The organism is Flavobacterium sp. UM26 (assembly GCF_057922445.1).
The window spans coordinates 57,672-165,339 of sequence record NZ_JBVHCY010000010.1; the positions used below are offsets into that span (position 1 = coordinate 57,672).

Genomic DNA, 107,668 nt, shown 5'->3' on the forward strand with positions numbered 1-107,668 from the left:
AATTGCCTTTTTTGACCATATGTTGGACCAAATTTCACGTCACGGACAAATGGATTTGGAAATTTCGGTAAAAGGCGATTTGGAAGTAGACGAACACCACACTATCGAAGATACGGCCATTGCTTTGGGAGAAGTTTTTGCCAAAGCTTTAGGCAATAAATTAGGCATAGAACGCTATGGCTTTTGTTTGCCAATGGACGATTGCCTATCACAAGTGGCGATTGATTTTGGCGGAAGAAATTGGTTGGTTTGGGAAGCTGAATTCAAGCGTGAAATGGTAGGGAAAATACCAACTGAGATGTTTTATCACTTCTTCAAATCCTTCTCAGACGGGGCAAAAGCGAACATCAACATCAAAGCGGAAGGCACCAATGAACACCACAAAATCGAAGCGATTTTTAAGGCTTTCGCCAAAGCTATAAAAGTAGCCGTGAAACGCGATACGGATAAAATGATTTTACCAAGTACAAAGGGAATGCTCTAAAATAAATGGGAAGTTAGAAGTGGGAAATTAGAAACTTCTGACATCTAACTTCTGACATCTACTTAAAATAATGAAAATAGTTATCATAAATTACGGTGCAGGAAACATTCAAAGCATTATGTTTGCCATAGAACGATTGGGATACAAAGCGGTTTTGAGTAACAATCCTGAGGAGATAAAAGCGGCAGATAAAGTCATTTTTCCTGGCGTGGGCGAAGCGAGTTATGCCATGAAAATGCTACAAGAAAGCGGACTAGATACCTTGATTCCAACCTTGAAACAGCCTGTTTTAGGGATTTGTTTAGGGATGCAGTTGATGTGCCAATCTTCTGAAGAAGGGAATACAAAAGGTTTGGGGATTTTTGATGTAGATGTAATCAAATTTTCTTCCAAAGTAAAAGTGCCTCAGATGGGTTGGAATACCATTTACAATCTAAAATCGGATTTGTTCAAAGGTATTGCCGAGAATGAATACATGTATTTAGTGCATAGTTTTTATGCGCCACTTTGCAAGGAAACCATTGCAACTACAGACTATGAATTGGAGTATTCCTCTGCCTTAGAGAAAGACAATTTTTTCGGAACGCAATTTCATCCTGAAAAAAGTGGAGATGTTGGAGAGCAAATTTTAAACAATTTTCTGGCCCTCTAACCCGCAGCGGCGGGAACTCTCGAATGATTATATAATTTAAAAAATGAGTTAACAATAAATCCTATTTACCCCTAATAGGAATTCCCGCCGCGGCGGGCTAGGGGGCTACTATGAGAATAATACCCGCAATAGATATCATCGAAGGAAAATGTGTGCGTTTGTCCAAAGGTGACTACGATACCAAGATTATTTACAATGAAAATCCACTGGAAGTCGCTAAATCGTTCGAGGCACACGGAATTGAGTATTTGCATTTAGTAGATTTGGATGGTGCCAAGTCGAGCCAAATTGTCAATTATAAAATCTTGGAACAAATAGCTACTAAAACGAAATTGAAAATTGATTTTGGTGGTGGTTTGAAATCCGATGCCGACTTAAAAATTGCTTTCGAAAGTGGTGCCAACCAAATTACAGGAGGAAGTATAGCCGTAAAAAATCGTGCTATTTTTGAGAAATGGATTGCTGAATATGGTTCGGATAAAATCATTTTAGGAGCAGATGCCAACAATGAAAAAGTAGCTGTTTCTGGCTGGTTGGAGGATTCGAATGAGGATTTGATTCCGTTTATCCAAGACTATCAAAATAAAGGTATTCAGTACGTGATTTGCACCGATATCGCCAAAGATGGAATGTTAGAAGGACCGAGTTTTGATTTGTACCAAAAAATATTGGAACAAGCACAAGGCATAAAATTGATTGCCTCTGGAGGAATTTCTACTTTTGATGAATTGCCTAAATTAGCCGAACTTGGTTGTGAAGGAACCATAATCGGTAAAGCGATTTATGAAGGAAGAATCACGCTGAAACAATTAGAAAATTTTATTTTAAGTTCATAGTTGATAGTTAATGGTTTGTAGTTTAAAAAATAAACCATTAACCAAAAACAACAAACAATAAACAACGATATGCTTACGAAAAGAATAATACCTTGCTTAGATATTAAAAACGGACGAACCGTAAAAGGGGTGAATTTTGTCGATTTACGCGATGCGGGTGACCCAGTAGAATTGGCCAAAATCTATTCCGATGAAGGAGCAGATGAATTGGTGTTTTTGGACATTTCGGCTACCGAGGAAAGACGAAGCACTTTGATTGACTTGGTGCGAAAAGTGGCGGCTACCATCAATATTCCATTTACCGTAGGGGGCGGTATTTCGACCGTTGAAGATGTGGAAGTATTGCTGCAAAATGGTGCTGATAAAGTATCAATCAATTCTTCGGCAGTCAAAAATCCGCAATTAATTAATGATTTGGCACAGAAATTTGGCAGTCAATGTGTCGTAGTAGCTATCGATGCCAAACAAATAGAAGGCGAATGGATGGTGCATTTGGTAGGAGGGAAGGTGCCAACGGAAATCCGATTGTTTGACTGGGCGAAAGAAGTGGAACAACGCGGTGCAGGCGAAATATTGTTCACATCAATGAATCACGATGGTACCAAAAATGGTTTTGCCAACGTAGCTTTAGCGCAACTATCACAATTGGTTAATATTCCGATAATTGCTTCAGGTGGGGCTGGAAATATTCAGCATTTTGTGGATACCTTTATTGACGGAAAAGCCGATGCAGCTTTGGCAGCTAGTGTCTTTCATTTCAAAGAAATAGAGATTAAAACGCTAAAAAAAGAACTTAAAAATAATACTATAGAAGTCAGAATTTAAGTCTTTCTACTTAATTCTCAATACTTAATACTAACAAAAATGAATGTAGATATAAAAAGTGCTCACGGATTAATTCCAGCGATTATTCAGGATGCAGAAACAAAAAATGTTTTGATGTTGGGCTATATGAACGAAGAATCGCTTCAAAAAACCATCGAGACTCAAAAAGTAACCTTCTTTAGCCGTTCCAAACAACGTTTGTGGACCAAAGGAGAAGAAAGTGGTAATTTTTTAGAATTGGTTTCCATTAAAAATGATTGCGATGGCGATACCTTATTGATTCAAGCAAAACCAGTGGGCCCAACTTGTCATACTGGCGCTGATACTTGTTGGCAAGAAGCCAATTCAGATAACTACGGCTTTATTTCAGAACTGGAAGCTACTATAAAATCAAGACGCGAAAATTCGGATTCCGAAAAGAGTTATGTGGCTTCATTGTTTGAAAAAGGCATTAACAAAATTGCTCAAAAAGTAGGAGAGGAGGCAGTTGAAGTGGTGATTGAAGCTAAAGATGATAACGATGACTTGTTCTTGAGCGAAAGCGCCGATTTACTTTTTCACTACTTGATTTTATTGCAAGCTAAAGGTTTTCAATTGAATGATGTAGTGGAAGTATTGAAAGGAAGGCAGAAGTAGCTCTTTTGAAACAAAAAAATAAGGTTTCTAGAAGTAATTGACTTAACTAGAAACCTTATTGTATTTAAAATAGATTTTATTCTTGTTCTGTTTTATTATCAATGACTTCATTTTCAGCAATTATTGCATCCTCGTTCTCTTTCTTAGAAAATAAATTCATTATCTTATTTTTAAATGCCCCAAAAAGACCAATTAAGGTAATAACAATAATTTTTCCAAACTTCGCAAGTATCGCAAAAAAACCAACTTTGGTTAATACTTTACCTGCCACTAAACCACCAATTGTCCAAGCAGCAACATTATCAATTGAGCTATCAAACTCTTCATAAGTATAGCCTTTGTTAAAAGAAACTATATCAATAACTTTATTAATATCCTTTTGTACCAAAGGTAATTCTGAAGTTCCAGCAATAGCATTTAAAACCAAAACTCCTTTTCTACCCAAGATTCTGATGTTGTAATTTAAAGTGTTTTGTGCTTCTGAACCAAATTTTAATTCTTTAGCCCAATGCAAGATTTTCTTTTCCTTGTCGTAAAACGGTGTGGAAGCCCATCCTACTATTGTGATTGGTTCATATCCTTCTTTTTTTCGTTCAATATTTTCTTCTTTGGTATCTTCTTTAATTTGTGTCAACAATTCATCATAATCAATATCATCGGCATCTTTATCTTCTACATAACCAATTTCATCATACTGAATATTGAAAACATATCCCTTTTGGCTTAATACACCTTGATTTTCAGGAAGTAATAAACCAAGTGTTATGTTTTCTGTTTTTGGATTACCCCATAAATCCACGAGGACTCTTTCGGCTTGTTCAGCATTTAAATACTTAAATCCTTTAGGCACAGTAATGGTACCAATTCCATTTTTTAAAGTAATACTACCTCTTTCGTAAGTAAAAGATTGTTCAATTGAGTCAATTTTTTGTGCACTATTGTCTTGTGCAAATGATAGAATGGAATAGCAATACAGCATGATAAGGAACATACCTTTTTTCAACAATAAATTCATAATTTAACAGGTTTTGTGTTAGTTTGTTAACAAAGATTAATTATTTATTGTGGTATTTTTAGATTGAATCTATCCAAATATATAAAATTTTCTTACACAGACTAAGATTGTTAAAAATAATTTTCTTAATAATTTTTTGTTAATAAAAATGATTAAATGTGACTGCTGTGTGAATAAAAAATAGACCACATTTTTAAGAATAGCACAAAAGAATTACTGATAATATCTAAAAAAGTATGTAGTTTTGAAAAAAACTATACCCTATGAAAAAAATAACTATCCTTCTTTTGATGGCTTCTTTTTCGGTCATTAAAGCCCAAGGATTATTGAATAAAAAGGAAACCACTTTTACCCGACAAGACAGCCTTAGAGGTAGCATCACTAAAGAGCGTGCTTGGTGGGATTTGAAACATTATCACTTATCCATCAAAGTCAATCCAGCGGATAGCACTATTTCGGGGTCTAATACGATTCGCTATCAAGTGCTACAGGAAAATTCTGTGATGCAAATTGACTTGCAAAATCCGATGGCCATTACCAATGTAACCCAAGACGGAAAACCGTTGACCTACAAGCGAGAGGGAAATGTCTATTTTATTACTTTAACGGCCCCTCAAAAAGTAGGTACCACCAAAGAAATCGTGGTGTTTTATGGAGGAAAACCAAAAGTAGCAGTCAATCCGCCTTGGGATGGAGGGATTACTTGGAAAAAAGATAAAAATGGAAATCCGTTTATTGCCTCCTCTTGTCAAGGTTTGGGAGCCAGTGTTTGGTGGCCCAACAAAGACCATATGTATGATGAAGTTGATGAGGGAATGAAAATTAGTGTAAATGTACCCGGAAATTTGACGGATGTTTCTAACGGTCGTTTGCAAAGTGTTCAAAAGGAAAAAGATGGTACCAAAACGTTTCATTGGGTGGTCAAAAATCCAATCAATAATTATGGTGTGAATATAAATATTGGTGATTATGTTTCTTTTTCTGAAAAATATAAGGGTGAAAAAGGCGACTTAGATTGTACTTACTACGTATTGCGTGATGATTTGGCAAAGGCCAAAAAGCAATTTCAAGATGTACCCAAAATGTTGAAGGCTTTTGAGCATTGGTTTGGTCCTTATCCGTTTTATGAAGACAGTTACAAATTGGTACAGGCTCCCTATTTAGGAATGGAACACCAAAGTAGCGTTAGCTACGGCAATAAATTTTTGAATGGTTATTTAGGACGCGATTTGAGTGGTACAGGTTGGGGAATGAAGTTTGATTTTATCATAATTCACGAATCGGGGCACGAGTGGTTTGCGAATAACATTACCTATAAAGATATCGCGGATATGTGGATTCACGAAAGTTTTACCAATTATTCTGAGAGTTTGTTTTTGGAGTATTACTTTGGGAAAGAAGCGGGTTACACTTACGTTCGTGGTATTCGAAAAAATATCGAAAATGACAAACCAATTATCGGTAACTATGGCGTAAACAATGAGGGTTCTGGCGATATGTATTACAAAGGTGCCAATATGTTGCACACCTTACGTCAAGTACTAAGCGATGACGAAAAATGGCGAGCTATCTTGCGCGGTTTGAATACCACTTTTTATCATCAAACGGTCACTACTCAACAAATTGAAAGTTATTTGAGCGAAAAAATAGGTAGAGATTTGACGCCTGTTTTTAATCAGTATTTGCGTGATACGCGTATTCCAACCTTGGAATATTTCTTTAAAAATAATCAATTAGGGTATCGTTGGGCGAATAGTGTGCCCAATTTTAATCTCCCTGTAAAAGTGTTTTTGAATGGTGCCGCACAAATTTTGGAGCCGAATAACGAATGGAAAATGTTGCCTTTAGGAACAACAGAAAAACCAACACTTGAAGTGGATAACAACTATTATGTGGGCAGTTATAATATAACCGAGTAGTTTTTCACTAGAGAAATCCCGTTTCTATAAGTTTTAGTACTTAATGAAACGGGATATTTTTTTAGAAGTTTATATCTAATTTGGTTTTTAATTTTAGGAATAGTAGCGCTATTCGATAGGCATCTTCTGAAGAGGAATTGCGGTCACTTTTTGGAATTTTATAAATAGTACAAAGTTCGTCTAGTGAAAATTGCCTGTCTGTAATATCGTTGAGTTTTCTATACATCACGTCTACATCCAAAGCTTGATTTTTTAACCGACCACAACCTATTTTTTCTAGGGCAGCATTAATCATTTCAACATCAAAATCAATGTGATGTCCAATAAGTATTGCATTTCCGATAAAGTCTACAAACATTTGAATAGCATCTAATTCTACTAATTTTTTCATTTTACTATCAACGATAAATTCATTTGATAGACCATTATCATGAAAATATTTGTATTGGAGTAATACGGCTTCAAAACTTTTCCCAATAGCAATACTGTTGTCTTCAATAGCAAAAGAACCAATAGATAAGATAACATCTTTACTTGGATTCATTCCTGAAGTTTCGGTAGAAAATACAATGATTTTATTTGATTTAGATTCAAATTTTGACAAGTAATTTTTCCAGAAATCGGGATAATCTTTGTTGATATTTTTAAGCCAATCTAACATATTATGAAAATTGAGTGAGTTTAAATTTTCCTTTAATCAATTCTTCTAATTCCTTCATTGGGGCTAAGGCTGCTTTTAATTTATCTTTATCTAGTTTAGACATATCCATTATAGGAATATATTGCCCCGAGTCATCATTTTTAAGACCTTCGACCGTTCTAAATTTAGACAATGTAATAAAGGCATCGGCACAATTCAAATACACTTCTTCATTTTTGGGATCTACTATAGCTAACTGTTTGAATCTTAAATAAGTATTATTTATCCCTTTTAAATTATAATGTAAAGCAAACAATCTAGCACCATCAATAAGCGGGAGCAAAGCACGAGTTTTTATATCAAATTTATTTCTATTTAATGAATCTTCCTCGGTGATAAATTTCTTGAAAAAAGTTAACGGCGCATTATTTCTAAGCACATCATTTCCTAAAAAGTCAAAAAACAAAGTGTTATTTTTTGCATTTTGTAAAACCACATTTCCTATAGCTTCCTCCAATTTGTCATCTCCAAAAACTAACTCATAGTCGAAGAAAATACTGCTCATGTCGTTACTATTTTCACCTGGAGTATTCATCCAGCTATTGTATTGTTTAATCCAGTCAGACAATGATTTACACCAAAGTAAGTTGCTTGCCATATGATTTTGTGGACACAAAGGATATCCCACTTTCTCTAGAGTAGCAGTAGTTCTTTTCGCTAATTTGATAAAATAATCTTTTACATCACGATATTTGTCGGCAGGCACGTCTTCAAAAACCAACATACTGTCTTGGTCTGTATACAATAATTGCTCTTTTCTACCCTGACTACCAATACTTAACCAAACAAAACGTGCAGGAGGGGAGCCCAAATCCAAAATAGATAACTCTACACTTCTTTTTATAATAGCTAAATTAATTTCACTTGCAATATTAGCTACATGATAAAGAGGAATGTTTTTATGAATAGCATTTTGAACCAAGTCTGTTAGACGTTCTCTGATTTGTTTTAAATCTTTTGAAGCCAGCGAGCGCTTGATTTCTTTGATCATGACTCCAGGATTACTAGCTTGGGCAATAATCAGATCGTGTTCAGAAATTATTCCCTTCACTACAGATTGTGTGGTACCATCAATTGTAACACAAAGGTGGGTTACATTGTGTTTCAACATCAGCAATTGAGCTTCAGCTAATGAAACGTTCTCGACTACCGTGATAACCGGTGAGTCCATGATTTTATCAATAGTATCAGTAATAGCATACCTTCCAGTAGCTACTTTTGAACGCATATCTCGATCGGTTACTATACCGATAGGTAGATTATTCTCACAAATCAAAACATTGTTGACAATTTCTTCGGTCATCAACTGCGCTATATCTTTAATGATTGTTTGCGCTGTAGTTGTAATTGGAGAAGTATTATATGTTAAAGATTGAAAATATTGTATTTCAGATTGTTGATCTGGATAAAATACATTATCAGAAATCAATTTTCCGCCATAATTGTCTTTATCACTAGCATATCTAGAAGTTGCAGCAAAACTTTCCAATAAAAAATTTAAAACCAAAGAGTTATTTGCTACAAAAGGTCTAAAAGTGGCAATTGGAATAGCATAAATAATACTATCTTCACGCGCTTTTGAAGTCATCATATAATTATTCTTGGCAAAAAAAGGACGTAAACCAAAAATATCTCCTTGATGACACTTATTTAAAAGTGTTTCTTCAGCATCAGATATCACAGATAAATTGACTGTTCCAGAGGCAACTACATAAAAACATTCATGTAAACTATCATTGACTTGAAATAGCGTTTGATGCTTTTCGAGATTAATTACACGAATATTTGAGGCAATTTCAGATAGTTCACTAAAGGTTAAATTATCAAATGGCGGATACTCTTTTAAAAAGTCAGCAATGCGTTCAGCAATTGTATTCATAATATAAGTGCAGGTTAATAACTATCGTAAAAGTAGTAAAATTGAAAAACAAAATCAATGTAGTTATCCAGAACTAGTTGATTTACAAATATCTTAATTATTTCTTAAAAAAAGTTATAAAACTATTAAAGATAACTAGAGTTGAATTATTTTTAACTAAATTTTAAAAAACGTTTATAACTATGAAATTTCAAAACAAATTACTAATCTTATTATTTGCCGTTTTGTTTGGCACTTTTGCATTTGCACAAAAAAAAGTAGCCAGTCCAGCTGAATCTGTAACTGGTAAAATTAATGGTGCCACAATCACTATTAAATATGGAAGTCCGTCAGTTAAAGGAAGAGCCATTTGGGGAGCGTTGGTTCCTTATGACAAAGTTTGGCGTGCTGGTGCTAATGAGGCAACTACTTTTGAAACTGATAAAACAATTGCTATTGAAGGCAAGCAATTGCCAGCAGGTAAATATTCTTTTTTTGTGATTCCAAATGAAAATGAAAGTATTATCATTTTTAACAAAGAACCTAAACAATGGGGTGCTTATGATTATAAAGAAAGTAACGATCAATTGAGAGTTACTGTAAAAAATGAAAGAGGCGATGCCTTAATTGAAAAATTAGAATATAAAATTTTAGAAACTCGAATCGAATTACTTTGGGAAAAATTAATTATTGGATTTGAAGTAAAATAAAGTAAGTCATTTTATTTTAGAAAGCACCGAAATGGTGCTTTTTTTTTTATTATGAGTGTGTCTGTATTAGATTATCGAGAATTTAATATTTCGAGTAAAGAGTAATCAATTTTGAAATATTAAATTTTCTATTTTACATAATATAAATTATAGTTCAATTTGTTTTACTTGAGATTTGCATGAGTTTAATTATACCAGTTCTTCTTTGATTCTTTTGTCTGGACGAATGATCATACGCAACGATTGGTCTTTTGAAAAATAAGCAATCATCCAATGGTAAAAAGTATTGATGCGATTACGATATGTGATTAATGACATTAAATGAACAAACAACCAAATCATCCATGCAACAAATCCTTTAAAATGTAAATTAGGTTTTGGCAAATCAACTACAGCTTTATTTTTACCAATAATTGCCATAGAACCTTTGTCCTTGTAAATAAAAGGTTTAAGTGTTTCACCCTTAACTAATTTCTTAAAATTAGTTGCTAAATTTAGTCCTTGTTGAATGGCAACTTGAGCAACCTGTGGGTGTCCTTGTGGAAAATTTTCATCCGTTAATTGTAAACAAGTATCGCCAATTGCAAAAATGTTTTCGGTACCGTTTACTTTGTTAAATGCATCGGTCAACATTCTTTTTCCTCGTCCATAACTTTCTAAAGGAATTCCATCAAATTCTCTGGCAGTTACTCCAGCAGCCCAAATTAAATTTTTAGTTTGAATGGTATTTCCATCTGCGAAATACACAGTATCATCCTTATAATCAACCACTCGTGTATTCAATTTTACAACTACACCAAGTTTCGTCACCGCTTCGAGTGTGTCCTGTTGAGAAGCAACACTCATTGGTGATAATAAGGCTTCACCTCCATCAACCAAATAAATATTACTGGCCGATGTTTCTAATTCAGGATATTCTTTTATAAGTATGCTTTTTCTCATTTCAGCAAACATTCCAGAAACTTCAACTCCTGTTGGTCCACCGCCTACAACAACAATGGTAAGTAATTTTCTTCGTTTACGAATGTCTTTACAAATAGCGGCTTTCTCTAGATTTTTTAACAAGGTATTACGCATATTTATTGCGTCATTGAGCGTTTTCATTGGAATGGCATTTTTCCTTACATTTTCCATTCCAAAATAACTGGTTTCAGCTCCTGTAGCAAAAACCAATTGATCATAACTTAACTCTCCGTTATTGAGGATGATTTTGTTTTCTGTTGGTATCACTTTTATAAATTCACCTAAACGAAATTGTAAATTCTTTTTACCAGCAAAAAATTTACGAAACGGATAACTTATACTTGATGGTTCTAAAAAAGCGGTAGCTACTTGATAAATTAAAGGAGGAAAAAAATTGTAATTATTTTTATCAACTAATGTGACTCTGATACCCTTTTCATTCGTTAATGCTTTAGCCAAATTAATGCCTGCGAAACCTCCACCAATAATTACAATATGCATTTTTTGCTGATTTAAAAGTTACACAAATAGAAATTTCTACATTTCTATATCCTATTCTTATTTATTTGTACTCAATAAAAATACAACAATAAATCAGCAGAGAAATTTAGTTTTTGATTTTTTTAACAGGCTTTTCCGTAGTCTCGGTTTTGTTTTGTAACCAATAATTTGCAATTAATTTTTCGATTAATTCTTCTTTGGTAAGATGATGAAAAATAGTTTTGATTTTGGTTTTAAATTCAGCTTCTAACTCGTGATTAGGTTTAGTTTTGAAGATTTGTTTGGCCCACAAAAGTGCGTTATTTTTCTCAATACTAGCTGTAGATGGCTTTTGATATTTAGAAAATTGCAGCCCTAATTCTCGTTCAAAATCAGCAATTTCAGCTTCCTCTTCAGCTTGCAAAACAGTTAACGAAAATCCATTAGCTCCTGCTCTAGCAGTTCTTCCGCTACGATGTACATAAGTTTCATATGTATCTGGCAAATGATAATTTACTACATAAGAAATAGCAGCTACATCTATACCACGAGCAGCCAAATCGGTTGCAATCAGTATATTAATGTGCCCTTGACGGAATTGATCCATAATTCTGTCACGAATTCCTTGTGACAAACTTCCATGCAAAGCCCCAGATGAGAATTTATGTATGGCTAAGTTTTTAGCCAATTTATTCACAGCAGCTTTGGTTTTACAAAAGATTATACCTTGTTCCCCTTCTTTTGTATTCAAGAAATGCATTAATACATCTAGTTTCTCTATGGGATCTACTATGATGTACTTATGATCAATACCTTGATTACCCATAGTTTCCATACTAGCACTTACTTGGATCACATTTTTATTCAAGTAATTCTGAATGAGCTGTTTAATAGCCCCAGGAAGTGTCGCTGTAAATAGATAAGTTTGGTGTTTTTTCGGCAACTCGGCAACAATGATGTCTAAACTATCCTTTAGGATAGCAACCATTTCATCGGCTTCGTCTAAAATTAAAAAAGAAGTTGCTTTTAAATCAACAGCTTTGCGTTCGATTAAGTCAATCAGACGACCAGGTGTTGCAATAATAATATGTGTAGGTTGACTCAAACGTTCAACCTGAAGTTTTATGGGTACTCCTCCGCAAGTAACTGCAATTGAAATAGCAGGTTGGTACTTGGCGAATTGAACTAAATTATCAAAAATCTGATTGCCTAATTCTCTAGTTGGCACTAAAATAACGGCTTGAACCGAAGTATTCTTGACCTCAATTTTATCTAAAAGTGGTAATCCAAAAGCGGCTGTTTTCCCTGTTCCTGTCTTAGCAATTCCTACTAAATCGTTGGTATTGGCCAATGCTAATGGAATGATTTCAGACTGAATTTCTGTAGGAGTTACAATTCCCATTTCGGTAATCGCTTTAACAAGGGGTGCTGAAAGCCCTAAATCTGAGAATTGTTTTGACATATTTTCTGTTTTTTGAAATTCTTGTTTGTTTCCTGAAATAGCCCGGATGGGAACGGCATCCTTTTCTTTTTTTCTTTACAAAAAGAAAAGATACAGTGTACAGCCGGAAAAAGCTCCTAATAATTAATCTAACTCACTTAGGACTTTTTCTCTATATTTTTTACCAATTAATAGGATAAGTTTCTGTTTGTAATCTTCTACTAACCATTCGCGATAGTTTTTGCTACATTGACTTAGGCATTTTGAATAGCGTTTGATACGGCATTCAATATCTTCTTCCAATTCTTTGGCTAACGCTTTGGCTTCTTGAGGCAACTCGGCATTGTCAACACACATAGAGGCGTGTTGATCTAAAGATTTATCAAGCACAACTTTGGAACGTAAATTTTGCCTAATAGCCAATTTGTGTTCTTCGTCAACATCAAAAGTGACTACTTCGGTTTTACTGAATTTTGCTCTCAATTCAGGAGGCATTTGGTATTTGAAATGCAACTCAATTTCGTGATCATCACGTAAGTTTTCAAGATAAAACTCAGGTGATTTGAAGATATGTTGCCAATTTACAGGTTCACTCCACAATCCAAAACGTGCGGCATTGTTTCCTAAATCGATAACCGTAAACTCTTCTTTTCCAGGTAATTTTCTTGAACCACGTCCAATCATTTGAAAATAAAGTGTCAAGGATTTGGTAGCACGATTCAATATAATGGTTTCTACAGTTGGTTCATCAAATCCAGTCGTCAAAATCCCTACTGATGTCAATATCGCATCTGGAGTATGCTTAAACCAATGCAAAATTTCTTTTCGCTCCTCATTATTACTAGTATTATCTAAATGACGAATTGGGTAACCTGCCTCACGGAACGTTTCGTAAACATACAATGAGGTGTTGATACCATTATTGAAAATTAAGGTTTTTTTACCTAAAGATTTTTCAGTGTAAGCATGCAATAGCTTTTCTTGCATGACCGTATTGGTATATAAATCATCAGAAGATTTTACAGTATAGTCACCGTTGATACCCACTTTAAGAGAAGTTAATCCTACGTCATAACTATAAGTTACTGCACGCGCTAAGAAACCTTTTTCAATCAAGGAACCAATGGTGTCACCTACAATTAATTCATCATAGCTTTGGTGCATTGGTAATTTGATATTGGAACTCAATGGTGTGGCGGTGACTCCAAGTATAAAAGCATTCTTAAAAGAACTTAATAGTTTTCTGAAGGAATTGTAATGAGCCTCGTCGATAATAACTAAACCAATGTTGTCTAAATGTAGTTTTTCGTCATTTATACGATTTTTTAAGGTTTCTACCATGGCTACAAAACAAGAGTAATCATTTTGGTCTGGTAATTCTTTTACTTTACTATTGATGATTTTGTTTTTAACATCAAATCCTTTTAGCATTTTGGAAGTTTGTTTGCACAACTCAATTCTATGAGTTAGTACTACCACTTTTTTGTCATGTTGAGATAAATATCTGCGAACAATTTCTGAGAAAACTACTGTTTTCCCACCACCAGTTGGTAATTGATATAATAAATGATGGTTACTTGGGGCATTGTCTATTCGTTCAAAAATAGCATCGATGTCTCCTTTTTGGTAAGCGTAAAGTTCTTTTTTATCTTCAACTTGAATTTCTAAAGTGTCTTCTAACATTGTATTTTCTTGGATTTTTGCAAAAATACACCTAAAAAAGAGTTAATCCACTACTATTAAAATAAAAAATATAGTTTCGATTAAATAATTTTATCTAAGAGGTTTTACGAAATCGATATTCTATCAAGAACTCGTTCAAAATCATAATGATTTTGCCACTTTTGGGTTTGAGTTTCTTCGGCGACAGCTAAAATTCGATTTTTAAAATCAGTATAAATTCCATTAGTGATACAAAAAGAGAGGACTTGATCGAAAGAATTGAACATACTTTTGTAAAAAGTATCACTTTTAATTGGATTTTCTCTCGCATACGTTTGAGCTATTTCTATTGCATATAACATTAAATCAGCAACGGCGAAAGGATCTACGCCTAAAAGGATAAAATGCTTGATGAACTTCTGAGCTACAGAGCGTCTCATTTTTGCTCGTACTTTGTTTTTCCTTCCTGGGCTTTTAACTGGAAAATATTCATTGGTTACTTTGAGTTTTGCTTCTTGTAAAAGAGCGTCTTCCTTTGGATTAAAAACAAAATTGTAATAGACTTTTACATGACTGAATTTTTCATATAATTCCATCACTTGCTCTTCCAACTGTTCTTTGGTCAATTGGGCTACATATTTTTTTAATTCGCGTTTGCTCATTTTTAATCGTTAGGAATTGTAAAAGTAAATAGTTTGACTTTACAAATGCTATAATCAACAAGAATCCTTAATTTTGACACAATAAAAATTACTTAAATTTAGAAAATGCTCAAATTATTCAAAATTACTGCCATTTTAGAAGGATGTTCTTATTTAGTTTTATTAGCTAATATGTTGTTTATCAAACCCAACAATATGGATTTGTACAAAACCCTCTTGTATCCAATAGGAATGAGTCATGGTGTTTTGTTTATTGGATATGTATTGCTAGCTGTTTTGTTGAAAAAAGCCCAAAAGTGGTCCTTCCCTACTTTTACTATTATCATTTTAGGTTCATTGATTCCGTTTGGCACTTTTTATATCGAAAAGAAATACTTAAGTAATGAGTAAAACCTTAGAACAACTCTTTAATTTCCTCTACCCTATTTTTAGAAAATGGGGATTAGGTTATTCGTTTTCTTCATATTTGAGTTTGGTATTGAACATCATTATTTTGATTTTTCTTACCTACACTATTTACATGTTTTTTCGTTTTTTGTTTGTTACAGCAATGGCTGTTATTGCATTAAAAACAAAAACTAAGTTTGATGATTTGATTATTTCGAACAAAACGGTGATTTATATCGCACAATTAATACCTTTTTCTTTGATTTATAAATCGGTACCAATCATCTTAGAACGCTACGATTATTGGGAAGATATATTCGGAAAATTAGTGGGCGTATATATCGTTTTACTCGTTCTTTGGATTATTAGAACCATATTGAATACCACACAAGAATATCTAAAGCATATTCCAAGATACAGCGATAAACCTATTGATAGCTTTATGCAAGTAATCATGATTGTGCTTTGGATGTTTGGGATATCTGTCATTATTTCAAAGTTATTTGGTATCAGTCAAAAAGAGATGCTCACCATTCTTGGAGCAGTATCAGCTATTATCATTTTGATATTCAGAGATACTATTTTAGGTTTTGTTGCTAGTGTTCAAGTGGCTATCAACGATATGGTTCGCATTGGAGATTGGATCACGATGGATCGTTATGGCGCCGATGGTGATGTGATTGAAATCAATTTGGCTACCGTAAAAGTTAGAAACTTTGACAATACCACCACAACAATTCCGACTTATAGTTTGAGTTCTGATTCATTTCATAACTGGAGAGGAATGTTGAAATCAGATGGAAGACGAATCAAAAGACACATTTTAATTAAAGCGAGTACCATTCGTTTTCTTGAGGATAAAGAATTGGAAGAACTCCAAAAAATTGAACTTATCAGACCTTATATCGAATCTCGAAAAGCTGAAATTGATAGGTACAATCGGGCTAATGGCGTAGATAAAAGTTTGGCCATTAACGGAAGAAACATGACCAATTTGGGGTTGTTTAGAAAATACATCAATCAATACTTGCATCAGCATCCTGGTCTGAATAAAAACATGATCATGTTATGTAGACAATTACAATTGACCGCACAAGGAGTTCCACTCGAAGTATATGCATTTTCAACAGACAAGCGATTTGAGAATTACGAGTACATCATGGCAGATATCTTTGATCATGTCATTGCTTCTGTAAAATATTTTCATTTAGAAGTATATGAAATGCCCTCTGAAAATAATTTTCTCGATTATCAATTACCCGTTAAAAAAACAAAAGGGACACTGTAATTTGTGTCCCTTTTTTATAGTCTGTTTTTAACATATTCGATTTGAGTTTTCCCATGAGCCTTTGGTTTTCCATCTTCTCCAAGATTTACCATTGTGGTTTTATCAATAGTAAGAATGGTTTCGCGTGTCATCATGTTTCTGGCTTCGCATTTTAAAACTAAAGAAGTGGTACCAAACTTCACCACGTCAATTCCAATTTCAATAATATCTCCTTGTCGTGCCGAACTTGTAAAATTAATCTCTGACATGTATTTGGTTACAATTCGGGAGTTTTCGAGTTGAATAATCGTATACAACGCCAATTCTTCGTCAATCCAAGCCAATAATCGGCCACCAAACAACGTTCCGTTTGGATTTAAATCTTCGGGTTTAACCCATTTTCTAGTGTGAAATCTCATTTTTTTAGGTTTATTTCCAAATTTAAGAAATTACCTAACCACTTTTTGATTAACTTTAAAGAAAAAACAATGAATCAAAGAGATCTTCTTCTAAAAGAATTAAGAGGTGAAGCCATTGGAACAATAACTTATCAATCCTCAAGCGAGGAAGTCTTTCAAAATCAAACACTTCGTCCTATTCTAAAACTTCAAAATGATTTGTTTGTCGCTTCTTTAGAAAACTATATCAACAAAAATAAAAGAGATTTTTATTCGTTATCCGTCGAAAAGAAGTTACTTTCTATTGAAAATGCCATTCAAAAAGATATCAAATTTAGAAATGCTCTCAAAGGTATGGTCATCGGACTTTTTACTTCAGAAGAATACCAAACGTATATTCAAAACTCTTCTAATTTGAATAAGCGAATGATGAATATGCTCATTGAACGTCTCAAAAGCCAAATTCAATTATTTGATAAAGTATAGTGATTTATAAAATGTCATTTTAACGCAATGAAATTCTTTTTCAGCTTTTCATAATATATTTTAACAAGTAAAATTCTATTTCATTTAGTTTTTTTTATTTTTTAATTGCATTTTAAAATGATTAGTTGTCTTAAAAAAATTAATAAATCGTACTCAATATCCCTTAGAACTTCAATTCTTTCATAATTTTTAAAAGAATCGAAAAAATCATTGACAAATATTCATTAATGACATTAAATTTTTATCATAAAAAAGAATTTGTCATTTTTTTACTTATTATTGTAATACATTGATAATTATATTTTTCATTAATAATAACCGATTTTTTTAAATAGTATTCAAAATGGACAGAAGAGAAGCATTAAAAAAAGTTGCCTATTTAATGGGAGGAGCCATTTCTGCAACGACAATGGGCGTTTTGTTTGAAAGCTTTACCGTTTACGAACCAGGAAAAAGTCCTTATTTGTATTCAGCTTCTGAAGAAGAGATTTTAGCTGAATTTGCGGATATAATTCTGCCCACTACATCAAGTTCTCCTGGTGCAAAAGCTGCCGGTGTTGGAGCATTGATTCCATTGATTATTAAAGATTGTTATCCTCCAAAACTACAAACGGTTTTCAAAAATGGATATGAGGCCATGTTGGCAAAAGCTAAAACAAAATTCAACAAAGAATTCTTGGCTTTGTCAAATGAAGAAAAAATCAATTTGATGAATGATTTGAAGCAAGAAGCTATCGATAGTAACAAAGAACCTTCCTTCTTTTTAATTGCTAGAGATTTGACCATTTTATGCTATTTCTCTTCCGAAATTGGCTGTACTCAAGCTCGTGAATATTTACCAATCCCCGGAAAATATGATGGTAGCGCTCCCTATAAACCAGGACAAAAAGCTTGGGCTACCTAGAAAAAGACTGGAATTCTATTTTAGTATTAATTCAAAAAAAAGCAACTCGTGAATATCAATACCGATTTAAAAAAGCAAAACACTTATGACGCAATCGTTATAGGTTCAGGAATAAGTGGTGGTTGGGCAGCCAAAGAATTAACTGAAAAAGGCCTCAAAGTGCTAATGCTCGAACGTGGAAAAAACATCGAACACATCAAAGACTACGATTCGGCAATGAAAGCGCCTTGGGAAATTCCATATGCCGGTAAATTGACCGAAGAACAAAAACGAACGCATCCGGTACAAATCCGTGATTACCCATACAATCAAGCTACTGAAAGTTGGTGGGTCAATGATTTAGAATGTCCTTATACCGAAGATAAACGTTTTGATTGGTACAGAGGTTTTCATGTGGGAGGAAAATCCCTAATGTGGGGGCGTCAGAGCTACCGCTTGAGTGACCATAATTTTGAGGACAATGCTAGAGACGGTCATGGTAATGATTGGCCGATTCGCTATAAAGATATTGCACCTTGGTATGATTATGTAGAAAAATTTGCTGGAATTAGTGGGCAAAATGAAGGTTGGCCTTTGTTACCCGACGGACAATTTTTACCCCCAATGGATTTGAATTGCGTTGAAAAATCAGTGAAAGAACGTATCGAAAAACATTATAATAAATCTAGAATTCTAACAATTGGTCGTACAGCCAATTTGACTGTGCCTCATAACGGTAGAGGCAGTTGTCAGTACCGAAATTTATGCAGCAGAGGTTGTCCTTTTGGGGCTTATTTTAGTACCCAATCTGCGACTTTACCTGCAGCTATGGCAACCAAAAAACTAACCGTTCGCCCCTACTCGATTGTCAATCATATTATTTATGACAAAGACACCAAAAAAGCCAAAGGCGTTATGGTTATTGATGCTGAGACTAATGAGACGATGGAATTCTATGCCAAAATTGTTTTTGTAAATGGCTCTACTTTAGGCTCTACTTTCATTTTGTTAAACTCTACATCTGAGGCACATCCAAACGGTTTAGGTAATAGCAGCGGACAATTAGGTCACAACTTAATGGATCATCATTTTAGATGTGGTGCAGAAGGAACTGCCGAAGGTTTTGAAGACAAATACACTTACGGACGACGCGCCAATGGAATTTACATCCCAAGATACCAAAATTTTAATGGTGATAAACGCGATTATCTTAGAGGTTTTGGATACCAAGGAGGCGCCAGTAGAGGGAATTGGCACAAAGAAGTCGCTGAATTGGCTTTTGGTGGTGATTTTAAAGAAACGATGTCAAGACCAGCAGATTCATGGACTATGGGTCTAGGAGGTTTTGGAGAAATGTTGCCTTATTACGAAAACAAAGTCTATATCGACCATTCAAAAAAAGACAAATGGGGACAACCTGTTTTGGCCATCGATTGTGAATACAAAGAAAATGAAGCCAAAATGCGTGAAGACATGATGTATGATGCTGCCGAAATGCTTGAAGCGGCAGGGATGAAAAACATTAAAACTTATGATAATGGCTGTTTCCCAGGTATGGCTATTCACGAAATGGGAACGGCACGTATGGGGAATGACCCAAAAGAATCCGTTTTGAATAAATGGAATCAGATGCATGAAGTGAGCAATGTATTTGTTACAGATGGTTCTTGTATGCCTTCTGTAGCTTGTCAAAATCCATCATTGACCTTCATGGCTTTGACAGCAAGAGCTTGTGATTATGCCGTAAAAGAATTGAAAAAGAAAAATATATAGAGACCAATTGTCAAGCATGAGAAAATTAAAAATGGGAATGATTGGCGGTGGTAAAAATGCTTTTATTGGAGCAGTACACCGTATTGCCGCAAACATTGATGGTTTGATTGAATTGCATTGTGGTGCGTTTAGCTCCAATCCTGCATTATCGATAGAATCAGGTCAGGCTTTGTTTTTACCCAAAGATAAATGTTACGGTTCTTACGAAGAAATGATTACCACCGAAGCAAAATTACCGCCCAACGAAAGAATGGACTTTGTATCGATTGTAACGCCCAATCACGCACATTTTGCACCTGCTATGTTGGCTCTAGAACACGGTTTTCATGTTGTTTTAGACAAACCCATAACACTAACCCTTGATGAAGCCAAGAAGTTAGCACAAAAAGTAAAGGAAACCGGATTGCAATTGTGTCTTACACACACCTATTCTGGTTATCCTATGGTGAAACAAGCCAAAAGTATGATTGCCGATAACCAATTGGGCGCTATTCGCAAAATTATGGTAGAATATCCTCAAGGTTGGTTGAGCACTTCATTTGAAAAGGAAGGCAACAAACAAGCCGCTTGGCGCACCGACCCTTCAAAAAGTGGAATTAGTGGTTGTATGGGCGATATTGGAACCCATGCCGCTCATTTAGCCGAATACATCTCAGGATTAAAAATCATCCAACTTTGCGCTGATATCAATACCGTTGTAGCTAACAGACGATTGGACGATGATGGCAATGTCTTGCTCAAATTTGACAATGGTGCCAATGGAGTATTAGTGGCTAGTCAGATTGCGGCTGGTGAAGAAAACAGTCTTAAAATTAAAGTGTATGGCGAAAAAGGTGGCCTTGAATGGCACCAAATGAAACCAAATACTTTAATCGTAAAATGGCTAGATGCTCCAGCACAAATCTACCGAACAGGAAATGGTTATGCATCCTCCATAGCTGCATTTAATACCAGAATCCCAAGCGGACATCCAGAAGGGTACTTAGAAGCTTTTGCTAATTTGTATAAAAACTTCGCCTTAACCCTTCAAGCCCAATTAGAAGGTAAAGAGCCTACTGCTGAAATGCTTGATTTCCCAACCGTTTCGGATGGGGTGCGCGGTATGGCATTTATAGAAAATGTGATTGCCTCAGGGCGTTCGACTCAAAAATGGACCGAATTTAAAATTTAAATCAATAGAAATGACCACAATGCAAGGGCCAGCCGTTTTTTTAGCTCAATTTATCTCAGATGAAGCTCCTTTTAATTCATTAGACGGTATTTGTCAATGGGCGGCTGATTTGGGATTCAAAGGGATTCAAATTCCAACTTTGGACGCTCGCTTTATCGATTTACAAAAAGCTGCCGAAAGCAAAACCTATGCAGATGAACTTACTGGTAAAGTTGCTTCTTACGGACTAAAAATATCTGAATTATCGACTCATTTACAAGGGCAATTGGTTGCTGTTCATCCTGCTTATGATGATTTTTTTGATGGGTTCGCTCCTACTCATGTACGCGCTAATCCTAAAGCTAGACAAGAATGGGCAGTACAACAGATGCATTATGCCGCCAAGGCTTCTCAAAATCTAGGTTTAGATGCACATGCAACCTTTAGTGGTTCTTTGTTATGGCAATATTTTCATCCTTGGCCACAGCGTCCTCCAGGATTAATTGAAGAAGGATTCAAAGAACTGGCCAAACGCTGGTTGCCCATACTAAATGCCTTTGACGAAAATGGTGTCGATGTTTGCTACGAAATTCATCCAGGCGAAGACTTGTTTGATGGCGAAACTTACGAGATGTTTTTGAAAGCCGTCAATAATCACCAACGGGCTTGTTTGTTGTACGATCCTTCGCATTTTGTATTGCAACAATTGGATTACTTGCAGTATATCGATTTTTATCACGAGCGAATTAAAGCGTTTCATGTAAAAGATGCCGAATTCAATCCCACCGGAAAACAAGGCACTTTTGGAGGTTATCAAAGTTGGCTCAATCGCGCGGGTCGTTATCGTTCGCCTGGCGATGGTCAAATCGATTTTAAAACCATTTTTAGCAAATTGGCACAGTACAATTACAAAGGTTGGGCCGTAATGGAATGGGAATGTTGCTTGAAGAATCAAGAAGATGGTGCAAGAGAAGGCGCCGAATTCATCAAAAAGCATATCATTAAAGTCACCGAGAAAGCATTTGATGATTTTGCAGCAGTCAGTACCAATACCGAATTGAACAGAAAAAATTTAGGATTATAAATATAAAAGCAAGAAAAATGAAAATTAAAATAATAGCAGCCATTATTAGTGTAAGTGTTTTGAGCGCTTTTTCTGATTATGAACTCATTCCAAAAAGCAAAGTAGTTCCAATGGAACAACCTTCAGAAGGTGAAAAGTTAATCGCAAAACAAGACTGCGCTACTTGCCATAAAATTGACAAAAAAGTAATTGGCCCATCGTATTTAGATATTGCCAAAAAATATCCAATGAATGACAAAAACATCAATTATTTATCGGATAAAATTATCAAAGGAGGTTCAGGAGTTTGGGGCGCTATTCCAATGGCTGCTCACGGTGCATTGAAAAAAGACGATGCCAAAAAAATTGCGAAGTACATTCTATCATTGAAAAAATAAATTGAAACCCATCTATGGATCAAGATTTTAACCCCAAAAAAGAGCCCGAATCCACCATTCGTAGGGATTTTCTAAAAAAAGGCGCACTTGCAACGGCAGCCTTTATGATTATTCCACGTCATGTAATGGGAAGAGGTTTTGTAGCGCCAAGTGACCGATTGCTTATTGCGAGTATTGGTGTAGGCGGAAAAGGCCAGTCCGATATTGCTTCATTTGAAAAAAGCGGATTAGCCAACGTAGCTTATTTATGCGATGTTGACACGCGTAGAGCGTCCAATAGCGTAAAGGCCTTGCCAAAAGCAAAATTCTACAAAGATTGGCGTGAAATGCTCGATAAAGAGCATAAAAATTTTGATGCCGTTTCGGTTTCAACACCCGATCATAATCACGCGATTCAAGCGTTTGCAGCCATGCAATTGGGCAAACACGTGTATGTGCAAAAGCCAATGGCACACGACATTTATGAAGCGCACATGATGACTCAGGCAGCAAGCCGCTATAAAGTGGTGACACAAATGGGAAATCAAGGGTCTTCGAATGATGGTACGCGATTGCTAAAAGAATGGTTTGAAGCCGATTTGATTGGTGATGTACACACCGTTTACGCTTGGACCGACAGACCCGTTTGGCCACAAGGAATTCCGTGGTCTACGGCAAAAGCCGACATTCCAAAAGAATTGGATTGGGATTTGTGGCTAGGAACTGCACCATACAAAAATTATGTCGACAAACTAGTGCCATTCAACTGGCGTGGTTGGTGGGATTATGGAACTGGTGCCTTGGGCGATATGGGATGCCATTTGCTAGAAGCGCCATTTTCTGTATTGAATTTGAAATATGCGAAAGATGTGCAATGTAGCGTGGGCTCTGTGTATGTGGATGAATTCAAAAGAGGGTATTTCCCTGATAGTTGTCCGCCGTCGAGCCACGTGATATTGACTTTTCCTAAAACTGATAAAACCAAAGGCGATGTCAAAGTACATTGGATGGATGGAGGCATTCAGCCAGAACGTCCAGAGGAATTGGGCGCTAATGAAATCTTTGGTGATGGTGGAAACGGAACCTTGTTTATTGGAACCAAAGGAAAAATGATTTGCGATACCTACAGCGAAAATCCAAGATTATTGCCTTTGAGTCGCAATGAGAACCTAAAAATAGCCGAGAAATATCCTCGAGTGAAAGACGGGGCCAGCGGCCACCAAAAACAATGGATTGAAGGCTGCATTGCGGGTTATGGCAAAAAAGAATTGAGTTCACCGTTTGAGATTGCAGGTCCGTTGACCGAAGCTTTATTGATGGCGAATCTTGCCGTTCGTGGTTATGATTTGTACAAAGAAGTATTGGGAGAAGATGTGTATCCGGGACGTTCGGTAAAATTGCTTTGGGACAATACCGCCAAAAAAGTAACCAATGTGGACGAGGTGAACCAATTTGTAAAACGAAATTACAGAGAAGGTTGGAAGAATTTGAGTTTTTAAGCTTGTAGCCAAGAATTCAAGTTGTGGCTCTCTAGCCCCGATGGTAGCGGCATCCTTTGCTTTTTTTACAGAAAAAGCAAAGATATAGCGGACAGCGGGACTTTGATAACAAAAAAGCCTTTTCCTAACCGCTCCAAATAATTAATGAACTAAAAAAAATCAATTGAAATGAAAAAAATAGTAACAACGCTTATGGTTTTGGTAATCGCTCAAACCGTACAAGCACAAAAAGGATTTAAACCGATTTTTGACGGAAAAACAACAACGGGTTGGCATACTTACGGGAAAACTACCGTGGGGGCAGGATGGAAAGTAGAAGACGGTGTCTTGCATTTTGACCCCGAAGCCGCCAAAAATGGTCAAGGAGGCGACATCGTAACCGATGCAGAATACGAAAACTTTCACTTGAAAGTGGATTGGAAAGTGGCCCCAAAAGCCAACAGTGGAATCATTTTTTACATCAATGAAAATCCACAGAAATACAAAAACACCTATGAAACTGGTTTGGAAATGCAGGTGTTGGACAATGACGGACATCCTGATGGAAAAATCACCAAACACCGCGCGGGAGATTTGTATGATTTGATTCAGAGTAAATCGGAACCTGTAAAACCTGTAGGCGAATGGAATACCGCAGAAGTAGTTTGTAAAAACGGCAAATTGACTTACGTCTTGAATGGTGTAATCATCATAGAAACAGTGCTTTGGGATGATGCATTTAAAGCATTGGTAGCAGGAAGTAAATTCAAAGCTTGGCCTGGATTTGGAACCTTCAAAAAAGGAAAAATTGCCTTGCAAGACCACGGAGACAATGTATGGTACCGCAACATTCTAATTAAGGAATGGAATACTATGGAAACCACAACTGGCTGTAAATAGCCCTCACCTACTAACCACTAACCCAAAAACCACCTAAAATATGACTACAACTATTAGAATCAAATTATCGTCCATGATGTTTATTAATTTCTTCATTTGGGGAATTTGGTTTGTTACCATGGGTACTTATTTAACAAAAGGAATTATAGCAGCAACAGGAGCACAAACCGGATTGGCCTATGGAACACAATGTTTGGGTGCGATTATAGCCCCTTTTATTGTGGGGATGATTGCTGATAAATTTTTCTCAGCACAAAAGATTCTAGGAGTTTTGCATAGTATAGGCTCGGTACTACTCTATTTGTTATCGACTAAATCTACGTTTGATTCTTTTTATACCTTGTTATTGCTGTACATGATTCTTTTTATGCCCACTTTAGCCTTGGTCAATTCGATTTCTATGAATCAAATGAAAGATGCTGAAAAAGAGTTTGCAAAAGTTCGTGTTTGGGGAACCATTGGTTGGATTGCCTCTGGATTAGTGATTGGCGCTATGGCTTGGGAAGCTACACCAGACAGATTGAATATTACTTTTTATGTTTCGGCTATAGTTTCGCTTTTGTTTGGTATATTTTGTTTTTTCTTACCGAATACGCCACCTCCGAAAGCGGGACAAAAAGTGTCAATCGCCGAAACTTTGGGCTTAGACGCTTTGAATGTTTTAAAAGACAAGAATTACTTAGTGTTTTTTATCGCTTCAATTCTTATTTGCATTCCGTTGGCGTTTTATTATGGGCAAGCCAATCAATTCTTGAATGAAATTGGTCTTGAAAGCGCAGCAGCCAAAATGACTATTGGACAAATGTCGGAAACGGTATTTTTGTTTCTAATGCCTTTGTTTTTTGTACGTTTTGGTATCAAACAAATGTTGTTAATCGGGATGTTGGCTTGGGTAGTTCGTTATTTACTGTTTGCTTATGGCGATGTGGAGCAAAACATTTGGATGATTTATCTAGGAATTGCACTGCACGGAATTTGCTATGACTTTTTCTTTGTTACAGGACAAATTTACACCGATCAAAAAGCGGGCGCTTCTATTAGATCTTCCGCTCAAGGTTTGATTACACTTGCCACTTATGGCGTTGGAATGTACATTGGTTTCTACGTTGCGGGACAAATTGTGGACCAAAACAGTGCTGGAGAAGGCATTCACAATTGGAATACGGTTTGGATTTTCCCTTGTTTGTTTGCAGCAGGAATTGCGTTGCTGTTTTTTATCTTCTTTAAAGAAAAGCAAAAAATTGCAGCCAATCACTAATACTCCCTCGCAAGATGCCTGATCATTTCAATCGAAGAACCGCTCTAAAAAGCCTAATTGCTGGAACTGTAGCTATGGGAATTCCGTCGTCGCTTTCGGCTATGGCGGTGTCTGACACATCCGATAGTTCCAATTTTATCACTAAAGGGAAAATAAACCATTCGGTAGCGCGCTGGTGTTTTGGCGATATGGAACTCGAAGCGCTTTGCATAGCTGCAAAGAAAATGGGAATAACTGGCATTGATTTGGTCGGTCCCAAAGACTGGCCTATTCTACAAAAACACCAATTAGTATCAACCATGTGCAATGGTGCCGAATTGAATCTCGTAGACGGATTCAACGACCCTAAATTCCATGACCAACTCATAAAGAATTACACCGCTATGATTCCGTTAGTGGCTCAGGCGGGCTATAAAAACCTGATTTGCTTTAGCGGCAACCGCAGAGGCAAAACCGATGAAGAAGGCTGGAACAATTGCGTAAAAGGCTTGCAAACCTTGATTCCGTTGGCCGAAAAACACCAAGTAACCTTAGTAATGGAGTTGCTCAACAGCAAAATCGACCACAAAGATTACCAGTGCGATAGAACCTATTGGGGCGTAGAATTGGCCAAAAGAATCAATTCGCCACATTTCAAACTCTTGTACGACATCTATCACATGCAAATTGATGAAGGCGATGTGATTCGCACCATCAAGGAAAACCATCAGTACATTGCCCACTTTCACACAGCGGGCGTGCCGGGTCGCAACGAAATCGACGAAACCCAAGAACTTCATTATCCCGCCATCATGAAAGCCATTGCAGCCACTGGTTTTACAGGTTTTGTGGGACAAGAATTTATGCCGAAACAAAAAGATAAAATGGCCGCTTTGCAACAAGCCATCGCCATTTGTGATATTTAACACCTAAAAATAACCACCATGATCAAGCGTAGAGATTTCATCATCAATAGTGGGTTGGCCTTGGGCGCCGTTGCCCTAGCTCCTTCCCTAGCCTTTGCGGCAAAACCCAAAAACATCGGAATTCAATTGTACACCTTGCGCGAAGCCTTTTCCAAAGATGTCAAAGGCGTGCTAGAACACGTTGCCAAAGCTGGCTACAAAGAAGTTGAAACCTACGGATTTGCAGGCGAAAAAGGCTTTTTTGGCACATCCCCCAAAGACTTTAAAAAAATTCTTACCGACAACGGACTCAAAGCGCCGAGCGGACATTATGATTTTAAAACGTTTATCAAAGACAACAATGCCGACTTCCTCAAAGCCTCCATCGAGTGCGCCAATCAGTTGGGAAGCGAATACGTGGTGATTCCGTGGCTAGAAGACGCTCTACGCAGCCAATTGGACGATTACAAACGCATCGCCCAAAAAGCCAACGAAGCCGCACTTTTGTGTAAAAAAGCTGGACTCAAACTGGCCTACCACAACCACGATTTTGAATTCACGAAATTTGGTGACCAAACCGGTTATGGTATTTTGCTGCAAGAAACCGACAAGAAATTGGTCGATTTTGAATTGGATTTGTATTGGGTAGTGCGCTCAGGCAACGACCCTTTGCAGTTGTTTCAAAACCACGCTGGCCGCTTCACCATGTGGCACGTTAAAGATAGGGACAAAAACAATCCCGCTTGGAATGCCGAAATTGGCGAAGGCAATATCAATTTCAAAGCCATTTTTGCACAAGCCAAAGCCTCAGGCATGCAGCACTTTTTTGTGGAGCAAGAAACCAACTACTCTCCCAACCCTATGGAATCCATCAAAGCAAGTTGCCAGTACGTTAGTAAGCAATTGCTATAAATAATACCCTTTTTTATTTGGGCATGACCCCGATGTACACGACCGTGCTAAAAACACGACAGTGCTCCATCGGGGTCGCGCTGTACGCTATATCTCTTGGGGCGAACCCCGCCCCAAGAGGATGCCGCTCCCATCCCTCATGCGAAGTGGGAAATTAGAAATGGGAAATTAGAAGTAGTGTTAGCAACAGACAAAAATGCCATACTTTTTCAGAAAATTTTTATATTTTTTTGAAAGAAAACGGTTATATTTGGGAAAATGAAGTTTGATTTAAAATTATAACTATCTCTTTAATTTTGGGTCGAAAAGGAGAAATTAGTCAGAATTATATACAACACAGTAGCATTTTATGAAAAAAATATTACTCATACTTCACCTAATCATTTCGTTGACGTTTTATAGTCAAGAATATGAAACTAAAGTTAATGCCAACGACACATTAAAAATTAAAAAATTTAAACATAAAAAAGTTGTAATATACCAACTTAAAAATGCAAAAATTTGTATCTCGGCTAAAGACTATTTAATAGGAATAAATCAAGCACGTAAAAACTTTAAAAAATTAGTTCTTGAATCTGAAAAAGATGATTTAAGTTATAAATTTCACAATAAAAACTTGAAAATAGTTGACTCAATTTATAAAGTAGTACAAAATGGAATTAAAACAAAAGACACAATACTAATAAATTATAAAGTACTCGAACAAAATGAATTAAATAGTTTAATCAACTTTGACTATTTCATAGATAAAGGTAATTGTGCAATTTATAATGAAAAAGGAAAAAGACAATATAAAGTTATTAGAAAAAAAGAATCATATTACATTGGACCAGAGAACGCTTGGGGCGGAAGGAGATATTATTTTATAAACCAAAAAATACATTTTTTTGAATGTACAGATATAATTAGTTAAAAAAATTCTACCAAAAGAAACTTTAACGGATTTGGACAATTAGCTAAATGGAAAAAATGGTTTTGTATTTGGAAGTATATATAGATTTATAAATTTGGCTTTATTAAATTCCCTCTACAATATATATCATGAAAAAGTATATCAGCATAATAATAGTTTTAATTTTTATTACAGGTTGTAAAAAGAATCTTCCTGAAAGCAAAGTTGAAGCAGAAGAAATTTTCGACTGTAAAAAAGGAGAAATGACTTCGGCTTGGTATGAACATGGAATAGATGAACAAATTCCCAATATTCAAGGACTTCCAAGCGGGTTTGTAATTCTTGTGGATTCAAACAATAAAGCTAAAAATTTCATTTCGTTTGCAGAAGACTATGCAAGAGAACGTTCTGCAGAACTAGATACAACTGACCTTAACTGGACAGATGGTTGGGAGAAATTGACAACTAAGCAAAAATTTGCAAAACTAAAAAAAGACAAGAAATCTTATCTATTAGAAGCTGACTCTATTCATGAAATAAATAATAAAGGACAGCAACAGATTTGGCTAATAAATAATTCAGAAGATACTCTAAGTATTCAAATGCAAGATTGGAGTTTTATTTGCATCCTACAAGCTAAAGCGAAAAGTGGAAAATGGCATCCAATACAATATTGGAGATTTAGCACTTGTGGTAATAGTTATTTCCTCAAGGATTTCCCTCCCAAAACAGCTAATTCATTCATCACTAAACTACCTCAAGAAGGTGAATACAAAACAAAACTTAGATACAAATTACTTGGTAAAGACAAATATTACTACTCTAATGTATTTGATGGAAAAATAAAATATTGCTCTTTTGTCGAAGACACTTCAAGTTACTACAACAGACGAGGAACGCCAAAACCTCATTTTAAACTTGACAGTTTAATGTATCTTACAAGGAAACCGAAAATAAAACCATTAATTAAAGCATAAAAAAATTGAGCACGTGATGACATTATACTATAGTTCTGTGTTTATTAGATTTAACAAATCGGAGAATGAATCTTAATTTAATCCCAAACTGCCTGTAGCGAGGGAGAGCTGTCTATTATTCATCAGCAAACAAAAAACAACTAAACTATGACTAAAAAGCAATTTAGATTTAAGAGTGAATATTTCAATATTGATGGGATTTATAATGTTCGTGCAATAGTAATTGCTTCTGGATTTGGATTGTGTTTTGAAACTTATTGTTGTAAATATTGCGGTGAAATATTGGTTCTTGATATGGAATTACTTTATCATCAAAAAACTAGTTTTGAAGATTTTATTGCTAGCAAATTTTGCCCAAAATGCAGAATTGAACTTAAAAATAATATTGTTAAATATCCTGAGAATATTTTTTTCGAAAATAAAATCTTAATTAATAACAACGAGATTAATAAAACGAATTTTGAAAACACTGAATTGATTGAAGTCTTCGAAATTCAATAATGAACATTAGAGTTAACAGCCTCTAAATGAGATTTGAGTATTTGCCTTAATTTGAAAATGGCCTTGTATCTAGGATGATTTTGCAAAACCAAGAACTCAAATAGACCTTTTATCTTTAAAATAAATCAAAATATTTTACCAATCATGAATAAAAACAATATGAAAACAATAGTTACATTTTTAATTTTAGTATCAAGTTTGACCTCTTTTGCACAGACTGATAAAGTGAGTGGCGATTATAAACTTGCTATCGAAACTAAGGACAATAATACACTTGAATACGAATTAACATTATCGCAAGACGGAACATTTTCCTTTCACTATTATTCTAAAATTAAAAATGGTACTCCTGCCGAGGTCAATAAATACGGTAAAGGAAAATGGACCGCTACAAACGATGTGATTTCATTCTTTTCTGACAAACAAAAAGACATTGACAATAAATATTCATTAGACTTTACTAATTCCAAGGCAAGATTTATAACTAAATCTTCTAGAAACAAAACTGACCAAATAGTTAGAACAAGACTCCTATTCTTAAAATCAGATATTTTTTGGCTAGCAAAAATTGAACTGTTTAAAATATAAGTTATTGTATTGTTCTGAAAGACTAGCTGGTTAAATACATCAACTCATTTTTTTGTCCTTCCGACGAAGGAGGACTCGAGCAATGCGAATTGGCGGAGCAATCAAACACGCTGTTCACATTATGTGATTCTTCGTGCCTCAGAATGACATAAACAATTCTTGAAAATATTTCGTTTAGGTTAACAAACTTCTGAATTCAAAAAACAATTCGTGTAATAAAAGCAATAATATCCATTTTGTAACAATATCACTCCCAACGCAACTAATGGTTAGATACTTTTATCGTACCATTCCTAACCACCCCACTTTGTGAAACCAGCAACATTTTTAAAAAAGCGTATTTATTGTACTATCCTCGTAACAGTGTTCATTTGGGCGCTATTGCTTTGGGATCATTTTCACGGCGGTGTACCCAGTCATCATCTTTTGCAAAACAAGGACTTGCCTGCATTTTCGAATTGGTGGGGCGGTATTTTGCTTCCTTTGCTAACTTGGTTCTTGCTGTACCGCTCACAAGTGCGAATTGAGAAAGAGTCACCAAGCAAAGATTTACCAAGCAGTTTTATTGCCTATTTTGTAGGCGCTTTGTTTTTTGGGATAGTACTTTCTGTATTTTTTACACTGGGCAATCAAGAGGTGCCTTTTTATATGCTTGTTGGGTTGTTGGTGCTTGCTTTTTTCTTGCCCCTTTACCGAGCAGAATGCTTTCTTGGTTTTGCAATTGGCATGACCTTTACTTTTGGTGGTGTACTCCCAATTCTTATTGGAACTATTTTAGTGCTCCTTTGCAGCGTTCTGTATTTAGCACTTCGACCTATGGTACTCTTTGTTTACTCGAAAATTGTCAATCTACTTCAATAAATAATACTTTAATCCACTACATAACATGTTGGAGATAATAAATTAATTTGTCTTTAAAACTAGTCGAATACAGTATATTGTATTTAAAAAGATGCTTTAAACAAATTATCTTTTTAACCTTATTATCAATAATTTATATCCAAATATATCCCATTCCAAAAACGCCCGTGATGTGTGATAGAAGCGGGATTTTTTACTTGAGTTACGGGATGAATCCAATAAGGTATTCCGTTTTCCTTATCAATCTTGGCTTCGGGGGACAACACTTGTATCTTAGCAAAAAAAGCCGCATCACTAACGGCTATTGTATACATTCTACTCTCTTGTATTTCGGTACGAGTACTGTAACTTTGGTTTTGAATGGTCACTACACCTTCATAAGTTTCACTAAAGCTACAAGCAAATTGCAACGGATTAAAAGCTCGAATTAACGTTTCGCGATTGAAAATTTTATAGGCCGCTTCCTTTCTGGTCCATAAATTCCAAACCATGAGTGCTGGATTTTCAGCACTCAAAATCAATTGCTGTTCTTGGGGCAAAAAAAGTTTATCCAAAAATCCTTTTCGCTCCCAAGCACTTTGCAAACGTGCTAAGTCCAAATCTACCACATCATTCCCGATCATCGAATGACTAGGATTCGTTCAACTTATTTTCAATTATCTCTAAAGCGGCTTTCACAGTAAGCATGCGCTCCATCGACGGATTATCGATTACGATTTCATATTTCTCTTCAATATCCAAAACAATATCCACTAAGTTCGCCGAATTGATTTGTAAATCTTTGATGAAATCCGTCTCTTCAGTAAGTGTTTCCAAAGCTTCTGGTTGTTGAATGTAAGGCTTAATGATTTGTTTAAGCTCTTCGATTCTGGTGTTTTGATCTGTGTTCATATATTATCGTTAAGTTGAATAATTTTATGTTGCACTCCATTTTTTAAAAACAATACAGGCATTTACATCTCCAAATCCAAAACTTGCCTTAGCAATATACTGCATTTTTTCAGTACGTGCAAGTTGCGGAATTCTACTCGCAGGTATCCACTCCAAAATATCGGGATTTAAATCCTCACAATTCAAGTTGGGAAACAAAAAATCATGATGCAATTGCAAGACAGTAGCCACACACTCTATGCTTCCCGCAGCCGACAAGCAGTGCCCTACCATAGATTTTAAGGAATTGATATACGGAAAATCATTCCCTTTACGATTTAGTGCTTGGCACCAATTCTCAATTTCAAAGGCATCTTTGGTTGTAGCGGTCAAATGTCCGTTTATGGCATCCAAATCGGTTGCTGCAATTCCAGCGTTAGCAAGCGCATCTGTTATGCATCTTTGTACGGCAATTCCATTAGGTGCTGTCATGGTACCTTGACCTCTTTGTCCTCCAGAATTACAATTCCCACCTAAAATTTCGCCATAAATAAAGGCTCCACGTTTCAATGCCGTATCCAAGTCTTCAATCACCAAAGCCCCTGCTCCACTACTCGGAACAAAACCCGAGGCCGTCGCTGAAAGTGGTCTAGAACCTCGCTCGGGTTGATGGTTGTGTTTAAAAGTACAGACTTTCATCGCATCAAATCCACCCCAAATATAAGGTCCTGAATCGCTAGTACTTCCTACAAGCATTCTTTTAGCCAAACCCAATTGAATGCGTTCGTAGCCCATCAAAATACTCTCGGCACCCGTGGTACAAGCCGAAGAATTGGTCGTCACTTGATTACCTAAACCTAATTTTCCGCCTAGATAAGCGCTCACACCACTGTTCATGGTTTGTGCAACGGCAGTACTCCCCAAACGGCGGGTTTGCAAGTCATCTATTTTATAAATACTCTCTCTAAATTTTTCAATACCAGAAGTTCCAGTGCCAAAAATTGTTCCGCTGTTCCAATCGGGCACATCCGTATTCTCAATAGTTAAACCAGCATTTTTCCATGCTTCCATACCTGCAATAACGCCATATAAAATTCCAGTAGCCCTAAAATTACGCAACTCTAAAGGAGAAAAATAATCGAGTGCTAGTTCGTCAGATAGTGTAGGTTTACCAGAAATCTGACATGAAAAGTCAAGACGTTCTAGCTCAGGATCGTGTTGAATTCCTGAAATCCCATTTTGTATCGCTTGTGTAAAAGCAGGAACTCCTACTCCATTAGGAGCAACCACACCTAAACCAGTAATCACAACTCTTTTTTTCATAGCAGCTTAAAAATTAAAAGTATAAATAGCTAAACTAGTACTTGATCATACCTGCAATATAACCTCGGCAAACGGTTTCCTTTTTTTGATTTTCCATCCATACTTTACATTTTAATTTACCAAAACGGAAATACATTTTTTCAGAGAAAACAGTTACGATTTCGTTTGGAAAAACAGGTTTTAAAAAATCAATTTCACTTGATGTTAAAGCGATTACACTATCTTTTGTAAAGTTATCATTTAGAATAAAAATCCCCAAACATACGACGCCAATTTGTGCCATAGTTTCGGTCAAAATCACTCCAGGTGTTACCGGATGCCCCACAAAATGCCCTTTGTAAAAGAATAAATTCTCATCATAGTAATAGGTACCCACTACACCATTTTCATCAATTTTTTGAATGCTATCAACAAACAAAAAAGGTGATGAATAGGGTAATTTAGCTAGTATCTCTTCTCTTTTCATGGTTTAAAATTGTAATAAAACACGTTGCGCCGAAAAGCCAGGACCAAAACTCAACATCAGTCCTTTGGTTCCTTTGACAGGTTTTGTATTCATAATTGCTTCCAAAACATACAATACGGTAGCGCTAGACATGTTTCCGTATTCGCGCAAAACAGCTTTGGTTTCTTCAATATCTTTTCCTAAATCTTCAAAAAGTGTTTCGACCGTTTGAATTATCTTTTTTCCACCGGGATGAAAAATCAAATAATCCATATCCGAAATCGACAACTGATGTTGAGCTAAAAAAGGATGAATAATTGCTGGAAAATGACTCGCAATCGTCTCAGGAACGGTACTATCGAGTACCATTTGCAAACCCGAATTGGTCAGTTCAAACCCCATCATATGAATGGCGTCATAAAAATGATACATTTCCTCACCAATGATTTCGGGTCCTTCGTCTGTATCATCTGAAGAAAGCAGTACACAAGCTGCTCCGTCTCCAAAAATTGCAGCACTCACAATATTGGCCATCGAATAATCATCAAGTTGAAAAGTAGCTGTAGGACTTTCGACTGCTATAACTGCTGCTCTTTTTCTGGGATTGGCTTTTAGAAAGTTTTTAGCATAAATAATACCTGATATTCCAGCAGCACAACCCATTTCGGTTACAGGCAAACGCACCACATCTTGACGCAATTGCAAATTATTAATCAAATAAGCGTCAAGTGACGGAATCATAATCCCGGTACAACTTACCGTAATAAGAAAGTCGATGTCGGTAGCCTTCCATTGAACTTGCTGCAAGGTTTTGTTGAGTACTTTTTCTCCCAAATCAATTACTTCACGCATATAAATAGCATTGCGTTCCGCGAAAGAAGTTTTAGTAAAAACTTCGACCGGATCCATGATAGAATACCGTTTGTCGACAGCCGCACCTTCGAATATTTTTTTTACTTTTCGGATAAAACGTTCGTCTTGACCTTCGAGCCAAGCATCCACAAAGGGAATAATTTCTTCGGTAGCCTTAGAATAATTAGGCAGTTGTTTGGCTACGGCACAAATTTTTACACTCATAATTTTGAAATTATCCATTGGTATCTAAAAGCCCATCTCCAATGAATGGACCATTTGTGACATTTCATTTGTGTTGAAAAATGAATCAACTCCTCTTTGGTAAAACCTCTCAAAATAGAAGTCAATCCGTCTTCTCGTGACATTGTATTCAGACGAAAAATAAAACATAAAAGTTGAAATAATCGATATGCTAAGCCACTTCGCTGCAAATCATTAATAACTATTCCCAATCGTGAATTTCTATAAAACAAAGGCAACAAATATTCTATCTCCTCATTTTTGAAATGATGTAAAGTCAGTGTGCACAAAAATAAATCTGCTTTTACTTCTTGAAACGCAGCATCAAATATATCCTCACAACGAAATGAAATATTTTTGTAATCAGTCGACAGCTGTTGAGCATGATTCACTGTAAACCTATTGGCATCGATCCCAATTAATTCAAAAATCAAACCCGATTTTTCTGCATATTGAGCTAAGATACGCAATAGGTCACCATTTCCGCATCCCACATCTACAATCGTAATGGTTTCATTACGAGAAACATTCTCAAGTAATTGTTCTACACCATCGAGGGTGATTTTATTACCGCCTAAAAACTGATTAATGGAAGCTATTTTATCCAAAGCCTCTCTAAGTTCTTCTCCTTCAAGAGAAAAATCATCCATAATTTCTGCGGAAGTAGTTCTATATTTTGTAGGGACTTTACAATTCATTTATGAAATGGGTTTACCATGAGTACGTTTGATGATTTGTTGCATAATAAAAGGAAAAAGAACCGCTACTTGGAAGAGTATTAATGTTAGAATCGGGTGTTCCAAAATAACACTCAAACCTCTTCCCATGCGTAAACGAGCTTTAAAATTAGCATTCCAATTTACAGTATAGTTGTTTTCTAAAGCTACTCTATCGCATTTACCCTGAAGGAAATCAATGCTGGCTTCTGATGCTATTTTGGCACTATGTATTGCCATAGCCATCCCGTTGCCGCACAAAGGATGGATAAGACCAGCAGTATCGCCAATCATCAACAGATGAGCTGAGACAGGCTCTTTTTTTTCAAAAGAAATTTGACTGATTGTTAATGGCTTCTCGAAAATAGGAATCGAAGTTTGCAAAATGTGTTTCAGTTTTTTATTCTTGAAAAGTACCGCTTTTGCAAAATCATCTAGATTCTTATACCGCTTAAAATCCTTATAATTGGTGATATAACATATATTGATAAGATCATTCTCTACTTTTGAAACACCACAATAACCACCTCTAAAATGATATAGGCCCACCACATCATTTGGAAAATTGCCTTGATAATGATTTTTAACCGCTAACCAAGGAGATGTTTTTTGAATAAACGTTCTCTGCAAATAATAATCTAAATTGGCTCTTTTGCCAAAGGCGCCTAAAACAATTTTAGCTGAATATTTTTCTTGACTTTGCGTTGTAACAATGAACTGATTCTTTTCAAAAACACAGGTTTCTACGGTATTTTTAATGATAGTACATCCGCTTGCTATCGCTTTTTGATATAATAAATAATCTAAGGCATAGCGACTAATGCCAAATCCGCCCAAAGGTAATTTTTGATGCAAACTAACATTATTCAAAGTCACAAATTCAAATTGAGTAATTGAAGTTGGATTCGCATCCTGAATCGGCACTCCTAAAGATTCTAGGTAAGGTTTGACTTCATTAGAAATGTATTCACCACAGACTTTATGTTTTGGGAATTCGTTTTTTTCAATAATAAATACAGTAAACCCTTTTTGGGATAAATGAATTCCAGCAGTCAATCCTGCCAAGCCTCCACCAATGATTACAATGTCTGCGTTTACCATATAGGTAAATTTAATGAAATGTTTTGGAATGCAACAGTTTATATACTTTTATATATAAAAAAACTGCTTTATCTTTTGAATAAAGCAGTTAGCAAATTGTATTTAATGTATTAGTTATAATCTGTTGTTTTTTATTTCATCCACAATTTCTGGATTAAGTAAAGTTGTAGTATCTCCAAAATTAGAGAAATCACCTTCGGCAATCTTACGTAAAATTCGGCGCATAATTTTTCCTGAACGTGTTTTTGGTAAGCCTGTTACAAATTGGATTTTGTCTAATTTAGCAATTGGACCAATATGATCAGTTATGATTTGATTAATTTCTTTTACCAAATTATCTCTATCTCTAGATTCTCCAGTTTCTTTCAAAATAACGTAACCGTATAAGGCATTTCCTTTGATATCGTGTGGGAATCCAACAATGGCAGATTCAGCAACAGCAGGATGCTCATTGATCGCGTCTTCAATTGGAGCTGTACCCAAATTGTGTCCAGAAACAATTACCACATCATCAACGCGGCCGGTGATTCTGTAATATCCAACTTCATCACGTAAAGCACCATCACCAGTAAAATATTTGCCTGGGAATGTAGAAAAATAGGTGTCGATATAACGCTGGTGATCTCCCCAAATTGTTCTGGCAATACCAGGCCAAGGGAATTTAATACACAAACTTCCTACAACTTGATTGCCTTCGATTTCGTTTCGTTTATCATCCATCAAAACAGGCTGAATTCCAGGTAAAGGTAAAGTTGCGTAAGTTGGTTTGGTTGGGGTTACAAAAGAAATAGGTGCGATCATGATACCACCTGTTTCGGTTTGCCACCAAGTATCTACGATTGGACAACGCTTGTCGCCAACGTGGTCATTAAACCAGTGCCATGCCTCTTCATTAATGGGTTCTCCTACAGAACCAATAACTTTTAATGATTTTAATGGGAAACGCTGCACATACTCCAAACTTTCTTTAGCCAAAGAACGAATAGCAGTTGGGGCTGTATAAAATTGTGTTACTTTATGTTTTTCGATAGTTTCCCAAAAACGACTAAAATCTGGGTAAGAAGGAATTCCTTCAAAAATAACTGTCGTTCCACCGTTTAACAAGGGACCATAAAGTGTATAAGAATGTCCTGTGATCCATCCAATATCAGCGGTACACCAAAAGATGTCATTTTCTTCGTGATTAAAAACATTTTTGAAAGTATAAGAAGTGTACACCATGTAACCAGCTGTTGTATGTACCATTCCTTTTGGTTTTCCTGTAGAACCCGAAGTATAAAGAATAAACAAAGGATCTTCTGCATCCATTATTTCAGCTACATTATTATCAGAAGCCTGTTCCAAAAGAGGTTGTAACCATTGGTCTCTTCCTGATTTCATGTTAATTGCCGTCTCTGTTCTTTTCACAACCAAAACAGATTGCACCGAAGGACATGTTTCTAACGCTTCATCAATAATCCCTTTCAAATCTATAGTTTTATTCCCTCTATATCCACCATCAGAAGTAATGACCATTTTACATTCACTATCATTAATTCTTGATGCAACTGCCGAAGAAGAGAATCCTGCAAAAATAACAGAATGAATGGCTCCAATTCTAGCACAAGCTAAAATCGAAACAGCCAATTCTGGTATCATTGGTAAGTAGATACAAACACGATCTCCTTTTGAAATTCCTTGTTCTCTCAATACATTAGCCATTTTACAAACTCGTTGATGCAATTCGTTATAGGTAATGTGTTGTGCAGCTTCTTCTGGATTGTTGGGTTCAAAAATGATGGCATTTTTTTCACCTCTCTTAGCTAGGTGACGATCAATGCAGTTTTTGGTGATATTTACTTTAGCTTCGGTAAACCATTTTACTTCAGCAGTAGCCATATTAAAATCAACTACTTTATCCCAATATTGATACCAAGTAAAATTTTCTTCGGCAATTTTCCCCCAAAATTTTCTAGGTTCTCTTACCGATTTATTATAATGTTTAAAATATTGTTCTAAATTTTCGATTTTAAAATAACTCATCTTTTTTAATTTTTTGCGAAGATATTAATTCTATACTCTTTTGTTGATTAATCAAAACCAAATATACTAATTCCTTTGATTGTTGATTGCATTAAATACAGTTTTTTGTAGGTTTTGATACAATAAAAAAGGCAAACTTGTTACAGTTTGCCTTTAGAAATAACAATTTAACTTCAATTTATAACAATCATTTCTTTTTCCGGATTACATTCACTTAACTCCCCAACGAAGTTAAGTGAATCTGAGAGTATCAAATCGTCTAGCCCAATTTTACATTTAATAACTAATTCAAACTAAAAACCAAGAGAATATCGATAAGATAGTTATTCAGCACACGCTCCCATGTGTGGTAATTCCATTCATTAACCTATTTTTTTCATTGCAGTCATCGATTCACGCAACCAAGCTCCTACTTCTTCGATTGGATGTTGACGAATGCTATTATTTACTGCAATCAACACAGCATTATCTACTTCATTTGAAGTTGAAAATGGTTTACCAATTACATTTGTATCTATAGCTTGCATAAAATCAACCAACAAAGGTTTGCACGCATGATCAAACAAATAACAACCGTACTCAGCTGTATCCGAAATGATTCGGTTCATTTCGTATAATTTTTTTCTAGCTACAGTATTAGCAATCAATGGCAATTCGTGCAATGACTCATAATAAGCCGATTCTTCAATGATTCCAGATTCTGTCATGGTTTCAAAAGCCAACTCCACACCTGCTTTTACCATAGCAACTAGTAGAACTCCGTTATCAAAATACTCTTGTTCAGAGATTGGCGCTGTAGTAGGTGCTGTTTTTTCAAAATTAGTTTCGGCTGTAGCGGCTCTCCATGATAATAAGTTGATATCGTCATTTGCCCAATCAATCATCATATTTCTTGAAAATTCACCAGAAATAATATCATCCATATGCTTTTGGAATAGTGGACGCATGATATCTTTTAGTTCATCTGCCAATTCATAAGCTTCAATTTTCGAAGGATTGTTCAAACGATCCATCATATTGGTGATTCCTCCATGTTTTAGTGCTTCGGTAATCGTTTCCCAACCGTATTGAATCAATTTTGAAGCATAACCTGGCTCGATACCTTTTTCTACCATTTTGTCAAAACACAAAATAGAGCCTGTTTGTAACAATCCACATAATATGGTTTGCTCTCCCATTAAATCTGATTTTACTTCAGCAACGAAAGAAGATTTTAAAACACCTGCTCTATGACCTCCTGTAGCCACAGCATAGGCTTTAGCTTGCTCTAAACCAAATCCATTTGGGTCATTTTCTGGATGTACTGCAATTAAAGTAGGAACTCCAAAACCTCTTTTGTATTCTTCACGTACTTCGGATCCTGGGCATTTTGGAGCACACATAATTACCGTAATATCTTTACGAATTTGCATTCCTTCCTCAACAATGTTAAACCCGTGAGAATAAGCTAAAGTAGCTCCTTCTTTCATCAAAGGCATAATAGCACTTACCACCGCAGTATGTTGTTTATCTGGAGTTAAATTACAAACTAAATCTGCACTTGGAATCAATTCTTCATAGGTTCCAACTTTAAAACCATTATCTGCAGCATTCATATAAGAAGCTCTTTTTTGAGCAATTGCCTCTGCACGCAAAGCATAAGAAATATCTAAACCTGAATCTCTCATGTTTAAACCTTGGTTTAATCCTTGAGCTCCACAACCTACAATGACTACTTTTTTTCCTGCCAAAGCTGTTATTCCATTTGCAAATTCTGATTGATCCATGAATTCGCAAACGCCTAATTGTTCTAATTGTAATCTAAGTGGTAATGAATTGAAATAATTTGCCATTTTTTTAATATTTAATGAATGTAAAATTTTATAATTAATAGTTTTTATTTGGTTCTGTTTTGAAATTCTTGTTACGACTATTTCAATGAGATAGTACGCTATAAATTCTCCAATATTGCCGAAATTTCCATTTTTGTTTTAGAAATTGAAATACGTCCTGAACGTACAAATTGCATGATTCCAAATGGTTTTAGTTTAGCATACAGCTCCTCTATTTCTGAACGCTTTCCTGATTTTGAAATCACAAAAAAGTCTCTCGAAACCGTAACAATTTGTGAATTGCTTTCTTTGATAATATTTTGAATTTGTCGTTCATCAAAAAGCAAACTCGATTCGATTTTGAAAATAGCGCTTTCCAAGAAGATGGTTTCTTCATCGATGTGGTAAAAAGCCTTAATTACTTCAATCTGTTTTTCAATTTGACCTACGATGTTTTGTACCCATTTTTCGGTTGTATTAACTACAATTACAAATCGAGAAACGTTTTCTATCTCTGACTCGGATACATTTAAACTCAAAATATTTATATGACGTTTCAAGAATATCCCTGAAATTCTGTTCAATAAGCCTACGTTGTTTTCTGAATATACAGAAATTGTGAATGTTTTATTTTCCATAACTTTTAACTTAATCTGATATCAGAAACTGAGGCTCCTGTTGGAATCATTGGAAATACATTGTTTTCTTTTTCTACTACTACTTCCAAGAAATAAGCTTCTTTTGAAGCTAACATCTCAGCAACAGCAGCATCTAAATCCTCCCTTTTGGTCACTTTTTTAGCTTTAATGTAATAGCCTTCTGCAATCGCAATGAAGTTGGGATTAATCATCTCTGTAGAAGCATAGCGTTTGTCAAAAAACAACTGCTGCCATTGTCTTACCATTCCTAAAAATTCGTTATTTAAAACCACAATTTTTACAGGTACTCTAGTTTGAAAAATAGTTCCTAATTCCTGAATTGTCATTTGGAATCCACCATCACCAATAATTGCGACTACTTCACGATCTGGTTGTCCCATTTTGGCACCTATAGCTGCAGGCAAAGCAAATCCCATCGTTCCTAAGCCTCCAGATGTAATATTACTTTTAGATTGATTGAATTTAGAATAACGACAGGTAAACATTTGGTGTTGCCCAACGTCAGAAACCATAATTGCATCACCTTTAGAGTGCTTGTTTATCATTTCGATAGTTTCTCCCATCGAAATTCCTTCACCCTTTGGCCTTAACTCGTCATTGATAACACTATCTAATTCAATTTTATATTTTTCTTTGAATTCGTTATGCCAGGCTTCATGTGATTTAGCTTCTACCAATGGTAAAAGTGCCGCTAACGATTCTTTTACGTCACCCAAAACCGCTATATCTGTTTTTACATTTTTATCAACCTCTGCTGGGTCAATTTCAAAGTGAATTATTTTGGCTTGTTTAGCATAGGTTGCTAAATTACCCGTAACACGATCATCGAAACGCATACCGATGGCAATCAAAACATCGCATTCATTGGTTAAAATATTTGGGCCATAATTACCATGCATTCCCAACATACCAACGTTTAAAGGATGATCTGATGGTAACGCAGAAAGACCTAAGATTGTCCAAGCTGCTGGTATTCCTGTTTTTTCAATTACCGCTTTTAATAATTCCTCAGCTTGCCCCAAGATTACACCCTGACCAAAAACAATGTAAGGTTTTTTGGCGCTATTGATCAATGCAGCCGCTTCAGCAACTTTTTGGTGATCTAAAATAGGTTTTGGTATGTAACTACGAACTCCTTTACATTTGCTGTAACTAAAATCAAGTTCATCAAACTGAGCGTTTTTAGTAATATCCACCAAAACTGGTCCTGGACGTCCTGAACGAGCAATGTAAAAAGCTTTAGCGATGATTTCTGGAATTTCTGAAGCTTCTGTAACTTGGTAATTCCATTTGGTTACCGGAGTCGAAATCCCTATAATATCCGTTTCTTGGAAAGCATCAGAACCCAATAAATGTTTCCCAACCTGACCTGTAATGCAAACCATTGGAGTTGAATCGATTTGAGCATCGGCAATTCCAGTGACTAAATTTGTAGCTCCTGGTCCAGATGTAGCGATGGCTACTCCTACTTTTCCAGTAGCTCTTGCATATCCTTGTGCAGCATGCGTTGCTCCTTGTTCGTGTCGAACTAAAACATGATGCAACTGATCCTGAAATTTATATAATTCATCGTATACAGGCATTATGGCTCCACCTGGATATCCATAAACGATGTCTACACCTTCTTCTAATAGGCATCTGATGATTGCTTCAGCGCCTGTAATTTTATTTGTTACCATTGGTATTCTTATTTTGAAATGAAATTGCTTTCATTTTTATGTCATCTAGTTATTTATCGGTTACACATCCTGTTGAAGCACTAGAGACCGATCTAGCGTATTTAAGTAACACTCCTTTTGTAACTTTTAGTGGTGGTTGTACCCAATTGGCTTTACGTCTTGCAAATTCTTCATCAGAAATTTTAAGGTTAATTGTATTCTTGACGGCGTCAATAGCAATTACGTCTCCCTCTTCTACTAAAGCAATTCCTCCACCATCATAAGCTTCTGGAGTGATGTGACCTACTACAAAACCATGAGAACCTCCTGAGAATCTACCATCTGTAATTAAAGCTACCGAATTTCCTAAGCCAGCTCCCATTATGGCAGATGTTGGTTTAAGCATCTCTGGCATACCTGGACCACCTTTGGGACCACAGTATCTAATAACGACTACATTACCTGGTTTTACTTTTCCAGCTTCAATTCCAGGAATAACCTCGAATTCACTTTCAAAAACTACGGCAGTTCCTTCAAAATATTCACCTTCTTTACCACTTATTTTGGCAACACAACCTTCTTCAGCAAGATTTCCGTATAAAATTTGAATATTTCCTGTAGGTTTTAATGCCTTTTGTATTTCGTGAATAACGTCCTGACCATCATTTAAATCTGGAATGTCAGCTAGATTTTCAGCTACTGTTTTACCAGTTACTGTCATACAATCTCCGTGGATCAAACCGTTTTTCAATAAATACTTCAATACTGCTGGAACTCCTCCTGCATAATGAAGATTCTCCATCATGTATTTACCACTTGGTTTCAAATCACCTAGCATAGGTGTTTTGTCACTAATATTTTGAAAATCTTTTAAAGTAATTTCAATATCAACTGAATGCGCCATAGCGATTAAATGCATTACAGCATTTGTAGAACCACCAAGAACAGCTACAATCGTAATCGCATTTTCAAACGCTTTTCGAGTCATAATATCTCTTGGCTTGATGTCTTTTTCGAGCAACAAACGGATATATTTACCAGCATCCAAACATTCATTTCTTTTTTGTTCACTCAAAGCTGGATTCGATGAACTGTATGGTAAACTCATTCCTAGGGCTTCTATAGCCGAAGCCATAGTATTGGCTGTGTACATTCCACCGCAAGCACCAGGACCTGGACAAGAATTTTGAATTACTCCTTTAAAATCCTCTTCAGAAATTGTATTTTTCAATTTTTTACCCAAGGCTTCAAAGGCAGAAACAATATTAAGCTTCTCACCTTTCCATTCACCTGAATGAATTGATCCGCCATAAACCATAATGGCTGGTCTATTTACTCTTCCCATAGCAATTAATGCTCCGGGCATGTTTTTATCACATCCTGGTATGGCAATCATAGAATCATACCATTGCGCTCCCATTACAGTCTCAATAGAATCAGCAATAACATCTCTTGAAACCAATGAATAACGCATTCCGTCAGTACCGTTAGAGATTCCATCACTAACACCAATTGTATTAAAAATCAAGCCTACTAAATCGGCATCCCAAACCCCTTTTTTGACGTGTTTTGCTAAATCATTTAAGTGCATGTTACAGGTATTTCCCTCGTATCCCATGCTTACAATTCCTACTTGTGCTTTTTTTAAATCTTCCTCAGTTAATCCAATTCCGTACAACATTGCTTGTGCTGCTGGTTGTGTTTCGTCTTGTGTAATTGTTTTACTGTATTTATTTAATTCCATTTTTATGTATATCTATTTTTTTTTTTTTTAAATATTGTGTAAAAAAAAACCTCCCAAGAGACTGGAAGGTTTTCTATATATGTTTATAACATAGTATCATACCATTCCTCTTGCCTGCGTAATAATTACGATGACATTAATAATAGAGGTAATAATATTGTTATGTTTTTGCATTGTTTTTTTTTTATTGAAGTCCAAATCTACTAAAAGTTTGGATAAAAAAACAATGAATCCTCTATTTTTAATGTTTTATCAATAAACTAGACTATAGTTGATCGACCAATTTGTACAAAATCTTTTTTGAAGTACAAATCTTCTGCATCCATAATGTGATTAGCAATAAAATCCCCAACTTCATTTGTTCCAAATCGTGAATCTACCCTTAAATCTACGGTGACGACCTGATTACTTATGGCAGCTTCTACCGCAGCAATTACTTTTTTAGCTTCCTCAAACAATCCAAAATGTTCTAATAGCATAGCTACAGACAAAATCGAAGCGATTGGATTAGCAATATTTTTATCTTTAGCTTCGGTATAACAACCGTGAATAGGTTCAAACAATGAATGATAATCTCCAATAGAAGCAGAAGCCATTAACCCGATTGAACCCGAGATAACGCTTGCTTCATCTGAAAGAATATCACCAAACAAATTATCGGTCAATAAAACATCAAACTGTCTTGGATTCAAAATGATTTGCATTGCTGCATTGTCTACATACAAGAAATTCAATTCAACTTCAGGATATTCAGAAGCAATTTCTGTAACTACTCTTCTCCAAAGACGTGAGGTTTCTAATACATTGGCTTTGTCTACTAATGTTACTTTCTTGCGTCTAGCTTGAGCAGCTTTGAAAGCCAAATGCGTGATTTTTGCAATTTCAGATTCATTGTATTCACACAAATCCGAAGCATAGGTTTCGGTTTCGTTGGTTGTTTTTTTGCCAAAATACAAGCCTCCATTGAGTTCTCTGTACACCACAAAATCAGTTCCATTTAAAACTTCTTTTTTTACAGGGGAGGAACTCATTAAATGTGGATAAGCTTTTATGGGGCGAATATTAGCATATAAGCCTAATTCTTTTCTTAATTTCAATAATCCTTGTTCTGGACGAACTTTTGCAGTTGGATTATTATCATACATCGGATCTCCGATTGCACCAAACAGTATACAATCCGTATTTCTACATAAATTTAAAGTCTGTTCCGGTAATGGTTTTCCAGTTTTTTCGATAGCAATTGCACCTATGTAAGCATCTTCAAAAACAAATTCGTGGTTGTAAACCACGCCAATAGCGTTCAACGCTTTTTTAGCTTGCATTGTTACCTCTGGACCTATTCCGTCTCCTGAAAGTACTGCTATTTTTAAATTCATAATTTTTTGGTCTTAATAGTCTTTTGGTTTAGTTTTTGGCTAGCTCGCTTTCAATTTTACAAGCGGCTATGATTTGATGAATATCGGTATCAACCACTTCTTTTTTAATGTCTGCGAACTTTAAAAATTCTTGATAAACAATATCCAATTGTACTTTGGTTAATTCATAACCTACTTTCTTTGCTCGGTAAGCCAAAGCAGCGCGGCCACTTCTTGCTGTCAAAATAATAGATGATTCATTGACACCAACGTCTAATGGATCCATAATTTCATAGGTGGCTCTGTTTTTAATTACACCATCTTGGTGAATTCCTGAACTATGAGCAAAAGCATTGGCACCCACGATTGCTTTATTAGGCTGTACAATCATTCCCATACTTTCAGAAACCAATCGACTCATTTCGTTCAATTGTCGAGTATTAATATTGGTGTCTAAATTCAAATAAGGATGTTGTTTGAAAATCATTACCACTTCTTCAAGTGCTGTATTTCCGGCGCGTTCACCAATACCATTGATAGTACATTCTATTTGTCTTGCTCCGTTTATAGCTCCAGCAATTGAATTGGCTGTGGCCATTCCTAAATCGTTATGACAATGACAAGAAAGAATTACATTCTCAATACCTTTTACATTTTCTTTCAAGTATTTTATTTTTGCACCGTATTCTTCTGGCAAGCAATAACCAGTTGTGTCTGGTATATTTAAAACAGTAGCTCCCGATTTAATGACTTCCTCACAGACTCGTGCCAAAAATTCATTATCGGTACGACCAGCATCTTCAGCATAAAATTCTACATCTTCTACATATGATTTTGCGTGGGCAACGGCCGCTTTTGCTCTTTCGATTACATCTTCTCTTGTTGTATTCAATTTGTGTATTACGTGCGAATCTGAGGTACCAATTCCTGTATGAATTCTAGGTTTTTTGGCATATCTTAAAGCATCAGCAGCAACATCTATATCGTTTTTTACGGCTCTGGTTAAACCACAAACCGTTGCATTTTTTACAATTTTGCTAATTTCAGAAACAGATAAAAAATCACCTGGACTTGAAACCGGAAAACCAGCTTCTATGATATCAACTCCCATTTCGTCTAAACGATTTGCAATTACCAGCTTTTGTTTGGTATCTAGCTTGCATCCAGGAACTTGCTCTCCATCTCTTAGTGTGGTGTCAAAAATTTGAACTTTCTCTCTATTCATTTTAATTTATTTAATGTAATTTCACATCTCTAAACAAAAATAGATTTCGTTACACAAGCACAAAAACCAATATATTCAAATATACTCTTTATAAAAGCAGTTAATTGTTTTCAATTATTTGATTATCAATAGTTTAAGATACATTATTTTACAATGGCTAACCATCAAAAAGATTTTTTATTTGTTTTAATAAAGTCCCTTTCCAAGTCTGAAAAACGTCAATTTAAGATTTTTGCCAGTCGATTAGAGACTAGTTCAAATACCAAATTCATCGAGCTTTTCAATATTTTGGATAAATCAGAAGTCTATGATGAAAAGATGATTTTAAAAAATGGATTGATCAAAAAAGTACAATTATCCAATTTGAAGTCGTATTTGTACAAACAAATCCTTGTTAGCATTCGCTTAAATATTCCAAGTCAAAATATTCGTTATCAATTGCGTGAACAGATTGATTTTGCAGTGATTTTGTACAACAAAGGATTGTATAAACAAAGCTTGAAAATTTTAGATAAAACCAAAGCTTTAGCCATTGAAAATGATGAAAAATATATGGCTTTTGAAATTGTTGAATTTGAGAAACTAATCGAGTCACAATACATCACAAGAAGTATTCAAGGTCGTGCTGATGAATTAGTAGTACAGGCTAAAGAGTTAAATTACCGTAATACCATTTCGAGTAAGCTATCCAATCTTTCGTTGCAGTTATATGGTATTATGCTGAAAACGGGCTATGTAAAAAGTGATGCCGAGTACAAATACATTGATGATTATTTCAAAAAGCACATCTCCAAATTAGACGAAAGTAAATTTGGTTTTAGAGAAAAATACTGGTTTTACAATGCCAATTTATGGCGTAGTTTCTTGGTTCAGGACTTTTTGGCCAGTTATAAATATGCCTTTAAGTGGGTGACCTTGTTTTATGACAATCCCAACATGATTTATTTGAACCCTGTGTTTTTCTTGAAAGGAAATAATTATCTTTTGGAGTCATTATATATGCTCAAGTACAAATCAAAGTTCAAGAAATACTTAGTTTTACTTGAAGAAACCATCAAAGATGCTCGTTTTCCAATCAACGACAATATTGCTTGCTTGTCCTTTCTGTATTTGTATAACAACAAACTCAATTATCACATTCTAGAAGGCTCATTTGTAGAAAGCGAATATCTGATTCCAGAGATTTTGAATAAACTCAAAATTCACAATGACCATCTTGATGAGCATCATGAGATGTTGTTTTATTACAAGATAGCTTCAATCTATTTTGGAAACGAAAAATATGCGGAGTGCATTAATTATCTTGAAAAAATAATCAACAACAAAAACTTATCAATGCGTGAAGATTTGATGTGTTTTTCTAGGCTTTTATGCTTAATTGCTCATTATGAATTAGGTAAAGATTTTTACATCGAAAACCAAATCAAAAACACCTATAAATTTTTGATTAAGATGAATGATTTACATGAAGTGCAAAAAGAAATTATTCGTTTTATGAAAAACTTAAACTCGATTTATCCAAGTGATATCAAAAAGGAGTTTATAAAAATGAAAGAGCGTTTTGTTGAACTCGACAAGAACACCTATGAAAAAAGAGCTTTCTTATACTTGGATATCATTTCGTGGCTAGAAAGCAAAATTGAAAACAGAAAAATTAGTGAAATCATAAAAGAAAAAGCCAAAATAAATAATCGATAAAAAAGGAAAAAGGAGGTACTAATTATACCTCCTTTTTGTTTATAGTTCTTTTCTACCTCTCAGAATATCTTCAAAAGTGCAGCATCTCACAATTTCCTGCTCCCCTTCTATCATCATTGGCAAATAAATCCATTCCACCTCCGAAAGGTCTTCTTTTAGGTAAAAAGCCATATCCTCCAAATTGAAAAACCACTCCGTATCATATTGCACTTTATGAATTGTAGAATCTTGAATTAATAGTTTTTCTTTGAGTGGTTTCATATTTTCTCTCTCTTACAGTTGGTTTTCAAAATTAAACCATACGCCCTGAGTGCACAAATTTTTATGCAATTCGATTCGTAAAATATAACAAGGGTTCTTCTTGAAGGAATGATTTTGAATTTTGAAAAAAAGACTGGATGTAACTTTGTTGATTATGAAGGTCAAAACCAGTTTGATTTTCCCATACTTCATGAAAAATAAAAAGAGATTTGTCATTTTTGTCTTGGTGCAATTCATATTGAACACAAGCAGTTTCTGATTTGGACTGATAAACCATATCCAAAAGTATGTGACGAAGTTCTTCAATATTCTCAGGTTTACTTTTTAAAATCGCAGTTAGATTTATTTTCATAATTAATTTAAAAATAGTTGTTCCAAATGGTTTTGATATTTTTCTAAGTCCTTTTCAACATTGGCATTTTTCTCAATATCGTGAAAATGCATACTTTGTAATGGTTGTAATCCTACAAACGCATTCATTCTATGAAAACCAAATAACGGCCCTTCATCTACAGAATGTTGACTAAAAAACTCCCCTGGTAAAGTAAAAGCTTCTTTGGGCGCGTTCCATGAAGTGGTAACCATATATTGTTTTCCTATCAACATGCCACCAGTTCCATAATTTATTGCTGGATTTTCAGCAGAACGACCATCGCTTTTGTAAATGCCATTAGCATGACCTTCTGTAAAAACAACATCAATATACTTTTTAAAACCGTGAGGCAATTGAAACCACCATATTGGAGTATGATAAATAATTACATCAGCCCAAACAAATTTTTCTACTTCATCTTTTGGATTATACTCGTCATTAATATTGGTCATTTTTACTTGAAAATTTGGATTACTTTCAAAGAATTCCAAAGAGGCAGATGCAATAGTTTCATTGAATCGTCCACCTGAATGACCAAATTTTTGTCCACCATTGATTATAAATATTTTTTTCATGATATAAGTTGTATTTTTTTGACTTTGCAAAGTTAGAACGCATTTATCTATTACAAAAACAATATAAATTATACCTTTGTATTATAATTATAATAGTTATGGTGAATTTTGAATGGTATCGAACCTTTAAAGCGATTTATAAAACAGGAACTTTGACGAATGCAGCAGAGGTGCTATTCATATCTCAACCTGGGGTAAGTTTGCATTTAAGTGCTTTAGAAAATTATGTAGGATATAAATTATTTGACCGAAGTGGGAGAAAAATGATTCCTACCGAAAGAGGAAAAGTTCTTTACAATTTTATAGTTGAAGCATTGAATAAACTAGAAGAAGCAGAAAAAACGTTCCAACGAAGTACAGAAAAAGACACACCAACCATTAGCGTAGGAATGTGTTTTGAAACCTTTCAGATTACTTTAGAGCAATTTGTTTCTAGTTTGCCTTTCAATATGATCATTCAATTTGGATTATACCCAGAGATGATAGAAAATTTAGAAAAAGGAATCCTAGACCTTATCATAACGCCACAAATGGTAACTAAAAACGGAATCGATTATCAAGAGTTCTCTAAAGAAACCATTGTTCTTATTGGAGGAAAAGAGACTGACGGTGATGAATTTAATGCAATACTTAAGAATGAGAATTTGTTAGAAATCGAAACTTGGTTAAAACAGCAAAAATGGTATGGAACTACTGGCGATATGGAGCATCTTCGTAAATTTTGGCAATTAAATTTTAATAAGCATCCTGATTTTAGACCTAATTACATTGTTCCAAATATCAATTCAATTGTTCGTTGTTTAAGCTCGGGATCTGGTTTAGCAGTAGTTCCTGATTTTCTTTGCAAAAACGAGATAGAAAATGGGGCTGTTCAATTAATTTGGAAAGGAAATAATCCTTTGGTAAATAAACTCTATTTTGCTTCAAGAAAGAAAAACGAACATTTGACCGAAATAAACTTAATTAAAGAAAAATTTCTGTCTTTACTAAAATAGAAAGGTTGCTCATATACAAAAATACAAGCAACCCTTTTGCAATTAATAAGCTATTAAATCCAGTAATTCCTTTTCAAATCTACCTTTTGGTAAATATTGGTCTTCCAACGCCTTAGTAAATGGGATTGGCGAATCCAAACTAGCAACTCGTTTTACTGGCGCATCTAAATACTCAAAACAATTTTCCATAATCAATGCAGACAAATCACTGGCAATTCCACCAAAAAGACTGTCTTCTTGCACAATAATGGCTTTTCCTGTTTTCTTTACAGAAGCAAAAATAGTTTCGGTGTCCAAGGGTTGCAAGGTACGTAAATCAATCACATCAGCACTAAGCTGTGGATTTTTATCCAAGGTTTCTAAGGCCCAATGAACGGTAGCTCCAAAAGCAATAATGGTGATTTGTTCCCCTTCTTTTAAAAGAGATGCTTTACCTAAAGGAAGCGTGTAATACTCCTTTGGAACCTCTTGATAAATGGAACGGTACAATAATTTATGTTCGAAAAATAAAACCGGATTTGGATCATTAATGGATTCATTCAATAATCCTTTGGCATCATATGGAAAAGCCGGATACACTACTTTCAAACCTGGTGTTTTGGTAAACCAAGCTTCATTGGTTTGAGAATGAAAAGGTCCCGCTTGTGTCCCACCGCCACAAGGCATTCGGACCACAACATCGGCTTTTTCTAACCAACGATAATGCGATTTTGCCAATAGATTTACTATTGGATTAAAACCTGTAGAAACAAAGTCTGCAAATTGCATTTCCATAATGGCTTTGTATCCATTAATAGATAATCCCATAGCCGCAGAGACAACTGCGCTTTCGCAAATTGGAGTATTTCGAACGCGTTCCTTTCCAAATTCAGCCACAAAACCATCAGTTATTTTAAAAGCACCTCCATACTCAGCAATGTCTTGCCCCATAATTACTGAGTTTTCATAGCGCTGCATGGATTGTTTTAATCCTTGACTAATAGCATCTATAAAACGAATATTTTCTGTTGCTCCTGAGGGTTCTACAATTTCTGCAACATAGGGTTTGTAGACATCGTTTAGCTCTTCGGCAAAACTAGCTTCTATTTCTGGTTCGGCATTAGCCAAAGCCCAATCGGCATCAATTACCTTTTTGATTTCTGCTTTCATTTCAGCATCCAATGCTTCTGAAAGTATACCGTTTTCAACTAAGAAATTTTTATAATTGGTCACAGGATCTTTTGCGGCCCACAAATCCATCAATTCTTGAGGAACGTATTTAGTGCCGCTTGCCTCTTCGTGGCCTCGCATTCTAAACGTTTTAAACTCTAGTAAAATAGGACGTGGACGCTCAATCATTGAAGCTTTTAATTCGGAAATCAAATTAAAAACTTCCAAAATATTATTCCCATCTACAATATGACTTTCCATACCGTAACCTTTTCCTTTATCGGCTAGATTTTCACAACGGTATTGTTCATTTGTGGGAGTAGAAAGTCCATATCCGTTATTTTCTATAACAAAAAGAACCGGCAAATCCCAAACAGCAGCAATGTTTAATGCTTCGTGAAAGTCGCCTTCACTTGTAGCCCCTTCACCTGTAAAAACGGCTGTAATTTTATTATTCTTTTTTAAAGTATTAGCCAACGCAATCCCATCGGCCACTCCCAATTGCGGACCCAAATGCGAAATCATTCCAATGATTTTATATTCTTGGGTACCAAAGTGAAAACTACGATCTCTACCTTTTGTAAAACCATTGGCTTTACCTTGCCATTGTGAAAATAATCGGTGTAAAGGAATATCGCGTCCTGTAAAAACGCCTAAGTTTCTATGCATAGGCAATATATACTCATCCTGGTCTAAGACAGCGGTAATTCCCACAGCAATAGCTTCTTGACCAATACCAGAAAACCACTTAGACACTTTGCCTTGTCTTATTAGAATGAGCATTTTTTCTTCGATTAATCTAGGAAACAGTATTTTTTTATAGAGACTAATTAATTGTTCGTTGCTAAGTTCTTTTCTATCAAAAGTCATAGGTTTCGGTTTTTTATGAGTGCTTCAAAGATATAAAAATATAACAGTTTGACTTATTTTTGTTATATTTTTTGAATTTCAAATGATTTTTTAAAAAGTCAGAATTGAAAATATTCTTTACATTTGTAACTAGAAGTTTTAAAAAGCTTCTAAATTATCAAAATTCAAATAATATGCAAAACATTCCTAGTGTTGACTTGCGTGATTTCCTTTCGGATGACCCGAAACGTAAACAAAAATTTGTAAATGAAATCGGAACCGCTTACGAAGAAATAGGCTTCGTAGCATTAAAAGGTCATTTTTTGAATGACGAATTAGTTGAGAACTTGTATACCGAAGTTCGTAACTTTTTTTCACTTCCTCTCGAAGTAAAAGAAAAATATGAAATTCCAGGTATTGGTGGACAAAGAGGCTATATTTCTTTTGGAAAAGAACATGCCAAAGGACGCTCAGCTGGAGATTTGAAAGAATTTTGGCATTTTGGCCAATATGTAAGCGAAGGTTCAAAGTATGCCGGTGAATATCCTGCCAATGTTGAAGTAGCTGAGTTACCAAGTTTTAATACTGTGGGGAAAGAGGCTTATCAAATGCTTGAGAAAACAGGGGTTTATGTATTAAGAGCCTTAGCCTTATTTATTGGTTTGGACGAATTTTACTTTGACCAATACGTAAAAGACGGTAATAGCATTTTGCGACCTATTCATTATCCGCCAATCACAGATGAGCCAAAAGACGGCGCCGTTCGTGCAGCAGCACATGGAGATATTAATTTGATTACCTTATTAATGGGGGCTCAAGGAAAAGGCTTACAAGTGCAAAACCACGATGGAGAATGGATTGACGCTATGGCACAACCTGATGAATTAATGATTAATGTTGGTGATATGTTATCACGTCATACCAATAATCGTTTGAAATCAACTATTCATCAAGTAGTGAATCCGCCGAGAGAACTTTGGGGAACCTCACGTTATTCTATTCCGTTTTTCATGCATCCTGTTAGCGATATGAAGCTAAATTGCTTGGAAAATTGTATCGATGACCAACATCCTAAATTATTTGATGACATCACTGCTGGCGATTATTTGTATGAGCGCTTGGTAGAATTGGGTTTAATCAAAAAGTAAAAGTATAAACATACCTATCAGTGATTCCAAATTCCAAAGCTTACCAACTTGGAATTTGGAATTTGATTTTTTCAAAAGTTCAATTTTATGGATTTACAAGACCAATTAAAACAACTTTTTCCAGATCATCAACCTCTTCCCGACGAACCCGTTGAGGAAGTAGCACACGAATTGTATGTGCAAAAAGAACCTATGATTTGTAAATACGAAAAACGAAAAGGCAAAGCCACCACCATTATAGAAGGCTATGAGGGAACCGATGAGGATTTCAAAATTTTAGCCAAAGAAATAAAAACAAAATTGAGTGTGGGTGGTACTTTCAAAGAAGGTGCAATCATCATTCAAGGTGATTATCGCGATAAAATTATGAGTCTTTTAAAAGAAAAAGGCTTTAAAACAAAAAGAGTTGGAGGGTAAATAGTAAGTGTTCAGTATGCTGTTTTTAGTGTTCAGTTTAATAGATAAAAAACACAAATGCACGTACTCCAGTCCTCAGAATGCAAGCTTTAGTAATCAGTTTAACAACATTAAACGATTAAGCCTTAAACAATTTAAACATAGGTTATGATTAAAGATTCCGAATTAATACTCAACCCAGATGGTAGTATCTATCATCTGAACTTAAAGCCAGAGCAAATTGCAACTACTATTCTGTTTGTGGGTGATCAAGATCGTGTAGAAAAAATCACTAAGCACTTTGATGCTATTGAGTTTACTGTTCAAAAAAGAGAATTCAAAACGCAAACCGGAACTTATAAAGGCAAGCGAATTAGTGTGGTTTCTACTGGAATAGGTCCTGACAATATTGATATTGTACTCAACGAATTAGACGCTTTAGTCAATATCGATTTAAAAACTAGAAAGGTAAAAGATACCCTAACCTCATTGAGAATCATCAGAATTGGAACTTCTGGCTCTCTACAAGCCGATATTCCAGTAGATCATTTTGTGATGGCGCAATACGGACTAGGATTAGACAATATGCTTCGCTCCTATTTAATTGAATCTATTGCTGAATCTCGTCTAGAAAAAGCGTTTATCGAACATACCAACTGGGATTTGAAAAAAGGAACGCCTTATGTCATCGGTTGTTCCCCTGAGTTAGAGCAATTGATTACAAGTGATCAAATTCACAAAGGCATTACAGCAACTGCTGGTGGTTTTTATGGTCCTCAAGGACGTGTGTTACGATTAGGAATACAAGATCCAGCATTGAATGCTAAAATGGATTCTTTTAGTTTCGAAGAACATCGCATTACCAATTTAGAAATGGAAACCAGTGCCATTTATGGACTTGGTAAATTATTAGGTCATCATTGTTTGTCTATGAATGCCATCATTGCCAATCGTGCTAACGGCACTTTTAGCCAAGATCCTTATAAAGCTGTAGACGAACTTATTTTGTATACACTCAACAAACTAGCGCAATAATCACAACAAAATATGGATGTACACCTCGAAACCGACCGATTAATACTGCGCCCATTTACGCTTGACGATGCCGAAGCTATGTTTATCATGGATTCTAATCCAAACGTACACAAATACTTATGGAACAAACCCGTTCATAGTATTACAGAAATCTATCCGGTGATTGAATCGCTTCAGAAACAGTATGCAACCAATAAAATTGGCCGTTTTGCTACTTTTTTAAAAGAAGATGGTCAGTTTATCGGTTGGACTGGTATTAAGTTCATTAACGACCATATAGAAAACGGAAATACTAATTTTTACGATTACGGATACCGTTTAGATGAGCGCTTTTGGAACAAGGGCTACGCCACGGAAGCCACAAAATTCTGGTTAGATTATGGTTTTACTCAATTGAAAATACAAGAAATGAATGCTTACACCCACGCTCAAAATGGCGCTTCCAATCATATTTTAAGCAAATGTGGGATGCAATTTGTAGAAGAATATACGGCTGAAGACGGCATCAATTGGAAATGGTGGCAACTATTTAATCCAAATCAAAAATAAATGACAACAATACGAATAGCTGGTGTTCCAGAACATTTTAATTTACCTTGGCATTTAGCCATAGAAAATGGAGATTTTAAAAAAGAAGCTATCGACTTGCAATGGACCGATGTTCCAGAGGGCACGGGTAAAATGTGCCAAATGCTACGCGATGGAAGTACGGATATTGCTATTATTTTAACCGAAGGTATTGTAAAAGATATTACAGCTGGTAATCCTTCAAAAATCGTTCAAGTATATGTAGAAACTCCTTTGATTTGGGGAATTCATGTCGCAGCACAATCTAAATACGAGAACTTGGCTCAACTCGAAGGTACGAAAGCAGCCATTTCAAGAATAGGTTCTGGTTCCCAGTTAATGGCTTATGTCAATGCAGGTAATCAGAATTGGGATACTAATTCCCTATTATTTGAAATCGTCAATACCATTGATGGTGCCGTTACTGCTTTGACGGAAGGTACTGCTGATTATTTTATGTGGGAACGATTCATGACACAGCCTCTCGTTGACCAAGGAATTTTCAGAAGAATCGCTGACTGCCCCACACCTTGGCCTTGTTTTGTTATTGCTGTTCGAGATGAAATTCTGGAAAAAGAACCTCAAACTATCTCCAAAATACTTGAGATAATTAATGCTTACACATTTAAATTCAAAGAATTAACCAATATAAAAACAAAACTTGCAGAACGCTATCATCAAAAAGAAGAAGACCTCGAAAAATGGCTAGCTTTAACCGAATGGTCACAAAACGAAATAAGTGAAAATGTGTTAAACAATGTCCAAAATCAATTGTTGGAACTCGGAATTATTGATAAAAAAAGTACATTTGCTGAAATAGTAAAAGTGGTATAATCGTACTCCTTTTTTAAGATATGATAGACCCAAAAAAAATTGATTTAAATAAACTAAAAACCCAACTTCAAGTTAAGAAACCTTGGGATATTATTATTATATCTTTTTTGAACTTGGTCATCACCTTTCCTGTTTTTATCATTATACATCACAATATTATTGATTTCAATTGGCCTTTTAATTTAGACCGAATTCTTATATTCTTATTGGTCTTCATTGTTATTCATTTCGTTCTTAACGCTATGAGAACCTTTATGATGATTGCCATTCTCATTTATTTTTTTGTTCTTATTTATGGCAGTATCTTCGGAAATTATGGCTTTAACAGTGTCGTTGAAGATTACAATTCAATGGTCTATACTATGTCTGACAGTCCTTACCCTCAAGACATTATCATTGCAAAACTGCTTCCCTTTCCTAATAAATCTAAAATTTTGGGCGCTATTGAATATCAAAATCCAAAAGTTAGGAATTTTGCCATTATGGCTACTACAAAGCACTTTCGAAATATAAAAGGATATAGCGATTACAGAACAATTATTCAGTGTTTTGCAGTTTTCAAGGAAATTAATTCGCGTTGGAATTACGTTCACGACCCTAAAGAAGGCGATTATATTGCTACAGCAACAGAATCTTTGATGTATTTCTCTGGCGATTGTGATGACCATTCCATTCTTATGGCAGCTTGTGTTAGAGCTATTGGCGGAACCCCAAGATTAATTCACACCAAAGGACACATTTATCCCGAAATATTAATTGGCTCTATGGAAGACTTAGAAAAAGTGAATTATTTAATCAAAAACGAATTATTCCCAAGGGAAAGCGCCAACAAACAATTGCATTATCATATTGATGAACGCGGACAAGTATGGATGAACTTGGATTATACAGCTAAATATCCTGGAGGACCTTTCTTGTTTGAGGAAATTTTAGGAGCGTTAACCTTAAATTAGATTATTGTTTGCTTTTTTTATACAATTGTCGACCGAGTTCTGCTAGAAAAGGAAACCCAATCGAATCATATTCGTAAATTCCATCATTAAATATTTTGTTTTTATTAACCAATATAGTAGCCGAAACTAAAAATTCTACGTTATTTTTCGAATCGACAATATACGCACAATCCGTTAGCGTTCCGTAGGCTTCACCAACTTTGTTGTAAATTTTAATATAATCCGGAATAGGTTCTTTTGTATCACCAAACATAAAAAACTTACAATACCCATCAAAATACTCTTTTGGATCATATCCTGCATTTCTGGGTAAGTTTTGCATCGAAAACAATATAAATTCTCTGCTTTTTTCTGACAGCTTGAATCGCTCTTTTTCCTCAAATGCTTCTGGAAAAACAATTCTTTTTAGTGTATTGTGCAAAGTCTCTAAAGGGTAATAGTTTTTTGCTGAAAAATCAAATGGTTTTTGAATGATTTGCTCTCCTTCTAAATACCCTTTCCCTTTTTGAATTCCTTTTAATTTCAAGGGAGGAAATGCTTTCGTTTGAGTTGATGGAAATTTCATAACTGTACCATCATCCTTATACAAAATGATAGGTTGCACTACCCTACTACCCGAATTTGCCGTAGATAATCGGTGCGTAATTCTAAAAGGAGACAAACCCTTATTTTTCATACCGTTATTCAAACTATCAAATCCAATGAATTCAAATAAATGATTACTGGCTTCATTATCACTTACAGCAAACAACTTTGAAATCTCTTCCGAAAATTTCCACTGGCTTACTTCATCTCCAATTGAAAATGTAGAATTTACAGAAGTACCTGAAATAGCGTCTAACTTCTCTAAAGCCATAACAGCAATAGGAAATTTGACGGTACTTGCGGGATAGAAATATTGTTTTGCATCTACATTGTATTTATAATCCTTGAATGTAACCGTGCCGTTTTTACTTCTCTCAATCTGAGAATAAACAATTTGCACTTCGTACTCTTTTGAATTTTGCATCACCTGATGGATGACACCATCGTTTACTTTCAAAATTTGTTTCAAAGGATTATTTTGAAAACTACCACAACTAACTAAACCAAATGCAGATAAAAAAAAGAAACTCTGATAAATAATTCTCATAACGAAAAGATTAATTATTGCAATGTAAAAGAAAATCAACAGAACAACAATTAGATTATCTCGAAATAGAGAAATAAATTTAGAAAGAATTACAGTAGAAAAAGTTCGTTTAAAGAATACAGAAAACTTGATGCTTTTTATTTAAAAGTCATCATAGGTAAACGATAATTAAACATAAAAAAAACTCCTTAATTACTTAAGGAGTTTTTGGTGGGCGATGAGGGGTTCGAACCCCCGACCCCCTCGGTGTAAACGAGGTGCTCTGAACCAGCTGAGCTAATCGCCCGATTGCGTGTGCAAATATACAGCTAGAATTCGTATTTGCAAGACTTTTTTTTGAAAAAAATCAAAAAAATCAATCATAAATTAATTAAATCCTCACACACAGCGTTTTAGTTTTATGTTCTAAATCCAATATTTTTTTGAATTCCACTTTCAGAGTGGTACATTTGAAACATAAATAAAAACCAATGGGAAGATTTAAAGAAAACGATTTACCAAAAGCTAAAATTACAGCCTCTTCAATAAACAAAGCCAAAATTATTTTTAAATATGCAGGCAAAAATACTTGGAAGTTTTACCTCGGATTATTATTCCTTTTACTAACCAGCGTAACCGCACTAGCTTTTCCTAAATTTATGGGAATGTTGGTTGACTGTGTCAATAAAAAAGATAGCGGTTTAGCTAACCAAATAGCCTTGGGACTAGGACTAGTTCTAGTACTACAATCTGTTTTTTCTTTTTTTAGATTGTCACTTTTCGTGAATTTTACTGAAAACACTTTGGCTAATGTGAGATTAGCGTTGTATACGAATTTGATCAAATTACCAATGTCTTTTTTCTCTCAAAAACGTGTAGGCGAATTGAACAGCCGAATCAGTAACGACATTAGTCAAATTCAAGACACATTAACTACGACTATTGCCGAGTTTTTGCGTCAATTCATTCTGATTATTGGAAGTTTTGTGATGTTGGCTAGTATCAATATCAAGTTGACAATAATGATGATTTCTGTTGTTCCGCTAGTTGGTGTTGCCGCAGTATTTTTCGGTAGATTTATTCGTAAATATTCTAAAAAAGTTCAAGATCAAGTAGCCGAAAGCCAAGTTGTAGTTGAAGAAACAATGCAAGGTATTAGTATAGTAAAAGCCTTTGCCAACGAATGGTATGAAATTGAACGCTACACCACAAAAATTAAAGAAGTCGTAAAAGTAGCTATAAAGGGTGGACAATTACGCGGTTATTTTGCTTCTTTTATTATTATTTGTTTGTTCGGAACAATAGTAGCCGTAGTTTGGTATGGTGTGCAATTAAGCATCGCTGGCGAAATTACTGTAGGCGAATTGTTTACTTTCATTCTGTATTCAAGCTATGTTGGTGCTTCTTCTGGAGGCATAGCCGAATTGTATGCGCAAATGCAAAAAGCCATTGGTGCAACAGAGCGTGTTTTTGAATTACTAGAAGAAATTCCAGAAAAAATCAATAGCACAAAAAATCAAAATTTCCCAAAAATAAAAGGTGATGTCTCTTTTGAGAATGTTGCCTTTACCTACCCTTCTCGTAAAGAGATTCAAGTACTAAAAGAAGTAAGTTTCACCGCTTTATCAGGTCAAAAAATTGCTCTTGTTGGTCCGAGTGGAGCAGGAAAATCTACTATTGCCTCTTTGTTATTGCGTTTTTATGACACTACTGGAGGTAGTATTACCATTGACAACAAAAACATACTGGAGTATGATTTAGAAGCGTTGCGTGGCAATATGAGCATTGTTCCTCAGGATGTAATTTTGTTTGGAGGAACCATTAAAGAAAATATTGCTTACGGTAAACCCAATGCTACCGACGAAGAAATTATGTTGGCTGCTAAACAAGCCAACGCGCTACAGTTCATTCAAGGTTTCCCAGAACAATTTGAAACTGTGGTCGGAGAAAGAGGCATTAAACTTTCAGGAGGGCAAAGACAGCGAATTGCTATCGCAAGAGCATTGCTAAAAAACCCAAGTATTTTGATTTTGGATGAAGCCACTTCATCTTTGGATAGCGAAAGTGAAAAATTAGTCCAAGAAGCTTTAGAAGTTTTAATGGAAGGAAGAACGAGTATCATAATTGCACATCGTTTATCTACTATTCGTAGTGCCGATCAAATTTTGGTTTTAGATCAAGGACAAATTACCGAAAAAGGAACACATCAAGAACTGATTGCCATAGAAAATGGTACTTATAAAAATTTAAGCAACCTACAGTTTAGCGATTTTTAAAAAACTTCAAAAAATCTTTACTTCGTTTAAAAATTTCACTACAAATTAACAAATGTTATCGTTTGAAAAACAATTGATTATGCGAATTTTGATTTATTAAAATCAACGCAACGATAACATTTTTAATTTGTAATAAAATGAAAAAAATAGCCTTTTTTACTGGAGTAGTGACTGTTTCATTTTTAATATTCACAATTGCTTTTTGCCAATTTGAATCTTCTTTTACGGTTATGAATATTTTGTTTGTAATTGGTAATTTTTTGATTGTATTGATGGTGTATCGAGTACTTAAAAGTATGACTACTACTTCAAAAACCTTTAATGATTGGTATGAAGATCAACCAAAAATGAAAGAGTAAACTAAACTATTTTCTATTCGTAAATAAAGTAAATCTTCAGATGAAGTTAAACAGCCATTTTTATGGAAGCATAATGCAGTAGTAAGTATATTTTACCTTTTTTAACAGCAGTAGCTTTCATCTTTTTACGGTCAATAGATGAACCTTTTCCTAGAAAATTAACGGGAATTTTTAATTTTTCAATTTCAAAACTCACTTCAACTTTTTGAGGTAAAACGTCTTTTGCTTTTTGATATTCCAACGCCATTTGATACGCGCCATCTTTTTTGGTATTGATTTCCGTGGTATGCAAACGTTTCGCTTTTTGGTCTAACCAAACAGTGGCTATCGAAAAATCGGCTTTGGGATCAATCGGTATAATGTTTAGTACTTTACAAAGTTTACCATTTTTCACTTCTTTCCCTCTGTCAACAGTGATGTATGGATATTCTGTAAGACTGTTAAGTGAAAAATCCAATCCTCTTTTGGGCAAAAGCACAAAATCTTTTGCATCAATTTTCATTCTCTTACCACGATTATAGTTTAATGTTGCTTGCTTTGTTGGCATATTAATAAAAGAAATATCAACGTCCAAGACCAATTTCGCAGTGAAAGAAGATACAGAATCCATTCGTTGCTTTAACAACAAAAAATCTTTATCGATTTGTTGCGAAAAACAAGTAGAACTACTAATAAAAAAAAGGGCTATGAAAAAATATTTTTGCATTATTCGAGGTCTTTTTTAATAAATAAATAAATACCAAAAAGTGCCGTAATTAGTGTATAAAAGAACAACAAAACAGCATTAAAACTTACTTGATCCCATTCTACTACAGGATAAAAAAAGTATTGCCAACTGTCTATTAGTTTTACATAAGCCCATTGATTTAAAAAAGTAGAATTCAAATCTATTTTTAGCAATAAATTAGTAAAAACCAGAAAAAAAGTAGATGCTATCCAAGTGGCTGTGGCTTCTTTTATGATGATTGCCAATGTCATACTCACCACAGTATAAAATAACATCGAAAAACCTCCAGAAATAAAGGCAAAAAGAATACGCTCCTTCGCTTCTTCGTTAGTAAAAAAATTAAGTGATTCTAAATAAACAATCAAATCTCCTTGTCCAAAAAGGGCATTAGACAGCAAAATAGAAGTTAACGCTAAAAAAACCAAAACAAGAATCGTTAGTTGCAATGCAACCAAGTATTTAGATAGAATAAATTTTCCTTTTTTTACAGGTTGCAAAAAGGTAGCTTGAAGTGTTTTGTCTTTGTATTCTGTGGTCATCATTCCAGATACTAATATCATCAAAATCAAGGGTAAATGAAACCAAAGAGTATTCAATAATAGATAAATCATCAGATTGCCATTCAACAGTTTTCCTTTAAAATAAAAGGATTTCCGGAGGTTCTCCAATAACAATTCGATAATTTCTGTACCTTGAAAATAAGCTCCCACCAAAACTAATCCTTCGATAATCAAAATGGCAGCTAAAGCCCAATAGGTTCTTTGCTGTTTGAAAAGTTTAAACCATTCAATTCTCATCAATTGCCACATCATACCTATACTTCAAAAAGTTCTTTCATACTATAATCAGGAATACAAGATTCTATATTTATCCCTTCGATAAGTAAATCCTGTAATAGTTTGCTTATTTTATCAGAACCAATGGCTACCCAAACCATTTGTCCACGTACCTTAAAAGAATAATTTAGCAATGTTTTTGCATTACTTATTCCTTTTCCATACAAAGCATATCCAACAGTGTGTGTCGAAAGAATGTCTTGGGTAGGCCCGCTGTGAATCATTTCACCACCTTTAAGCACATACAAACGGTGGCAGCATTTAGCCAATTCTTCAGTAATATGAGAGGACAAAATAATCGCTAATTTTTTCTTTTCACAAAGCTCTAATATTAAGTCGCGTAAAGCGGTCACTCCAACGGGATCTAGCCCATTAAAAGGTTCATCTAAAACCAAAACCGCAGGCTGATTTAATAATGCAATAGCAATGGCTAATCTCTGTTTCATGCCCATCGAAAAACGATTGACAGGATCTTTTCGTTGGATATCCAAGCCAACTTGTAAAAGACATTCGCTAATAAACTCTTTTGTGGTATTTATCCCTTGCAAACCAGCAAACAACCTGATATTTTCAGCAGCAGAAAGATATTCATAAAGTCCCGGTTTTTCGATAATCCCACCTAATGGTTTTGCGTAATGTTGAGGCAAAGTAACCGTTCCACTATCCGGTTGAACGAGTCCAAAAATAATCTTGAATAAAGTCGTCTTTCCGGCACCATTAGCTCCCAACAAACCTACCATTTCACCAGGTTGGCAATGCATGGAGACCCCACGAAGTACTTCTAAATTACCGTATGATTTGTAAATGTTATGTACTTCCATTATTGCGAAATGTCCATTTGGATTGTGTTGAAATTAAACTTAGACTGATAATTTGGCTCCAAAAAAGTACGATTCCAAAACTTCTTTTTAAAGAAAAACAACGGATCTTTAACCATAAAATATGGAATGAAATGATACCATTTTACGCCTTTTTGTGCATAGTATTCTGCTACTTGCTTTTCTAGTCCTAACTCTTCAGCAGCCACAAGCGCAGCCATGCGTTGACACTTTGAAACAATATAAGTATCACAAATACGTCTATTAAAACCGTGAATAAAAAACTGATCCTTCGCTCTTTTATAGTTTTGAAAACGGGACCATCCATCAGCCAAGACCAAAAAAATATGCACAAAGGCGAACAAGAAACATAGTAGCCATAAAATAATTAGTATCAATCCTTGATTTAGCATGGCATTACGTAATTGCACACCATAAAACCAAGCCTCTAGAACAAAAAGAAATAACGAATAGTACAACAATTTACCCACCTTCAAATAGGAAATAAATAATGGCGGTTGTTTTGGTAAATTGGTTAGAATCATAGTTAACTTAAGAATTTATTTTCTTCGAATACTTTACATCAACAAAAAACATCCTATATAAAGCTCTAAATAAATGCTTTACCAAAATAAGAAAAAACTATTAATTAAAAACGAAATATTTTCTATAATAGAAAATAAAATAACCCCATAAAAAAATCCACTACCTACTTTGAGTAAATAGTGGATTACAAAAAATGTTGATTCGTTTTATCCTCTAATCAATTTTCTATATTTTAAACGTTTTGGAGTCAAATCACCACCTAAACGTTTCTTTTTGTTTTCTTCATAATCAGAGAAACTTCCTTCGAAGAAATATACTTCAGAATTTCCTTCGAAAGCTAAGATATGTGTACAAATACGATCTAAAAACCATCTATCGTGAGAGATTACTACAGCACAACCCGCAAAGTTTTCTAATCCTTCTTCAAGTGCACGTAATGTATTTACGTCCAAATCATTCGTTGGCTCATCAAGAAGTAATACGTTACCTTCTTCTTTCAAAGTCATCGCTAAGTGCAAACGGTTTCTCTCTCCACCAGAAAGCATTGATACTTTCTTGTTTTGCTCACCTCCACCAAAATTAAAACGAGACAAATAAGCTCTAGAATTCACTTGCTTACCACCCATCATAATCAATTCTTGACCATCGGAAAAATTTTCCCAAATCGATTTATTTGGATCTATATTGGAGTGTGATTGGTCAACGTAAGCGATTTTTACGGTTTCTCCAACTGTAAATTCACCACTATCGGTTTGTTGTTCGCCCATAATCATTTTAAAAATGGTCGATTTACCAGCTCCATTCGGACCGATAATCCCAACAATTCCTGCTTGAGGCAAAGTAAAATTCAAGTTGTCATATAAAAGCTTATCTCCAAAAGCTTTGGCTACATTTTTAGCTTCAATAACATTGGTACCCAAACGAGGACCATTAGGAATATAAATCTCTAATTTTTCGTCTAATTGCTTTTGGTCTTCATTCAAAAGTTTGTCATAGTTCTGTAAACGTGCTTTTTGTTTGGTTTGACGACCTTTGGCACCTTGACGTACCCATTCTAACTCACGCTCTAACGTTTTTCTACGTTTAGAAGCTGTTTTCTCCTCTTGAGCCAAACGAATTGACTTTTGATCCAACCAAGAAGAATAGTTACCCTTCCAAGGAATACCCTCTCCACGATCTAACTCCAAAATCCAACCCGCAACATTATCCAAGAAATAACGGTCGTGAGTAACGGCGATTACAGTTCCTGAATACTGTGCTAAATGTTGCTCTAACCACAATACGGATTCAGCATCTAAATGGTTGGTTGGCTCATCTAAAAGCAATACGTCGGGTTGTTGTAACAACAAACGACATAAAGCTACACGACGACGCTCACCACCTGAAAGGTTTTTAATCGGAGTATCGCCTTCTGGAGTACGTAAAGCATCCATAGCAATCTCTAGTTTGGTGTCGATTTCCCAAGCACCTAGAGCATCGATTTTATCTTGCAAAGCAGCTTGACGATCCATCAATTTATCCATTTTGTCTGGATCAGAATAGTTTTCTTCAAGACCAAACAAATCGTTAATTTGGTTGTATTCTTCAAGTACCGCCATAGTTTCAGCAACTCCTTCACGAACAATCTCGATTACTGTTTTGGAATCATCTAAAACTGGTTCTTGTTCTAAATAACCAACGGTATAACCCGGTTGAAAAACAACATCCCCTTGATAATTTTTATCAACTCCAGCAATAATTTTTAAAAGAGAAGATTTACCAGAGCCATTAAGACCCAAAATACCAATTTTAGCTCCATAAAAGAAACTCAAATAGATGTTTTTTAATACTGGTTTATCTGCACCTTGATAGGTTTTGCTCAATTTCTGCATCGAGAAAATGACCTTCTTATCGTCTGACATATTCTAAGTTTATTTGTTTACTGTTTGTAGTTTAATGAATTATTGTTTTTGGGTTTGAATTTTAAAATTTTCATAAATGATTAGTCACCTAATTTGCTAGTGCAAAAACCATAGACAGTCTAAAAATAAGTTATACTCTACCTTTCAAAGAGCTAAAAACCCAAGCATTGGCTAAAAATCCAATTCCAACTGCGGCAAATCCCCATCCAGATACGTCTCTGTAGCGAAAAGCTCCCAATGCAATCAGTAATAATCCCATTAAAATCATTATAAATGTTGCCCATCCTAAGATGGTATTTTTATTCATTCCCATAATCGTGGTATTTTATTTTTTTCGGAACTGCAAATATCGTTATTTTTTATAGATTTTGGAACAAAATTCTTATTCCTGATATAAAATCATTGCGCTATGAGGAGGTATAGCGATGGCCTGGTTTTGCGTCTTCTTACCTGAATTGAGAGCAATTATTTCTCCATTACAAGCAATAGTCCAAGTTCCTTCCAAAGTAATTGTTTTAGCAATAGCATCACCATTATAGTATACTCTTATATTTTTCCAAGCATCACCATTTGCATAATTATTCAAAGTATAGCCTACTAGCAGAGGATCATTTGTGCTTACAAAATCCAAATGCTGTTGTATCATTTTTTCTGTAGTCATTTTAAATGCGGGATGTGCTTTACGAAGTGCTACTAAATTTTTGTAATAGTGATACAATTCTTTGTTTTCATGTTTCCAATTCCAATCTATTTTGTTGATACTATCTGGGGAATTATAGGAATTCTCAACTCCTTTTTTTGTTCGTTTCATTTCAACACCCATATGCAAAAAAGGAATACTTTGAGAAGTCAAAACAATGGTATTCGCTAATTTATCCATAGCTACCAAATCTTTCTCTGAAACAGTAGGATTCGCTATTTTTAATTTGTCATACAAAGTATTATTATCGTGACAAGAAACATATCCAATAACTTTAGTTGGGTTATCAGCATACGGAAACTGAGCATAACTTCTGTTTTTATCGTACTTTATTTGTGGATGTTTGGTTGAAGCTACAACTCCAAATTCTATAATTTCTTTGAGATTTTTATTTCCACTCACAAATCCTTTTTCTTCAACATTAGACCAATGTCCTTTTACCCCATCTCGGATATCATCTGAAAAAACAGCGATTTCATTCAACTGCTTTACATGACTTTTTAAGGCTCTTTTTTCCAAAGGAAGTGGAGAATCTCCTGCCGTCCAGCCTTCACCGTATAAGAAAATGGTAGGGTCAATTTTTTTAAGTTCATTAGCAATCAAATTCATGGTTTCGATGTCATGAATAGCCATCAAATCAAAGCGAAAACCATCTACGTGATATTCCTTTACCCAATATTTTAGAGATGAAAGCATAAATTGACGCGCCATAATTCTATCAGAAGCAAATTCATTGCCACAAGCCGAAGCATCCGAACGTTTACCATCAGCCCAATTTCTGTAATAATAACCTGGAACCAATTGGTCAAAAATATCAGTGGAGCTAGTGTGATTATATACTACGTCCATCACCAAACGAATATTAGCTTGATGCAATGCTAGTACCATTTCTTTGTATTCTTTCATCCTCACCAATCCATCAAAAGGATCGGTTGAATAAGACCCTTCTAAGGCATTATAATTTTGTGGATCGTACCCCCAATTGTATTGAGGCTTAACTAAATTTGCTTCGTCAATAGATTTGTAATCAAAAACTGGAAGCAAATGAAGATGGGTAATTCCCAATTCTTTTAAATGATCTAATCCCGTACTTTCGCCATAACTATTTTTAGTATTGGTTTCTGTTAAACCAAGAAATTTACCTTTGTTTTTGATACCTGAAGAGGGATCTATAGAAAAGTCGCGAACGTGAGTTTCATATAAAATAATATCAGCAACAGATTTCAGTTCGGGTTGTTTGTCCTTTTTCCAAGCAGTTGGATTATTACTATTGGGGTTAAAAATTAGCCCACGGTTACCATTCACGCCAACTCCTTTGGCATAAGGGTCGGGCATTTCTTTAGACCATTTGCCATCATGTTTTGCTTGTAAAGTGTAATACGTATTATGAAAATCTCCTTTTAATTCGATAGACCAAACTCCCGTTTTGATTTCGTACGTTAATTTCTTTGTATCAAAAGCATTTCCTCCATTACCTTTTGCATAAAGATGTACTTGAACTTCTTCGGCATTGGGACTCCATAGCTTTAAAATCGTCTTTTGAGGAGAATAAGTAACCCCTAAATCCTCTTTTAAATACACAGGATAAGTATCAAAAGAGGTATATTTTATAGTATTGTTTTTTGAATTTTGAGCTTTAGCCCATGGCAGCATTAAAAGTAGCCCCATACTCAGTATGATATTTTTAAATAAAGTACTCATATTTCTTTAATTGAAAATTTTATACAACATTTCTTTTAGTAAATCTGCATTTGACAATGCATTAGCACCTACTCCTTTACTCTTTACATCGATATCACGCAACGAGTTAACAATTTGACTGACTTTTTTCATGGGATAATTTTTAACAGCCACATCATAATCTTTCAAAAAATAAGGATTTACACCTAAAACTGTAGCCACGTTTTTAGGATTCTTATCTTTAAGCCCATGATATTTTAGTAGTTGCACAAAAAAACTAAAAACCAAACCTGTAGTCATTACTAAAGGATTCTCTTTCGGGTTTTGAGCAAAATTATCTGCAATAGTATAAGCTTTTAACTGATTGCGTTCACCAATGGCTTTTCGTAATTCAAAAACATTAAAATCTTTGCTAAAACCAATATTTTCTTCAATATGATGAGCTGTGATGGTACTCCCTGCTGGTAAAATGATTTTAAGTTTTTCAAGCTCGTTGTTAATTCGGCTCAAATCCGTACCCAAAAATTCGACCAACATAGCTGAGGCTTTGGGTTCTATAGCGTACTTCTTGCCGGCTAATACTCTTTTTATCCAATCACCAACCTGATTTTCATACAACTTTTTACTTTCGTACACCAAACCATTTTTAGCCAAAACTTTGGTTACTTTTTTACGTTTATCCAAAGTTTTGTATTTATAGCAAAACACCAAAACAGTTGTAGGCATTGGATTTTCGGCATAACTTTCTAATTTATCTATAGTTCTCGAAAGTTCTTGAGCTTCTTTTACAATCACAACTTGACGCTCGGCCATCATTGGATAACGTTTGGCAGTACTTACAATATCTTCTACAGAGACATCACGACCATACAAAACCGTTTGATTGAACCCTTTTTCATCTTCGGCCAAGACTGTTTCTTCAATATAATCGGATAATTTATCAATATAATATGGCTCTTCACCCATTAAAAAATAAATAGGTTTGATATTGCCAGCTTTTATATCATTTACAATCTTTACTACTTCATCCATTTTTTTGTATCTACTAGCCGTTTATAATGAATCTTTTTTGCTTTATTTCAAATGATAAACTACAAACAAAATAACTATTTTTGCGACATGCAAAAACTTAATTTTCCTTCTTACTCATTTCGATTCAAAAATAGCGAAAATAAAGTGTCTATTTTTGATGAAATTCGGAAAAAATTTATAATCCTTACCCCAGAAGAATGGGTTCGACAACACGTGGTTCAATATTTACTACAAGAAAAAAAATACCCAAAATCCCTTATCAATGTTGAGAAAGTATTACATGTAAATGGTTTACGAAAACGCTATGATATCGTATTGTTTAACCCAAATGGATCTATTTTTGCCTTGGTAGAATGCAAGGCACCACACATAACTATCAGCCAAGCCACTTTTGATCAAATCGCACAATACAATATGACATTACAATCACAATACCTAATGGTAACTAATGGTTTGAATCATTATTATTGCACGATGGATTTTGAAAATGAAAAATATGAATTCCTTAAATCAATACCGGAATATTCTCTTCCTATCTCTAAAAACAGTAAATAATATCAATGAAATTAGCCGTAGTTATTCTTAATTGGAATGGACAATCTCTTTTAGAACAATTTCTTCCAACGATTATTCAATATTCACCAGAAGCCACCATTTATGTGGCTGATAATGCATCTACAGATAATTCTGTGGCTTACGTGAAAGCTAATTTTCCCTCAGTAAAAATCATTATCAACAAAGCCAATTATGGATTTGCTGGAGGCTATAATGAAGCATTACAATATATAGATGCTGATGTGTATGCTTTAGTCAATTCAGACATCGAAGTCACGGCCAATTGGTTACAGCCTATTATTGATACATTTAAAAAAGAATCGAAAACAGCTATTATTCAGCCCAAAATATTAGACTTTAAAAATAAAGAGTATTTTGAGTATGCTGGTGCTGCGGGAGGTTTCATTGATAAATATGGTTATCCATTTTGTAGAGGTCGTATTTTTGACACTCTAGAGAAAGATGTTAATCAATACGATGATAGAATTGAAATTTTTTGGGCTTCTGGAGCTTGTTTCTTTATTCGTGCACAAATATATCATGAGTTAAACGGATTTGATGCAGACTTTTTTGCTCATCAAGAAGAAATTGACTTATGTTGGAGAGCAATTAACTTAGGACATACCATAAAATACGAACCTGCTTCGGTGGTCTATCATGTGGGAGGCGCAACATTACAACAGGGAAGTCCTAAAAAAACAGAATTGAATTTCAGAAATTCCCTATTTATGCTAACCAAGAACCTACCCAAATCGGTTATGTTTCGTCGACTTTTCATCCGAATGTTATTAGATGGTGTTGCAGGAATACAATTTTTAGTAAAAGGCAAACCCAAACATTTTTTGGCAATTTTAAAAGCACATTTGGCTTTTTATCAGTATTTTAGCATACACTTTAAAAAAAGAGGTGCTTTTCAAAAAGAGTCCTATTACAAAGTAAAAAGCATCGTATATACTTATTTTATTAAGAGTGGCACTATTTTTGAAAAGCTAGTTTAACAATATTTTATACCTAGGTATTCATATTAAGATTTAACTTTGTAAAACATCATTAAAAGAAAAATTATGAAAAAAATAGTAATTGCTTTGTCCGTTTTAACTTTGCTAACTTCCTGTGTTTCTAAAAAGAAATATGCAGACTTGGAAGCTAAAAACAAAGAAACTCAAGATTTATTGAATACTGCCACAGTAAAATTGAACTCTTGCTTAGAAGAAAAAGCTGGTTTGGCAGCTACTGTTGAAGGATTAAAAGAGAAAAACCAATTATTGATTAATACTTCAAAAGACATGACAGTTCTAACTGCAAAAGGAGCTGAAAATATTGAAAAAGCCTTAGAAACCATCAAAGAAAAAGACTTAAAGATAAGTAGAATGCAAGATGCTTTGAACAAAAAAGATAGCGTTACCCTTGCATTGGTTACTAGTTTAAAAAGTTCTGTAGGTATATCCGATCCAGATATTGAAATTAATGTAGAAAAAGGAGTTGTCTTTATTTCTATTGCTGATAAATTATTATTTAAAAGTGGTAGCTATGAAGTAACCGACAAAGCTAAAGCTGTTTTAGCTAAAGTTGCCAAAGTAGTGAATGACAAACCTGATTTTGAATGTATGGTTGAAGGACACACCGATAATGTTCCTTACAGAAGTAATGGAATACTATTAGACAACTGGGATTTGAGTGTAAAACGTTCTACTTCTATTATCAGAGTCTTAACTAATGATTTAGGTGTAAAACCAGCACAATTAATTGCAGCAGGTAGAAGTTCATATGTACCATTGGTAGAAAATGATACTCCTGAGAATCGTTCTAAAAATAGAAGAACTCGTATTGTAGTGTTACCAAAAATTGATCAATTCTACGACATGATCGAAAAAGAAATGAAGAAACAACAACAATAATCATTTCTTCAATATTTTATAAAAAAGCGTCTTAAATTGACGCTTTTTTTTATACAAAAAAGGCAGGCCTTTCGACCTGCCAATATGTACCCTCAATATTGTTTTAATAACCAATTAAATATATCAAGAATAACATTTTATTGTGTTTTTTAAATGTTTTTAACTGAATACTATAGTAAATATATAAAAAAATATAAAAAAAATCATACTTCAGTTTGTTTTTTAAAAATTGAAATAGCAATACTACTATTCTTACTTTATAAAACATCCAAACTTCCTTTACCTTCCCTTACCACAATTGGCTCATAATCAGATAAATCAATGATAGTAGAACCTATATTATCTCCATAACCACCATCAATTACAATATCTACAAGATTCTGCCATTTTTCAAAAATTAATTCAGGGTCAGTCGTATATTCAATAACATCATCGTCATCACGAATAGAAGTAGACACTATGGGGTTTCCTAATTGTCTAACCATCTCTAGAATAATATTATTATCAGGAATCCTAATCCCAACCGTTGTTTTTTTCTTGAATTCTTTTGGTAAATTATTATTTCCAGGAAGGATAAAAGTATAGGGACCCGGCAAAGCTCTTTTTAAAATCTTAAAAGTAGCTGTATCTATTTGTCGAACATAATCTGAAAGGTTACTCAAGTCATGACAAATAAAAGACCAATTGGCTTTTTCTAATTTGACACCTTTAATTTTGGCTATTTTTTCAAGTGCTCTAGAATTGGTAATATCACATCCCAAACCATACACCGTATCAGTTGGATAAATGACTAATCCTCCATCTTTTAAAACTTTTACCACTTTAGCAATTGCTGCTTCACTGGGTTTATCTTCGTATATTTTAATAAATTGTGCCATCTCGGATTGTATTTATATTTAAAAGATAGAATTAACAGCAGTAAGTTACAGATATAATTAGTAATAATAGTACAAATCTATCTAAACTTTTCACTGTTTTTATCCAATCACTTCCAATTTTGCGAAACGTAACAATAATTTCTTTATTCCACCGACTTCAAACTTAATTTCGGCTTTTTTATCAGCACCAGCTCCTTCTAAATTTAAAATCTGTCCTTTACCAAAGCGTTCATGCATCACAACATTTCCAACTACCAATTGATTATCAAATAAATTGGTGTTACTTGAGGAATTAGTACTTCCCACTGGTTTCAATTTACGAATAACGGTATCGGGTTTTGGCTCATTACTAGTACTATACTTGGGAGGAGTTCCTGCAACAGGTTTTGATAATCGTAATTTTGACTTATCTACATCACCAAAAATATCACTATCAATTTGTGGTTTATAACGATAGCTACTCTCAGCAGGAGTTAAATATTCTAGATATTGACCATCGATTTCCTCAATAAATCGGGATGGTTCGCTATCTGTTAATTTTCCCCAACGGTAGCGAGATTGTGCATAGGTCAAATAGGCTTGATGCTCTGCACGTGTTAAAGCTACATAAAACAATCTTCGTTCTTCTTCTAATTCGCTTCGGGTACTCATACTCATAGCAGATGGGAATAAATCTTCTTCCATTCCCACTACAAAAACATGAGGAAACTCTAACCCTTTTGCTAAGTGAATAGTCATTAAAGCCACTCGATCTTCATCGTTAGTATCTTTATCCAAATCAGTTGCTAAAGCAACATCTTCCATGAATTCTGACAATGCACCACGAGCACCATCAATTTCTTTTTGACCTTCGGTAAAATCTTTGATACCATTCAAGAGTTCTTCAATATTCTGAATTTTTGCCATTCCCTCTGGAGTAGCATCTTTTTTCAATTCTTGAACCAAGCCTGTTTTTTTGGCCACATGATCCGTAATGTAAAAAGCATCTTGATTTTCATTAATAACTTGAAAACTCTGAATCATAGTAACAAAATCAGCTAGCTTCTGCTTTGTACCCGAATTCAATTTCAAATCAATTTTATCCACATTTTGCATGACTTCCCAAATCGAACGCTTGTAATGATTTGCTGCAATCGTCAACTTTTCGATAGTAGTATCCCCTATTCCTCTCGCAGGATAATTAATCACACGAATTAAAGCTTCTTCGTCTTTTGGATTAATTACTAAGCGTAAATAACACAACACATCTTTGATTTCTTTCCTTTGATAAAAAGATAATCCACCGTAAATACGATACGGAATATCCCTTTTTCTCAAAGCGTCTTCCATAGCTCTTGACTGAGCATTGGTTCTATACAAAATGGCAAAAGCACCGTTATGCAACTGATTTTGCATTTTTTGCTCAAAAATAGTACTCGCAACAAATCGACCTTCTTCGGCATCAGTCAAACTGCGGTGTACTTTGATTTTTGGACCAAAATCATTGGCTGTCCAAACCACTTTGTCTAATTTGGTTTTATTTTTATCAATGATGGTATTGGCGGCCTCTACAATATTTCGAGTTGAACGATAATTTTGTTCTAAACGAAAGGTTTTCACGCCTTCATAATCCTTTTGAAAATTCAAAATATTATTAATATTCGCACCACGAAAAGCATAAATACTTTGGGCATCATCCCCAACTACGCATATATTTTGAAAGCGATCCGAAAGTGCTCGTACAATTAAATACTGCGAATGATTGGTATCTTGATACTCATCAACAAGTATATAACGAAATCGATTCTGATATTTAGCCAAAATTTCAGGAAAACGAGTCAACAACTCATTGGTTTTTAGCAACAAATCATCAAAATCCATCGCTCCAGCTTTAAAGCATCGTTCAACGTATTGTTGATAAATTTCACCTAAACGTGGTTTTTTAGCCATTGCGTCGGCTTCCATCAATTCAGGATTATTAAAATAGGCTTTTACCGTAATCAAACTATTTTTATAACTCGAAATACGTCCCAAAACTTGCTTAGGTTTATAAATATCACGGTCCAATTGCATTTCTTTGATAATTGCCGAAATCAATCGAGCCGAATCTTGAGAGTCATAAATCGTAAAATTAGAAGGATAACCCAAATGATCCGATTCGGCTCTTAAAATTCGGGCAAAAACCGAGTGAAAGGTTCCCATCCATAAATTCTTAGCTTCGGCAGAACCAACAATCTGAGCAATACGATTTTTCATTTCACGAGCTGCTTTGTTGGTAAAAGTCAAAGCCAGAATATTGAAAGCATCAATTCCTTGGTGCATTAAATAGGCAATACGAATAGTAAGAACCCTAGTTTTTCCGGAGCCTGCACCAGCGATAATAATCATTGGTCCATCTTTTTGAAGTACAGGTTCACGTTGGGCTTCGTTGAGCTGATCGATATATTGGTGCATGAATTTTTATTTAAGATAGGCAAAAATAAGGATTTAAGTAGGAATTCCGAATGGCTGCTTACAATTTACTGAGTTAAAAAATAATGCATTTGATTACCAAAAATTTGAACGTCACCAAAGTAATAAAATGAGCTTTCATATTAGGTATATAAGTAACTCTTTTTACTTATAACTGAGCTCGACCCATCCGTATACGCCTGAAGAACTAACACTTATTGCTTACAAACAAAAAGACAAATTCAAAATAAAAAGTAATACAAATCTGAAGAGTAAAAACAAAACCACAATAGTTTCATAGAATTGTTTAAATTTATCCAAAACAATTATTAATTACTGATTATGACTAAAAACAGCTTTCTCTTTCTTGCTCTAATGCTAATAGGCTTAACTGTCAGGTCTCAAAACAGCAACAAGACACTTACGGCAACCGATTATGAACAAGCGGTAAAATATTTAGGATTCAATACCAACAAATTAGTTTTCAATAGTAACGTAAACCCAAATTGGTTACCAAATGGTGATTTTTGGTACAACAATACTACTCCCAAAGGAAAAGAAATAGTAGTCATTCATACAGTTGACGGCACCCGAAAAACAGGTGCTGATTTAAAATCTTTACTCCCAGAAAACCAAACAACTTCTACCTCAACTTATACAGTTAGCCCTTTTGAAGTAAAATCGCCAGACGGTAAAAAAGTGGCTTTCATCAAAGACTGGAATCTATGGATCAAAGATTTGGCAACACAAAAAGAAACACAACTGACTTTCGATGGCGTAAAAGATTACGGCTATGCCACAGATAATGCGGGATGGAAACATAGCAACAAAGCCATTTTGTTATGGTCTCCCGATTCTAAAAAAATTGCCACTTTTCAACAAGACCAACGTCACGTAAAAGATATGTATTTGGTATCAACCAATGTGGGAGCTCCCAAATTGGAGGCTTGGAAATATCCGCTTCCTGGTGATGAAAAAATAATTCAAATTGAGCGAGTAATAATCGAAGTCGAAACACCAAAAGTTATTCGCTTGAATATGGCTCCCGATCCTCGAAGAGGAACTTTGTGTGATGATATTTCGTGTTCAGGTTCTTTTGATGATAACCAATGGAATGCTGATGGAACAAAATTAGTCTTTGTTTCTACTTCACGAGATCATAAAGAAGCCAAAGTCAGAATTGCCGATGCACTAACTGGCGCCGTAAAAGACATCTTTGAAGAAAAAGTGGCTACACAATACGAAAGTGGTCAAGGAAAAATAAATTGGCATTATTTAGAAAGTTCCAATGAAATCATTTGGTACAGTGAACGTGACGATTGGGGGCATTTGTATTTGTATGATGCCAAAACTGGTAAATTAAAATCACAAATTACCAAAGGGAATTTTGTAGTAACCCAAGTTTTAAAAGTAGACGAAAAAAATCGAGTGCTTTATTTTGAAGCCAATGGAAGAGAAACAGGTCGTGATCCTTATTTCAGTCATTTTTACCGAATTGATTTCAACGGAAAAAATCTTCAATTACTTACTCCAGAAGATGGAAACCATAATATCTCATTATCTCCCAATGGAGACTATTTTGTAGATACGTATTCACAACCCAATGTGCCACCTATTTCGGTTTTGAGAGCTACCAATGGGAAGTTAATTGCAACCCTTGAAAAAGCTGATATTTCAAAACTTTTAGCTACGGGTTGGAAAGCACCTGAGCCTATCAAAGTAAAATCAAGAGATGGCAAATGGGATCTGTATGGATTGCTCTTTACTCCTACTCATTTGGATGCAACAAAAAAATATCCTGTAGTTAATTACATATATCCTGGACCTCAAGGTGGCGGTGTAGGCAGTCGTAATTTTTTCTCAGCTCGAAGTGATCATCAAGCTTTGGCTGAATTGGGTTTTGTTGTTGTTATCATTGATGGAACTTGTAATCCAGATCGTTCCAAATCTTTCCACGATGCCTGTTATGGCAATATGGCCGATAACACTTTAGAAGATCAAATTTCAGGAATTAAGCAATTAGCCGCTAAATATACTTTTATGGATTTGGACAAAGTGGGGATTTGGGGACATTCAGGTGGTGGTTATGCTACAGCGGCAGCCTTATTTAGATATCCAGAGTTTTACAAAGTAGGTATCTCTGAATCTGGTAATCATGAAAATCGAAACTATGAAGATGATTGGGGTGAACGATATATCGGGCTTCTGACTAAAGACGCCAACGGAAAATCTAATTATGAAGATCAAGCCAACGCTAATTTTGCTGCAAATCTAAAAGGAAAATTATTATTAGCGCATGGCGGAATGGATGACAACGTCCCTCCTTACAATACTTATCTAGTAATTCAAGCTTTACAAAAAGCCAACAAAGATTTTGATTTCATCCTTTTCCCTAATGCTCGACATGGTTTTGGAGCAGACACTTTTTATATGATGCGTAAAAGATGGGATTATTTCGTAACCCATTTGCTTCATGCACAACCCCCGAAGGAATTTTTGATTCAACCGAAATAACTAAAAAAGCAATGTGAGAACATTGCTTTTTTTGTTTTAACACCTCAAAAGAATGTACTCTTAAAAACTAATGTATAAGCTATACTTGCAAATTTACTCTTGTACTCCAAAAAAATAGTTCTATCACATCAATACTGCTTCTTATACCATTTATTTAATTCCCTTTACTGAGTCGATGTAATTTTAATATTGAATAAACTACTGTTTTACTTTCAATTTTAAAATAATGGAGACACAAAATGATATTGTAGTGGGATTTGCTCTTTATCAAGGATGCACCCTTGTAGATTTTGCTGGAGCTACTCAAGTTTTCAGTTCATGCGATGGTTTTAAAACCATTTGGATAGCTACCGATGAAACCATTACTACAACTGAGGGAGTAAGTGTGGTTTCTAATTATACATTTTCTAATGCTCCAAAAGTAGATATTCTCTTTGTCCCTGGTGGTGGACCTACTGGTGTAATTGGTGCCATGCAAGATGACCTTTATCTAAATTCCATTAGAAAAATTTCCGAAACCACAATATGGAATGGCTCTGTATGCACTGGCGCATTTGTACTGGCTGCTGCTGGAATTTTAAAAAAATGTTTGGCTACTACTTATTGGTCGCAAATTCCAACATTAGGATTACTATCCGATTACCTAGAATTAAAAATCCCTCCTAGCTATCCTCGATTCGCGATAGATATGGAGCAAAAAATATTTACTGGAGGGGGTATTTCTTCTTCTTTGGACCTTGCTTTAGAAATCGTACTAATCATTAAAGGTCTTGAAGCCGCTCAAACCACACAATTATTCATACAATATCAGCCTAATCCTCCAGTAGATTCAGGGGATCCTGACCACGCCCCACCATATATCACCGAAAAAATGAGAAAAGAAGATGAAGACTTTACTAAGGCTTTGACTCTTCAAATAGAAAAAATTATTAACTAACCTAAATCAATTATGAATGCACCTAATACCCCAAAATTAGGCTCTGGAATATGGACCTATCGAAGCCTATTAAATAATCCAGACTTAACTGCAGATTTTAATTCACTCGAATTTGGAAGAGGAAATCTTCAAATCATTACAAATCTTGATGGCAAATTAACTGGTAAAATATACGATACTGGTTGGGAACTTGAATTGAAAGGTTCTTTTCAATATGGTAATCCAGCTTGTTTGTGGTTTCAAGGAAGCGGAATTGTTGGTGGATCTCTTTGGATTTACGACTACCTATGTTATGTAGTACCTCAAATTCCAAACGGAATCAATCAAACTCCAGCTTTAGTTGGAAGTGTTACTAGAGCCATTCCACATCCAGACGGCCAAGGAGGTACAAGTCCAGCGGGCGTAGTTTGTTCTTTTTATGCTGTATTGCAACCCGAAACTAAATAACAAGTTTAACTTAAAAAAAAGATTATGAGCGATACCTTTTCAAACACAAACAACTGCTGTTGCCATAGTAAAAAAACTGAGGAGTTAAAAAAAGAAATACTAGAAAAGGATAAACCCAACTTTAGATTCAAATCATTATCTTCTGTTGCATTGAGTGTTCTAATTGCCTTCTTTCCAAAATGTCCGCTTTGTTGGGCTGCCTATATGAGTTTATTTGGCTTTTTAGGTTTATCTCAGTTGCCCTACATGTCTTGGATGCTTCCGGTTTTACTCTTATTTCTGGGTGTCTATTTGATTATTCTTTATAGAAAATCACCCAAAAATGGCTATATCCCATTTCATTTGAGCCTTGCTGGCGCTATACTTCTACTTATTGGAAAAGTATTTTTTCCTCTCGAAAATTGGATTGCAATACTTGGAATGATCTTTATCATTTCTAGTTCGTTGTGGCTAAGCTTTGGCGTACAAATAATAAGCTATTTACTCTCTAAACAAAACAATAAACTTAAATCAATAAACTAACCTCAAATACAATGACAGCGACAAATCAAATACGAGTACGAAAATCGATTCTAGAAATCCAAAGAGATTACGAGAACGGTAATACAACAGAATTAGAAAACTTAATGACGGCTTGGGCTGGAATTAAAGCTTTAGATCCAAGTGATCTTAACTCCTTTTTTGTAATCGGAGGTTATCACGGAGAACCTTTTAGAGGAGCAGGTTACGGAAATAGTCAATGGTGGGGCGGCTGGTGTAATCATGGTAATGTCCTATTCCCAACTTGGCACAGAATGTATTTAGTGCGCTTAGAACAAGCTTTACAAAGTATTCCAGGTTGCGAAAATGTAATGCTGCCCTATTGGGATGAAACAGACGAATATTCCCTAAAATACGGAATCCCGAGTTGTTTGACCGATGATACCTTTAAATATGCAGATGGAACGGTAATTCCTAATCCATTGGTTTCCTTTACTTTTCCTGTAACTATTACTGATAATGTCTCCTCCGATCAAGCCAATGGCGGTGGATTGTATACCAAAGAGGTAGGTTACACAACAGTAAGATATCCTTATTCTGGTTTGGTGGGTACTCCTGAAGATCAGAAACAAACTGCCATTCATAACGCCCAATGGCCTACATCAGCTGAAGGAAATGCAGTATTGAATCAAAACATTGTAAATTGGCTCAATCTTTCTGTTGTTCCTATTGCACCAGACGGCGTAAACAATACCCATCCCACAACTTTTCCTGCTGGGGTTTATCAAGCGTACAAAGATTGCTTAAACGCACCCAACTACACTGTTTTTTCTAACACCACCTCAAGTCAAGCCTATAACGATTTGCTGCCTTCTGGAGCCGTTCCTGTAATGCCTTTAGAGCAACCGCACAATGACATACATTTGGCTGTTGGTGGAGCAGATATCACAACTGTTCCAGGGCAAAATTTTGATGCTTCGCCAATTGTTGGAGCAAATGGAGATATGGGTGAAAATGACACAGCAGGTCTAGACCCTATTTTCTTTTTCCATCATTGCAATGTAGACCGTATGTTTTGGGTTTGGCAGAAAAAAACTGGAAATCTTGACACTTTAGAAGTGATTCCACAATATCCAGGAACCAATTCTGTAGATAGTCAAGGACCAACACCGGGTGTATCAGGAAACGTATGGCTTTCTATGGATTCACCATTAATGCCATTTACAGATGCTAACGGCAATCCTTATAATTCTACTCATGTGGTGAATATTGAAAAACAACTCAACTACACTTATTCCATCGGTTCTTTGGACCAGCCATTTTGGCCTCCAACGGCTACAAATGAAATACAATTAATGAAATCCTCAGAAACCAATAGCAATAAAACATTAATAGTTTCTGGTGCCAATAAAGCGGCTATCAGTGGTTCGTTTATTATTGCTGCACACGCAACTGTCAATGGGAAAAAGCATTTGGTTGGCGTAAAATCCGTATTGAGTAGAAATGCGATTCAAGGGTGTGCCAATTGTCAGACGCATTTGGGTGTCAAAGCACATTTTAGCCTCAACCATTTATCACCTGAGATTGTTTCAAATGAAGCAATAGAATTCACAGCAGAAGTTATCGGACACAAACCTTCTAATGCTGGTAAAGCCCTAAAAATGGACGCCGTTCCAAATAAATCTTTAAAAACAAGCATTAGATAAAACTAAAAAACTAAATTTTGCCACAAATGAAAACATCAAAAACAAAAATAGCCATCGGACTTTTTATAACCTCTGGATTAATCCTTTTGGGATGTAAAAAAGATGCCGACATCGAAGCCAGTTACCTACCTTTGGACGTACAAAAAACGTGTACCATTTCTAAAGCTGATTTTGATACTTGGTTTGCCAGCGGTAAAGCCACCGAAAACGGATTAGTTTCTCCCGCTAATAGTGTAACTTTTCCCCATCAAAACAATTGTGATTTTTACAAATGGTCTCACCAAATGTTTCTTTGGATTACCTCTCCTGCTTCAGGAAGTTACGGAAACACAGGAACTATTATGGAATCTCCCGTATTTTATAATGTTTCGCCTCCTTATGATATAAGTAAACAAAACCCTCACGGCGTTCGAAAATTAGTGCCGCATACACCAGGAGAATTACTGAGAGTAACCCCTCACATTAGTCAAAATGGTCCGAACAAGCTTCCGGTAATCATTGACAAGCAAGGACGTATGTTTGAGGTAGAAACCAGTCAGGGCAACGAAGTAACGTTTCTAAAAAATGCTAAAAACGAATTGGTAGCCATCAAAAGCTTGGTCGCTAACGAAAAAAGAGGTATTGATTTTTTAGATGCCAAAGGAAAAGTTATCGAACAACCTAAAGCGGTAATAAAAAGCAAAATCAATCCTAATCGCGTGGTGCATAGCTTCAAACTTGGGAAAAAACAAATTTTCCTAGACGCTTCAGGAAATCAAATCGAAACAGAGCAAGGACAAGCAGGTTCGAATGGAGCCTTAATGGCCGAAAACAAATCGCTGGTATACTATATTACAATGGTAAACGATGTATATGCGTATTACCTAAGCGGTGTCAACGAAGGAAAACTAAACAATTCTCAATTTCCAACGACACAAAAAGAGCTCAACAGTATTTTGGCTTACGCGAAAGCAAAAGGATTACCCAATCCTCCAGATGCCAATGCTTTAGCAATAGAATTGAAAACCTCTTGGGTAGAAACCACGAACCTGCCTAATGCCAAAAGTTATGTTACCATCAAAGCAATCATTCCAACTTACAACAAATCCAATCCAAACAAATGGGTGGTAAACGGCGAAAGAACCGCTACATTAGCTTTGGTAGGAATGCACGTTGTAGGTAGTGTAGCTGGACATCCAGAAATGATTTGGGCTACTTTTGAACATCAAAAAAACACACCAAACGAGGCGTATTCTTATAAAGATACCAAAGGACAAATCAAAGAAGTTCCTGCTGACAAAGGAACAGGATGGTTGTTTAATGCGAATGCTTCTGACCAAGGTGCACAACAAAACTTTCAAAATATGAGAGTGAGTGGGGATACTATTTTGATTACTAATCCAGAAATCTACAGTCCCGGTGCTAGAAGAATAATGGCTTGGGGAAGTGCATCCAACACAGTACCTAATCCAGAAGATAAAACTCCTGCTGATGCCAATAGTCAGGTTATTTCTATCAACAACGACATTCGTAGTTTATTGGTAGGTAACGACATTCGAAAAAACTATCTATTGATTGGTGCGACTTGGACTTTTGGTGGCAATGCGCCCAACGGTGCTAGTTATCCTTATGCGCCACAGGTGAATAACCAAACGCCAACCGATTCAATACCAACACCAACTCCGCTTGGAGATGCCATTGGTACCTCGCAATTGTCAAACAGCACGATGGAAACATATGTACAATCGCCCTCCTCTGCATCGACTTCGGCGAATTCTATTTCTTGTTTTTCTTGCCATAACAACAATAATGGCTTGGCTCCTAGCGACCTTAGTCACGTTTTTGGAGAAACAAAAACCATATTGCCTATCGTATACACCAAAGGAAAAAAATAAACCAAAACCCAAACCAAAAAAAACGCGCTACTCGACTCAAACTTCTGAGTGTGTAGCGCGTTTTGTTATTGTTAGAGAATTTAAAAAGCTAGTTACTTTTCTACTTCTTTTTTGGAATGCCAATAAAAAAAGGCAAAATTATCTGCAACGTCTTGAAATATCAGCTATTTTACAACTTGAAAACATCTTCGTATTTAATATAATTATTTCTGCTGATTGTATACATAGGGTTACCGTTCTCATCTTTGATTAACCCCAAACTTTCATCTTCTGAATTGGGAAAATTAATTTGATAACTTCTTCCGTCTCCTAGTTGAATTCCATATGTAGCAACTGAATTTTCAATGGCAACTGAATTTTGACTATAATCATATACTTCTTTTTTTCCTGAACTATCTTTTATCGTAACTTTTTTTGCTTCAAAGACTAAATCAAATTTTGCTCCTTTAGCGTCTGTAGCTTTCCAAGCACCTCTATAGGTGTCAGAACCACTGCATCCAACAAAAATCATTGCCAAAACTATCCATAATACACTACTGATTTTTTTTATTCTATTCATTGTTATTTATTTAATTTTAGTTTTATGTTTATTACTATCTAATTGTAATCTCTAAGTTAGTTAATTGCTGGTTCTTTTCAGTTTTGTTTCCACAAAATCTATTATGTTTTGGAAAGATTCTTCTCCAACTTCGTCTTTTCCTAAAATATATGATAACCCATTTCCTAAATCTAGAAACAAATTATTCTCAATTATTCTAAAAGTGGTAAATCCATCCCAATTGATTTTCAAGTCATATTTGAAATCTTTATAGTGAAAATATGTATCATTAAACTCCCAAACTGAACTTCCATTATTTGTTTTGTATTTTTCAATTTCATCATTCATTGAAGTCACGTACTTTTTCTTATTTTCCTGATAAATTAATTTCCCTCTGTAACTTGCTATAATGCCAAAAAAGCCCATAATCAGTAAGAGATAGCCTATATTTCCATTTCCATAAATAATAAGCGAACCAAACACAATTAAAAAAATTGTTACGTATATATTTGTTCTATTCTTCTTTCGTATTTTGTCCCAAACCAAATCAAATTTTAGTTTAGTTTGACTTCTGGTAATATCTTCGTCAAAAGGAATTTCAAATTTCATTTAATTGTGTTTTTTATTTAAAAGGCACTAATAGTATTTACTACAAAATTCGCAATCTTGCCAAACGCCTGTTACATGCTGGGCTTTATTCTTCAATTTCAAAGTTTGTAATTTCAATAAATCTAGCTCGTGTTTTCGTCCTTTTAGCCAAACCTGTTACAATAATATTTTGTTTTAATTTATGCGCTTCAATTGCATCTTTATAATGTTCACTATCTAGATTTGCAGTCGCAACCATTGCAAGATTATCATGTATTCCTGAAAATGTTACACTGTTTTTTAACCCATCGGGATTTTTAGACTTCAAAGCAATAATATGTCCAGTGAAGCTAAAATCACCAACTTCAAAAGAATGTGATTCGATTTGTTCAACAAACTGATTTAGTTTGTTGAGTTTTAGTGGTGTGATATTTTGATTTACAATAGTTTTACTATTTGCAATGCTGTGAAATGAAAAATCAATATTTTTTAGTTTCGCTTTTTCGAAAAATGATTCAATGTCTTTTAATAACTTAATGTTAATTCTGGTCTCATTTTCTATTAAATAATCTTCGGAGACTTGTGGTTCACCTTCAAAGATATTTTGATTTACAAAAGTTAAAACCTCGCTTAGCTTTTGGTTTATCTCTTCTGAGAATATTTCTTGTCTATCAAATAATTCGCTGTCCTTTATTAATTCTTTTGATGGTAATTGAATTTTTGCAACAAAACTTCCTTTCTCTGTTTGCATAAAATTGCAGAGATTTAAATATCGACTAACCTCTTCAGGAACTCTTGTCGATGTTACGCTTCTATCAATTACAAAACTTGCTGTGTCAGAAAGTATAAATCTTATTCTTTCTACAAGTTCTTCAAATCTTGTCAATGGGATTCTTCCTTGTTCTGTTTGTTCGTCATAAACTCTAACTTTCAAGACTGTGTTCTCATTTTTTAGAACAACATTTAAGTCATCCATTGTTAAGTCATAAAAATCCGCAATTATTTCTAAAACATTAGATATAAACCTTTCAGAATCTATCTTGTCAATTTGTCGTGGTATATGTAATCTGAAGTCATCATTGAGATGAAATTCTGCTGGCGGTAATAAAGAAATAAAAGTGTCCGTCTCATTGGACACATTCCACGCTCTATTTTTTAGAAATGATATAATTTTTTCTGTAATCATAGCTTATGGATAAAATTGTTGATGTAAATTATTAAAACAATCTATACCTAGCATATTTGCTTTTGGAATTTCGATTCTAATCCTATGCTCATTATTAGTTGGTAATGAACCAACAGGAGGAGTGAACCAGTAAGCATGTTTTCTTAGTTTAATTTCAGCTTGGTCGATTTCTACCCAAGTATTTTGGTCGTGTGGAAGCACAAATAAAATTAACACTAATGGAGCAGTTCCATTAGTTTGTCTTTCTACAAGGTCATTAAATGATTTTGCTTCCAAATCGTATTTAATAGAGTTGGGTTCATCAACAATCGAATTGTCAGTTGTGGCTTTCAATTGAAGATCAATATATCTGCTGTCATATGTGTAACGTGTTTTACCTTGTGGGGTAGTATATGTTGTTGTCTTCTTCAATTGATAGTCAACACCTAAATCCAATTCAGGTTTGTCAATAACAAATCCTTTGTTGGCTGCTAAAATACCAATAAATCGATTCGATAATTGCTCTTTTTTTTGTTCTTCTGTCATTCGTTGTCGTGTCTTTTAGCCTTGCATGTAACTTGTATATAACCGCTAAAACATTCAAAATACATAACCAGATTTGGTTAAAATAGTTTGGTTTGTAGCTTCCCAAATATAAACATTTCAGCAAAAAAACATACAATTTTTCTGAATTTAAATTATGAAATAAATTCCAAATAGTAACTTTCATAATCCCCAAAAAAAACACGCTACTCAACTAAAAATCCTGAGTGTGTAGCGCGTTGTTCTAATTAAGAATTTGTTTTTAAGGACTATATTGTGTGGGAATTAAAATCACCCATTGAGTTCCATCAATAACTTGATATTATTTTGTAATTTAGGACTAAATTTAAATAACAAAAAATAGAAAACATGAAAAACAATTTTTGGATTTACATGATTATTTCATGTTTGGGATTAACAAGCTGCAAAAAAGAGGGAGACAATTCAAAAGCAATTGAGCAACCTCCTTTACAAGTAGCCTGTTACCAAGCAGTGTATGAAAAAGACACAGTTTCGTTAAAACTTAACACCTTAAAAGATGGAACCATCACTGGCAATTTGGTGATGAAAGAATTTGATGCTCCTGTTAAAAATGGCGAAATCATTGGGAAATTTAGTGGAGACACCTTATTGGTTGATTACAGTTATGTTGAAGGTGTAACTGATAAAACAACCTTTAAAAACCCATTGGCTCTACTCAAAAAAGGAAAGGAACTAATCCTCGGTAATGGCAAAATAGAAACGTATTTAGGAAAAACCTATTTTGTCAAAGGTCAACCTATCGATTATGAAAACGTAAAATACAAATTCTCTGTAACGGATTGTAAAGAATAATTAGCACAAAAAGGAGATAATTTCTCCTTTTTTTATTGGTAAAAAACATCATAGGCAAATCGGACTAACGTGCCAATGACTACCACTAGAAAAAAGATTCGGATAAAACTATTGCCTTTGTTGATGGCCAATTTGGCGCCCAACCATCCACCGAGGGCATTGCTCGCCGCCATAGGAAGCGCAATGGCCCAAATGATTTTACCTTTGAGCATAAACAAGCAAATCGAACCAAAATTGGTCGATAAGTTGACCATTTTTGCATTCGCAGAGGCGTGCAAAAAGTCGAATCCCATAATAGCAATAAAAGCCACAACCAAGAAACTTCCCGTGCCCGGACCAATGAATCCGTCGTACAAACCCACCACAAAACTGATAGCAACAGCATTGATTACTTGGCGTTGATGGGAAATATTTTTTTCTATTTGCTGTCCAAAATTTTCCTTAGCATAAGTATAAATTACCAAAAACGACAGCACGACCAACAAAAGTGGTTTCATAAAATCATTGCTCACATACGTCAGCAAAGTCGAACCCAAAAACGCGGACGGAAATGCCAAAAGCATCATAATTCCGAGTAGTTTCCAGTTCAAATCCACTTTTTTCAAGTACTGAAAAGCTGCAAAAGAAGTACCACTAAAGGCGGGTACTTTTAAGGTTCCAATTACGGTCGCGACAGGAAGGCTGGGCAACAAAATAAGTCCAACGGGGGTCTGTATGAGTCCACCTCCTCCTACTATAGCATCTATAAATCCCGCAGCAAAAGCGGCTAAACAAAGTAAAAGTAAGATGGTAACGTCCATTGAGCGGTGGTTTTGTATTGGTTGCGGCAAAAATAGGAGTATCGAATGATTTTGAGTATCAATTGATGAAGAAAATTTAATTTTTAACCGTTAGATATAAACATATAAGTCATAACAGTTTTTTAATTTAACTCTTTTTTTGAACCATATAAGACAAATAAGGACATATAAGTAGCTATCTGTGGAATTTGTGTCTAGTACTTAACCACTAAGAGCACTAAGATTTACACCAAGTTCACAATGATACTTATAAAAATTTGTGTTTCTTGGTGGTAAAAACTTAACCGCAAAGGTCGCAAGGTTTACGCAAGGGTCGCTAAGAAAATTATAAAACTTTGCGTTGCTTTGTGCCTTCTTTGTGTTCTTAGTGGTGAAAAAATTTAACCGCAAGTGGCGCAAAGTTTAACCAAATTTATAACTGTAAAAATCCGTAGCATCCGTAAAATCCGTGGCTGAATATACCACAAAGTTTAACCGATTACCCAGTCAACCAATTAACCAATAATTCAGCTAAGCAACTAAACAATTCTAATCCAAAAAAGTTTATTTTTGTGCCCCAAACCCAATTATACTTATGGACGCAACAAGAATTATTGAACTAGCTAGTTACACTTTACCCTCGCTAATTACTGGAGTGGTGGCCTATCAATTTTTTAATTTACATACCAAAGACGAGGCGGGACGTCGTCGTTTTTTATTGCATAGAGAAGCTCAAAAAACGGCTTTGCCTATACGTTTGCAGGCGTATGAGCGTATGACTTTGTTCTTGGAACGCATCAGTTTGAATCAGTTGTTGATTCGCATTGCTCCGATTTCGACCATAAAAACGGATTACGAACAATTGGTTATAGCGCATATCGAGCAAGAATTTGAACATAATTTGACCCAACAAGTGTATATGTCGGATGAATGTTGGAGTATTATTTTAACTGCAAAAAACGCAACTATTCAAATGATTCGAATGGCGGCTCAAAAAGAAACTATAGAAAACGCCAATCAAATGCGTGAGTTGATTTTGAATGATTTGTTAGAAAAACAATCCCCTAGTAACGCGGCTCTGGCGTTTATCAAGCAAGAAGTTAGTGATTTATGGTAAAATGATTTCACTGTAGTTTTCATTTTTACTTTGGGCATAATCAAATCCAATTTTCCACCATTTCCGCATTTCAGAACGATCAAATACTAATGCATTGTCGGTAAGTTGTATGGGAGTATAATACAAGTTGAGTTGTACATTTTTGATGGAAGCCATCATTTTACCCAAAGTAATATCATAGCGTTCTATTTGGTCAAGAGTAACTCTAAAAATATCTATCAACAACGAAAAAGGGTTTCTTCCAATCCCAATTCGATTGCATTGATGCTCAGATTCTAAGATAATTACATCAATTTCTGTAGCTCCTCTTGCAATAGCTTCGTTAATAGGAACCAAGTTAGAAAAACCACCATCACCATATTCACAACCGTTTTTCTTAACCAAACTCATGAAGGGAATATAATTACAAGAAATCCAAATCCATTCGCAGTATTCTTCATAAGTACATTCGTGAATGGATTTGTATTCTGAAGCGTTAGTGGATATATTCGTCACGGTAATAACCACATCGGGTTCGCTATCTTTAAGCGTTTGAAACTCTTCGCGAGTTAAATTGCTTTGAATGAAATGCAAGAGGTTTTTACTTTCTCCAAAAGTTCGTCTTCTTTTAAGAAATTGAAGCAAAACATTAAAGTGATTGATTGAAACGGAGGTAAAACCTCTTTCTTTTTTGATTTTAAAAGGATTAACATTAAAAATATCGCTCATTCCAACATTAGTGTAAATCTCTTTGATTTTGTCCACTTTTCCAACAGCCAAATGAGAAATCAGCAAACTACCTGTTGAAGTACCAATGTACATATCGTAGTGCTGCTTTTTAATATTCAATAAAAACTCGGCAACTCCTCCTGCGAATGCCCCTTTACTTCCACCGCCAGAAATCACTAGTGCCCTCATATTGGCTTATTACTCATTCAACAATCTATTGATAATTTCTTGTTCTTTTGGTGGCAAATCCAAAGCCACTTCTTGTAAAGCCTTCCTTTTATTTTCTTGTTTAATCTGTTTGCGGATGGCATCTCTAGCGAATTTAGAAAATTGCCATAAATGATGCGTGGTAGCATTTGCTAAATTTTTCCAAACAGTTGTGTTAAAAAAATCTAAGAAAATCAAACTCTCTAATGCATTCTGACGCGTGCTCGCTTCAAAATATAGACTAGAATACTGAATTAGTTCTTTAGACAAAGCGGCAGCATCTGCATTGTAATTGGGCGTATTCAAAGCCAAAGCCAACCACAAAATTCTCAAGTTATAATCGTTAAAACCTATCCAATTTTTGGTTTGGTCCAAATAACGAATTCGGTCATTCTCGAAACTGTTCCATAACTGAAACAACGCTATTTCTTGCGTTTGATAAGAAGCATCGGTTAGCAAGGTTTCATAATCGGCTTTGAAGGCTTCTGGAACTTTAGGAAATAGGTTTGCGATTTTCTGTCGGATAGACCAATTCTTTGTCGCTATAGCTAAAGCTAACAACTCTTTTATATTGTCGTAGGACTCTTTTCGAAGCTGAAAAATTACACTTTCTTTCACAGTGTAATAGACATCCGATTGCAAAACTTTCATCAAAAAATCTTTCTTTTCTGCCAATGGAGTGTTGCGCAATTGGTCTAGTTCTAGCTGGACTTTTATTGTCGCATTTTTTTTAAGTAAATAATTAGCTTCTAGCGTATTGAATTTAAAATCCTCAAGCCATACTTTAGAAAATAATTTACTGTCAAAAGCGGCAACTTTTTCAATTTCTACAAAAAAATCATTGGTGTTTACCGTTTGAAAAGCGTGCTTTTTAAGGTAGTTTTTTATGGCTTTTTTAAAAGCCTTATCTCCTATTTTTTGATGCAAAACAAATAAAGCCCAAGCACCTTTTTCGTAGAAGGTCAAAGAACTCGCTTTTGCATTCAACACAGGAATGGTATCCGTTCGGGAGGCGAATTTGAGCTGTTGTGCTTTCTCGTATAAATAACTATAAAAATAATCTTCACCATACAACTCCTTCTCGGCCAACAGCGCATAATAGGTCGCGAAACCTTCTTGCAACCAATGGTGTTTGCTGCTCTCGGCAGTTACCAAATCACCAAACCACTGATGCGCCAATTCGTGCGCATTGACATTGGTATATTTTCGGTCGTTAAAACCAACTGCATCCACCACATACCGACTCGAAAAAGTGGTTGCCGAAGTGTTCTCCATTCCTGCATATAAAAAATCTCTAACAGGCACCTGCTTGTAATTCCCCCAAGGGTATTTAACACCTATTTCTTTCTCCAAAAAATTAAAAATAGCCTCCGAATGGCGATAGGTTGGTTCAAAAAACGCTGCATCTTTAGGTTCATAATACCATTCTAAAGACACGCCAGAATTGGATTGTTGCGTTTTTTTATCAAATTTACCAATAGCCATCATCAACAAGTACGAACTCATAGGCTTTTGCATTCTATAGCGCCAGTAAGTGTTATTGCCATTAGTCATTTTCTCTTTCAAGGTTCCATTGGCAATGACTTGATAGTTTTTATCAAAGACAATTTCCAAGTTAAAAACCACTTTTTCATTCACATCATCAAAACTCGGAAACCAATGACTGGTGTATTTCCCTTGTCCTTGCGTCCAAATCTGTAAATTAGCATTCGCTTCAGAACCTATAAAGTATAAAGTTTGCTTAGGTTTGGCTTCATAAGAAAACTGCACCCATTTTTTACCTTTTTTAAACGGATGAATTAACAACAGTTGTTTTCCATTGGTAACAAAAGAAATCGGTTTGTCGTTCAATTTCACATTGGTAAACTGCATATTTTGCGCATCAATCTTAATGGTATCGATAGGTTGCAACACATCAAACAAGTAAGTAACAGTACCCGCAATCGTTTTGTCCTTTGGGTTGACGAACAACTGACCGTTGGCAGTTTTAAAGTCAACCGATTGCGTTTGTTGTGCAAAAATAAATGAGGTTAAAAAAAGAAAAATATATTTCATCTAAACAGATTTTCGAGAGGATTTGAATTTCAAAGTTACAACAGGACTTCGGCTTTTAAAAATATCCGCCACGAATTCACTAATGAATCACGAATTATTAATGTTAATGTTGATTGATTAAGGACAAATAAAAAATAACCACATAGAATCATAGATTAAAGCAAATCAACAGATTTGTACTAGAATTCGAGTAATTTAATTATAATCTTAAATAATTAGTGGCAATTGGTGTAATTCGTGGCTACTTTCATAATTTTACGGCCTACAAAAACAAACCCCAAATTGAAAACAAAAGCTTTATTTAACTGGAGCAGCGGCAAAGACTCTGCACTTGCTTTATACAAAACACTACAAAATCCCGAGTTCGAAATCGACTGTCTTCTGACGAGTGTCAACCAAAAATACCAACGGGTTTCTATGCACGGTCTTCGTGTTGAATTGCTGCAATCGCAAGCTGAAAGCATCGGCTTACCACTCGAAATCGTCGAAATTCCAGAAATGCCCACGATGGAAGTTTACGAAAATGCCTTAGCCGCAACCTTAACACAACTCAAAACCAGAGGCATCACCCACTCGATTTTTGGCGATATTTTCCTCGAAGATTTACGCCAATACCGCGAGGACAAACTCGCCACAATGGACTTAAAAGGCGTGTTTCCGTTATGGAAAATCCCAACAAAAGACCTGATTCAAGAGTTTATCGATTTAGGCTTCAAAACTATAGTCGTTTGTGTCAACGAGCGCTATTTGGATAAAAGTTTTGTGGGACGCATCATTGACCAAGATTTCATCAACGATTTACCAGAAAACGTAGATGTTTGCGGCGAAAACGGCGAATTCCACACCTTTACTTTCGATGGTCCTTTGTTCAAACAGCCCATTGATTTTGAAATCGGAGAAGTTGTCTACCGAAAATACGAAAAACCAGCCACCACCGATACGTCCGATACCGCTTGCGACACCAGCGCCTCAGATGCCTTTGACTACGGCTTTTGGTATTGCGATTTAATTCCTAAGTAAGCCTTGTATTAGGAGCAGGAAGAATGGGGCTTTTTAGCCATCAATGGTCCCGTGATTCGCTATATCTTTGCTTTTCTAAAGAAAAAAAGCAAAGGATGCCGCTACTCCCGGGGCTAAGAGGCTACATCCGTACTTTTTTGGATGAATGGGCTAAAAAAAAGAGAACAATAAAGCAAAAGCTCTAGAGTTCTCTTTAAGGTGCCGTCATAATTGAAATTAACCAAAAAATCAAATTATAAACAATTTAAGCTGTAGCCCAAAGTAGTCATTGTGGTAACAATTGTATTCTACTACAAACTGCATCTCTTAGCTTAGATTGTCATAATCGAAAAAGGTTGCGTCAATTATTTTATTTTTTTTAAAATTTTATCTTTCTTCGAACAACTTAAGAAGCTGAGTTACTGTATTCCAGTTTCTTATCGTAGCAATCAGGTTTAATTTTTTTTCAATATATTTTTGGTCGAATCTCGTTTTCCCAGCGCCCACAGCGTATTTAATGTAAATTCTGTTAGCATCAATCTGCGCTTCATCGGGTTTCACTTGACTCATTTTTAAATCATTGATACTGTTACTTTTCAATTCCATCGAAACAAAAGCCACATACAATTTTTTCAAATCCACTTCTTTTTCCTTCAAAAAAGAATTATTGGCAAAACAAGCCTCCAAATCCGATTTCCCAATCACCACCACTGGAACTTCAAGTCCAAGCGCTTTAAATAGTTCTTGCTTAATCACAAAACCTACCTTCGCAGGATTTTCCTCTTCACTATCAACAAAAACATTTCCAGACTGAATGTAAGTTTGCACGTTCTTAAAACCAACGGCTTCAAGAGTCGTTTTCAAAACCTCCATTTTAATCATATTATGCCCAGAAACATTGATGCCACGGAGGAGCGCTAAGTGTGTTGTCATTATTTTTTAAATTAAATTTTAACCTTCACCACTACTTTCTTTACTTTCGAAACCACACCAGCTTTTACACAAGGACGGTGCAAATCTTCGGGAAAAAACAAAGTAAACATCCCTTCTTCCACACGCAATAACGAAGTATCACCTTCATAAAATGTATAATCCTTTTCTAAGTCTTCTTCCACCATTTTCTGGTTGGTCAAAGGCGCAAATCCCATCAACTCCACTCCACTGATGACGTATTGAATATCAATGTATTTATGGTGACCTTCCAGCACACATTCGGATTCGTCTTTGGTATCATATTCTTGTACAATCGCAAAAACAGCCTCGCCATCAATATCGTGCTTTCCTGAGGCAATAGCCTTTAAATCGGTGGTAGTTATAAACTCAAAACCTTTAGCCAAACGTTGAGTCAATTGGCTGTATAATCGGTAATTCTCTATTTTATCAATAACCATATTTCTAGTATTTAGTTTCCAAAGATATTGTGAATTGAAGGAATTTCCTAAACAAACCCATTTCCAAATCTAGAAACAATCTAGTATCTTCGCTTTGCGAAAAAAAAATTGAAAGTAACTCATAACTGACAACTCATAACTGATAACCGATAATTCAAAAATGTCCAATAACCTCCTAGAAACTCCCATCGAATACTTAAAAGGCGTTGGCCCCACTCGCGGGACATTACTTCGCAAAGAATTGGGTATTCACAAATATGGAGATTTGGTCAATTTTTACCCCAATCGCTACATTGACCGTACCCGTTATTACAAAATCAATGAATTGCAAGGCACCACCGCCGAGGTACAGATTGTTGGTAAAATCATCCATATCAAAACGGTGGAGTTTGGTAAAAACCAAAAACGTTTGGTGGCTACTTTCGTTGACGAGACAGGACAAATGGATTTGAATTGGTTCCAAGGTCACAAATGGATTAAGGAGAGTTTAAAACTCAATGAAATGTGTGTTGTTTTCGGAAAATGTACGCAATACGGCAGTCAGTTCAGTATAGCGCATCCAGAAATTGAGTTACTCGCTGAGCACCAACAAAGCTTGCGTTCGGCTATGCAACCCGTGTATCCATCTACCGAAACTTTGGCCAACAGAGGGATTAGCAACAGAGTCATCAACAAAATGATGCAGCAATTGTTTTTGGAAACACAGGCTTTGTTTACCGAGACTTTACCGAAATATTTGCTTGAAGAATTGAAATTGATTCCAAAGAATGCTGCATTATTCAATATTCACTTTCCAAAAAGTAGTGAAGCCCTAGCCAAAGCGCAATTCCGTCTGAAGTTTGAAGAGTTATTCTACATTCAGCTGCAATTGATTACCAAAAATTTGATTCGCAAACACAAAATCAAAGGCCATCCCTTTTCAAAAGTAGGCGAATTGTTCAACGATTTTTATCAAAATCACCTACCATTCGATTTGACGAATGCGCAAAAAAGAGTAATCAAGGAAATCCGAACCGATATGGGAAGCAATGCCCAAATGAATCGTCTTCTTCAAGGAGATGTGGGTTCTGGCAAAACAATTGTGGCTTTTATGAGTATGCTTTTGGCTTTAGACAATGGTTTTCAAGCTTGCTTGATGGCGCCCACAGAGATTTTGGCCAATCAACATTTTATCGGACTTTCAGAATTTGCCAATACCTTAAATATCAACATAAAAATACTAACAGGTTCAACCAAAACTGCGGCACGAAAAATCATTCACGAAGAACTCGAAAATGGAAGTTTGCAAATCTTAATTGGTACTCACGCGCTATTGGAAGACAAAGTGAAGTTTCAAAATTTAGGCCTAGCCGTAATCGACGAGCAACATCGCTTTGGCGTTGAACAAAGGTCAAAGTTGTGGAAAAAGAACTCCATTCCTCCTCACGTTTTGGTGATGACAGCTACTCCTATTCCGAGAACTTTGGCGATGAGTTTGTATGGCGATTTAGATGTTTCGGTTATTGATGAATTACCTCCGGGTCGAAAACCGATTCAAACCGTGCATCGTTTTGACTCCAACCGTTTGAAAGTTTGGAAATTCATTCGTGATGAAATCGCTTTGGGACGACAAATTTATATTGTGTATCCATTAATTCAGGAATCCGAAAAAATGGATTTTAAAGATTTGATGGATGGTTACGAGAGTATTTCACGCGATTTCCCACTACCCTACTATTCCATTTCGATTTTGCACGGTAAAATGAAACCTGCAGAAAAAGATGCCGAAATGAAACGCTTCGCCGATGGAAAAACAAATATTATGGTAGCCACTACTGTAATTGAAGTTGGTGTAAATGTGCCCAATGCCAGTGTAATGATTATTGAGAGCGCCGAACGCTTTGGACTCTCTCAACTCCACCAATTGCGTGGTCGCGTGGGTCGTGGTGCTGAACAAAGTTATTGCATCTTAATGACTTCTCACAAACTGACCAGCGATAGTAAAATCAGAATGGAAACTATGGTCAACAGCAATGACGGATTTGAAATTGCCGAAGTAGACTTGAAATTACGCGGACCAGGAGATATAATGGGAACCCAACAAAGCGGCGTTTTAAACCTTCAAATTGCGGATTTGGTCAAAGACAAAGACATATTGCTTTTGGCTAGAAATTACGCTTTCAAAGTCCTTAATGACGACCCTTCTATGCAAAAACCAGAAAACACTATCCTTAGAATGGTATTTATGGAACTTACCAAGAAAAAAAATATTTGGAACTATATTAGTTAAATCTATTATTAAATTCTCTTTGTTTTTAAGAATTTATGATTTAAAACGAAACGATTCCGAGTTGTTTTATTAATTTGTATGTACAAATGTTAAATTATTTTTTCTTATTATCGCTTTCTTACAAATGCTTTACTTTTGTTTTTGAACTTTTTTTAAAAACCAATTAAACCATTGATTATTTATGATGTCTCATCTAATTAATTAATAAAAAAGCAAGTTTAAAATTCAATTTATCTTACATTAGAAGGTTAAAAACAAACTGCTTTCCACACCCAAAGAATTGCCAAAAAAAAAAAATAAATAACCTTATGAAAATAAAAAACCTTGTTTACACGCTTTTAGTACTTATCATTGGTGGTTTTATAGCCTACAGAGTAGTTTCGAATTCTAAAAAAGGAGGCGATTCAAAAGACAAAGGAGGAAAAGACAAACCGATGAACGTCAGTGGAATCGTTATTAAAACCCAAGTTTTTAAAAACAATCTATCCCTTTCAGGTTCTATCGAAGCCAATGAACAAGTTGAAATTAGAAGTGAAGTTTCTGGTATTGTAGAAGCCATTTCGTTTCAAGAAGGAAGTTTTGTAAACAAAGGTCAAGTGTTATTTAAAGTCAACGACCAAGAATTAAAAGCCCAACTCATTCAAGCAACAACTAAAGAAGGTCTAGCCGCAGAAAATGCTAGAAGAGCTAAATTGCTTTTACAAAAAGAAGCCATCAGCCAAGAAGAATATGATGTAGCAAGAGCTGAGCACAAATCGACGCAAGCCCAAGTGCAATTAATTAGAGCTCAAATTGCAAAAACATCAGTAAGAGCTCCTTTTTCTGGAAAAATAGGATTACGTTCCATCTCTCCTGGAACCTATATTACCCCTACTACTCTAGTTGCGAATTTAGTTAATATCGGAAAATTAAAAATTACCTTTTCGGTTCCAGAAAAATATGCTTCACAAATCAAGTTAAATACCAATATCACTTTTTCAGTTTCTGGTACTACTCAAAAATACCACGGCGTTGTTTATGCTATCGAACCTGAAGTGGCCACTGCAACCCGAACTTTACAAGTTAGAGCTATTGCCGATAATAAAGAAGGAAAGCTTTTCCCTGGTACTTTCGCTAATGTCGAATTACCATTAGATGTCATTAACGATGCAATTATTGTCCCTACGGAAGCAATAGTTCCGATTCAAAATGGTAAAAAAGTTTTCATTTCCGAAAAAGGAATGGCAAAAGAAGTAAAAGTAGAAGCTTCTACCAGAACGGATGCTTCCATCTTGATTCTTTCAGGATTAAAAGCTGGAGATACTTTACTGACCACAGGCGTAATGGCGTTGAAAGATGAAACACCAGTAAAAGTTACTATTAAGTAGTGTTTATTGTAATTAGTGATTAGTCCTTAGTAATTAGTCATAAACAACTGAAGATTATATACTAAAAACCAAGAACTAAGAACTAACCTCTAAGGACTTTAAAAGAAAAAATAAAACAAATGAGTTTATCCACCATAAGCATAAAAAGACCCGTTTTAACGATAGTTTTAAACCTGACTATCATTTTATTTGGAGTCATTGGCTACAGTTTTTTGGGAGTTCGAGAATTCCCTTCTATCGACCCTGCTCAAGTATCGGTGAGAACGAATTATACAGGAGCGAATTCAGATATTATCGAATCTCAAATTACTGAACCTTTAGAAAAAGCCATAAACTCTATAGATGGGATTCGAAATGTTACTTCTTCAAGTATTCAAGGAAGTAGTAACATTACTATTGAATTTGATTTGAACAAAGATTTAGAGGAAGCTGCAAATGATGTTCGTGATAAAGTATCACAAGCCGTTCGTAGTTTACCACAAGATATAGATGCTCCTCCTGTAGTTTCTAAAGCGGATGCCAATGGGGAATCCATTATTTCTATGACGGTACAAAGTGATTCTAGAGACGCACTAGAATTAAGTGACTTTGCAGAGAATGTAATTGCTCAACGCCTAGAAACGATTCCTGGTGTAAGTGGCGTTCAAATTTGGGGACAAAAAAGATACGCTATGCGTTTGTGGATTGACCCAGTAAAATTAGCAGCTTATGGGTGTACTGTAGCTGAAGTTCGTACGGCATTAAATAAACAAAACGTAGAATTACCTTCAGGAAAATTAACAGGAAGCAATACTGATCTAACAGTAAAAACAGTTGGTAATCTTTCTAAACCTGAAGAATTCAATAATATCATCATTCGTAGTGAGGGCGATAGAATTGTCCGTTTTAGTGATATTGGAAATGCTGAACTTGGTGCTGAAAATCTAGAGACCAAAATGAGTCAATCTGGGCTTCCGTTATTGGGTGTGGCTATTGTTCCGCTTCCTGGGGCTAATTATTTAGATATTTCAAAAGAGTTTTATAAAGTCTACAATTCTTTGCAAAAAGATTTACCAAAGGACATCAAATTAAACATTGCCATTGACAGTACGATTTTCGTAAAAAAATCGGTGATTGAAGTAGCTGAAACCCTTGGTATTTCAATCATTCTGGTAATCTTAATTATTTACTTGTTCTTTAGAGATTGGGCTATTGCCTTCCGTCCGTTGATTGATATTCCCGTTTCCTTAATTGCAACATTCTTTATTATGTGGCTTTTTGGATTTTCGATTAACGTGTTGACGTTGTTGGCAATTGTTTTGGCTACAGGATTGGTAGTTGATGATGGAATTGTAGTAACCGAAAATATTTTCAAAAAGGTAGAAGAAGGAATGTCGCCTATTGAAGCAGCAATAAAAGGGTCGAATGAAATCTTTTTTGCGGTAATTTCAATTTCGATTACGTTGGCCGCAGTATTTCTTCCTGTTATATTTTTGGAAGGATTTGTGGGTCGATTGTTTAGGGAATTTGGGGTGGTGATTGGTGCAGCAGTACTAATTTCAGCTTTTGTTTCTTTGACTTTAACTCCAATGCTAAATGCTTATTTAATGAAAGGTGGCGTTCAAAAGAAATCAAAATTCTATTTGATGACCGAACCTTATTTTGAGAAATTAAACAGCAACTATGCGGAATCATTAGGCCGTTTTATGAAAAAGAAATGGTTGAGTTTCCCTATTCTAATTGTTTGTTTTGGATTGATTTACCTTTTCTTTTCGCTTTTGAAAAAAGAAACAGCTCCTTATGATGACAGAAGTGCCATTGTAATGTCAATGACTACCCCAGAAGGCGCTTCTTATGAGTATACGGACCGTTTTATGCAAGAAGTCTCTAAAATTGTAGACGATTCTATTCCAGAGAAAAATGTTTCGCTTATCATAACATCACCAGGTTTTGGAGCTTCTACGGTAAACAGCGGGCGTGTTCGTATTGCCTTAAAAGCACCAGAAGAAAGGAAGCGTTCTCAAAAGGAAATTGCAGAACAATTAACTAAAATCACCAAACAGTTCCCTGAAGCGAAAACAGCGGTGATTGAGCAACCAACCATTGCAGTGAACCGTCGTGGAGGATTGCCTATTCAATACATTATTCAGGCGCCAAACTTTAAAAAATTAGAAGAGAAAATTCCATTATTTATGGAAGAAGCTGCTAAAGATTCTACTTTTGCGATTACGGATGTGAATCTAAAATTCAACAAACCTGAAGTCACCGTTACAATCGATAGAGAAAAAGCAGAAAGCTTAGGAATTTCGGTTTTGGATATTGCACAAACCTTACAACTTTCGTTGAGCGGACAACGTTTTGGTTATTTTATGCAAAACGGAAAACAATACCAAGTCATTGGTCAATTCAACCAAGAAGACCGTACAAAACCACTTGATATTGCTTCTATGTTTGTCAAAAACAACAAAGGAGAATTGATTCAGATGGACAATGTGGTGACCATTCAAGAACAAAGTAATCCACCGCAATTGTATCACAACAACCGTTATATGTCGGCCACTGTTTCGGCAGGATTAGCGCCAGGCAAAAGTTTGGGCGAGGGAATTGAAGCGATGAATAGAATCAAAGCCAAAGTTTTGGACGATACGTTTACTACTGACTTAGGTGGAGAATCTCGAGATTTTGTGGAAAGTAGTTCAAATACTTCCTTTGCTTTTGGATTGGCTTTAATCTTGATCTTTTTGATTTTGGCAGCACAATTTGAAAGTTTTATTGACCCGTTTATTATCATTTTGACTGTTCCGATGGCGGTAGCTGGAGCTTTATTTTCATTGTGGTTGTTCAATCAGACTTGGAACATTTTCAGTCAGATTGGAACCGTAATGTTGATTGGGTTGGTGACCAAAAACGGTATTTTGATTGTAGAATTTGCGAATCAATTACGAGAACAAGGCAAACCGAAATTTGAAGCGATTATGGAAGCTTCTGAAGCGCGTTTGCGTCCTATTTTGATGACGAGTTTAGCGATTTCGTTAGGAGCTTTGCCAATTGCATTGTCACTTGGAGCCGCTTCTACTAGTAGAATTGGTATGGGAGTTGTTATTGTGGGAGGAACCATATTTTCGCTGGTGTTGACTTTATTTGTAATTCCAGCGTTGTATTTGATGTGGTCTAAGGCAAGAAAACATTATCCTGAATTTGACCATATTGCAGAATACGAAGCCGAATCGAAATAGTCTTTGATTCGTCTTATGAAAAAGAGAAGTGTGATTTAGCCCCGATTGCTTCGCCAGTTCGCTTCGCTCGTGTGTAGCGGCATCCTTTTTTTATTTTTCTTTTCAAAAATAAAAAAAGATATAGCGGATAGCGGGAGGAATCGTGTTTTGAAAACAAATGTGGTGCTCCTCAAATTAGAAAATTAGAATTTAATTGGTAGTTGAAAATAAGAAATGAGAAAAAATATAATTGCTTTTTTGGTATTGCTTTGCAGTGTTTTAGGAAATGCTCAAGAAGTCTTGACTATAAAAGACGCGGTGGCAATAGCCTTGGAGAATAACTTCGAAATAAAAATTGCGAGTAATAACCTGAACATAGACAAAGTCAATATGTCTGAGGGAAATGCTGGGATGTTGCCTACGATAACGGGTTCCGTCTTGGACAATAATAGGGTTCAAAACAGTTCTCAAACCTTGCAAACTGGGGAGGTAAATTCGTTGAAAAATGCCAAAAACAACAGTTTGAATTATGGTGTGAGTTTGGATTGGACCATTTTTGATGGTTTAAGAATGTTTGCGAGATACGATCAATTGAAGGAACTGCAAAAGTTAGGAGAGACAAGATTAAAGCAAACGATTTTGCTAAAAATTGCCGAAGTAAATGCTACGTATTTTGATTTGGTGCAACAACAACAGCAATTGATAGCTATTGATAGTACCTTACTGATTTCATCGCAGCGATTACAATTGGCTGAAAACCGATTCAAAATTGGAAAAGCCTCAAAATTAGAGGTTTTGAATGCTCAGGTAGATTTGAATACCGATAAAGTGACACTATTACGACAAAAAGAATTGTACGCTAACACCAAAATTAAATTGAATCAAATTTTGGCTAGAGATGTCAAGAAAGAATTTACGGTTCTGAATGATATCAAAGTGGATAATTCTTTGGTTTTAACTCAATTAATTGAACTAGCTAAACAGCAAAATCCACAATTACAAACCCAAATTATTGCCAAAAATGTTTCGGAATTGCAACTCAAACAGGTAAAAGCAAATCGTTATCCTGTAATTAGTTTGAACTCTGGTTATAATTTTCAAAATACCGAATCGAGTTTGGGATTTACTAGAGAATCTTCTGCCAGAGGATTCAATTACGGTTTTTCAGCAACTTTAAATATCTTTGATGGTTTTGCTCAAAATAGAAATGAAAAAATAGCCAAATTTGAGTTAGAAAACACAAAACTAGCTATCGAGCAGCAATCTCAAGTATTGGAATCGCAGTTGTCTACGTTTTATCAAACCTATTTGACCAATTTAGAATTAATTAATTTGGAGCAAAATAACGAAGCGATTGCCAAACAAAATCTTGCTATTACAATTGATAAGCTAAAAATTGGTACCATAACTACCATCGAATTTAGAGCCGCTCAATTGAATTATGTAAATGCAAGAGTTAGAAATAGCAATGCACAATACCAAGCGAAATTATCTGAAATTGCGCTAAAAGAGTTAGCAGGAAACATTTCGTATTAATATTTCATTCTACCACAATGACCTCCTATAACCCCAAAGATTGGATAAAATTTATATTTTTCTTTAGTAAAGGTGATACTTTTAGAAAACTAGCGCCTATTATGTTTTTGATTGGTGCTTATTCGGCAGCGATAGGATATTTAGAAATTGAATATTGGCATTTACCCGATGATAGTCATGTGAAAAATATTTCAATGATGCACAGTATGCTGGGATTCGTAATATCTTTGTTACTAGCATACCGAACCAATACAGCCTATGATAGATGGTGGGAAGGTCGAAAAATGTGGGGCGGTTTAGTAAATAATAGTAGAAACCTAGCTATTAAATTGTCTGCTATTTTGCAAGACGAGAAGGATAAAGTGTTTTTTAGAAAAATGATTCCTGGTTATGCTTCGATTTTGCAAAAGCATCTCAACGACGAAGAAACCGCGCAACAACTGTTTGATGATGTAGATTTAGAAATTGACCATCATAGACACCGTCCTAATCAAATAGCACAAATACTGTTTCAGAAAATCAATGATTTGTATATTTCCAAAAAAATAACTGGTGAACAACTGATTATTCTAAATAACGAAATCCAATCATTTACAGATATATGTGGCGCTTGCGAACGCATCAAAAACACGCCTATCCCCTATTCTTACAGTGCATTTATCAAAAAATTCATTTTTATCTATGTACTTACTTTGCCTTTTGGTTATGTATTTAGCTTAGGATATTATGTAGTTCCTGTTGTTGTTTTTATTTTTTATGTCTTGGCAAGTTTAGAATTGATTGCAGAAGAAATTGAGGATCCTTTTGGTTCTGATGCGAATGATTTGCCAACAGCAAAGATTGCTTCCAACATAAAAAAACATATTGAGGAATTGTTGTAACTACAATTTATACTTCCTCCGTTTCCAAAAAACAATAAAAATGTTTCTATCTCCAAAGCGCAATCCTTATATTTGCATTCTTATTAAAAATGACAAATGAAGATATCATATAATTGGCTCAAACAATTCATTAAGATTGATTGGAATTCTGAAGAAACAGCAGCATTATTAACAGATTTAGGACTTGAGGTCGAAACAGTTGACAAATATCAATCTGTAAAAGGTGGTTTAGAAGGTATCGTTGTTGGACATGTTTTAACTTGTGAACAACATCCTGATGCAGATCGATTAAAGGTTACAACTGTAGATTTAGGTGATGGCATTCCCGTTCAAATTGTTTGTGGCGCAAATAATGTGGCCGCAGGACAAAAAGTAGCAGTTGCAACTATCGGAACGATTTTGTATGATAAAGAAGGAAATACTTTTACCATAAAAAAGGGAAAAATACGCGGACAAGAAAGTCATGGTATGATTTGCGCTGAAGATGAGTTAGGTCTTGGCGAAAGTCATGATGGAATTATGATTTTAGATGAAACTTTGGTTCCAGGAACTAAAGCAGCCACTGTATTTAAAATTGAAAATGACGAAGTTTTTGAAATAGGATTAACACCTAACCGTGCTGATGCTATGAGTCACCTTGGGACCGCAAGAGATCTTAGAGCTGGAATGCTTCAAAGTGGTGTCAATGTAGAATTAATTACCCCATCTGTGACCAATTTTAGAGTAGACAAAAGAACTTTAAAAATTGATGTAGATGTTAAAGAAAATAAATTAGCACCCAGATATTGTGGGGTTACTATTTCTGGAATTACCGTAAAATCTTCTCCCGAATGGCTTCAAAATCGTTTGAAAGCAATAGGAATCAATCCGAAAAACAACATTGTTGACGTAACCAATTATGTTTTACACGATTTAGGACAACCTCTTCACGCTTTTGATGCTAACAAAATTAACGGAAAAGTACAAGTAAAAACTTTGCCTACAGGAACAAAATTTACTACTCTTGATGATATCGAAAGAACTTTGCATGAAGAAGATTTAATGATTTGCGACGACAAAGGACCAATGTGTATTGCAGGAGTATTTGGAGGAAAAAATTCAGGAGTATCTGAAAATACAACGTCCATATTTCTTGAAAGTGCATATTTCAACCCGGTAAGTATCAGAAAATCAGCCAAAAGACATCAATTAAATACTGATGCATCTTTCCGTTTTGAGCGAGGTATTGATCCTACTATAACTGAGTACGCTTTAAAAAGAGCGGCATTATTAATTCAAGAAGTTGCAGGTGGTGAGATAACTTCGGATATCGTTGATATCTATCCAAAGAAAATAGAAGACTTCACAGTTTTCTTAAACTTTAGTAAAGTTGCTAAAATTATCGGTCAAGAATTACCAAAAGATACCATTAAGCAAATTCTAGCCTCACTTGAGATAAAAGTAAATAGTGTTTCTGATGCTGGATTAGGATTAACTATCCCATCATATCGAGTTGATGTACAGAGAGAAATTGATGTAATTGAAGAAATCTTGAGAGTTTATGGATACAATAATATTGCTCTTTCTAAGAAAATAAACGCATCTGTTTCCAACTCTCCTAGAACCGAAGATTACAAAGTACAAAATACCGTAGCAGCTCAATTAAACGCCCAAGGCTTTCACGAAATGATGGCCAATTCTTTGACAACTGCTTCGTACACGCAACTTTCTGAAGTACTTAATGATGAACACAACGTAACCATGCTTAACCCTTTAAGTAGTGATTTATCAACAATGCGTCAATCTTTACTTTTTTCTGGTCTTGAAGCGTTGTCTTATAATATAAATAGAAAAAAATCAGATTTAAAACTGTTTGAATTTGGAAAGTCATATCATAACTACTCTTCTGGTTATGAAGAAAAAAAACATTTAACTCTATTTCAAACAGGTAATAGAAATCAAGAAAATTGGACTCATACCCTACAGCCTTCGAATTTCTTTTTATTCAAAGGTTATGTTGTTGCAATTTTAGAAAAGTTAGGCATACAAAAAACAAATAGTTTACCTATTACTTCTGATGTTTTTTCTGAAGGAGTAGCTCTCGGTTTAGGCCAAGATAATTTAGTTGAATTTGGCGTGGTAAAAAAATCAATTTTAAAACATTTTGGAATCAAACAAGAGGTCTTTTATGCTGATTTCAATTGGAATTTAGTTTTAAAATTGGTTTCAAGCAAAACAAAATATACTGAAATACCAAAATATCCAGAAGTTCGAAGAGACTTAGCTTTGCTATTAGACAATGAGGTTTCTTTTGATAACATCTACAAAGTGGCACGCCAAACAGAAAAATCATTACTAAAGGAAATTAGTCTTTTTGATGTATACGAAGGTTCAAACCTACCTGAAGGCAAAAAATCTTATGCTTTGAGTTTCATCATTCAAGATAATAGCAAAACTTTAGAAGATACTCAAATTGATAAAATTATGAGTAAACTACAAAAGAATTTTGAAACAGAACTTGGAGCTGTATTAAGATAAAACTTTAATAAAAATAGATTAATTAAAAAGTCGGTAAGGGTACAAATCCTTACCGACTTTTTATGTTTTCACTCATTATAAGTTGTCAATTTCACATTTTTTTTATCATCAAAACACCAATGAAACAACCATATTCATCAAAAAATGTACTTGAATCAAAAGACACTTCAATCAATATTGCTGTTTTATTTGGATCTTTCTTAAAGTAGTCAAAAGTTAATAATCATATCTTTAATATGCATTATTACCCAATATTAACTCTAATATTCTTAGAACATTGCCTTTAAACTTTGAAACATTTAATTTTTTAATATTCAGAATAGTCAACATAAGTAGTATTCCAATCTTCACTCTTTTCATTAAATCCTTTCGTCCATTACTTTCTTAAAGCAATAAGATAGTTGTAAAAAAAGAGCAAAAAAAAAACCCCTTCATCGAATGATGAAGGGGTTTTAAAAGAATCTGAAAATATTTCAGATTAAAGAAAGGCGGCGACATACTCTCCCACAAAATGCAGTACCATCTGCGCTGGCGGGCTTA

Annotated in this window: 99 protein-coding genes and 1 tRNA gene (1 of these 100 running past the window's edge); 53 read left to right on the forward strand and 47 right to left on the reverse strand. The window is 35.1% G+C overall.

Annotated features, from left to right (window positions below; genetic code table 11):
• From hisB to hisIE, 5 genes are all read left to right on the forward strand, one after another.
• On the forward strand, window positions 1-484 hold the 3' end of the coding sequence (hisB, locus tag ACZ1AQ_RS12175; RefSeq protein ID WP_489633162.1) for a bifunctional histidinol-phosphatase/imidazoleglycerol-phosphate dehydratase HisB. The gene continues 653 nt to the left of window position 1, outside the view; the window shows 484 of its 1,137 coding nt (coding positions 654-1,137); its start codon lies off the left edge, out of view; it ends in the stop codon at window positions 482-484.
• Window positions 485-554: 70 nt separating this feature from the next.
• A complete protein-coding gene (hisH, locus tag ACZ1AQ_RS12180) occupies window positions 555-1,136 on the forward strand; it encodes an imidazole glycerol phosphate synthase subunit HisH (protein ID WP_489633163.1) in 582 nt (193 codons plus the stop codon).
• A gap of 110 nt (window positions 1,137-1,246) precedes the next feature.
• On the forward strand, window positions 1,247-1,972 hold the full coding sequence (hisA, locus tag ACZ1AQ_RS12185; protein ID WP_489633164.1) for a 1-(5-phosphoribosyl)-5-[(5-phosphoribosylamino)methylideneamino]imidazole-4-carboxamide isomerase: 726 nt from the start codon (window positions 1,247-1,249) through the stop codon (window positions 1,970-1,972).
• 69 nt (window positions 1,973-2,041) lie between these two features.
• The gene (hisF, locus tag ACZ1AQ_RS12190; protein WP_489633165.1) at window positions 2,042-2,797 is read left to right on the forward strand and encodes an imidazole glycerol phosphate synthase subunit HisF; all 756 of its coding nucleotides are present in this window, start codon (window positions 2,042-2,044) and stop codon (window positions 2,795-2,797) included.
• A 39-nt stretch (window positions 2,798-2,836) separates the two neighbouring features.
• Entirely contained in the window at window positions 2,837-3,433 is a 597-nt protein-coding gene (gene hisIE, locus ACZ1AQ_RS12195; protein WP_489633166.1) for a bifunctional phosphoribosyl-AMP cyclohydrolase/phosphoribosyl-ATP diphosphatase HisIE, read from the forward strand.
• 76 nt (window positions 3,434-3,509) lie between these two features.
• Here the strand turns inward: hisIE and ACZ1AQ_RS12200 are convergent, their stop codons facing one another.
• Window positions 3,510-4,448, reverse strand: a complete 939-nt coding sequence (locus tag ACZ1AQ_RS12200; protein WP_489633167.1) for a DUF2167 domain-containing protein — start codon at window positions 4,446-4,448, stop codon at window positions 3,510-3,512.
• A 263-nt stretch (window positions 4,449-4,711) separates the two neighbouring features.
• Here ACZ1AQ_RS12200 and ACZ1AQ_RS12205 point away from each other — a divergent pair, with 263 nt between their 5' ends.
• Window positions 4,712-6,367 (forward strand): M1 family metallopeptidase, encoded by a 1,656-nt coding sequence (locus tag ACZ1AQ_RS12205; RefSeq protein WP_489633168.1) that lies wholly within the window; start codon window positions 4,712-4,714, stop codon window positions 6,365-6,367.
• Between the two features lie 61 nt (window positions 6,368-6,428).
• Here ACZ1AQ_RS12205 and ACZ1AQ_RS12210 read toward each other — a convergent pair whose 3' ends face one another.
• The gene (locus ACZ1AQ_RS12210; protein ID WP_489633169.1) at window positions 6,429-7,028 is read right to left on the reverse strand and encodes a 3'-5' exonuclease; all 600 of its coding nucleotides are present in this window, start codon (window positions 7,026-7,028) and stop codon (window positions 6,429-6,431) included.
• A gap of 1 nt (window position 7,029) precedes the next feature.
• On the reverse strand, window positions 7,030-8,946 hold the full coding sequence (locus tag ACZ1AQ_RS12215) for a DUF294 nucleotidyltransferase-like domain-containing protein (protein WP_489633170.1): 1,917 nt from the start codon (window positions 8,944-8,946) through the stop codon (window positions 7,030-7,032).
• Between the two features lie 182 nt (window positions 8,947-9,128).
• Between ACZ1AQ_RS12215 and ACZ1AQ_RS12220 the strand changes: the two genes are divergently transcribed.
• Window positions 9,129-9,635: a DUF2911 domain-containing protein gene (locus tag ACZ1AQ_RS12220; protein WP_489633171.1), complete on the forward strand. Its 507-nt coding sequence runs from the start codon at window positions 9,129-9,131 to the stop codon at window positions 9,633-9,635.
• Between the two features lie 189 nt (window positions 9,636-9,824).
• On the opposite strand, the gene ACZ1AQ_RS12225 is transcribed toward ACZ1AQ_RS12220, so the two are convergent.
• The 4 genes from ACZ1AQ_RS12225 to ACZ1AQ_RS12240 all read right to left on the reverse strand — a co-directional run bounded on the left by ACZ1AQ_RS12225 (window position 9,825) and on the right by ACZ1AQ_RS12240 (window position 14,843).
• Window positions 9,825-11,099 carry an NAD(P)/FAD-dependent oxidoreductase gene (locus ACZ1AQ_RS12225; protein WP_489633172.1) on the reverse strand — a complete coding sequence of 425 codons (1,275 nt, stop codon included), beginning with the start codon at window positions 11,097-11,099 and terminating at the stop codon, window positions 9,825-9,827.
• A 106-nt stretch (window positions 11,100-11,205) separates the two neighbouring features.
• A complete protein-coding gene (locus ACZ1AQ_RS12230) occupies window positions 11,206-12,540 on the reverse strand; it encodes a DEAD/DEAH box helicase (RefSeq protein WP_489633173.1) in 1,335 nt (444 codons plus the stop codon).
• A 123-nt stretch (window positions 12,541-12,663) separates the two neighbouring features.
• On the reverse strand, window positions 12,664-14,202 hold the full coding sequence (locus ACZ1AQ_RS12235) for a DEAD/DEAH box helicase (protein WP_489633174.1): 1,539 nt from the start codon (window positions 14,200-14,202) through the stop codon (window positions 12,664-12,666).
• Between the two features lie 104 nt (window positions 14,203-14,306).
• Window positions 14,307-14,843 carry a DUF6155 family protein gene (locus ACZ1AQ_RS12240; RefSeq protein WP_489633175.1) on the reverse strand — a complete coding sequence of 179 codons (537 nt, stop codon included), beginning with the start codon at window positions 14,841-14,843 and terminating at the stop codon, window positions 14,307-14,309.
• Between the two features lie 105 nt (window positions 14,844-14,948).
• Here ACZ1AQ_RS12240 and ACZ1AQ_RS12245 point away from each other — a divergent pair, with 105 nt between their 5' ends.
• Both ACZ1AQ_RS12245 and ACZ1AQ_RS12250 read left to right on the forward strand, forming a co-directional pair.
• Complete coding sequence (locus ACZ1AQ_RS12245) at window positions 14,949-15,233, forward strand: DUF3817 domain-containing protein (protein WP_489633176.1); 285 nt, start codon at window positions 14,949-14,951, stop codon at window positions 15,231-15,233.
• Window positions 15,226-16,518: a mechanosensitive ion channel family protein gene (locus ACZ1AQ_RS12250; protein WP_489633177.1), complete on the forward strand. Its 1,293-nt coding sequence runs from the start codon at window positions 15,226-15,228 to the stop codon at window positions 16,516-16,518. Before ACZ1AQ_RS12245 ends, ACZ1AQ_RS12250 begins: the two co-directional genes overlap by 8 nt.
• Window positions 16,519-16,532: 14 nt before the next feature.
• Here the strand turns inward: ACZ1AQ_RS12250 and ACZ1AQ_RS12255 are convergent, their stop codons facing one another.
• Window positions 16,533-16,916, reverse strand: a complete 384-nt coding sequence (locus ACZ1AQ_RS12255; protein WP_489633178.1) for an acyl-CoA thioesterase — start codon at window positions 16,914-16,916, stop codon at window positions 16,533-16,535.
• A 69-nt stretch (window positions 16,917-16,985) separates the two neighbouring features.
• On the opposite strand from ACZ1AQ_RS12255, the gene ACZ1AQ_RS12260 reads away from it, so the two are divergent.
• The 16 genes from ACZ1AQ_RS12260 to ACZ1AQ_RS12335 all read left to right on the forward strand — a co-directional run bounded on the left by ACZ1AQ_RS12260 (window position 16,986) and on the right by ACZ1AQ_RS12335 (window position 31,878).
• Window positions 16,986-17,381 (forward strand): glyoxalase, encoded by a 396-nt coding sequence (locus ACZ1AQ_RS12260; RefSeq protein ID WP_489633179.1) that lies wholly within the window; start codon window positions 16,986-16,988, stop codon window positions 17,379-17,381.
• Window positions 17,382-17,724: 343 nt separating this feature from the next.
• Window positions 17,725-18,285: a gluconate 2-dehydrogenase subunit 3 family protein gene (locus ACZ1AQ_RS12265; RefSeq protein ID WP_489633180.1), complete on the forward strand. Its 561-nt coding sequence runs from the start codon at window positions 17,725-17,727 to the stop codon at window positions 18,283-18,285.
• A 48-nt stretch (window positions 18,286-18,333) separates the two neighbouring features.
• Window positions 18,334-20,037: a GMC oxidoreductase gene (locus ACZ1AQ_RS12270; RefSeq protein WP_489633181.1), complete on the forward strand. Its 1,704-nt coding sequence runs from the start codon at window positions 18,334-18,336 to the stop codon at window positions 20,035-20,037.
• A 16-nt stretch (window positions 20,038-20,053) separates the two neighbouring features.
• The gene (locus tag ACZ1AQ_RS12275) at window positions 20,054-21,208 is read left to right on the forward strand and encodes a Gfo/Idh/MocA family protein (RefSeq protein ID WP_489633182.1); all 1,155 of its coding nucleotides are present in this window, start codon (window positions 20,054-20,056) and stop codon (window positions 21,206-21,208) included.
• A 10-nt stretch (window positions 21,209-21,218) separates the two neighbouring features.
• Window positions 21,219-22,271: a sugar phosphate isomerase/epimerase family protein gene (locus ACZ1AQ_RS12280; protein ID WP_489633183.1), complete on the forward strand. Its 1,053-nt coding sequence runs from the start codon at window positions 21,219-21,221 to the stop codon at window positions 22,269-22,271.
• Window positions 22,272-22,288: 17 nt separating this feature from the next.
• The gene (locus ACZ1AQ_RS12285; RefSeq protein ID WP_489633184.1) at window positions 22,289-22,648 is read left to right on the forward strand and encodes a c-type cytochrome; all 360 of its coding nucleotides are present in this window, start codon (window positions 22,289-22,291) and stop codon (window positions 22,646-22,648) included.
• Between the two features lie 14 nt (window positions 22,649-22,662).
• The gene (locus tag ACZ1AQ_RS12290; protein ID WP_489633185.1) at window positions 22,663-24,126 is read left to right on the forward strand and encodes a Gfo/Idh/MocA family protein; all 1,464 of its coding nucleotides are present in this window, start codon (window positions 22,663-22,665) and stop codon (window positions 24,124-24,126) included.
• A gap of 168 nt (window positions 24,127-24,294) precedes the next feature.
• The gene (locus tag ACZ1AQ_RS12295; protein ID WP_489633186.1) at window positions 24,295-25,005 is read left to right on the forward strand and encodes a 3-keto-disaccharide hydrolase; all 711 of its coding nucleotides are present in this window, start codon (window positions 24,295-24,297) and stop codon (window positions 25,003-25,005) included.
• 40 nt (window positions 25,006-25,045) lie between these two features.
• The gene (locus ACZ1AQ_RS12300; RefSeq protein ID WP_489633187.1) at window positions 25,046-26,263 is read left to right on the forward strand and encodes a nucleoside permease; all 1,218 of its coding nucleotides are present in this window, start codon (window positions 25,046-25,048) and stop codon (window positions 26,261-26,263) included.
• Between the two features lie 14 nt (window positions 26,264-26,277).
• Window positions 26,278-27,168: a hydroxypyruvate isomerase family protein gene (locus ACZ1AQ_RS12305; protein WP_489633188.1), complete on the forward strand. Its 891-nt coding sequence runs from the start codon at window positions 26,278-26,280 to the stop codon at window positions 27,166-27,168.
• A gap of 18 nt (window positions 27,169-27,186) precedes the next feature.
• Window positions 27,187-28,059 (forward strand): sugar phosphate isomerase/epimerase family protein, encoded by an 873-nt coding sequence (locus ACZ1AQ_RS12310; protein WP_489633189.1) that lies wholly within the window; start codon window positions 27,187-27,189, stop codon window positions 28,057-28,059.
• 349 nt (window positions 28,060-28,408) lie between these two features.
• The gene (locus tag ACZ1AQ_RS12315; protein ID WP_489633190.1) at window positions 28,409-28,972 is read left to right on the forward strand and encodes a hypothetical protein; all 564 of its coding nucleotides are present in this window, start codon (window positions 28,409-28,411) and stop codon (window positions 28,970-28,972) included.
• A gap of 128 nt (window positions 28,973-29,100) precedes the next feature.
• On the forward strand, window positions 29,101-29,928 hold the full coding sequence (locus ACZ1AQ_RS12320; protein WP_489633191.1) for a hypothetical protein: 828 nt from the start codon (window positions 29,101-29,103) through the stop codon (window positions 29,926-29,928).
• Between the two features lie 147 nt (window positions 29,929-30,075).
• Window positions 30,076-30,429, forward strand: a complete 354-nt coding sequence (locus tag ACZ1AQ_RS12325) for a hypothetical protein (protein ID WP_489633192.1) — start codon at window positions 30,076-30,078, stop codon at window positions 30,427-30,429.
• A gap of 159 nt (window positions 30,430-30,588) precedes the next feature.
• Window positions 30,589-31,017 (forward strand): hypothetical protein, encoded by a 429-nt coding sequence (locus tag ACZ1AQ_RS12330; protein ID WP_489633193.1) that lies wholly within the window; start codon window positions 30,589-30,591, stop codon window positions 31,015-31,017.
• A gap of 309 nt (window positions 31,018-31,326) precedes the next feature.
• Entirely contained in the window at window positions 31,327-31,878 is a 552-nt protein-coding gene (locus ACZ1AQ_RS12335; protein ID WP_489633194.1) for a hypothetical protein, read from the forward strand.
• Window positions 31,879-32,003: 125 nt separating this feature from the next.
• Here the strand turns inward: ACZ1AQ_RS12335 and ACZ1AQ_RS12340 are convergent, their stop codons facing one another.
• The 14 genes from ACZ1AQ_RS12340 to ACZ1AQ_RS12405 form a co-directional block, all read right to left on the reverse strand.
• Window positions 32,004-32,501: a 4'-phosphopantetheinyl transferase family protein gene (locus ACZ1AQ_RS12340; RefSeq protein ID WP_489633195.1), complete on the reverse strand. Its 498-nt coding sequence runs from the start codon at window positions 32,499-32,501 to the stop codon at window positions 32,004-32,006.
• A 7-nt stretch (window positions 32,502-32,508) separates the two neighbouring features.
• Window positions 32,509-32,769, reverse strand: a complete 261-nt coding sequence (locus ACZ1AQ_RS12345) for an acyl carrier protein (RefSeq protein ID WP_489633196.1) — start codon at window positions 32,767-32,769, stop codon at window positions 32,509-32,511.
• Between the two features lie 24 nt (window positions 32,770-32,793).
• Window positions 32,794-34,071 (reverse strand): beta-ketoacyl-[acyl-carrier-protein] synthase family protein, encoded by a 1,278-nt coding sequence (locus ACZ1AQ_RS12350; RefSeq protein ID WP_489633197.1) that lies wholly within the window; start codon window positions 34,069-34,071, stop codon window positions 32,794-32,796.
• Between the two features lie 34 nt (window positions 34,072-34,105).
• Window positions 34,106-34,537, reverse strand: coding sequence for a 3-hydroxyacyl-ACP dehydratase FabZ family protein (locus tag ACZ1AQ_RS12355; protein ID WP_489633198.1), 432 nt, complete (start codon window positions 34,535-34,537; stop codon window positions 34,106-34,108).
• A gap of 3 nt (window positions 34,538-34,540) precedes the next feature.
• A complete protein-coding gene (locus tag ACZ1AQ_RS12360; RefSeq protein ID WP_489633199.1) occupies window positions 34,541-35,593 on the reverse strand; it encodes a type III polyketide synthase in 1,053 nt (350 codons plus the stop codon).
• On the reverse strand, window positions 35,590-36,309 hold the full coding sequence (locus ACZ1AQ_RS12365) for a methyltransferase domain-containing protein (RefSeq protein ID WP_489633200.1): 720 nt from the start codon (window positions 36,307-36,309) through the stop codon (window positions 35,590-35,592). Before ACZ1AQ_RS12365 ends, ACZ1AQ_RS12360 begins: the two co-directional genes overlap by 4 nt.
• Window positions 36,310-37,428 carry an NAD(P)/FAD-dependent oxidoreductase gene (locus ACZ1AQ_RS12370; RefSeq protein ID WP_489633201.1) on the reverse strand — a complete coding sequence of 373 codons (1,119 nt, stop codon included), beginning with the start codon at window positions 37,426-37,428 and terminating at the stop codon, window positions 36,310-36,312. It abuts the gene before it with no gap.
• 114 nt (window positions 37,429-37,542) lie between these two features.
• Window positions 37,543-39,450: an acetate--CoA ligase gene (gene acs / locus ACZ1AQ_RS12375; RefSeq protein ID WP_489633202.1), complete on the reverse strand. Its 1,908-nt coding sequence runs from the start codon at window positions 39,448-39,450 to the stop codon at window positions 37,543-37,545.
• 362 nt (window positions 39,451-39,812) lie between these two features.
• A complete protein-coding gene (gene ilvC / locus ACZ1AQ_RS12380; protein WP_489633203.1) occupies window positions 39,813-41,282 on the reverse strand; it encodes a ketol-acid reductoisomerase in 1,470 nt (489 codons plus the stop codon).
• A gap of 98 nt (window positions 41,283-41,380) precedes the next feature.
• On the reverse strand, window positions 41,381-41,899 hold the full coding sequence (gene ilvN, locus ACZ1AQ_RS12385; protein WP_489633204.1) for an acetolactate synthase small subunit: 519 nt from the start codon (window positions 41,897-41,899) through the stop codon (window positions 41,381-41,383).
• Between the two features lie 5 nt (window positions 41,900-41,904).
• Window positions 41,905-43,599 carry a biosynthetic-type acetolactate synthase large subunit gene (gene ilvB, locus ACZ1AQ_RS12390; RefSeq protein WP_489633205.1) on the reverse strand — a complete coding sequence of 565 codons (1,695 nt, stop codon included), beginning with the start codon at window positions 43,597-43,599 and terminating at the stop codon, window positions 41,905-41,907.
• A 49-nt stretch (window positions 43,600-43,648) separates the two neighbouring features.
• Window positions 43,649-45,322 (reverse strand): dihydroxy-acid dehydratase, encoded by a 1,674-nt coding sequence (gene ilvD / locus ACZ1AQ_RS12395; RefSeq protein WP_489633206.1) that lies wholly within the window; start codon window positions 45,320-45,322, stop codon window positions 43,649-43,651.
• A 260-nt stretch (window positions 45,323-45,582) separates the two neighbouring features.
• Window positions 45,583-46,698, reverse strand: a complete 1,116-nt coding sequence (gene leuB / locus ACZ1AQ_RS12400) for a 3-isopropylmalate dehydrogenase (RefSeq protein ID WP_489633207.1) — start codon at window positions 46,696-46,698, stop codon at window positions 45,583-45,585.
• Between the two features lie 28 nt (window positions 46,699-46,726).
• On the reverse strand, window positions 46,727-47,902 hold the full coding sequence (locus ACZ1AQ_RS12405; RefSeq protein WP_489633208.1) for a 2-isopropylmalate synthase: 1,176 nt from the start codon (window positions 47,900-47,902) through the stop codon (window positions 46,727-46,729).
• Between the two features lie 153 nt (window positions 47,903-48,055).
• Between ACZ1AQ_RS12405 and ACZ1AQ_RS12410 the strand changes: the two genes are divergently transcribed.
• Window positions 48,056-49,600: a hypothetical protein gene (locus ACZ1AQ_RS12410; protein ID WP_489633209.1), complete on the forward strand. Its 1,545-nt coding sequence runs from the start codon at window positions 48,056-48,058 to the stop codon at window positions 49,598-49,600.
• 39 nt (window positions 49,601-49,639) lie between these two features.
• On the opposite strand, the gene ACZ1AQ_RS12415 is transcribed toward ACZ1AQ_RS12410, so the two are convergent.
• From ACZ1AQ_RS12415 to ACZ1AQ_RS12425, 3 genes are all read right to left on the reverse strand, one after another.
• Window positions 49,640-49,861: a hypothetical protein gene (locus tag ACZ1AQ_RS12415; protein ID WP_489633210.1), complete on the reverse strand. Its 222-nt coding sequence runs from the start codon at window positions 49,859-49,861 to the stop codon at window positions 49,640-49,642.
• A gap of 61 nt (window positions 49,862-49,922) precedes the next feature.
• Entirely contained in the window at window positions 49,923-50,213 is a 291-nt protein-coding gene (locus ACZ1AQ_RS12420; RefSeq protein ID WP_489633211.1) for a putative quinol monooxygenase, read from the reverse strand.
• 2 nt (window positions 50,214-50,215) lie between these two features.
• Window positions 50,216-50,809 carry an NAD(P)H-dependent oxidoreductase gene (locus ACZ1AQ_RS12425; protein ID WP_489633212.1) on the reverse strand — a complete coding sequence of 198 codons (594 nt, stop codon included), beginning with the start codon at window positions 50,807-50,809 and terminating at the stop codon, window positions 50,216-50,218.
• A gap of 98 nt (window positions 50,810-50,907) precedes the next feature.
• Here ACZ1AQ_RS12425 and ACZ1AQ_RS12430 point away from each other — a divergent pair, with 98 nt between their 5' ends.
• Complete coding sequence (locus ACZ1AQ_RS12430) at window positions 50,908-51,804, forward strand: LysR family transcriptional regulator (protein WP_489633213.1); 897 nt, start codon at window positions 50,908-50,910, stop codon at window positions 51,802-51,804.
• 42 nt (window positions 51,805-51,846) lie between these two features.
• Here the strand turns inward: ACZ1AQ_RS12430 and ACZ1AQ_RS12435 are convergent, their stop codons facing one another.
• Complete coding sequence (locus tag ACZ1AQ_RS12435) at window positions 51,847-53,823, reverse strand: alpha-ketoacid dehydrogenase subunit alpha/beta (protein ID WP_489633214.1); 1,977 nt, start codon at window positions 53,821-53,823, stop codon at window positions 51,847-51,849.
• Window positions 53,824-53,996: 173 nt separating this feature from the next.
• Between ACZ1AQ_RS12435 and ACZ1AQ_RS12440 the strand changes: the two genes are divergently transcribed.
• The 6 genes from ACZ1AQ_RS12440 to ACZ1AQ_RS12465 all read left to right on the forward strand — a co-directional run bounded on the left by ACZ1AQ_RS12440 (window position 53,997) and on the right by ACZ1AQ_RS12465 (window position 58,735).
• The gene (locus tag ACZ1AQ_RS12440; RefSeq protein WP_489633215.1) at window positions 53,997-54,950 is read left to right on the forward strand and encodes an isopenicillin N synthase family dioxygenase; all 954 of its coding nucleotides are present in this window, start codon (window positions 53,997-53,999) and stop codon (window positions 54,948-54,950) included.
• 87 nt (window positions 54,951-55,037) lie between these two features.
• Window positions 55,038-55,367, forward strand: coding sequence for a translation initiation factor (locus ACZ1AQ_RS12445; RefSeq protein WP_489633216.1), 330 nt, complete (start codon window positions 55,038-55,040; stop codon window positions 55,365-55,367).
• A gap of 147 nt (window positions 55,368-55,514) precedes the next feature.
• The gene (locus ACZ1AQ_RS12450) at window positions 55,515-56,381 is read left to right on the forward strand and encodes a nucleoside phosphorylase (protein ID WP_489633217.1); all 867 of its coding nucleotides are present in this window, start codon (window positions 55,515-55,517) and stop codon (window positions 56,379-56,381) included.
• Window positions 56,382-56,393: 12 nt separating this feature from the next.
• Window positions 56,394-56,930 carry a GNAT family N-acetyltransferase gene (locus tag ACZ1AQ_RS12455; protein ID WP_489633218.1) on the forward strand — a complete coding sequence of 179 codons (537 nt, stop codon included), beginning with the start codon at window positions 56,394-56,396 and terminating at the stop codon, window positions 56,928-56,930.
• Window positions 56,931-57,782: a substrate-binding domain-containing protein gene (locus ACZ1AQ_RS12460; RefSeq protein WP_489633219.1), complete on the forward strand. Its 852-nt coding sequence runs from the start codon at window positions 56,931-56,933 to the stop codon at window positions 57,780-57,782.
• Window positions 57,783-57,802: 20 nt separating this feature from the next.
• Window positions 57,803-58,735, forward strand: a complete 933-nt coding sequence (locus tag ACZ1AQ_RS12465) for a transglutaminase-like domain-containing protein (RefSeq protein WP_489633220.1) — start codon at window positions 57,803-57,805, stop codon at window positions 58,733-58,735.
• Window position 58,736: 1 nt separating this feature from the next.
• On the opposite strand, the gene ACZ1AQ_RS12470 is transcribed toward ACZ1AQ_RS12465, so the two are convergent.
• Window positions 58,737-59,867: a serine hydrolase gene (locus tag ACZ1AQ_RS12470; protein WP_489633221.1), complete on the reverse strand. Its 1,131-nt coding sequence runs from the start codon at window positions 59,865-59,867 to the stop codon at window positions 58,737-58,739.
• Window positions 59,868-60,075: 208 nt separating this feature from the next.
• A tRNA-Val gene (locus ACZ1AQ_RS12475) sits at window positions 60,076-60,153 on the reverse strand.
• Between the two features lie 184 nt (window positions 60,154-60,337).
• On the opposite strand from ACZ1AQ_RS12475, the gene ACZ1AQ_RS12480 reads away from it, so the two are divergent.
• Both ACZ1AQ_RS12480 and ACZ1AQ_RS12485 read left to right on the forward strand, forming a co-directional pair.
• The gene (locus ACZ1AQ_RS12480; protein WP_489633222.1) at window positions 60,338-62,122 is read left to right on the forward strand and encodes an ABC transporter ATP-binding protein; all 1,785 of its coding nucleotides are present in this window, start codon (window positions 60,338-60,340) and stop codon (window positions 62,120-62,122) included.
• Window positions 62,123-62,259: 137 nt separating this feature from the next.
• Window positions 62,260-62,481: a hypothetical protein gene (locus ACZ1AQ_RS12485; RefSeq protein WP_489633223.1), complete on the forward strand. Its 222-nt coding sequence runs from the start codon at window positions 62,260-62,262 to the stop codon at window positions 62,479-62,481.
• Window positions 62,482-62,527: 46 nt separating this feature from the next.
• On the opposite strand, the gene ACZ1AQ_RS12490 is transcribed toward ACZ1AQ_RS12485, so the two are convergent.
• From ACZ1AQ_RS12490 to holA, 8 genes are all read right to left on the reverse strand, one after another.
• The gene (locus ACZ1AQ_RS12490) at window positions 62,528-63,187 is read right to left on the reverse strand and encodes a hypothetical protein (RefSeq protein WP_489633224.1); all 660 of its coding nucleotides are present in this window, start codon (window positions 63,185-63,187) and stop codon (window positions 62,528-62,530) included.
• Window positions 63,187-64,020 carry an ABC transporter permease gene (locus ACZ1AQ_RS12495; protein WP_489633225.1) on the reverse strand — a complete coding sequence of 278 codons (834 nt, stop codon included), beginning with the start codon at window positions 64,018-64,020 and terminating at the stop codon, window positions 63,187-63,189. The genes ACZ1AQ_RS12490 and ACZ1AQ_RS12495 overlap by 1 nt, the downstream gene beginning before the upstream one ends.
• A gap of 2 nt (window positions 64,021-64,022) precedes the next feature.
• Entirely contained in the window at window positions 64,023-64,865 is an 843-nt protein-coding gene (locus ACZ1AQ_RS12500) for an ABC transporter ATP-binding protein (protein WP_489633226.1), read from the reverse strand.
• Window positions 64,865-65,407 carry a hypothetical protein gene (locus ACZ1AQ_RS12505; protein ID WP_489633227.1) on the reverse strand — a complete coding sequence of 181 codons (543 nt, stop codon included), beginning with the start codon at window positions 65,405-65,407 and terminating at the stop codon, window positions 64,865-64,867. Before ACZ1AQ_RS12505 ends, ACZ1AQ_RS12500 begins: the two co-directional genes overlap by 1 nt.
• Before the next feature lie 207 nt (window positions 65,408-65,614).
• Window positions 65,615-67,309 (reverse strand): energy-dependent translational throttle protein EttA, encoded by a 1,695-nt coding sequence (gene ettA / locus ACZ1AQ_RS12510; protein ID WP_489633228.1) that lies wholly within the window; start codon window positions 67,307-67,309, stop codon window positions 65,615-65,617.
• Window positions 67,310-67,439: 130 nt separating this feature from the next.
• Window positions 67,440-67,622, reverse strand: a complete 183-nt coding sequence (locus tag ACZ1AQ_RS12515) for a CAL67264 family membrane protein (RefSeq protein ID WP_159685243.1) — start codon at window positions 67,620-67,622, stop codon at window positions 67,440-67,442.
• A gap of 69 nt (window positions 67,623-67,691) precedes the next feature.
• Window positions 67,692-69,710: a type I pullulanase gene (pulA, locus tag ACZ1AQ_RS12520; RefSeq protein WP_489633229.1), complete on the reverse strand. Its 2,019-nt coding sequence runs from the start codon at window positions 69,708-69,710 to the stop codon at window positions 67,692-67,694.
• 6 nt (window positions 69,711-69,716) lie between these two features.
• Window positions 69,717-70,721, reverse strand: coding sequence for a DNA polymerase III subunit delta (gene holA / locus ACZ1AQ_RS12525; protein ID WP_489633230.1), 1,005 nt, complete (start codon window positions 70,719-70,721; stop codon window positions 69,717-69,719).
• Window positions 70,722-70,808: 87 nt separating this feature from the next.
• Here holA and ACZ1AQ_RS12530 point away from each other — a divergent pair, with 87 nt between their 5' ends.
• The 3 genes from ACZ1AQ_RS12530 (at window position 70,809) to ACZ1AQ_RS12540 (ending at window position 73,174) form a co-directional block, all read left to right on the forward strand.
• Complete coding sequence (locus ACZ1AQ_RS12530) at window positions 70,809-71,276, forward strand: type I restriction enzyme HsdR N-terminal domain-containing protein (RefSeq protein ID WP_489633231.1); 468 nt, start codon at window positions 70,809-70,811, stop codon at window positions 71,274-71,276.
• A gap of 5 nt (window positions 71,277-71,281) precedes the next feature.
• The gene (locus tag ACZ1AQ_RS12535) at window positions 71,282-72,274 is read left to right on the forward strand and encodes a glycosyltransferase family 2 protein (RefSeq protein WP_489633232.1); all 993 of its coding nucleotides are present in this window, start codon (window positions 71,282-71,284) and stop codon (window positions 72,272-72,274) included.
• A 66-nt stretch (window positions 72,275-72,340) separates the two neighbouring features.
• The gene (locus ACZ1AQ_RS12540; protein ID WP_489633233.1) at window positions 72,341-73,174 is read left to right on the forward strand and encodes an OmpA/MotB family protein; all 834 of its coding nucleotides are present in this window, start codon (window positions 72,341-72,343) and stop codon (window positions 73,172-73,174) included.
• A 257-nt stretch (window positions 73,175-73,431) separates the two neighbouring features.
• Here the strand turns inward: ACZ1AQ_RS12540 and ACZ1AQ_RS12545 are convergent, their stop codons facing one another.
• Together ACZ1AQ_RS12545 and ACZ1AQ_RS12550 are read right to left on the reverse strand one after the other, a co-directional pair.
• Window positions 73,432-74,052: an L-threonylcarbamoyladenylate synthase gene (locus ACZ1AQ_RS12545; protein ID WP_489633234.1), complete on the reverse strand. Its 621-nt coding sequence runs from the start codon at window positions 74,050-74,052 to the stop codon at window positions 73,432-73,434.
• 99 nt (window positions 74,053-74,151) lie between these two features.
• Window positions 74,152-76,485, reverse strand: coding sequence for an ATP-dependent helicase (locus ACZ1AQ_RS12550; protein WP_489633235.1), 2,334 nt, complete (start codon window positions 76,483-76,485; stop codon window positions 74,152-74,154).
• Window positions 76,486-76,824: 339 nt separating this feature from the next.
• Between ACZ1AQ_RS12550 and ACZ1AQ_RS12555 the strand changes: the two genes are divergently transcribed.
• The 6 genes from ACZ1AQ_RS12555 to ACZ1AQ_RS12580 all read left to right on the forward strand — a co-directional run bounded on the left by ACZ1AQ_RS12555 (window position 76,825) and on the right by ACZ1AQ_RS12580 (window position 84,440).
• Entirely contained in the window at window positions 76,825-78,996 is a 2,172-nt protein-coding gene (locus ACZ1AQ_RS12555; protein WP_489633236.1) for a S9 family peptidase, read from the forward strand.
• A 226-nt stretch (window positions 78,997-79,222) separates the two neighbouring features.
• The gene (locus tag ACZ1AQ_RS12560) at window positions 79,223-79,933 is read left to right on the forward strand and encodes a DJ-1/PfpI family protein (protein WP_489633237.1); all 711 of its coding nucleotides are present in this window, start codon (window positions 79,223-79,225) and stop codon (window positions 79,931-79,933) included.
• 12 nt (window positions 79,934-79,945) lie between these two features.
• Entirely contained in the window at window positions 79,946-80,380 is a 435-nt protein-coding gene (locus ACZ1AQ_RS12565) for a hypothetical protein (RefSeq protein ID WP_489633238.1), read from the forward strand.
• Between the two features lie 24 nt (window positions 80,381-80,404).
• Window positions 80,405-80,902 (forward strand): hypothetical protein, encoded by a 498-nt coding sequence (locus ACZ1AQ_RS12570; protein ID WP_489633239.1) that lies wholly within the window; start codon window positions 80,405-80,407, stop codon window positions 80,900-80,902.
• A gap of 11 nt (window positions 80,903-80,913) precedes the next feature.
• Window positions 80,914-82,566, forward strand: coding sequence for a tyrosinase family protein (locus tag ACZ1AQ_RS12575; RefSeq protein ID WP_489633240.1), 1,653 nt, complete (start codon window positions 80,914-80,916; stop codon window positions 82,564-82,566).
• Window positions 82,567-82,592: 26 nt separating this feature from the next.
• Window positions 82,593-84,440: a hypothetical protein gene (locus ACZ1AQ_RS12580; RefSeq protein WP_489633241.1), complete on the forward strand. Its 1,848-nt coding sequence runs from the start codon at window positions 82,593-82,595 to the stop codon at window positions 84,438-84,440.
• 169 nt (window positions 84,441-84,609) lie between these two features.
• On the opposite strand, the gene ACZ1AQ_RS12585 is transcribed toward ACZ1AQ_RS12580, so the two are convergent.
• The 4 genes from ACZ1AQ_RS12585 to ACZ1AQ_RS12600 form a co-directional block, all read right to left on the reverse strand.
• Window positions 84,610-84,999: a hypothetical protein gene (locus ACZ1AQ_RS12585; protein ID WP_489633242.1), complete on the reverse strand. Its 390-nt coding sequence runs from the start codon at window positions 84,997-84,999 to the stop codon at window positions 84,610-84,612.
• 60 nt (window positions 85,000-85,059) lie between these two features.
• Window positions 85,060-85,587, reverse strand: coding sequence for a hypothetical protein (locus ACZ1AQ_RS12590; protein ID WP_489633243.1), 528 nt, complete (start codon window positions 85,585-85,587; stop codon window positions 85,060-85,062).
• A gap of 85 nt (window positions 85,588-85,672) precedes the next feature.
• The gene (locus tag ACZ1AQ_RS12595) at window positions 85,673-86,752 is read right to left on the reverse strand and encodes a hypothetical protein (protein WP_489633244.1); all 1,080 of its coding nucleotides are present in this window, start codon (window positions 86,750-86,752) and stop codon (window positions 85,673-85,675) included.
• Between the two features lie 3 nt (window positions 86,753-86,755).
• Window positions 86,756-87,277 carry a DUF4365 domain-containing protein gene (locus ACZ1AQ_RS12600; RefSeq protein ID WP_489633245.1) on the reverse strand — a complete coding sequence of 174 codons (522 nt, stop codon included), beginning with the start codon at window positions 87,275-87,277 and terminating at the stop codon, window positions 86,756-86,758.
• 366 nt (window positions 87,278-87,643) lie between these two features.
• On the opposite strand from ACZ1AQ_RS12600, the gene ACZ1AQ_RS12605 reads away from it, so the two are divergent.
• Window positions 87,644-88,108, forward strand: coding sequence for a hypothetical protein (locus tag ACZ1AQ_RS12605; protein ID WP_489633246.1), 465 nt, complete (start codon window positions 87,644-87,646; stop codon window positions 88,106-88,108).
• Window positions 88,109-88,140: 32 nt separating this feature from the next.
• Here ACZ1AQ_RS12605 and ACZ1AQ_RS12610 read toward each other — a convergent pair whose 3' ends face one another.
• Window positions 88,141-88,908 (reverse strand): sulfite exporter TauE/SafE family protein, encoded by a 768-nt coding sequence (locus ACZ1AQ_RS12610; RefSeq protein WP_489633247.1) that lies wholly within the window; start codon window positions 88,906-88,908, stop codon window positions 88,141-88,143.
• Between the two features lie 574 nt (window positions 88,909-89,482).
• On the opposite strand from ACZ1AQ_RS12610, the gene ACZ1AQ_RS12615 reads away from it, so the two are divergent.
• Window positions 89,483-90,004 carry a DUF7935 family protein gene (locus ACZ1AQ_RS12615; RefSeq protein ID WP_489633248.1) on the forward strand — a complete coding sequence of 174 codons (522 nt, stop codon included), beginning with the start codon at window positions 89,483-89,485 and terminating at the stop codon, window positions 90,002-90,004.
• Here the strand turns inward: ACZ1AQ_RS12615 and ACZ1AQ_RS12620 are convergent.
• Both ACZ1AQ_RS12620 and ACZ1AQ_RS12625 read right to left on the reverse strand, forming a co-directional pair.
• Window positions 89,996-90,901 carry a patatin-like phospholipase family protein gene (locus ACZ1AQ_RS12620; RefSeq protein WP_489633249.1) on the reverse strand — a complete coding sequence of 302 codons (906 nt, stop codon included), beginning with the start codon at window positions 90,899-90,901 and terminating at the stop codon, window positions 89,996-89,998. The two genes, ACZ1AQ_RS12615 and ACZ1AQ_RS12620, sit on opposite strands and share 9 nt — an antisense overlap.
• A 9-nt stretch (window positions 90,902-90,910) precedes the next feature.
• Window positions 90,911-92,974 carry a M1 family metallopeptidase gene (locus ACZ1AQ_RS12625; RefSeq protein WP_489633250.1) on the reverse strand — a complete coding sequence of 688 codons (2,064 nt, stop codon included), beginning with the start codon at window positions 92,972-92,974 and terminating at the stop codon, window positions 90,911-90,913.
• A 282-nt stretch (window positions 92,975-93,256) separates the two neighbouring features.
• On the opposite strand from ACZ1AQ_RS12625, the gene ACZ1AQ_RS12630 reads away from it, so the two are divergent.
• Window positions 93,257-93,994: a Dph6-related ATP pyrophosphatase gene (locus ACZ1AQ_RS12630; protein WP_489633251.1), complete on the forward strand. Its 738-nt coding sequence runs from the start codon at window positions 93,257-93,259 to the stop codon at window positions 93,992-93,994.
• A 366-nt stretch (window positions 93,995-94,360) separates the two neighbouring features.
• On the opposite strand, the gene ACZ1AQ_RS12635 is transcribed toward ACZ1AQ_RS12630, so the two are convergent.
• On the reverse strand, window positions 94,361-94,906 hold the full coding sequence (locus ACZ1AQ_RS12635) for a DUF1697 domain-containing protein (RefSeq protein WP_489633252.1): 546 nt from the start codon (window positions 94,904-94,906) through the stop codon (window positions 94,361-94,363).
• Window positions 94,907-94,917: 11 nt separating this feature from the next.
• Window positions 94,918-95,364 carry a NanQ anomerase/TabA/YiaL family protein gene (locus tag ACZ1AQ_RS12640; protein WP_489633253.1) on the reverse strand — a complete coding sequence of 149 codons (447 nt, stop codon included), beginning with the start codon at window positions 95,362-95,364 and terminating at the stop codon, window positions 94,918-94,920.
• 160 nt (window positions 95,365-95,524) lie between these two features.
• Here ACZ1AQ_RS12640 and recG point away from each other — a divergent pair, with 160 nt between their 5' ends.
• The 6 genes from recG (at window position 95,525) to pheT (ending at window position 107,128) form a co-directional block, all read left to right on the forward strand.
• A complete protein-coding gene (gene recG, locus ACZ1AQ_RS12645) occupies window positions 95,525-97,633 on the forward strand; it encodes an ATP-dependent DNA helicase RecG (RefSeq protein ID WP_489633254.1) in 2,109 nt (702 codons plus the stop codon).
• A gap of 308 nt (window positions 97,634-97,941) precedes the next feature.
• Window positions 97,942-99,000 carry an efflux RND transporter periplasmic adaptor subunit gene (locus ACZ1AQ_RS12650; protein ID WP_489633255.1) on the forward strand — a complete coding sequence of 353 codons (1,059 nt, stop codon included), beginning with the start codon at window positions 97,942-97,944 and terminating at the stop codon, window positions 98,998-99,000.
• 119 nt (window positions 99,001-99,119) lie between these two features.
• Window positions 99,120-102,215: an efflux RND transporter permease subunit gene (locus ACZ1AQ_RS12655; RefSeq protein ID WP_489633256.1), complete on the forward strand. Its 3,096-nt coding sequence runs from the start codon at window positions 99,120-99,122 to the stop codon at window positions 102,213-102,215.
• 213 nt (window positions 102,216-102,428) lie between these two features.
• Window positions 102,429-103,730 (forward strand): TolC family protein, encoded by a 1,302-nt coding sequence (locus tag ACZ1AQ_RS12660; RefSeq protein ID WP_489633257.1) that lies wholly within the window; start codon window positions 102,429-102,431, stop codon window positions 103,728-103,730.
• A gap of 17 nt (window positions 103,731-103,747) precedes the next feature.
• Window positions 103,748-104,611 (forward strand): bestrophin family protein, encoded by an 864-nt coding sequence (locus tag ACZ1AQ_RS12665; protein ID WP_489633258.1) that lies wholly within the window; start codon window positions 103,748-103,750, stop codon window positions 104,609-104,611.
• 96 nt (window positions 104,612-104,707) lie between these two features.
• Entirely contained in the window at window positions 104,708-107,128 is a 2,421-nt protein-coding gene (pheT, locus tag ACZ1AQ_RS12670) for a phenylalanine--tRNA ligase subunit beta (protein ID WP_489633259.1), read from the forward strand.
• The last annotated feature ends 540 nt before the right edge of the window (window positions 107,129-107,668 follow it).

Excerpts from the sequence above, each read along its gene's own strand:
- hisH (WP_489633163.1), top strand. The coding sequence starts at position 555 with ATGAAAATAGTTATCATAAATTACGGTGCAGGAAACATTCAAAGCATT.
- hisA (WP_489633164.1), top strand. The coding sequence starts at position 1,247 with ATGAGAATAATACCCGCAATAGATATCATCGAAGGAAAATGTGTGCGT.
- hisF (WP_489633165.1), top strand. The coding sequence starts at position 2,042 with ATGCTTACGAAAAGAATAATACCTTGCTTAGATATTAAAAACGGACGA.
- hisIE (WP_489633166.1), top strand. The coding sequence starts at position 2,837 with ATGAATGTAGATATAAAAAGTGCTCACGGATTAATTCCAGCGATTATT.
- ACZ1AQ_RS12200 (WP_489633167.1), bottom strand. The coding sequence starts at position 4,448 with ATGAATTTATTGTTGAAAAAAGGTATGTTCCTTATCATGCTGTATTGC.
- ACZ1AQ_RS12205 (WP_489633168.1), top strand. The coding sequence starts at position 4,712 with ATGAAAAAAATAACTATCCTTCTTTTGATGGCTTCTTTTTCGGTCATT.
- ACZ1AQ_RS12210 (WP_489633169.1), bottom strand. The coding sequence starts at position 7,028 with ATGTTAGATTGGCTTAAAAATATCAACAAAGATTATCCCGATTTCTGG.
- ACZ1AQ_RS12215 (WP_489633170.1), bottom strand. The coding sequence starts at position 8,946 with ATGAATACAATTGCTGAACGCATTGCTGACTTTTTAAAAGAGTATCCG.
- ACZ1AQ_RS12220 (WP_489633171.1), top strand. The coding sequence starts at position 9,129 with ATGAAATTTCAAAACAAATTACTAATCTTATTATTTGCCGTTTTGTTT.
- ACZ1AQ_RS12225 (WP_489633172.1), bottom strand. The coding sequence starts at position 11,099 with ATGCATATTGTAATTATTGGTGGAGGTTTCGCAGGCATTAATTTGGCT.
- ACZ1AQ_RS12230 (WP_489633173.1), bottom strand. The coding sequence starts at position 12,540 with ATGTCAAAACAATTCTCAGATTTAGGGCTTTCAGCACCCCTTGTTAAA.
- ACZ1AQ_RS12235 (WP_489633174.1), bottom strand. The coding sequence starts at position 14,202 with ATGTTAGAAGACACTTTAGAAATTCAAGTTGAAGATAAAAAAGAACTT.
- ACZ1AQ_RS12240 (WP_489633175.1), bottom strand. The coding sequence starts at position 14,843 with ATGAGCAAACGCGAATTAAAAAAATATGTAGCCCAATTGACCAAAGAA.
- ACZ1AQ_RS12245 (WP_489633176.1), top strand. The coding sequence starts at position 14,949 with ATGCTCAAATTATTCAAAATTACTGCCATTTTAGAAGGATGTTCTTAT.
- ACZ1AQ_RS12250 (WP_489633177.1), top strand. The coding sequence starts at position 15,226 with ATGAGTAAAACCTTAGAACAACTCTTTAATTTCCTCTACCCTATTTTT.
- ACZ1AQ_RS12255 (WP_489633178.1), bottom strand. The coding sequence starts at position 16,916 with ATGAGATTTCACACTAGAAAATGGGTTAAACCCGAAGATTTAAATCCA.
- ACZ1AQ_RS12260 (WP_489633179.1), top strand. The coding sequence starts at position 16,986 with ATGAATCAAAGAGATCTTCTTCTAAAAGAATTAAGAGGTGAAGCCATT.
- ACZ1AQ_RS12265 (WP_489633180.1), top strand. The coding sequence starts at position 17,725 with ATGGACAGAAGAGAAGCATTAAAAAAAGTTGCCTATTTAATGGGAGGA.
- ACZ1AQ_RS12275 (WP_489633182.1), top strand. The coding sequence starts at position 20,054 with ATGAGAAAATTAAAAATGGGAATGATTGGCGGTGGTAAAAATGCTTTT.
- ACZ1AQ_RS12280 (WP_489633183.1), top strand. The coding sequence starts at position 21,219 with ATGACCACAATGCAAGGGCCAGCCGTTTTTTTAGCTCAATTTATCTCA.
- ACZ1AQ_RS12285 (WP_489633184.1), top strand. The coding sequence starts at position 22,289 with ATGAAAATTAAAATAATAGCAGCCATTATTAGTGTAAGTGTTTTGAGC.
- ACZ1AQ_RS12290 (WP_489633185.1), top strand. The coding sequence starts at position 22,663 with ATGGATCAAGATTTTAACCCCAAAAAAGAGCCCGAATCCACCATTCGT.
- ACZ1AQ_RS12295 (WP_489633186.1), top strand. The coding sequence starts at position 24,295 with ATGAAAAAAATAGTAACAACGCTTATGGTTTTGGTAATCGCTCAAACC.
- ACZ1AQ_RS12300 (WP_489633187.1), top strand. The coding sequence starts at position 25,046 with ATGACTACAACTATTAGAATCAAATTATCGTCCATGATGTTTATTAAT.
- ACZ1AQ_RS12305 (WP_489633188.1), top strand. The coding sequence starts at position 26,278 with ATGCCTGATCATTTCAATCGAAGAACCGCTCTAAAAAGCCTAATTGCT.
- ACZ1AQ_RS12310 (WP_489633189.1), top strand. The coding sequence starts at position 27,187 with ATGATCAAGCGTAGAGATTTCATCATCAATAGTGGGTTGGCCTTGGGC.
- ACZ1AQ_RS12315 (WP_489633190.1), top strand. The coding sequence starts at position 28,409 with ATGAAAAAAATATTACTCATACTTCACCTAATCATTTCGTTGACGTTT.
- ACZ1AQ_RS12320 (WP_489633191.1), top strand. The coding sequence starts at position 29,101 with ATGAAAAAGTATATCAGCATAATAATAGTTTTAATTTTTATTACAGGT.
- ACZ1AQ_RS12325 (WP_489633192.1), top strand. The coding sequence starts at position 30,076 with ATGACTAAAAAGCAATTTAGATTTAAGAGTGAATATTTCAATATTGAT.
- ACZ1AQ_RS12330 (WP_489633193.1), top strand. The coding sequence starts at position 30,589 with ATGAAAACAATAGTTACATTTTTAATTTTAGTATCAAGTTTGACCTCT.
- ACZ1AQ_RS12340 (WP_489633195.1), bottom strand. The coding sequence starts at position 32,501 with ATGATCGGGAATGATGTGGTAGATTTGGACTTAGCACGTTTGCAAAGT.
- ACZ1AQ_RS12345 (WP_489633196.1), bottom strand. The coding sequence starts at position 32,769 with ATGAACACAGATCAAAACACCAGAATCGAAGAGCTTAAACAAATCATT.
- ACZ1AQ_RS12350 (WP_489633197.1), bottom strand. The coding sequence starts at position 34,071 with ATGAAAAAAAGAGTTGTGATTACTGGTTTAGGTGTGGTTGCTCCTAAT.
- ACZ1AQ_RS12355 (WP_489633198.1), bottom strand. The coding sequence starts at position 34,537 with ATGAAAAGAGAAGAGATACTAGCTAAATTACCCTATTCATCACCTTTT.
- ACZ1AQ_RS12360 (WP_489633199.1), bottom strand. The coding sequence starts at position 35,593 with ATGAGTGTAAAAATTTGTGCCGTAGCCAAACAACTGCCTAATTATTCT.
- ACZ1AQ_RS12365 (WP_489633200.1), bottom strand. The coding sequence starts at position 36,309 with ATGAATTGTAAAGTCCCTACAAAATATAGAACTACTTCCGCAGAAATT.
- ACZ1AQ_RS12370 (WP_489633201.1), bottom strand. The coding sequence starts at position 37,428 with ATGGTAAACGCAGACATTGTAATCATTGGTGGAGGCTTGGCAGGATTG.
- acs (WP_489633202.1), bottom strand. The coding sequence starts at position 39,450 with ATGAGTTATTTTAAAATCGAAAATTTAGAACAATATTTTAAACATTAT.
- ilvC (WP_489633203.1), bottom strand. The coding sequence starts at position 41,282 with ATGGCAAATTATTTCAATTCATTACCACTTAGATTACAATTAGAACAA.
- ilvN (WP_489633204.1), bottom strand. The coding sequence starts at position 41,899 with ATGGAAAATAAAACATTCACAATTTCTGTATATTCAGAAAACAACGTA.
- ilvB (WP_489633205.1), bottom strand. The coding sequence starts at position 43,599 with ATGGTAACAAATAAAATTACAGGCGCTGAAGCAATCATCAGATGCCTA.
- ilvD (WP_489633206.1), bottom strand. The coding sequence starts at position 45,322 with ATGGAATTAAATAAATACAGTAAAACAATTACACAAGACGAAACACAA.
- leuB (WP_489633207.1), bottom strand. The coding sequence starts at position 46,698 with ATGAATTTAAAAATAGCAGTACTTTCAGGAGACGGAATAGGTCCAGAG.
- ACZ1AQ_RS12405 (WP_489633208.1), bottom strand. The coding sequence starts at position 47,902 with ATGAATAGAGAGAAAGTTCAAATTTTTGACACCACACTAAGAGATGGA.
- ACZ1AQ_RS12410 (WP_489633209.1), top strand. The coding sequence starts at position 48,056 with ATGGCTAACCATCAAAAAGATTTTTTATTTGTTTTAATAAAGTCCCTT.
- ACZ1AQ_RS12415 (WP_489633210.1), bottom strand. The coding sequence starts at position 49,861 with ATGAAACCACTCAAAGAAAAACTATTAATTCAAGATTCTACAATTCAT.
- ACZ1AQ_RS12420 (WP_489633211.1), bottom strand. The coding sequence starts at position 50,213 with ATGAAAATAAATCTAACTGCGATTTTAAAAAGTAAACCTGAGAATATT.
- ACZ1AQ_RS12425 (WP_489633212.1), bottom strand. The coding sequence starts at position 50,809 with ATGAAAAAAATATTTATAATCAATGGTGGACAAAAATTTGGTCATTCA.
- ACZ1AQ_RS12430 (WP_489633213.1), top strand. The coding sequence starts at position 50,908 with ATGGTGAATTTTGAATGGTATCGAACCTTTAAAGCGATTTATAAAACA.
- ACZ1AQ_RS12435 (WP_489633214.1), bottom strand. The coding sequence starts at position 53,823 with ATGACTTTTGATAGAAAAGAACTTAGCAACGAACAATTAATTAGTCTC.
- ACZ1AQ_RS12440 (WP_489633215.1), top strand. The coding sequence starts at position 53,997 with ATGCAAAACATTCCTAGTGTTGACTTGCGTGATTTCCTTTCGGATGAC.
- ACZ1AQ_RS12445 (WP_489633216.1), top strand. The coding sequence starts at position 55,038 with ATGGATTTACAAGACCAATTAAAACAACTTTTTCCAGATCATCAACCT.
- ACZ1AQ_RS12450 (WP_489633217.1), top strand. The coding sequence starts at position 55,515 with ATGATTAAAGATTCCGAATTAATACTCAACCCAGATGGTAGTATCTAT.
- ACZ1AQ_RS12455 (WP_489633218.1), top strand. The coding sequence starts at position 56,394 with ATGGATGTACACCTCGAAACCGACCGATTAATACTGCGCCCATTTACG.
- ACZ1AQ_RS12460 (WP_489633219.1), top strand. The coding sequence starts at position 56,931 with ATGACAACAATACGAATAGCTGGTGTTCCAGAACATTTTAATTTACCT.
- ACZ1AQ_RS12465 (WP_489633220.1), top strand. The coding sequence starts at position 57,803 with ATGATAGACCCAAAAAAAATTGATTTAAATAAACTAAAAACCCAACTT.
- ACZ1AQ_RS12470 (WP_489633221.1), bottom strand. The coding sequence starts at position 59,867 with ATGAGAATTATTTATCAGAGTTTCTTTTTTTTATCTGCATTTGGTTTA.
- ACZ1AQ_RS12480 (WP_489633222.1), top strand. The coding sequence starts at position 60,338 with ATGGGAAGATTTAAAGAAAACGATTTACCAAAAGCTAAAATTACAGCC.
- ACZ1AQ_RS12485 (WP_489633223.1), top strand. The coding sequence starts at position 62,260 with ATGAAAAAAATAGCCTTTTTTACTGGAGTAGTGACTGTTTCATTTTTA.
- ACZ1AQ_RS12490 (WP_489633224.1), bottom strand. The coding sequence starts at position 63,187 with ATGCAAAAATATTTTTTCATAGCCCTTTTTTTTATTAGTAGTTCTACT.
- ACZ1AQ_RS12495 (WP_489633225.1), bottom strand. The coding sequence starts at position 64,020 with ATGATGTGGCAATTGATGAGAATTGAATGGTTTAAACTTTTCAAACAG.
- ACZ1AQ_RS12500 (WP_489633226.1), bottom strand. The coding sequence starts at position 64,865 with ATGGAAGTACATAACATTTACAAATCATACGGTAATTTAGAAGTACTT.
- ACZ1AQ_RS12505 (WP_489633227.1), bottom strand. The coding sequence starts at position 65,407 with ATGATTCTAACCAATTTACCAAAACAACCGCCATTATTTATTTCCTAT.
- ettA (WP_489633228.1), bottom strand. The coding sequence starts at position 67,309 with ATGTCAGACGATAAGAAGGTCATTTTCTCGATGCAGAAATTGAGCAAA.
- ACZ1AQ_RS12515 (WP_159685243.1), bottom strand. The coding sequence starts at position 67,622 with ATGGGAATGAATAAAAATACCATCTTAGGATGGGCAACATTTATAATG.
- pulA (WP_489633229.1), bottom strand. The coding sequence starts at position 69,710 with ATGAGTACTTTATTTAAAAATATCATACTGAGTATGGGGCTACTTTTA.
- holA (WP_489633230.1), bottom strand. The coding sequence starts at position 70,721 with ATGGATGAAGTAGTAAAGATTGTAAATGATATAAAAGCTGGCAATATC.
- ACZ1AQ_RS12530 (WP_489633231.1), top strand. The coding sequence starts at position 70,809 with ATGCAAAAACTTAATTTTCCTTCTTACTCATTTCGATTCAAAAATAGC.
- ACZ1AQ_RS12535 (WP_489633232.1), top strand. The coding sequence starts at position 71,282 with ATGAAATTAGCCGTAGTTATTCTTAATTGGAATGGACAATCTCTTTTA.
- ACZ1AQ_RS12540 (WP_489633233.1), top strand. The coding sequence starts at position 72,341 with ATGAAAAAAATAGTAATTGCTTTGTCCGTTTTAACTTTGCTAACTTCC.
- ACZ1AQ_RS12545 (WP_489633234.1), bottom strand. The coding sequence starts at position 74,052 with ATGGCACAATTTATTAAAATATACGAAGATAAACCCAGTGAAGCAGCA.
- ACZ1AQ_RS12550 (WP_489633235.1), bottom strand. The coding sequence starts at position 76,485 with ATGCACCAATATATCGATCAGCTCAACGAAGCCCAACGTGAACCTGTA.
- ACZ1AQ_RS12555 (WP_489633236.1), top strand. The coding sequence starts at position 76,825 with ATGACTAAAAACAGCTTTCTCTTTCTTGCTCTAATGCTAATAGGCTTA.
- ACZ1AQ_RS12560 (WP_489633237.1), top strand. The coding sequence starts at position 79,223 with ATGGAGACACAAAATGATATTGTAGTGGGATTTGCTCTTTATCAAGGA.
- ACZ1AQ_RS12565 (WP_489633238.1), top strand. The coding sequence starts at position 79,946 with ATGAATGCACCTAATACCCCAAAATTAGGCTCTGGAATATGGACCTAT.
- ACZ1AQ_RS12570 (WP_489633239.1), top strand. The coding sequence starts at position 80,405 with ATGAGCGATACCTTTTCAAACACAAACAACTGCTGTTGCCATAGTAAA.
- ACZ1AQ_RS12575 (WP_489633240.1), top strand. The coding sequence starts at position 80,914 with ATGACAGCGACAAATCAAATACGAGTACGAAAATCGATTCTAGAAATC.
- ACZ1AQ_RS12580 (WP_489633241.1), top strand. The coding sequence starts at position 82,593 with ATGAAAACATCAAAAACAAAAATAGCCATCGGACTTTTTATAACCTCT.
- ACZ1AQ_RS12585 (WP_489633242.1), bottom strand. The coding sequence starts at position 84,999 with ATGAATAGAATAAAAAAAATCAGTAGTGTATTATGGATAGTTTTGGCA.
- ACZ1AQ_RS12590 (WP_489633243.1), bottom strand. The coding sequence starts at position 85,587 with ATGAAATTTGAAATTCCTTTTGACGAAGATATTACCAGAAGTCAAACT.
- ACZ1AQ_RS12595 (WP_489633244.1), bottom strand. The coding sequence starts at position 86,752 with ATGATTACAGAAAAAATTATATCATTTCTAAAAAATAGAGCGTGGAAT.
- ACZ1AQ_RS12600 (WP_489633245.1), bottom strand. The coding sequence starts at position 87,277 with ATGACAGAAGAACAAAAAAAAGAGCAATTATCGAATCGATTTATTGGT.
- ACZ1AQ_RS12605 (WP_489633246.1), top strand. The coding sequence starts at position 87,644 with ATGAAAAACAATTTTTGGATTTACATGATTATTTCATGTTTGGGATTA.
- ACZ1AQ_RS12610 (WP_489633247.1), bottom strand. The coding sequence starts at position 88,908 with ATGGACGTTACCATCTTACTTTTACTTTGTTTAGCCGCTTTTGCTGCG.
- ACZ1AQ_RS12615 (WP_489633248.1), top strand. The coding sequence starts at position 89,483 with ATGGACGCAACAAGAATTATTGAACTAGCTAGTTACACTTTACCCTCG.
- ACZ1AQ_RS12620 (WP_489633249.1), bottom strand. The coding sequence starts at position 90,901 with ATGAGGGCACTAGTGATTTCTGGCGGTGGAAGTAAAGGGGCATTCGCA.
- ACZ1AQ_RS12625 (WP_489633250.1), bottom strand. The coding sequence starts at position 92,974 with ATGAAATATATTTTTCTTTTTTTAACCTCATTTATTTTTGCACAACAA.
- ACZ1AQ_RS12635 (WP_489633252.1), bottom strand. The coding sequence starts at position 94,906 with ATGACAACACACTTAGCGCTCCTCCGTGGCATCAATGTTTCTGGGCAT.
- ACZ1AQ_RS12640 (WP_489633253.1), bottom strand. The coding sequence starts at position 95,364 with ATGGTTATTGATAAAATAGAGAATTACCGATTATACAGCCAATTGACT.
- recG (WP_489633254.1), top strand. The coding sequence starts at position 95,525 with ATGTCCAATAACCTCCTAGAAACTCCCATCGAATACTTAAAAGGCGTT.
- ACZ1AQ_RS12650 (WP_489633255.1), top strand. The coding sequence starts at position 97,942 with ATGAAAATAAAAAACCTTGTTTACACGCTTTTAGTACTTATCATTGGT.
- ACZ1AQ_RS12655 (WP_489633256.1), top strand. The coding sequence starts at position 99,120 with ATGAGTTTATCCACCATAAGCATAAAAAGACCCGTTTTAACGATAGTT.
- ACZ1AQ_RS12660 (WP_489633257.1), top strand. The coding sequence starts at position 102,429 with ATGAGAAAAAATATAATTGCTTTTTTGGTATTGCTTTGCAGTGTTTTA.
- ACZ1AQ_RS12665 (WP_489633258.1), top strand. The coding sequence starts at position 103,748 with ATGACCTCCTATAACCCCAAAGATTGGATAAAATTTATATTTTTCTTT.
- pheT (WP_489633259.1), top strand. The coding sequence starts at position 104,708 with ATGAAGATATCATATAATTGGCTCAAACAATTCATTAAGATTGATTGG.